The sequence below is a fragment of the Streptomyces sp. NPDC054796 genome (genome assembly GCF_053611545.1).
In genome coordinates, this window is record NZ_JBSHAO010000006.1 from 170915 (window position 1) to 251920 (window position 81006).

The window sequence follows — 81006 nt, forward strand, 5'->3', positions numbered from 1 at the left end:
GCGCACGAGCTGCGCTCCCCGCTGACGTCGGTCAAAGGTTTCACCGCGACGCTGCTGGCGAAGTGGGAGCGGTTCAACGACGACCAGAAGCGCCTGATGCTGGAGACGGTGGACGCCGACGCCAATCGCGTCACCCGGCTCATCGCGGAGCTGCTGGACATCTCCCGTATCGACTCGGGACGGCTGGAGGTGCGCCGTCAGCCCGTCGACATGGCCGCGGCCGTCCGCCGTCACATCGAGGCCCACACCACCGCGGGCCAGCCCGCCTCCCGCTTCGTCACCCGCATCAGCGGGCCGCTGCCCGCGCTGTGGGCGGACCCGGACAAGGTGGACCAGGTGCTGGGCAACCTGCTGGAAAACGCGGTGCGGCACGGCGAGGGAACTGTCACGATCGAGGTGGCGCCAGCGCCCACCCGTACAGGCGACGAAGGAACGGCGGTCACCGTGAGCGACGAAGGCCCCGGCATCCCCGAGGAGTCGATGGGCCGCGTCTTCACCCGCTTCTGGCGCGGCAGCAAGCGCGGCGGCACCGGGCTCGGCCTCTACATCGTCAAGGGCATCGTCGAGGCGCACGGCGGCACCATCACGGTCGGCCGCGCCGCCGAGGCGGGCGGCGCCCAGTTCCGATTTACGTTGCCCGTGAGCGCTCCGGCCTTCATGGCCTGACCCGCCACGGGCTTCCCGGCGGCCCACGGGCCGGTGCGGACGTCTCCCCGCGGACCGGTGCGGACACCGGTGCGGACACGTCCGCGTACAAGAGACCAGGCAGGCCCCTTTAGACTCGGCCTTTGGCACCTTTCGCACCAAGGTCTGGGGCAAAGCGCGCGCTCAGCTGCCGGATGCCTCTTCGCCCAGCGGAGGCGGAGCGGAGCGGAGCCATCAATCGGAAGCACGGGAAGAGATGTCGGCACCCAATAAGTCGTACGACCCTGTCGAGGTCGAGGCACTGAAACCGGAAGAGATCGACCGGGCGAAGGACGAGGCGATCGCGGCGATCGCCGCCGCCGGTGACCTCGAAGCGCTGCGCGAGGTGAAGGCCGCCCACTCGGGCGACCGCTCCCCGCTGGCCCTCGCCAACCGCGAGATCGGCGCCCTGCCGCCGCACGCCAAGGCCGAGGCGGGCAAGCGCGTCGGCCAGGCCCGTGGCGCGGTCGGCAAGGCGCTCAAGCTGCGCCAGGAGGAGCTGGAGCGCGAGCGCGACGAGCGCGTGCTGGTCGAGGAGGCCGTGGACGTCACGCTGCCCTACGACCGCGTGCCCGCCGGCGCCCGCCACCCGCTGACCACGCTCATGGAGCGCATCGAGGACATCTTCGTCGCCATGGGCTACGAGGTCGCGGAGGGCCCCGAGGTCGAGGCGGAGTGGTACAACTTCGACGCCCTCAACCTCGGCCCCGACCACCCGGCCCGCACTATGCAGGACACCTTCTTCGTCGAGGGGCCGGGGAACAGCGGGGCCGCTGACGGTGACAGCGGTGTCGTCCTGCGGACGCACACCTCGCCCGTGCAGGTCCGTACGCTGCTCGACCGCGAGCCCCCCGTCTACGTCATCTGCCCCGGCCGCGTCTTCCGCTCCGACGAGCTGGACGCGACCCACACCCCCGTCTTCACGCAGGTCGAGCTGCTGGCCGTTGACGAGGGCCTGACCATGGCCGATCTCAAGGGCACCCTGGACCACATGGTGCGCTCGCTGTTCGGTGAGGGAGTGCACACGCGGCTGCGGCCCAACTACTTCCCCTTCACCGAGCCGTCCGCCGAGATGGACATGGTCTGCTACAAGTGCCGCGGCGAGTCGGTCGGCGACCCCGACAACCCCTGCCGCACCTGCTCCAGCGAGGGCTGGATCGAGCTGGGCGGCTGCGGCATGGTCAACCCGCGGGTGCTGCGCGCCTGCGGCGTCGACCCGGAGAAGTACAGCGGATTCGCCTTCGGGTTCGGCATCGAGCGGATGCTGATGTTCCGCCACAACGTCGAGGACATGCGAGACATGGTCGAGGGTGACGCGCGCTTCACCAGGCCGTTCGGGATGGAGATCTGATGCGGGCCCCGCTTTCGTGGCTGCGGGAGTACGTCGACCTGCCGGCCGGTGAGACAGGACGTGACGTCGCGGCGAAGCTGATTTCGGCGGGCCTGGAGGTCGAGACCGTCGACCGGCTCGGCGCCGGTATCGAGGGCCCCCTCGTGGTCGGCAAGGTCCTCGCGATCGAGGAACTGACCGAGTTCAAGAAGCCCATCCGCTACTGCCAGGTGGACGTCGGCAACGCCAACGGCACGGGCGAGCCGCAGAACCTCATCTGCGGCGCCCGCAACTTCGCCGTCGGCGACAAGGTCGTCGTGGTCCTCCCCGGCGCCACCCTGCCGGGCGACTTCAAGATCGCGGCCCGTAAGACGTACGGCCATGTCTCCGAGGGCATGATCTGCTCCGAGCGCGAGCTGGACATGGGCGACGACCACGACGGCATCATCGTGCTGCCGCCGGAGTACGAGGTCGGCACCGACGCGATCGAGCTGCTCCAGCTCGTCGACGAGGTCCTGGACATCGCCGTCACCCCGGACCGCGGCTACTGCCTGTCGATGCGCGGCATCGCCCGCGAGACGGCCACCGCCTACGGCCTCCCGCTGCGCGACCCCGCGCTGCTGGACGTGCCCACGCCCAACTCCTACGGCCACCCCGTCAAGGTCGCGGACCCCAAGGCGTGCGACCGCTTCACCGCGCGCACGGTCACCGGGCTGCGCCCCGAGGCGCGGTCGCCGATCTGGCTGAAGCGCAGGCTCCAGAAGGCGGGCATGCGGCCCGTCTCGCTCCCCGTCGACATCACCAACTACGTGATGCTGGAGCTGGGCCAGCCGCTGCACGCCTACGACCGCTCCCGTCTCGACGGGCCCGTCGGCGTGCGCCGTGCCGAGCCCGGCGAGAAGCTGACCACGCTCGACGGCACCGTCAGGGAGCTGGACCCCGAGGACCTGCTCATCACCGACAACCGCGGCCCCATCGGGCTCGCCGGTGTCATGGGCGGCGCCAACACCGAGATCGCCGGCGCCACGCAGGACCCGGAGACCGGCCGCGTCGAAGGCACCCGCGAGATCCTGGTGGAGGCCGCGCACTTCGACGCCGTCGCCATCGCCCGTACGGCGAGGCGGCACAAGCTGGTCTCCGAGGCGTCCAAGCGCTTCGAGCGCGGCGTCGACCCGGAGGCCGCCTCGGCGGCGGCGCAGCGCACCGTCGATCTCCTCGTGCTGCTCGCGGGCGGCACGGCCGAGGCCGGGGTCACCGAGATCGTCGCGCCCTCGGGGCCGCGCACCATCAAGGTCGCGGCCGATCACCCCGACCGGGTCGCGGGCGTCGCCTACGGCCGCGAGACCGTCGTGCGCCGCCTCCAGCAGGTCGGCTGCGACGTGTACGGGCAGGACGAGCTGACGGTCACGGTCCCCTCCTGGCGGCCCGACCTGACGGACCCGAACGACCTCGCCGAGGAGGTCATCCGCCTGGAGGGGTACGAGACCCTGCCCTCCACGCTGCCCAAGCCCCCCGCTGGCCGGGGCCTGACCGAGTCGCAGCGGCTGCACCGCCGCGTCGGGCGGGCACTGGCGGGCGCGGGCTACGTCGAGGCGCTCAACTACCCCTTCGTCGGGGACGCGGCCTTCGACGCGCTCGGCCTGGAGGCCGACGACCCGCGCCGTGCGACGGTCCGGCTCGTCAACCCGCTCTCCGACGAGGAGCCCGCGCTGCGCACCACGCTGCTGCCCGGGCTGCTCGCGGCGCTGCGCCGCAACGACGGCCGCGGCAGCCACGACCTCGCGCTCTTCGAGACTGGTCTCGTCTTCCGGCCGACGGGCGAGGAGACGGTCGCGCCGCGCCCGAGCGTCGCCGGCCGTCCGGCCGCCGAAGAGATCGCCGCGCTGGAGCGCGCCCTGCCGCGGCAGCCGCGCCACGCCGCCGTCGTCCTCACGGGCGCGCGCGAGCAGGCGGGCTGGTGGGGCAAGGGGCGCCCGGCCGACTGGGCGGACGCGGTCGAGGCGGCCCGCTCGGTGGCCCGCGAGGCCCGCGCCGAGCTGACGACGGAGAACGCGCGGTACGCGCCGTGGCACCCGGGCCGGTGCGCCGCGCTGTACGTCACCGTCGACGGCGCGAAGACCCTCGCCGGACACGCGGGCGAGCTGCACCCGCGCGTGCTCAAGGCGCTCGGCCTGCCGCCGCGCACCTGCGCGATGGAGCTGGACCTCGGCCTCGTCGAGCGCGCGGGCAGCGGCCCGCTGCGTGCACCGCACGTGTCCACGTTCCCCGTGGCCACGCAGGACGTCGCGCTGATCGTGGACGAGTCCGTCCCAGCGGCCGACGTGGAGGCGGCGCTGCGCGCGGGCGCGGGCGAACTGCTGGAGTCGCTGCGGCTGTTCGACGTCTTCACGGGCGAGCAGGTCGGCGGGGGCAAGAAGTCCCTGGCGTACGCGCTGCGCTTCCGCGCCGACGACCGCACGCTGAAGGCGGAGGAGGCGAGCGCCGCGCGGGACGCGGCGGTGGCCGCCGCCGTGGAGCGGACGGGTGCGGTGCTGCGCGGGGCGTAGGGACACCGGACACCTGGTGGTGGGACGAGGGGCGCGCGGCATTTTCTGCCGCGCGCCCCTCGCCTTGTCGCGGCTGCGCGCGGCGCCCCGGCCTGCTCACTCGATTGGGTGAGTATTCCCAGGAACATGGTCAATCCGGACCAGCACTCCTCCACCATCGTCATGGCCGCAGGGGCAGCGCGAGGCCGGAGCGGGCCCGCCGGAAGGACCGCGAGCAGAAAGGGGGCGCCGCCGTCGCACCGCACACATCGCACACCGCCAGCGCCACCGCCGCTTCCCGCGCGCCGCGGGTCCGCAGGGCCCTGGTCTTCGTCGCGCCCTTCGTGCTTCCGGCGCTGTGGGTCCTCGGGGTGCTGGCCTGGGAGGCCCGCGTGCCCTTCGAGACCCACGCCGTCCCGCTCCTCGCCGCAGCCCCCGCCGTCGCCTGCGCGGGGACGGGGCACCGCCGGGGTGTGGTGGCGGGCGGGGCCTGCGCGCTGCTGGCGCTCTTCCCGATCGGCTCGGCCCTGGCGTACGAGAACGAGGGCGAGAGCGTGGGTGGCCGGTTCGGCACGTGTGCCGCGATCCTGTCCGTCGTGGCGGCCAGCTATCTCACCGCGCGCCGCCGCGGGCGGCTCGCCGGTGAGCTGACGCGGGCCCGTGCCGTCGCCACCGCGGCGCAGGAGGTGCTGCTGCGGCCGGTGCCGCCGCGCGTCGAAGGGCTGTCGGTGGCGTCCGCGTATCTGTCGGCGACGCGGGACGCCTCGGTGGGCGGCGATCTCTACGACGTGGTGGCCACCCCGTACGGCGTGCGCGTCGTCATGGGGGACGTCAGGGGCCACGGGCTCCCGGCGATCGGCACCGTGTCCGCCGTGCTCGGCAGCTTCCGCGAGGCGGTCTACGACGAGCCCTCGCTCGGCGGGGTGCTGCGGCGCATGGAGCGGGGGCTGTCCCGGCATCTGTGCGAGCGCCGTGCGGGGCGGGGGGCGCCGGGCATGGGATCGGTATCGGCGCCGGTATCGGCGTTGGGCGATCCGTACGACGGTCCGGGGTACGACGGTGCGGGGTACGGCGGTGCCGAGACGCACGGGGGTGCGGGGACACACGGGGGTGCGGGGCGGGCGCCTTCCCTCGCGGCGGCCGAAGTGCCGGACGCGGGCGAGGAGTTCATGACCGTGCTGCTGCTGGAGGTGGGCCGGGACGGCTCGGTGGCCTTCCTCAACTGCGGCCACCCCTGGCCCTACCGTCTCTCCGTCCCGGAACACGGGCCGCCGTGCGCCCAGCCGGTCTCCGAGACCGAACCGCTGCCCCCGCTCGGGCTCTTTCCGCTGCCCGCGAGGCTTCCCCGGCCCTTGCTGCTGAGGCTGGCGCCGGGGCACGGGCTGTTCGTGCACACCGATGGCGCGGAGGATGCCAGAAACGCGGACGGCGCCTACTTCCCCCTGGCCGAGGCGCTGCTGTCCGCACTCGCGGGGCGGCCGGGGCCAGCGGCGCTCGTCCAGTCCGTACGGGGTTCGCTGCTGCGCCACACCGGCGGACGGCTCAGCGACGACGCGGCGCTCCTCGCCCTCCGCAACGACCACTGCCGCGTCCCCGGTGAACCGGGCCCCGCCGCGCCCTCCCCGGAACGAGAACTGCCCCGCCCACACCCGTCCACCACCCGCGTCCCCTGCCCCCGCGTCTCGGGCCTCCCGGACGAACAGGGCCGGCGCCGGGGCGGGCGGGGCGAACGGGGCGGGACTTCGCGGGGTCAGCCGTACGCGTAGGGGCTCTCCGGCGCGGGGTCCGGGTGCGGGTCCCCTTCGCGGGGTGCGGAAGGAAACGGGGGGTTGCCCTCTTCACGGGGGTGTTGCGCGGGACGGTTGGCCGGTGTGGTGGGTGCCGTAGGGTCCCGCGCTGATTTTGTTGCCCGTTCGCGGGGGTGCCGTCGTGTGGCCGGGGCGTCGTGTTCGGCTGCCTGGCCGGTGGCTTCGGCGCGGCGTGTGGTTGCGGTGGTTCGCGGCTGGCGCCGCGTGGTTCTTGGTTTGTGCCGGTGGCCGTGTGGGGTTGCTGGGTGGTGGGGGTCGGTGCCGCGGTGGGGTGTCTCCTCGGCGTGAAGGTTTCGTTTTTGGCTTTCGGCCGGTGACTTGCTCGTCCTGCGGGGACACCCCACCACGTCCCCTCCCGGCCGTGGCCGACTCCTGGCCGGTGGCCGGTACCGGTCTGTTCATGCTGTGGGCGGCATGGTGGTGAGGTGGAGTCCTCGTCCGCCGACGAGGGGTGCGGTGAGGATGACGGTGCGGCCGTCGTGTTGCAGGGCTTTGCCGATGCGGGTGTGGCGGGCGTGCCACCAGTGGCGGGGTGCGAGGAGGGTGGAGAGGCAGTCGCGTGTCTCCCCGTCGACGGTGATGCGTTCGCCCTTTTCGCGCAGGCGGAGGGCGTGGCAGGCGTAGCCGGTGAGGAGGGTGGCGAGGTTGCCTTCCATGATTTCGATGACCTGTCCGGAGGGCATGGGGCGTGGGTAGCTGGTGAGGAACGCGGTCCCGTGGGGGAGTTCGTACATGAGGCGTACGGCGCGGTCCTGGATGCGGCGCATGACGAAGTGTGCCTGCTGGCCGTCCAGCACTGCGACGGGGAAACCTGACGTGGTGGCCCAGCCGTGGGGGTCGTAGAAGACGTCGTCGGGGTCGGCGGGGATGAGGACGGTGTGGTCGCGGGGCACGGGGCTGCTCCAGGTCAGTTGCGGGTGAGGGTGCATGTGGGGGTCACGGTGCGCGCACCACGCGTAGGGCGGGTGGTGGCGCGGTGTCGTCGCGGCGTTTTCCGGCGCCGGTGAAGACGGTGATGGCGCGGGCGACGGTCTCGCCGGTGACGTCGGCGCGGATGGCGGCGAGGGGGAGGTAGGCGCCGTGTCCGGGGCAGAGCCACACCGGTTCGTGCCAGGGGTAGCGTGCGGTGGGCAGGTAGCGCATGACGGGGCCTACGTGGTCGTCGCCCTCGACCTCGCACTGGGGGCGGGTCACCGGTGCGTCTCCGTGCTCGCGGTGCGGGCCTCGTCCTCGGCCGCGCAGGGGTCGCAGAGCTTCACGGGGACGGCGCGGGTGCGTGTCTGCGGGCTCGCGCCCCGTTCGTCGCCGGAGTACAGGTCGAGGACAACCTGCGTGCCGGGGGTCTGGCGGCAGCGGAAACAGCACGCGGCGGCCCGTCGCGCACACTCGTCGCAGATCTGCACCGGAACACCGCGCGGGCCTGCCCCGTCCCCGGACAGGACATAGATCTCCACCGTGTCCGGCCGCTGACGGCACCGGCAACAGCGCGGGCTCACCGCCCGGCCCCGCTCGCGTACTCGCGGGGCCCATGTTCGGCGCGGATCACGGCGTCGAGCACCACGTACAGCAGCCGTGCGTCGGTGAGCCCGTGCTCGGCCCAGCCCCGTGCCCAGTGCGTGAAGGCGGAGCGAGTGCACCAGTCTGGCGGTACCGTCAAGTGCTGCGTGACGCTGAGCAGTTGCACACACGTGATTTCGGGGATCACCCAGCCGCCCGTGGTGCCGGGCGGCACCAGCCACGTCAGACGGTGCCCGTACGGGTCCCGGATCACCGCCCCCGACTCACGGCCGAGCCGCGCCAGCACCCGATCCCCCAGATACGCGGGGACCGCCACTCCGTCCCAGTGCACCCCGGCGGGCAGTAACTCAGCGGCAACCCCCGTGGGCGGTACCCACTGGCGAGCTGGCGGGTTTGCGATGGCATCCATGACGGCCCTTGGCTCGGTGATCGGCTGACATCACGAGAGTGGGCCCGGGAGGCCAACCTCGGTATAACCGCCAGGGGTTACCGAGGCGGTAATACACTCGTTGTCAGCGCAGCATGAGGCTGATCTCGTGCTGAGGTCCCTCTGGAAGCTGGCACACATGGACGCCATCACTCCCGGACCGCTCGACGCCGAGATCCTTGACCGGGATGACGTGCGTCGTGCGCTCGCTGAACACGACTTCGCCGCCGCCTTCGCTCTCATCAAGAAGCGGGGCGGCCTCTCGCAGAACCGGATCGCGTCCGCTTGCCAGCTCACCCCCGGCAAGGTCTCCACGATCATCAGCGGACAGCAGCAGGTGACGTCTGTGGACGTAATCCGCCGCATCGCCGACGGCCTCCGCATCCCCGGACCTCTCCTCGGTCTCGCTCCTCGCCCCTGGGAACACACGACCGACCGGCCGCCGGAGTCGCTGGGTGTACGGTCGCCAGCAGACGACGACGTTCCGTGGCGCCCGGACGCCACAGTCGGCCTGGCCGTAGACCTGACAAGGAGCGACCTCGTGATGGACCGTCGCGACGCCGCACGTGCACTCGCGGCCACCGCGATCACCGGACCTGCTCTCCTCGACCCACTGGAAGGCTGGCTGCGGCCGTCTGCCGAGACGCCGCCTGGGCGGCGCGCTGGACGACTCGGGAAACGTGACGTCGACCAACTGGAGCAGACCGCGCAGGCGTTCCGGCGCTGGGACCACGCTCACGGCGGTGGTCTACGGCGGAAGGCGGTACTCGGCCAGCTCCGCGAGATCGCCGCCGCGCTGGATGAGCAGCAGGCCGACACCGTCGAGGCCCGTCTGTACCGGGTCATGGCGCACTTGGCGGGCACCGCTGCAACCATGGCCTGGGACTCCGGTTATCAGCGTCGCGCTCAGGACTACTACAAGCTCGCCCTACGCAGTTCCCACGCCGGAGACGACACAGTGTTCGGCGCGAACGTGCTGGCGGGCATGGCCCGGCAGATGCTCTACCGAGGCCAGCCCCAGGACGCTCTGGAACTCGTACGCCTCGCGCAGGAAGGAGCACGGCGCACAGCCGGACCGCGAGTGCGGGCCATGCTCCACACCCGGGAAGCATGGGCCTACGCCGCGATGGGCCGCACCGCGGCTTTCCGCCGGGCAACCGGGCAGGCCCAGGAAGCACTGACCGATGCGAAACCGGATGAAGAGCCGTACTGGATCAGCTACTTCGACGAGGCGGAACTGGCCGGAGTCACCGGCGGCCGATATCTCGACCTCGCGCGCCAAGCTCCCGACCACGCCGAACAGGCCGCCGTTCAGATCCGTACCGCACTCGCCCAGCGCGGCGGCGAGGCCGCACGCTCCCATGCTCTCGACCGTATCGGCCTTGCTGAGTGCCACTTCCTTGCCGGAGACCTCAACACTGCGGTGGCAGAGGCGCATCTCGCGGTCGACGCGGCGAGCCTCACCAGATCCGCGCGGGTCCGGGCGCAGCTCGGCGAGCTGTACCCGTATACGGTCGGGCACAGCGTGTCGCGTCCGGTGCGGGAGGTACGGGACCGGCTGCGGGGCCTGTTGGCGAGCTGAGAAGGGACCGAGTGGTGACCACGATCGCGGTGACCGGACACATGGATCTGACCGACGGCACCGTCCCCTTGGTGCGGGCAGGTTTGGAGGAGTTGCTCGCGCGCTACGAGCCGTCGGACCTGACCGGCATCTCGTGTATCGCGAAGGGCAGCGACAGCCTGTTCGCTGAGGCGCTGCTCGCGGTCGGCGGGCGGCTCGTCGTGGTCGTGCCGAGTGAGGACTACCGGCAGGCGAAGGTGAAGCCCGAGCATGCCGCCACGTTCGACCGGCTCATCGGGGCGGCCGACGAGGTCCTGGTGATGCCCCACGAGTCGGCGAACCGGCAGGCGTACGAGGCGGCGAACGCGGTGCTGCTGGAGCGGGCCGACCGTCTGGTCGCGGTCTGGGACGGGCAGCCGCCGTCGGGCAAGGGCGGCGGCACGGCGGACGTGGTGGAGGAAGCACGCGGGGCCGGGTTGCCGGTGGATGTGGTCTGGCCGGAGGGCGCGACGCGCGGTTGACCACGCCGGGTCGCTGGGCCCGCCCCCGGAGCAGTGCCCCGTCGCCCCGCTCGTCGGACCCCGCCGGGGACTCCCGGAGAACTCCCCGGCACCGACACCCCCGCCGGCCACGACCAGTGAAGGCCGCCTCCCGGGTGTACTCGGGGAGCGGCCTTCGGTGCTGGTGTCGCGGGGGCGCCCCGTGCGGGGGCGACGGGTGGCAGGCGTCAGGCGTAGGCGTAGAAGCCCGCGCCCGCCTTGCGGCCCAGGCGGCCCGCGTCCACCATGCGCTGGAGCAGCGGGGGAGCGGCGTACAGCGGCTCCTTGAACTCGGTGTACATCGAGTCGGCCACCGAGGCGACGGTGTCGAGGCCGATGAGGTCCGTCAGCTTGAGCGGGCCCATGGGGTGGGCGCAGCCCATTTCCATGCCGTTGTCGATGTCCTCGCGGCTGGCGATGCCCGTCTCGAACATCCGGATCGCCGAGAGCAGGTAGGGGATCAGGAGCGCGTTGACCACGAAGCCCGAGCGGTCCTGTGCGCGGATGGTGTGCTTGCCGAGTATCCCGCTCACCGCGGCCTCGGCCCGCTTGATGGTCTCCTCGCCCGTGGTCAGCGCGGGGATCAGCTCGACGAGCCGCTGCACGGGGGCCGGGTTGAAGAAGTGGATGCCGATGACCTGGTCGGGCCGCGAGGTCGCCACCGCCAGCTTCACCAGCGGGATGGAGGAGGTGTTGGAGGCCAGGATCGCGTCGGGCCTGGTCACGACCTGGTCCAGGACCTGGAAGATCTCGGTCTTGACCTGCTCGCTCTCGATAACCGCCTCGATGACGAGATCGCGGTCGGCGAAGTCGCCCAGGTCGGTGGTGAAGGTGAGGCGCGCCAGCGTGGCGTCGCGCTCCTCCTCGGTGAGCTTGCCGCGCTCGGCGGCCTTGCCGAGGGAGTTCACCAGCCGGGTGCGGCCCAGTTCCAGGGCCTCGCCCGTGGTCTCGGCGACCATGACATCCAGTCCGGCCCGCGCGCACACCTCGGCGATGCCGGCGCCCATCTGGCCGCAGCCCACCACTCCGACGCGTTCGATGTCGGTCACATCGTGCCTTTCGCTGATCTTGGGGTCCTGGCGGAGCCGGCGGGAGCGTCAGGAGCGTCCCGGCCGAGCCACCTCGCCGCTCGACGTTACCTGTGCGTGTCCGGGGCTTGTGGGGCGGGTGCGATAGCTCACCCAACTGTCCATGATCATTTAATGTCAAGCCGACGCTCCGGCGCGTGAGCGGCGCGCGATGAACCCGTACGGAGGGTTGTACGGGCCCGTCGGGGGCCGGGACCATCGGCGGACCGGTCCCGGTGACCGTTCGACCCCTGAGAGGCCGTCTCCATCCCGTAGGGCCCGCAGAGAGGGAGCTGAGGTTCATGAGGCGCATGTACCGCACGGGGCACATCACACGAAGACGCTTCGCCGCCGTCGCGGCCGGTATGGCGGCCACCGGGACCATCGGGCTCGCGGCGGGAGACGCGAGCGCACGCGGGCGCGGGCGCGGACGTCACCGGGAGATGCGCGGCATGTGGCTGGCCACCGTCACCAACAGGGACTGGCCCAGCGCGCAAGGGCTCAGCCCCGAGCGGCAGCGGGCCGAGCTGCGCGCCTATCTGGACGCGGCGGTACGCCGCCGTCTGAACACGGTCTTCTTCCAGGCCCGCCCCACGGCGGACGCGCTGTGGCCCTCCCGGTACGAACCGTGGTCGGAATGGCTGACCGGCGAGCAGGGCAAGGACCCGGGCTGGGACCCGCTGGGCTACGTCGTGCGCGAGGCCCACCGGCGGGGCCTGGAGGTGGAGGCGTGGTTCAACCCGTACCGCATCGCCGTGCACGAGGACCCGGCGCGCCTCGTGCCCGGGCACCCCGCGCGGCTGCACCCGGAGTGGGTGGTCCCGTACGGCGGCAAGCTCTACTACAACCCCGGCCTGCCCGAGGTGCGCAGGTTTGTGCAGGACGCGATGCTCGACGCGGTCCGGCGCTACGACGTGGACGGCGTCCACTGGGACGACTACTTCTACCCGTATCCCGTCCTCGGCGAGATCTTCGACGACAGCGACGCCTACCACCGCTACGGCCAGGGCTTCCCCGACCTCGCCTCCTGGCGGCGCGAGAACATCGACCTGCTGGTGCGGGAGATGGCGGAGCGGGTGCACGCGGTCAGGCCGCGCGTGCGCTTCGGGATCAGCCCGTTCGGGGTGTGGCGGAACAAGGCGACCGACCCCCTCGGCTCCGACACCCAGGCCGGTGTGCAGACCTACGACAACCTCTACGCGGACACCCGGCGCTGGGTGCGCGAGGAGTGGATCGACTACGTCGTCCCGCAGGTCTACTGGCACATCGGCTTCCAGGCCGCCGACTACGCCAAGCTGGTGCCCTGGTGGTCGGACACGGTGCGCGGGACGCGCGTACGGCTGCACATCGGCGAGGCGCTCTACAAGGCGGGCGCCGCGGGCCAGCCCGCGCCCTGGCAGGACCCCGCCGAACTCTCCCGCCACCTCACCTTCTGCCGGGACTTCCCCGAGGTCAGGGGGCATGTCTTCTTCTCGGCCAAGGAGGTGTCCCAGGACCTGATCGGCGCCATGGACCGCGTGGTGGCCGACCACTACGCGACGTCGGCGACGGAGCGGCGCTGACGGTCGCGGGGCGGGCGGCGGGCGGCGGGTGGCGCGCGCCGCGCGGGTACGGGGCCCGGAGGTCCGGTCCGGGCCCCGGGGGCGTCAGCGCTCGTCCCGCACCTGGACCACGGAGTCAGGCCCTGGCGACATGACGGCTTCGTGACCGTCCTCGAAGCGGACCCGGTACGGCGGTTCGCCGTCAGCCCCCAGCACCTCGACGATCTCCGCGACGCGGTCGTGCTGGCCCACGACCCGTCCGTGCACCAGCAGACGGTCACCCGTGTTGGCTCGCATCGACAGGGCCCTCCTGTTCGGCGGGGGTACGGTCGGAATGTCCGAGCTGTGGTCCGAAGTCTACGGCGGGAGGCCGGAGTTCGCCCCCTGGCGTCAGACGCCGTCGCCCGCCCCTTGTCGTCGGACATCGCGGCCCCGTCGTCAGGCGCGGCTGCGCTGCACCACGACGATGCACACCAGGACCGCCGCGGCGGCGGCGGGAGCGGCGGGCGTCAGGTGCTCGCCGAGCAGCAGCACCGACCAGACGAGGGTGAGCAGGGGCTGCGCGAGCTGCACCTGACTGGCCTTGGCCACCCCGGCGACGCCCATGGCGCGGTACCAGACGATGAGCCCGAGCAACTGGGAACCGGCGGCAACCCACACCAGCCCCGTCACGGAGTGCGCGGTCAGCTCGACGGGCTCGGCCAGCAGCGCGACGACGGCGCCGGGAACAGCCAGCGGCAGACAGGCGACGAGGGCCCAGCCGATGATCTCCAGGCCCGACAGCTCACGGGCCAGCCGCCCGCCCTCCGCGTATCCGGCCGCGCAGATCAGCAGGGCGCCGCAGAGGTAGAGGTCGCCCGTGGTCGGGGTGCCGCCGCTCTGGTGGAGGGCGAAGGCGATGACGACGGCGGCCCCCGCGAACGCCGCGACCCAGAAGGCGCGGGAGGGGCGGGCGCCGGTGCGTACGCAGGAGTAGAGCGCCGTCGTCAGCGGCAGCAGGCCGACGACGACCGCCGCGTGCGACGTGGTGGACGTCTGGAGCGCGAGCGTGGTGAGCAGGGGGAAGCCGATCACGACACCGGACGCGGCGACGGCGAGCCCGGCCCAGTGACGGCGCGCGGGCGGCGGCACCCGGCGTACGGCGAGCGCGATCCCCGCGACGGTGGCGGCGAGCACCGTCCGCAGTGCGGTCAGGGACCAGGGGCCGAAGCCCTCCAGGGCCCAGGCGGTGCCGGGGAAGGTGAGCGAGAAGCAGACGACGCCGAGGACGGCGAGGAGCAGGCCGGAACGGGGCGGCGCCGGCGCCGACGTCGGGTCCGGGGTCGGGCGCGGGTGCGGGCTCCCCTCCGGGGAGGGGTCCGGCGGTGCGGCGGTACGGGTGGCCGCGCTCGCGACGGAGGCCGGGCCCGAGGTCGGGCCCTGGCCCGGGGCCGGGGCATCCAGGGCCTGCGGGGCGGGAACCGCTATCGGGGACTCGGCGGTAGCGCTATCCTGTGCTCTCATGCAGCAGAGTAGCAGCGTCGCGGACCTGGTCACTCGTCTCCGAGGCGAGGTGAACCGCTACTCTCCGGGTGAGAAGCTGCCCTCCAGCAGGGCGCTCGTCGACCAGTACCGCGTCAGCCCCGTCACCGTCTCGCGCGCCCTCTCCGCGCTCTCCGCCGAGGGGCTGGTCGTCACCCGCCCAGGGTCCGGCGCCTACCGTGCCGAACAGCGCGCGCCGCTGCCGGAGACCGGGGACACCTCCTGGCAGGAGGTCGCCCTGAGCGCCGACCCGTCGGCCGACGACGTACCGCGCGGCGTCGACGCCGAGGGCGTGCTCGCCACGCTCACCCAGCCGCCGCCCGGCGTCATCGAACTCAACGGCGGCTATCTGCCGCCCAGTTGGCAGCCGGAGCGGGCGCTGTCCGCCGCGCTCGCGCGCGCGGCACGTCGGCCCGGAGCCTGGGGGCGCCCGCCGGTCGAGGGCGTGGACGAGCTGCGGGGCTGGTTCGCGCGCGAGATCGGCGGCGCGGCGGGCGCCGTCGGCGCGGCCGACGTGCTCGTCACGGCGGGCGGCCAGAGCGCCATCACCACGGCGCTGCGCGCGCTCGCCCCGCCCGGCGCCGCCGTGCTCGTCGAGTCGCCCACCTACCCCGGCATGCTCGCCGCCGCGCGCGCCTCCGGGCTGCGGCCCGTGCCCGTGCCCGTCGACACGGACGGGGTGCGCCCCGGACTGCTCGCCGACGCGTTCCGGGCCAGCGGCGCACGGGTCTTCGTCTGCCAGCCGCTGTTCCAGAACCCGACCGGGGCCGTGCTCTCGGCAGAGCGGCGCGCCGAGGTGCTGCGCGTGGCGCGCGAGGCCGGTGCCTTCGTCGTCGAGGACGACTTCGCGCGGCACCTCGCGCACGAGGACGCGGGGCCACTGCCGCCCACGCTGCGCGGCGACGACCCGGACGGTGTCGTCGTCCACATCCGCTCCCTCACCAAGATCACCTCGCCGAGCCTGCGGGTCGGAGCGCTCGCCGCGCGCGGGCCCGTGCTGGAGCGGCTCCGCGCCGTTCAGATCGTCGACAGCTTCTTCGTCCCCAGGCCCCTCCAGGAGGCCGCGCTCGAACTGGTCGGCTCGCCCGCCTGGGGGCGCCACCTGCGCACCGTCGCGGGCCGGCTGCGGCAGCGGCGCGAGGTGATGCTGACCGCGCTCGCCACCCGGCTCCCAGGGCTGCCCCTCGCACACGCCCCGCGCGGCGGCTACCACCTGTGGCTGCGTCTCCCCGACGGCACGGACGAGCGGGCCCTGACCGCGGCGGCGCTCCGCGCCGGGGTCGCCGTCGCCCCGGGCCGCCCCTACTTCGCCGCCGAGTCGGCCGCACCCCACCTCCGGCTGACGTTCGCCCCCGCGGCGGCCGAGTCCGAGATCGTGGAGGGCGTGGAGCGGCTGCGGTCCGCCTGCGAGGAGGTCATCGGACGGCCGGTGGGCTGAGCACCTGGGCTGAGCGTCTGTGCTGAGCACCGGGCCGAGGCGGGCCTGGACGAGAGACCTGGTCGACGGGCCTGAATGACGGTCCGGGGCGAGGGGTCTGGCCGTCGGTCTGGAACCACGGGTCTGGTTGTCGGTTCGGGGCGAGGGGTCTGGTCGACGGTCTGGAACCACGGGTCTGGTTGTCGGTTCGGGGCGACGGGTCTGGTCGACGGTCTGGAACCACGGGCCTGGTCGACGGACCGGGACAACGGGCCCGGTCGACGGGCCGGGAGCGGCACGGGCGACTGCCCTGGGAACGGGGCCCGTCACAGGCGGCCCGCCCAGGCCGTCGACCCGGCGCGGGTGCGCGTGTCGGTCCCGTGGCCGCGTCGGGGCCCGTATCCGCGCCGCGCCCCCTCGCGGGGCCTACGGCAACTCCGGGGCCATTCCGCAGAGGTACGAGGTGCCGTCCAGGAGGTCGGCGTCGAGGGGGACGCCCGTCAGGCGTTCGGCGAGCGCGAACGCCGCCTCCTCGTACAGCGCGTCGTCGGGCTCTTCGACGTCCCGGAGGTCGAAGCCCGCGGCGCGCATCTGCCCGGCCGCCTTGTCGGCCTCGCGGCCGAAGCGCTCGCCGGGCGTCAGCAGGTCGAACTCCAGCAGGGCCTCGCCGTCCTCCACCCAGGAGAAGTGCTCGTTCCCGCTGACCCCCTTGAAGCAGGTGATCTGACGCGTGCCCCGCGACAGCTTCTCCTGGCCCTGCTCCACGGCGGCCAGGAAACCGTTCGGCTCGATCACCAGGGCCCAGTTCCCCACGGCGGCGGCCGAGACGAAGGCGCGCACGCCGTCCCACAGCTCCCAGTCGCCGAAGGCGGCCTCGCACAGGGCGCGGACACCCCACAGGACGCGGATCTCGCTGTTGACCCCCAGCCGCAGCAGCGCTTCGCGCGGGCTCAGCCCCTCCACCAGTGTCACGCAGTACGCCTCGGCGAGGTCGGGGAACCGCTCGCGGAACCAGGTGTAGTCGTGCGCGGTCGGCGAAGTCGTCATGCCTCGCATCGTGGCAGCGTCACCGGCGGCTCGCGCCGGGTTTGGCAATGCCCTTTTCCGCACACGGCGTGCGCTACGGGCATACGTGGACGCGCCCGCGCGCGGCTGGGCGCCTCCCGGCTATCGAACACGGGGCCTGTCCCGCTCTACGATCCTCAAATGCACGTTCGCCTCACGCTGTTGGCCGCCGCGCGCAGCTCCGGCGCGCTCGATGTGCGCTTCGAGGACGATCGCGGGCTCGACGCCGCGGGCTGGCACGAGGTACGGCGCGTGGTCCCGGCCCTTTCCCACCTGGCGGCGGCCGAGCTGCGCTACTGCTCCCCGTCGGCCCGCTGCCGCGAGACGGGCGACGTGCTCGCGCTCTCCCCCCTCGCCCAGCCCTCCCTGCGCGACTGCGACATGGGCCGCTGGCGCGGCCACACGCTCCAGGAGGTGGCCCAGGTGGAGCCGGACGGGGTCAGCCTGTGGCTCAGCGACCCGCGCACGGCGCCGCACGGGGGCGAGTCGCTGCTGGCGTTCATCCAGCGCGTCGGCGGCTGGCTCGACAGCCGTCCCCTGGGCAACGGCGGCTGGGCCGTTGCCGTCGCCGAGCCCGCCGTCGTACGCGCCGCGCTGTGCTACGCGCTGAAGGCCCCGCCGCACTCGTACTGGCACATCGACGTCCAGCCACTGGCCACCGTCACCCTCGCCGGGCGGGCGGGGGACTGGAGCCTGAGCCTGACGGGGTGACCCGGGGTGGCCTGGGGCCCCGCGTCCCAGCGGAGCCCCGCCGCGCGTCAGCGGTTGACGAAGCCGAGGCTGCCCTCGTCGTAGCGGGTGCCCGCGATCTCGGAGGCCGGGGCCGCCGCGTCGATGGCGGCGAGGTCGCCGTCGGACAGCTCGATCGCGACCGCGCCGAGGTTCTCCTCCAGGTACTTCTGGCGACGGGTCCCCGGAATCGGCACCACGTCGTCCCCCCGGTGCTGCACCCACGCCAGCGCGAGCTGCCCCGCCGTGACGCCCTTCTCGGCGGCAAGCTCGTCCAGCTTCGCGACGATGGCGAGGTTCTTGTCGAGGTTCCCCTCGGCGAACCGGGGCTGGCTCCGCCGCATGTCGTTCTCGGCCAGCCCTTCGACGGAGGTGTAGCGCCCGGTGAGGAAGCCGCGGCCGAGCGGCGAGAACGGCACCAGGCCGATGCCCAGTTCACGGCAGACGGGCGCGATCTCGGCCTCCAGGTCCCGGGTCCACAGCGACCACTCGCTCTGGAGCGCCGCGATGGGATGCACGGCGTGCGCCCGCCTGATGGTCGCCGCGCTCGCCTCGGAGAGTCCGAGGTGCCGCACCTTGCCCGCCGCCACCAGTTCCGCCATCGCGCCGACGGTCTCCTCGATGGGCACGTCCGGGTCGACGCGGTGCTGGTAGTAGAGGTCGATGTGGTCGAGACCGAGCCGTCGCAGCGAGGCGTCGCACGCCTCCCGCACGTACGCGGCGTCGCCCCGGATCGCCGTGGGCTCTCCGAGCCGGTTGGCGAAGCCGAACTTGGTGGCCACCACCGCCTGGTCCCGGCGGTCGGCGACGGCGCGGCCGACCAGCTCCTCGTTGTGGCCCGCGCCGTAGAAGTCGGAGGTGTCCAGCAGGGTGACGCCGAGTTCGAGCGCGCGGTGGATCGTCGCGACCGACTGCTCGTCGTCGGCCGAGCCGTAGCCGTGGCTCATGCCCATGCAGCCGAGACCCTGCGCGGAGACCGCCAGTTCGCCGAGGTGCCGCGTGGGGAGACTCGTGGGGAGAGTGGTCATGCCGATGCCTCCAAAGGGTGTGCCCCGCCGTACGAGGCCCGATGACGACGACGGTAGGAGTTGGAGTGCACTCCAGGTCAAACGGACCGGTGGGCGGGGGCCCGGTGGCGACGGGGCGGCAGCCGGTTCAGGAGAGGGGCAGTCGGCGTACGGGCTCGCCCGCGAGCCAGGCGGCGATGTCCTCCACCGCCTCGCGGAAGTACCCCTCGTAGTTGCGCCGCGTCACATAGCCGATGTGCGGGGTGGCCAGCAGATTCGGCAGGGAGCGGTACGGGTGGTCGACGGGCAGCGGCTCCTCCTCGAACACGTCCACCCCGGCCCCCGCGATCCAGCCGCCGCGCAGCGCCTCGGCCAGCGCCGTCTGGTCCACGATCGCGGCGCGTGAGGTGTTCACGAGGTACGCCGTCGGCCGCATCCGCCTCAGCTCGGCAGCCCCGAGCAGCCCGCGCGTACGGTCGCCGAGCACGAGGTGGACGGAGACGAAGTCGCTCGTCTCCAGCAGTTCTTCCTTCGTTTCGACGCGCCGCGCGCCGACTTCCACGGCCCGCTCCTCCGTCAGGTTCTGGCTCCAGGCCGCCACATCCATGCCGAACGCCTGGCCGACGCGTGCCACCTTGCCGCCGATCTTGCCGAGCCCCAGCAGGCCGAGCCGCTTCCCGTGCAGGTCGGTTCCGAGCGTGCGCTGCCAGGGCCCGCCCTCGCGCAGCGCGGTGTTCTCCTGGACGAGGTCCCTGGCCAGCCCGAGGAGCAGCGCCCACGTCAGCTCGACGGGCGCCTCGGAACCGCTGCCCGTACCGCACACGGTCACGCCGTGCCGGTCGGCGGCGGCGAGGTCGACGGAGGCGTTGCGCATGCCGGACGTGACGAGGAGCCGCAGCCGGGGGAGCCGGGCGAACAGCTCCTCGGGGAACGGGGTGCGCTCCCGCATGATGACCACGATCTCGCAGTCGCCGATCTCCTCGGCGAGGCGGTCGTGGTCCGCGATGTGCTCCCGTACGGTCCGTACCTCCACCGCGTCGCCGAGCCCCGACGACCAGTCGGCCAGGGAGAGGGCGACACCCTGGTAGTCGTCCAGAACGGCACAGTGGAGCGTCATCTTCGTGTCCTCCGAGCGGTCGCGGAGGCCGCGGGTGCCGCGGCCCGCGCGCCAGTTTCCCAGGCCGCTCCCGCGCGCGCCGTCCCCGCCCACCCCGCTGACGGGCGGGGCGGGCGGGAACGGCGCGGTGTCGCGTGGTGTCGCGGGGTGTGACGGGGTGTGACGAGGTGTCAGAGCCCGGACGGGATCTTCGCCTGCGCACCGGACTCGGGCGACTGCCCCTGCTGACCGGGCGTCTGGCCCTGCTGACCGGGAGCCTGCTGCTCCTGGCCCGGGGTCTGCCCCTGCTGGCCGGGGGTCGTGCCCTGCTGACCAGGCGCCTGCTCCTGCTGACCGGGTACCTGGTCCTGGCCGGGGATGTCCAGCAGGTTGCCGGGTGCCTTGCCCTGCTGACCGGGAGCCTGCTGCTCCTGGCCCGGCGCCTGCTCCTGACCGGGGGCCTGGCCCTGCTGGCCGGGGGCCTCCTGCTGGTTGCCGGGTGCCTGGCCCTGACCGGGCGTGTCCTGCTGGTCGCCGGGTGCCGGGGTCTCCTTGGGGGTCTGCCCCTGGGCGGGGGGCTGGTCCTGGCCCGGGGTGTCCTGCTGGCCTCGGGGCGACTGCTGCTGGTCGGACGGCTGGGACTGGTCGGACGGGGACTGGGCGGGTGCCTGCTCCTGGCCGGGAGCCTGGCCCTGCTGTCCGGGAGCCTGGTTCTGGCCGGGGGTCTGGGGGCCGGACGCCTCGTCGAACTCGTCGGGGCTGAGCCGCCCGTCGTCGTCGTGGTCCGCCTCTTCGAACGCCCGTGTCGGCTGTACGTAGCCCTCGCCGTCGTTCGCGAACCACGCCGCCATGAACTCCTCTTGGGTGACTCCGCCGTTGCTGTCACCGTCGGCGCTCTGGAAGGCCCAGCCCTGGGACGGTGCCTTTGGCGCCGGGGCGGAAGCGGCGTGGGCCGGGACGGCCGCGATGCCGCACAGGGCGGTGGCGGTGAGGGCTACGGCGCTCAGTCGGCGCATGGGAAAGGGTCCTCTCTTACGGGGGTCTTACGGGGCCTTACGGGGGCCCCGCCGCGGACGGCGCGGGCCCGATCTCGCGTTTCGCGGTACCCGCCCGCGGCCCCGCCCCATCACTCGTGCACCCGGATGCGCACGCGTTTCACTCCCGTGACTGACCCCGAGGACCACTCCCGCGACCGGGCGACTGGACCTGGTCGAAGAGGGTGAGGGCCTCGGCGGGGTCCGGGCTCACGAGGCGCTCCAGACCGGCCGTCGTGATCTTGGCCCACCTGCCGGCCCGTGCCCACATCTGTTCCTCGAAGGCGCGGACGGCCTCGTCCAGGCCTCCAGGTCCGGCGGCGACGGACTCGGCGAGCTCGGCGCCCTCCAGCATCGCGAGGTTCGCGCCCGCCCCCAACGGGGGCATCAGGTGGGCTGCGTCGCCCAGCAGCGTCACGCCGGGGACGTGCGTCCAGGTGTGGGACACGGGCAGGACGTGGAGGGGGCGGTGGACGAAGGCGGTGCCGTGGCGGAGGAGGTCGAGGACGGGGGCGGCCCAGCCGTCGAACATGGCCAGCAGACCCGACCGCACGGCTTCGACGTCGTCCAGGTCCCTGTCCCCGTCCCGGTCCGGGCGTGTGTGCCGGTCCAGCGGCGCGCGGAACTGGGCGTACACCTTGACGTGGCCGCCGCTGTTGCGCTGGGCGACGAGCGCTCGGTTCACCCCGTACACGGCCACGGAACCGTCGCCGATCAGCCGGGCGAGGCGAGGGTGGCGGGTGTCGATGTCGTCGAGGGAGGTCTCGACGAAGGTGACGCCGGTGTAGTGCGGCGTCACCGACGAGACCGCCGGGCGGGTCCGGGACCAGGCGCCGTCCGCGCCGACCACGAGGTCGAACGCCTCCTGCCGCCCGTCCGTGAAATGGACCAGTACGCCGTCCCGGGCCCCGGGCACCACCCGCGTCACGCCCCGGCCCCACTGGACGTCGAGAGTGCCGAGCAGCAGGTCACGGAGTTGCCCGCGGTCGATCTCGGGGTTGGCACGGTCATCCGGGCGGGGCGGCCAGTCGCGCAGGACCGTCCCGTCCGTGTCCAGGATGCGCATGGCCTGACCCTCGGGGCGGGCCAGCGCCTGGAACTCCGCCAGCAGCCCCGCCTTGTCCAGCGCGCGCTGGCCCAGCCCTTCGTGCAGGTCCAGCGTGCCGCCAGGGGGGCGCGCGTCGGGTGCCGCGTCGCGTTCGAGGACGGTGACGGGGTGCCCGTGGCGGTGCAGGACGCGGGCGAAGGTGAGTCCGGCGGGGCCGCCCCCGACTACGGCGATACGGTGTCTCATGCCGATACACTGTATTGCCATGGCGATGGATCGCGACAGTACGGTGTGGCCATGACTGTGTGGGACCGTCCGGAGCCGCCGACCCGACCCGTGCCGCTCGACCGTGAGCGCATCGTCACCGCGGCCGTCGCGCTGGCCGACGAGGGCGGGCTGGAAGCGGTGTCGTTGCGGAAGGTCGCCGCCCGGCTGAACGCGGGCCCGATGCGGCTGTACGGATACATCTCCACCAAGGAGGAGCTGTTCGACCTCATGGTGGACGAGGTCCAGGCCGAGATTCTCCCCGAGGAGCGGTCAGGTGACTGGCGGGAGGCGCTGCGCGTCCTCGCCCACCGCACCAGGCGGACCGCTCTCCGCCACGAATGGCTGGCCGACCTGCTCGGCGGCCGTCCGGCCCTGGGCCCGAACGGCCTCGCCGTCGCCGAGTCCACGCTGGCCGCACTCGACGGCCTCGCCGACACCGACACCGTCATGCGCGCCGTGGAGACTGTCAGCGCCTACTTCACCGGCGCGATCAGACGCGAGATCACGAACCTGCGGGCCGAGCGCGCCACGGGCATGTCCAAGCGCGACTGGCAGCGCGCCCACGGCCCCCACATGACGAAAATGCTGGCCACGGGCCGCTTCCCGGCGCTGGCCAAGGCCGTGTACGACGGCACGGACGTGGACGCCGAGACATCCTTCGCGACGGGCCTGGACTGGGTCCTCGACGCCGTGGCCGCCAGGCTCGCCAGGCCGCAGGCGTGACGCTCAGCCCCTGCCGCTCTCGCCGCTCCCGCCGGAGGTGAGCGGGGCCGAGGGGCCGGGCACCAGTTCCGCGAACCGCTCACCCGCGTGTGGCGGGGCGGGACCGGGCGCCTCCTCGGCATGCCGGGCCAGACAGCCGACTCCCTCCGCACCGCCGAACTGGAGCCCGCCGAACGAGCCGCGCTCGACCATGGAGTCGCCGTACGGCGCGGCCAGGGCCGCGCCTTCCGCGTCGCCGCGCCCGAGTCCCGGCCCGGCCACGCTCACCAGCTGGTTCGGCGTCAGCCGCTGTACCGGTGTTCCCCGTCCGCCGTCTTCGTCGTCACCTCGCGGCTCGCGGCGCGCAGCACCCCGGCGCCGAGGACCAGCCCGCAGGCCAGCACGGTGACCAGTCCGAACGACACGACCAGCGACGTCACGTCGGCCACCGCGCCGATCGCCGAGGGTGCGATGAGGCCCGAGGTGTACGTGATCGTCGCGACGCCCGCGATGGCCTGGCTCGGGTTCGGGCCGCTGCGTCCCGCCGCCGCGAACGCCAGGGGCACGACCACGGCCACGCCGAGCCCCATGCACCCGAACCCGGACATGGCCACGGCCGGGTGCGGTGCCACGACGACGAGCAGCCCGCCCGCCGTGGCCAGCACGCCGCCCACGCGTACGGTCCGCACCGGGCCGAAGCGGTCCACCACCCGGTCGCCCGCGATCCGGGCCACCGCCATCGTCAGTGCGAAGGCCGTGGTGGAGGCCGCGGCGAGCCCGGCCGAGGTGTCCAGGGTGTCCCGCAGATAGACCGCGGACCAGTCGAGGCTGGCGCCCTCCGCGAACACCGCGCAGAAGCCGACGAGGCCGATGGCCAGCGAGGACTTCGGCGGGAGCGCGAAGCGCGGCGGCGCCTCCTCGTCGGCGGTGCTGCGCAGGTCCAGCACCCCCTGGCAGGCGACGAGGCCGAGCACCGTCAGCGCGGCGGCGGCGAGGGCGTGGTGGAGCCGCGCGTCGGCCCCCAGATGGGCGGCGACGGTACCGGCGGCCGAGCCGATCAGCGCGCCCGTGCTCCACATGCCGTGCAGCCCGGACATGATCGAGCGGCCGAGGCGGTTCTCGGTCTCGATGCCCAGCGCGTTCATCGCGACGTCCGACATGCCCGACGTCGCGCCGTAGACGAACAGCGCCGCGCACAGCGTGACCAGGTTCGGCGCGAGCGCGGGCAGGGTGAGCGAGAGCGTCCACAGGGCGAGGAGTCCGCGCAGCGCCGTGCGGGCTCCGAAGCGGTGGCTGACGGCCCCGGCCAGCGGCATCGCCACGGAGGCGCCGATGGCGGGGAAGGCGAGGGCCAGTCCGAGCTGGCCCGCGCTGACCGAAGCGTGCTCCTGGATCCACGGGACGCGGGTGGCGAAGCTCCCGGTGACGGAGCCGTGGACGCAGAAGACCACGGCGACGGCGACGCGCGCGCGGCGCACCTGGCGGGTGGTGAAGTCGGTGTCCCCCGGCATGCTGCCCCTTTTCCTCGCTGGTCAGGCTGGCGCGTAAACTATCAGGAACCCTGCCTGATAAAAAGGGAAAAGAATACTGAGAGAGAATCCCGCCATGCCCGCATCACCGAGCACCGCCCGGGCCATGAACGACCGGCTCGCCCTCCAGTACCTCCAGGAAGAGGGCCCTCTGACGGCGGGTCAGCTCAAGACCCTGACGGGGCTCTCCCGCCCCACCGTCGCCGACCTCGTGGAACGGCTCCAGACCTCCGGCCTGATCGCAGTCGTCGGCGAGGCGGGGGCGCGGCGGCGCGGGCCGAACGCGCGGCTCTACGGGATCGTGGCCGACCGCGCCCACCTCGCCGCGCTCGACGTGCGCACCGACAGCGTCCGCGTGGGCGTCGCCGACCTGCTCGGCAGCATCCTGGCCGAGGCGTCCCTGCCCGTCGGCGGCGCGACGGGTCCGGGGCCGGGCGCGTGGCCCTCCGGCGCGGGCGGCGCGGAGCCCGCCGTCGAGCGGGCCGTGGCGCTGCTGGAGCGCACGGTGGGGGAGGCGGGCGCCACGCGGCTGCGCCACATCGTCATCGGGGCCCCTGGCCTGGTCGATCCCGCGACCGGCGAACTGCGGGCGACCAGCGGCACGTCGGCCTGGCACGGCAGGCTCGTCGACGCGCTGCGGGAAGGGCAGGCCGGGGTTGCGGGCGGCGGTGCCGGCGCCGGTGCGACCGTGACCGTCGAGAACGAGACGAACCTCGCCGCCGTCGCCGAACAGCGCGCGGGCGCGGCGCGCGACCGCGACACCTTCGTCTTCCTCTGGCTCGGCTACGGCACCGGCGCCGCCGTCGTCCTGGACGGGCGACTGCGGCGCGGGGTCTCGGGCGGCGCGGGCGAGATCGGCTTCCTGCCGGTGCCAGGGACGTCCGGGCTGCCGTCGGCGACAGGGTGCGACGGCGGGTTCGACTCCCTCGTGGGCGGCGCGGCGCTCGTCGGGCTGGCGGAGGAGCACGGGGTCGTGGCGCGGGACGCGGCGCCGCCGGAGAACGAGGAGGGTGGCGCGACGGAGGACGGCGGGGGCGCGGCGGCCCCGCCCGCGGCGGCGCTGGTGCGCGCCGCGCTCTCGGCGGGCGCGGCGGGCGACGCGTTCCTGGACGTGCTGGCCGACCGGGTCGCGCTGGGCGCGGCGTCCGTCGCCGCCGTCCTCGACCCCGGCTGCGTGGTGCTCGGCGGCGAGGTCGGCCACGCGGGCGGCAAGGCGCTGGCCACCCGCGTCGAGGAGCGGCTGCTGCGGCTGTCACCGCTGCGTACGGAGGTACGGGCCGGAACCCTCGGCGGCGCCGCCGTCCTGCGCGGCGCGCTGCTCGTCGCCCGCGACGCGGCGCAGGACGAACTCTTCGGACCGCGCGAGTGACGGGCCGGGGCCGAACGCCCGGCCCCGGCCCGGTCCGGCGCGTCCTGGCGCCGGTACCAGTGCCGGTGCCGGTACCGGTGCCTCGTCCGTGAGGGGAGGGGCTCTCCCGGCCTCACCGGTGGGTGAGTTCGGCGCGGCCACGCCGCAGCAGGTCGCGCTCGGCCTCGTTCGCGGTGCGGGCGATCGCCGCGTCGTACGCGGCCACCGCCTCCGCCGCGCGCCCCAGCTTCCGCAGCAGATCGGCGCGGACGGCGTGGAAGAGGTGGTAGCCGTCGAGGGCGAGCCCGTCCACGAGGGCCAGCGCCTTCTCGGGGCCTCCGGCCCCGGCCTCCGCTTCGGCCCCGGCGACCGCGCGGTTGAGCGCCACGACGGGACTCGGGTCCACCACCGTCAACTGGTCGTAGAGCTGGACGATCTGCCGCCAGTCCGTGGCCTCGGCGCTGGGCGCCTCGCTGTGCACGGCGTTGATCGCCGCCTGGATCTGGTACGGCCCCGGCCGCCCGCGCCGCAGGCACTCCCGCACGAGGGCCTGGCCCTCGGCGATCAGCGCGCGGTCCCACCGCTCGCGCTCCTGCTCCGCCAGCCGCACGAGCCGCCCGTCAGGGCCCGTGCGCGCCGCGTGGCGCGAGGAGACGAGCAGCGTGAGGGCGAGCAGTCCGACGGCCTCGGGCTCGTCCGGCATGAGCGCGACGAGGAGCCGCCCGAGGCGTACGGCCTCGGCGGCGAGGTCCGCACGGCCGAGCGCCTCGCCCGAACTGGCCGTGTGGCCCTCGTTGAAGACGAGGTAGACGACGGCCAGCACGGCGCGCAGGCGTTCGGGGAGGTCGGCCTCGTACGGGACCCGGTACGGGATGCCCGCGACCCGGATCTTCCGCTTGGCCCGCACCAGCCGCTGGGCCATGGCGGGCTCGCTGACGAGGAAGGCGCGGGCGATCTCGGCCGTGGTGAGCCCGCCCAGCAGCCGCAGCGTCAGCGCGACCTGCGAGGGCGTGGCCAGCGCGGGGTGGCAGCACGTGAAGAGCAGCCGCAGCCGGTCGTCGTGCACCGGCCCCTCCTCGGGCGGATCGGCCCGCGCGGCCCGCGCCGTCAGCTCGGGCGGCTCGGGCGGCTCGGGCGGTTCGACGGGGGGACGCAGCACGGCGGCCTGGGCGTGCCGGTCGGCGCGGGTCGCCTCGCGGCGGAGGCGGTCGATCGCGCGGTTGCGTGCCGTCGTGATGATCCAGCCCGCCGGGCTCGGGGGCGGACCGGTGGACGGCCAGCGCCGCAGCGCGGTGGCGAACGCGTCCTGCACCGCCTCCTCGGCGACGTCGATGTCACCGAAGACGCGGACGAGGACCGCGACGGCCCGCCCGTACTCCTCGCGGAACACGCGCTCGACCGCGCCCGCCGCGACGTCCGGCGGCGCGGGCTCCCTCTCCTGACCGGAGGGTTCGCCCGTCCCGTCCGAGGTCAACCGCAGCTCCCGAACTGCATCGGCCTGACCTCGATCGGGAGGGTGATCGCGCGGGCCAGCTTGCGGCCCCAGCCGAGCGCGGCGTCCAGGTCGGGCGCCTCGATGACCGTGAACCCGCCGATGTGCTCCTTGCCCTCGACGTACGGGCCGTCGGTCGTCAGCAGGTCGCCTTCCCTCGGGTGCAGCACGGTGGCCGTGTCCGGCGCGTGGAGACCGGCGGCGAAGACCCAGGCGCCGGCCTCCCTCAGCTCGGTGTGCACGGCCTCCACCTCCCGCATGATCGGCTCCAGGAACTCGTCCGAGGGGGGCTCTCCGTCGGGCTGGTAGATGCTGAGCAGGTACTGCGGCATGGTGTTCCTCCTGTGTTCCCTGTTGTCGCCACCGGGTTGTCGTCACCGGCCGGGTGCCGGTCTCTCACCCTCTGTACGAACGGGCGGGGCCCGGATCGACACCCCGAGTGTGGACCGGTGGGTGGCGCTGGTCACACACCGTCGAGTGTCGGCGTGGGCGTGGGCGCGGACGTGGACGACGCGGAACCGGTCTCCGCGCGTGCGGTCCGTTCCGCCCGCTCCAGGAGGAGCTGCCGCTCGCGTCCGTTGCGGGCCAGGGACGCCGCCAGCGCGAACTGCGCGCGTGCCTCGTCCCGTCGGCCCAGCCGCTCCAGCAGGTCGCCCCTGACGCTCGGCAGCAGGTGGTAGTCCTTCAGCGCCGGTTCCCCTGCCAGCACGTCCACCACGCGCAGCCCGGCCTCGGGCCCCTCGGCCATGGAGACGGCGACCGCGCGGTTCAGCTCCACGACAGGGGACGGGGCCAGCGCCATCAGCCTGCCGTACAGCGCGGCGATGGCCGCCCAGTCCGTGTCCTCGTAGCGGAGCGCCCGCGCATGGCACGCGGCGATGGCGGCCTGCACGGAGTACGGGCCGCGCCCCGCGCGCAGCAGGGACTCGGCGCCCCGGCGCATGAGCGGACGGTTCCAGTGCGCGCGGTTCTGGTCGGCGAGCAGCACGGGTTCGCCGTCCGGGCCCGTACGGGCCGCGATGCGCGAGGACTGGAACTCCAGGAGCGAGACCAGCCCGTGCACCTCGGGCTCCCGGGGCATCAGCCCTGCCAGCACGCGGGCCAGCCGGAGCGCGTCCTCGCACAGTGCTGGGCGGACGAGGTCGTCACCTGCGGTGGCGGAGTACCCCTCGTTGAAGACGAGGTAGATGACCTCCAGGACGGAGGCGACGCGGCCCGCCCGGTCGGCCCCGTAGGGCACCTCGAAGGGGACCGCCGCCTTGGCCAGCGTCCGCTTCGCGCGCACGATGCGCTGGGCGACCGTCGCCTCGCCGACGAGGAAGGCGCGGGCGATCTCGGGCGTGGTCAGCCCGCCCAGCAGGCGCAGGGTGAGCGCGACCCTGGCCTCCGTCGACAGCACGGGGTGGCACGCGGTGAAGATCAGCCGCAGCAGGTCGTCGTCGATGCCGTCGATTCCGTCGGCGTTCTCCGCGGCGTCGGCCGCGCCCGGCGGCGGCACGTCCTCCAGGGAGCGTCCGACCTCGGCCAGCTTGCGCGCGTAGGTCTCCTGCCGCCGTACGAGATCGATCGCGCGGTGCTTGGCGGTGGCCATGAGCCAGGCGCCCGGGTTGTCCGGGACGCCCGCCCGTGGCCACCGCTCCAGCGCGGCGACCAGCGCGTCCTGCGCCAGTTCCTCGGCGATGCCCACGTCCCGCACGACGCGGGTGACCCCGGCGATGATCCGCGCGGACTCGATCCTGAACACCGCCTCGACCGCCTCGGCCGTGCTCCCCGCCGTACCCCCGGATGTGCCCTGCGCCGTGCTTCGCGCCGTGTGCTCTTCCGTGCTCTCTGCCGTCACGGGCACATCAGAGCAGCAGCCCGGGGGAGCGGCAAGCGTCTTCCTGGCGGGCGGGCTGGTGGGAAGGCCGTTGCCGGGAGGCGGCCGGGATCAGCTCGCGGTCACATCAGGACCTTCGACGATCTCGCGGACCTCGGCCGTGATCTTCCAGTGCTCCGGGTGGACCCGAAGGAAGCGGTTGGTCCACTCGACGGCCTCGGCCTTGTCCTTCGCCTGGATGATGGAGTAGCCGCCGACGACCTCCTTGGTCTCGGTGAACGGGCCGTCGGTGTAGCTGAGCCTGCCGCCGGACCAGGTGATCCGGGTGCCCTCGGCGCTGGGGCCGAGCCCGGCCGTGTCCAGCATGACCCCGGCCTTGGTGATCTCCTCGAACAGCGCACCCATGCGCTCGTCGAACTCGGGGCCCGGAGCGTCGGTGGGGGCGTTCTGCTCGTCCATACGGATCATCGTCAGGTAGCGCGGCATGGTGACTCCTCGGTCGGGAGGGCGGGGCGTGTTCCCCGCCTCTCACCCCTGCGTCGAACGGGAGTTGCCCGGATCGACAGCTCCCGGAAAATTCTCCACGGAATTTTTCCGCGCCGCGCGGACCCGTCCGCTGAGTGTGCGAGCGTGCGAGCGCGCGTGCCGCTAGACGAGCGCGGTGAGGACCCGTCGCATCGTGCGGGGGAACAGGGACTCCGCGTCCTGGGGCTGGGGTTGGGCCTGGGGCCGGGCCTGGTCCGGGTCCGGGTCCGCTGCCGGTGGGCCGGAGGGGGCCAGGGCCGCCGCGAGGTGCGGGTGGTCGCCCTGTGCCACGGCCGCGCGCAGATACGCGGCCTGCGCCGCCTGGCGGCCGGTGCCCGCGCGGGCGCCCTGCCGTTCAGCCTGTTCGGCGCGCGCGAACTGCGCGACGAGGGCGCTCAGCACGGCGACCGCCTCCAGCTTGGCCGGTCCCGGCAGCCGCGTCGGCGCCATGGCCCGTAGCGCGTACTCCAGATAGGCCAGGCCGCGCGGGCCCAGCCGGAGGGGTTCGGGCGGGACGTCGGACAGCCACGGGTGCCGCAGATGCACGTCCTTGGTCCTGACGGCCAGGGCCAGCAGATCCTCGACGGGGTCGCCGCTGAGCGGGACGTCGAGGTCGGTCTCGCCCGTCACCGCGTCCGTCATCAGGTCGAGCAGGTCCTCGCGGCTGGAGATGTAGCGGTAGAGGGACGACTGGCCGACGCCCAGTTCCTTGGCCACCTGGCGTGTGGACACCGCGGCGAGTCCGCGCCGGTCGGCCAGCCCGACGGCGGTGGCGGCCAGCTCGGCGCGGCTGTGACCTGCGGCGGGGCCGCGGGCGCCGCGCTCGGGCCGGTCCCAGACCGTCACCGGTCCCGTCGCTCTGCCCGTCGCCCTGTCCGTCGTCTCGTCCTCCATCGCGCTCCAGCCTCCTCCACCCGCCTCTTCCGGTCCTGGGGCGGGGCCTCTAGAGTAAAACTGCGAACAATGATCGCAGTAAAAAGGCAAGGAGAGGTGGTCCTGTGGCGCCGTCACCGGAACCCGGCACATCCGTCGCACCTGGCGCGCCCGTCTGGAGGCCGGTCCGCTGGGCCGCGAACGGCTCGGTGCGGCTGGCCTTCGACCGGCTGACGGAGGGCGCCGACGGTGAGCCGCTGCTGCTGGTCACGGGTCTGGGCGTCAACCGGTTCTGGGTTCCCGACGGGCTGTGCGCGATGCTGGCCGCGCGGGGCTTCGCCGTCGCCCGGTACGACCAGCGCGACGGCGGCGAGTCGACCCATCTGCCGCCCACCTCCACGCGCTCCCCGGTCTCCGCGCTGCTCACCAGGCGGCGCGCGGAGGCTTACTCGGCCGAGGACATGGCGGACGACGCCGTCGCGGTCATGAGCGGGCTCGGGTGGTCGTCGGCGCATCTCCTGGGCGTCTCGCTCGGCGGCGCCGTCGCCCAGCGCGTGGCGCTGCGCCACCCGGAGCGCGTCCGCTCGCTCACGTCCATGGCGGCCGTTCCCGGAGACATCGCGGGGCCGCGCACCTTGCGGTACGTACGCGCGGGCACGCTGGCGAAGTTCGCCCGGCTGAGGTTCCCGGACACGCGTGAGGGCGCCGTCGAGGCGGGCGTCGCCGTGTCCCGCCTCCTCACCTCGCCGAACCGGCCCTTCGACGAGCGGGCCGCCCGCGCCGCCGCCGAGCGCAACGCGGACAGCGGGGTGCACGACCAGCGGGCGCAGAGCCGCCAGATCGGCGCCCGCTGGCACGGCCCGCCGATCAGCGCCCTCACCCGGCCCGCACTCGTGCTGCACGGGGAGGACGACCCCCTCATCAGGCCCGCCGCGGCCCGCGCGATCGCCTCCCGGATTCCCGGCGCGCGTCTGGTCCTACTGCCAGGCGTCGGCCACGAGTTTCCCGCGCCCGCGTGGGAGACCGTCACGGCCGAGGTCCGCGCCCTCGCCGACGCGGCCGGCGCGGCACGCTGACGTGACGGTGGTCAGGACGCGGGGACCGGGCCGCCGGGACGGAACCGCTCCACCCCGACGATGTGCCGCACCTTGGCCGGGCGGACGATCACCGCGACGCGCTCCTCGCCCGGCATGATCCACTCGAACCGCTCGCTGCCCAGGTACTTCTGGGCGAGCCGGTCCATCCGCTCGTGCGCCTCCTCGCCCTCGATGAAGCGGGCGACCTCGCCGCTGATCTGCACGCGGTCGAAGGGGTTGGCGGCGTCCGCGTGCGAGAGGTAGACGCGGGGGTCGTGGCGCAGGTTCTCCTCCTTCACCCGGCCGACGGAGGTGTTGAACGTCAGCTCGTTCTCGCCCTCCAGGTCCACCCACATGGGGCTGACCTGCGGCGCTCCATCGGGGAACACGGTCCCGACGTACCAGATGAGGGGGGCTTTCAGGCGGGCGCGGACGGCTTCGTCGAAGGTCGCAGTCATCCCGGGAGGCTACCAATCATGATCATCGCGACGGCCCGGGGGGAGCGGCCCCGGCCCGGTTCCGGTTCCGGCTCCGGGCCGTCGGTGCGGTCACCAGGGGACGGGCCGGCCGAAGCGGTCCAGGTACGCCAGGCCCGTGGTGTCCAGGCGGGAGAGCAGGACGTCCACGAGGAGCGGGATGCTCTCCTTCACGCTGTACGGCGCGTCCTCGCCGCCGAGTTCGGTGCGTATCCAGCCCGGCGCCATCAGCAGCAGGGCGCGGTCGGTGTCCGCCTGGCGGGCGGCGTAGCTGCGCATGTACATGTTGAGGGCCGCCTTGCTGCCGCGGTAGACCTCGCGCCCTCCGGTGGTGTTGTCGGCGATGCTGCCCTGCCCCGAGGACATCACGCCGATGAGGCCGCTGGGGCTCACCAGGCCGTCGAGCGCCTCGATGACGCGCAGAGGGCTGAGCGCGTTGGTGACCATGACCTCGATGAAGTCCTGCGTGGGGACGTCTCCGATGGGTGTCTGTTCGTTGTTGGTGGTGCCCGCGTTCACGAACAGGACGTCGAGCCGCGTTCCGGCCAGGCGCTCGCGCAGGGGCGCGAGTTGCTCGGGCTCGGTGATGTCGAGGTGTTCCACGCGGATCTGTTCGGGGCGGCGGTCGGCGAGGTCGTGCAGCGGGGTGCGGGCCGTGCCCCTGACGGTGCCGATGACCGACCATGCTCGGTCGGCGAGTTCGGCCGCCATGGCGCACCCGAGCCCGCGGGACGCGCCGACGATCAGGGCGGTGGGGGTGTGCTCGTGAGTGCTGGGCTGCTGCGTCATGTCGCGTCGTCTCCGTAGCGCTGGTCGGGTCGGGCGTCAGGGGTGGTCAGGGGCCGGAGTCAGGGGAGGCAGAGGTCAGTGGGGTGTGGTGAGGTCGATGCCGAAGAGGGCGGCGGCGTTGGCCGAGCGGACCTTGTGCCGGTCCGTGCCGCTGGCGAGGTGACCGAAGAAGGCGTCGATCTCCGCCCGGCCGGGCTGCTGGAAGGGGTAGTCGGTGGAGAAGATCAGCCTGTCGACCGTCGTCACCGTCAGGGCGTGCCGCAGCAGGGCGGGGTTGAGCATTCCCGAGGCCGTGACGAAGACGTTGGTGCGGATGTAGTCCGAGACCGGGCGTTCGAGACCGGCGAGGCGGGAGAGGCTGTCGGCCCGGTCCAGCCAGAAGAGCAGCAGCTCGCCCCAGTGGCCCAGCACGATCTGGAGACCGGGGTGCCGGTCGAAGGTGCCGCGCAGGATGAGCCGCAGCGCCGCCGTCGCCGCTTCCAGGTGCCAGCCCCAGCCGAAGGTGGCCAGAGCCAGATCGGTCATGGGGTCGAAGCCCCTGTAGGCGGCGTCGCGCAGCGCGTCGGAGGGGATCTGCGGGTGGATGAAGACCGGCTGGCGCAGTTCGGCGGCAGCGGCGAAGAAGTCGTCGTAGACGGGATCGTCCAGGAAGCGCTCGCCGGACCGTCCGTAGACCATGCTTCCCACGTGGCCCTGGGCCGCGGCGCGTTCGAGTTCGGCGGCGACGTGGCGCGGGGACGACATCGGCAGCGTCGACAGTGATCTGAACCGCGTCGGGTGGGCGCTCACCGCGGCAGCGGCGGTGTCGTTCGCGAGGCGGCTGAGCGCGACCGCCTCCTCGGGGGGCAGCGACTGGGTTCCGGGCGGTGTGAGGGCGAGGATGGCGACGTCGATGCCCTGGGCGTCCATGGTGGAGATCCGGCCGGCGCCGAGGTCTTCGAGCCGCCGGCCGGTATCGCCCCGCTTATTGAAGGCGAGGCTCTCGTCAGGGTGGGCGACTGCTTCGAGGGCGGAGGTCAGCTCCGGCAGCATCCAGTGTTCTTCGATGCCGATGAGGGGCATGGTCAGCGTTCCTTCAGGAGGAATGGGGGAGGGGAGGAGGGGTGGCGGGGGCCACGGACACCCGGGCCCCGAACGAGATGTTTCCCGCCATACATGGGCAAAGCTAAGCGGCGCCCTGTTACCTGTCAAGTGATAACTATCAAGTGACAGGTAAAATACACTGAAGGAGTGGACGAGACACAGAAGGCCAGACTGTTCGAGCTGGCCGACCTGATCCTGGCGATCAGCCGGCACCTGCACGCCGCCAAGGCGGACGCGGCGGAGTCATGGACGCCGCTCGAAGCGGCGGTCATGCGTTACATCGACCATCAGCCGGGCGCCACCGCGAGTCAGGCGGCCGAGGCGACGCAGCTCATCTCCAGCAACTTCAGCCGGGCGCTGCGCAAGCTGGAGCAGAAGGAGCTGGTGCGCCGCGAAGCCGACCCCGACGACGCCCGGCGCGTGCGCCTGTATCCGACGCGGAAGGCGGGCGAGAACCTGGGGTATCTCCAGGACGCCTGGAGCCGTCTCCTGGACGAGACCGTGCCCGACGCCGCCGAGGCGGATGCGGTGATCACCACGCTCCGGCGCATCGAGTCGCAGCTCCTCGACCGCACCCGCGCCGCTGCGGACCCTGCCAGGAAGGGCCGGGGCGCGGCGCGGTGACCAGCCACGACGAGGCGGATGGGGCAGATGGGGCTGCGGCCGTCCGGCCGTCGGCCCTTGCCTGGGTGAACCGGCACCTGGAGCCAGGTGAGCGGGTCCTCGGAGCCGAGGTGCTGCGCGGCGGCATCACCGCCGAGATGCGGAGGCTGACCGTCGGCGGGCGGGGCAGGCGGGGCAGGCGGGGCAGGCGGGACGGGGGCACTCGTGATCTGGTGCTGCGGACCTTCGTCGACGTGGAGCACGCCGCGGACCGGCTGCACAGGGAGGCGGGCGCCCTGGCCCTGCTCGTGGGGACCGGTGTGCCGGTTCCCGGGCTCGTCGCGGTCGATCCCGTCGCCGCGCACTGCGAGTACCCGTCGCTTCTCATGACGCATCTCGCGGGCCGGCCGGTCCTTGACGACGAGGGGCTGGAGACGCGCGTCCCTCTGCTGGCCCGTCAGCTCGTGGCGATCCACGCGGTGCGGCCCGCCGAGCGGCCCCGGGGGTATGCGGCGCTGACGACCGCCGACACCGTCGTGATCCCGAGGGGCGCCGACGCGGCGGCATGGGCCGCTGCCATCGACGTGATCCGCGGGCCCGCGCCGCCCTACGAGGGGTGCTTCCTGCACAGGGACTTCCAGCCCGGCAATGTGCTGTTCGACGTGCCGCCCGCAGGACCGGCGGGTGCCCGGCTCACCGGCGTCGTCGACTGGGCGGGGGCGTCCTGGGGGCCGGCGGATCTCGACGTGGCGCACTGCTCCGTCAATCTCGCGCTGCTGCACGGCCCGGCGTGGGGCCTGCGGTTCGCCGAGGCGTACGAGCAGGCGGGCGGGGTGCTGGCCGCGACCGCGGGCGAGCGGCTGTACTGGCGGGTGCGGGACGCCCTGGCGTCCTCGGAAGAGGTGCGGCTGGTGTCGCGGCCGTGGCGGGAGGCGGGGAGGACGGAGCTGACGACGCGAGCCGTGGAGAAGCGGCTGGACGCCTATGTCACCGCCCTGATGGACGCGCCGGAATGAGCCGGGGCGGTCCTGCCCCGTCGGGCACGGCCCGGCCCCAACCGGCCCGGCGGGGTCTTCGCGGGGCGCGGCGTCAGGAGACCAGTGACGGGTGCCGCGCGACGGACGCGACCGGCTGATCCGCGACGGTCCGCTCCTCGACGGTCCGCTCCTCGACGGTTCGTCCCGCGTCGGCTCGCTCCGCCTGGCTGATCTCGGCCCAGACGGCGTCGAGGGACAGGCCGAGGGTGTCGGCGATCGCCGCGATGGTCGGGAAGGCGGGGGTGGCCACGCGGCCGGATTCGATCTTCCGCAGGGTTTCCGGCGAGATCTGCGCGGCGAGCGCCACGTCCAGCATGGAGCGGCAGCCCCGGGCCCGGCGGAGCAGAGCGCCGAGGCGCTCTCCGCGTTCTACTTCGGCGGGGGTGAGCGGCAGCCTGACCATGACCCCACTCTAATACCGGTATAGTTAGACCGGTATAGTTATTGGACGCACCTGAGAGGCCCCCATGATCGAGATCCTGAACTCCGCGCAGCTCGAGCGGGCGAGGGACACCGGCGCCCTGGTCGGGCACATCCTGCACACGCTGAAGCGGCGCAGCACGGTCGGGACGAATCTGCTGGACATCGACCAGTGGGCCAAGGAGATGATCACCGAGGCGGGGGCGCAGTCCTGCTACGTCGACTACGCGCCCTCCTTCGGGCGCGGCCCGTTCGGGCACTACATCTGCACGGCCGTCAACGACGGAGTGCTCCATGGGCTGCCTCACCACTACACGCTGGCGGACGGGGATCTGCTGACTCTCGACCTCGCCGTGGTCAGGGGCGGGGTCGCCGCGGATGCCGCGATCAGCTTCCTGGTGGGCAAGGCCAGGCCCGCGGAGAGCGTCGCGATGATCGAGGCGACCGAACGCGCACTCGCCGCCGGTATCGCCGCCGCCAGGCCCGGGGCACGCACCGGCGACCTCTCCCACGCCATCGGCACGGTCCTCAGCGAGGCGGGCTACCCGGTCAACACCGAGTTCGGAGGCCACGGCATCGGCTCGACCATGCACCAGGACCCGCACATCGCGAACACCGGACGGCCCGGCCGCGGATACAAGCTCCGCCCCGGACTGCTGCTCGCCCTGGAGCCCTGGGTCATGGCCGACACCGCCACACTCGTCACCGACGCCGACGGCTGGACGCTGCGCAGCGCGACGGGCTGCCGGACCGCGCACAGCGAGCACACCATCGCCATCACCGAGGACGGAGCCGAAATCCTCACCCGCCCGACCCGCCCGACCCACCCGACCCGCCCGTAAGGGGCCGATGCCGCTGCCGCGCCGTCCGGACCGGCGGACGGGGCGACGTCACGCAGGGGTGCCGAGCGGCGGGTGTTCGAGCACGCGGGGCTTGTACTCGACGAGCTGGATGCGGCCGTCGAAGGTGCGGTGCTCGATCATCTCCAGGGCGATGTCCGGATAGCCGTCGTAGACGCGTTCTGCCCCCGTGGCCCCGGTGATCACCGGGAACATCACGACCCGGAAGCGGTCCACGAGTCCGGCTCGCAGCAGGGACCGGCACAGGCTGAGGCTGCCGATCGTGCTGAGGAGCCCCGAGCCGCTCGACTTCATGGCGCGGACCGCCTCGACGGCGTCGTCGCGGACGAGCGTGGAGTTGGCCCACTTCAGTGGCTCCCCGAGCGAGGAGGAGAACACCACCTTGGACGCTTGCGTGAGCTCGTCGACGGACGCCTCTTCCTCGGGCCTGAACTCGTCCTGGCCGGTCGGGACCTCGCCCGAGGCGAAGCCCGACATCAGGCGGTAGGTGTTCGCTCCCATCAGGTAGGTGGCCTCGGGCTGCTCGCCGAGCCACGCGAGGTACTCCGGGCCTTCGAGGCCCCAGAAACCGGGCCATCCCTCCCCTGACGCACAGCCGTCGAGGGAGGTGATGAAGTCGACGAGAAGCTCCGACATGGCGGTGTCCCTTCCTTGGGGGCCACGAGTCCCTGGGTGTCACGAGCTTGGACCGGCCGCGAGCCGCATACTCATCGGCCGCGCTGTGCGGTAACGAGAAAACCCATGACGCGGCGGCCGGTCAGGTCGGCACTTGGCGGGGCTGAGCATTCTGGTCGGAGAGCCGGGGGGCCGTCCGCCTGTTCGCCGGGGCCGGCGTGCCGGCCCCGGCGAACAGGGGCAGGGAGGGATTCCGGAATCAATCGGCCTCCCGTTCCACCGGCAGCCACAGCTCGGCATCGGCCTCGCTGCCGTCCGCCGACATTCGCGTGCGAAGGATCTCCGGCCCGGGGCGGCTCCGGTACGGGTTCGACGGGAACCACTCGGTGAACACATCACGCCACAGCGCTTGGACCGCCTCCGGCGCCGGCCCCGAGGTGGTGAAGACCGCCCATGTCCCGGCCGGCACGGGCAGAGTGGCCATGCCCTCCGGCGCGAACGCCGAGGTGACGACCCCGTGGTAGTAGTCGAGGTCGGTGCCCTCCGCCCGGCTGGGATCGAGGCCGTCGCAGACCGCGAGGATGCCGTGCGGCTCCTGGTCGGACAGCGTCTCCAGCAGCTTCCTTGCCTGGTCGCCGGTCCCGCGGACGAAATCGATGATCGCCTGGTTCGGCCCCGAGTGCACGCGCGGCACCCGGGCCTTCGCCCCGACGATGCTGAACTCCGGCTTGCGCACGACGCGGTAGCGCATGCTGCCGCTCCCGTCGACGATGAGGCGGAAGGCCATCCGGGGCTGGGAGCTGAGCGCCGCGCCGGTGCGCCGCGCCTCGCCGGGCCCGACGCCGTGCACCGCGCGGAATGCCCGCGCGAATGCCTCTCCCGAGCCGTACCCGTACCGCACCGCGATCTCCAGCAGCGTCCGCTCACCGGCCAGTACCTCCGCGCCCGCGACGGTCAGCCGACGGCGCCTGATGTACTCCGACAGCGGCATCCCGGCGAGCGCCGAGAACATCCGCCGCAGGTGGTACTCCGAGGTGGCCGCGACCCGCGCCAGCTCGCCCACGTCGACGAAGCCGTCGAGCTGCCGCTCGATGTGCTCCATGGCCTGATTGAGCCGCTCCAGCATGCCCGCCTCCAAGATCCCGGCCGTCGATTCAATCAGGCGCGGCCCTGAACGCCGCACCCGAGAAAGGCGGTGCGGAAAGTGTCGGGTGACCGGGAGGGGCGGCGCCGCACGATAGGGGCATGGACGACACGACCTTGGTATCCCGCTTCCTCCGCGACGGCTTCGTCAAGCTGGAGGGCGCCGTCGCGCCCCGCGTGGCCGCGAGCTGTGCGCGGCTGCTGTGGCGGGAGACGGGCTGCGACCCGGACGACCCGGAGACGTGGACGCGGCCCGTGCACTGGGTCGGCGGGATGGCACAGGGACCGTTCGCCGCCGCACCCAACTCCCCGGCTCTGCACCGGGCGTACGACCTGCTGGTCGGCGCCGGGCGCTGGGAGCAGCGCTACTCGCTCGGCACCTTCCCGCTGCGCTTTCCGCACGAGGAGGAGCCCGATGACGCGGGCTGGCACATCGAGGGCAGCTATGCGGTGGAGGGCGAGACCTGGCCTTTCACCAATCTCCGCTCACACGGCCGGGCCCTGCTGATGCTTTTTCTGTTCAGCGAGGTGGGGGAAGAGGACGCCCCGACCCGGATCCGGGTCGGCTCCCACCTCGACGTGCCGAAGGTGTTGGAGTTGTACGGGGAGGAGGGCGCGAGCGGTCTGGCCATCGCGTCGGACCTCGTAGCGGCATCCGCCCACCGGCCGCTCGCCCTCGCCACCGGTTCGCCGGGTGACGTCTTCCTGTGCCATCCGTTCCTGGTGCACGCGGCGCAGCCGCACCACGGGGCGCGACCGCGCTTCATGGCCCAGCCGCCGCTGATGCCGGCAGCGCCGTACGAACTGGAGCGGGCCGACGGCGCGTACTCACCCGTAGAGACCACGATCCGCCGGGGCCTGGGACGGGCCACCTCCGGTCCTGGCGGGGAGGACGCCGGACCCGCCGATTAGCGCGCTCAGTCACAGGTGTGACCGAGAACTTTGGTTGGCGAATCATGGTTCTGAGAGGCGCAGGTCGGGAGCGAGTGGAGACTTCTTGTTGACGAATCATGAGAGGGATAGTTGGCAAATCTTGCCAGAGGATGGTCACTCTGCGTGAGTAAGGTTGTAGGTGCTCCGGCGTCAGCGGGGATGACTGAAAGGTTGGGGCCAGAGTGCTGGACTCCGTGTCGTGGGAGAGGCGAGCGGCCCGCTCCCGCCTGTGCTGTACGAGGCAGTATCGGAGGCGATCGGCTCTCTTTGTCCTCTCAGTCGTCGTCCTTGCGGCTGATGCGGCGGGTTCTCAGCAGACCGATGCGCTCGGTGCGGTAGCCGACAGCCGTCAGTGCTTTGACACCGCGTTCCTCAAGGTTGCGCCACTTCTCGCCGCTGGCTTCGACGGCCTCGCGCACGGTCTTCCGCATCCCCTTGGGGACGGACTCCATCAGCTGTGGCAGGTACTGGAGGGCGAATTCGGCGGATCCCTGATTGGCCTCCAACATGGGCAGGAGGATCGCCTGGATCAGGTCGCGGCGGGCAGCTGGATTCGTGACATTCGCGGTCTCCCACAATTCGAGCACGGAGCGGCGGTCGGGATTCCTGGACGCACGGGGGTACCGCTCGGTCAGCAGCTCGGCCGTAAGGGCGTCCGGGAGCGACGGCCATCCAGCTGAGACCAGCGTCTGTGCCGGTAGACGTGTGCCCGGGCCTCCCAGCAGATCTCTCCAGAAGCTGGCCTGGTCCTGAGTGGGCAGAGCAGCCAGCCGGGATGCCACTGCCTGAAGGAGGGCGGCGTCGGTCTGCATCGGTGAGGACTGTCGCATGCCTGCCGAGACGGTCTTGAACAGCTCTGGTGCCGAAGGCTGTTCGAGCGCGATCCACGTGGCCAGTGTTTCGCCGGAGTCGGCGGGACAGCGGCGGGTGTGATTGGCCATGTCAGCCGCTGTCGGCAACGGCTGAAGACCGTCTCTGTCGACACCGCCGGTCATCAGCAGATGGCGAGTGCGGACCCGCAGACGAGTGTGCTCATCCCCAGGCAGCCAGCCCCCTTCGTCGAGGGCGATTGCCAGAGCGCGGGCCTCCTCGGAGTCCAACGGGGCGGAACCGGGAGAACCCAGGTCGCGCAGGCAGTCGTTAACGAGGGACTCGATGTAGGTCATGATCGCGCTGCCGTCCGCAACCAGAAGGTCATCCCCGTTGGTGAGGAGTTCGGTGACAGCTGCGGTCTGGTGGCGGAGGAAGGAGGCGCGCTCCAGTAGTCCGCTGTTCTCCAGGGGCCGCAGCACGTCGAGCAACCGGAGCTGCTCCGTGGCTTCCTCGTCGGTCGTGGGACGGGACAGCGAGGGTAGGACGAATGGCGTGATGTGCGCATGGCGGCCTGGGGGCTGGTCGTCGAAGAGCCGCATAAAGCTGTCCGCGGCTCGGCCGATCTCCTCGGGCTTCGGGGCGTCGTGGAGGTTGCTGGTCAGCCTCCACAGCTCCTTCAACGGGGCGTCGAACCCGGTGGTCATTCCGGCGATGGGTGATCGCGGATCCAGCAGACCCAGCCATGCCGGCCAGGAGCTGATCGTGCGCCGCTGAACGCTTGAGAGTACGGCCCGAGCCAAAGCAGTGTCCCGCACGAGGGGGATGACGTCGGCGTGCCGTTCGACGATGTTCAGGCCCAGTCTGCTGTTCAGCGCCAGCAGCAGTCCCACGACGGCGTGCGCCGCGTCAGGGCTATCCTCGCACCAGTGCCCCAGAAGCTCCTCCAGCCTCCGCAACGCCTGGGCGGGAGACTTCGGTTCCGGAGACTGAGCCGATGAGACAGCTGTCGGCTGCTCCTGCGCTCTCTCCCATTCTTCGTGCTTCTCGATCAGTGTCCGAAGTTCCTTGACGGCGTGGGGCCCGACCTGCTCCATGAGGATCGCCGCTTGAGAAGAGGAAAGCTCGACAAGCATGTCGGCCAGGTCCTCTTCCTCGCCCAGCAGATGGTGCGACACCAACTGTTGAACGAGAGCAAGGTCTGCTGCCAGCGCTGGCTCGACGTGGCGCATCACCATGGCGGCTGTGGCGGAACTGTCCCGGACGGCAGAGTGCCGTAGGACGATCGTGCGCATTGCGACCGCTGCCGGTCGATCACTCGCCAGTGCTAGCCGCCAGCACCCGGGCAGTATCTCGTCCGGAAGTGCGTGGGGGGAGTTCGTCAGGACCGGGGCAAGTGTCTCGACCGCGGTGTCCGCCGTGCCGTCCAGGGAGACGGCTTCGTCACAGCAGACGGCCAGGACGGCGTGGGCGACGTTCTCCTCCTCCAGACCGATCGCGTTTCGCGCCTGCTGGAGGAGCAGAGCCAGTGCGGCCGATCGGTCCTCGGCCGGAAGGCTGCTGATGGAGGCGAGCACCGCGTCGATCTCGGCGTTCTGGGCCTGCTGCTCAAGCGTCTCGGCCACCGTGGCGGACAACCTGAACACGCTGCCGCTGGTCTCCATGAAGATCAGGTCGCGGCCAGGGCCTGGCACGTTCCGTGTCTTCCGGAGATAGGCCACGAGTTGCTGGCCGTGGTGCTTTCGGACGTCGACCGCCTTCTTGTCCCTGCCTTCGTCGTTCGCGCGCTCGTCAAGGTCTTCGGAGACGCTGAGATGCTGGTCGACGGCTCCGTCAAGGTTCGCGTAGCGGCGGGCAGCCTCCTTGACCTGCTCGCTCACGCCGAAACCCAGATCGGCCTCGGAATTGGCAACGAGCGCCAGCACGAAGGGTCCCAGCCGGTGGTCGAGCCGTAGATCCCTCGCAAACAGCGGGAACTCCACCCGAAGACAGACCAGTTTGGCAATCTCCTCGACCCGTTCGGCGGCGTCGATCTCCAACAGTCCGTCCGCGGCCCGCCGCTGAGCCAGACGGTATGTAAGGACGAAGGTGTTCAACAGAGCCTTGACCCGGCGGGGACTGCGCACATGCGAAGGCACGAGAACACTCACCACCAGATTGACGTCCACCGCCGCCCACACACCACCCCGCCCGCGCACCAGATCAGCGGCGAAGTTGGTCACCTTCGGCACCAGCAACGGAGGAAGACTGAGCTGGTACTGGAACACCTTGTCCAGGTAACCGCTTCCGCTGCTGTAGTACGGGTTGACGACGTCTGCGGGCGTGGCCTGTTCCAGAGCACGTGTGAGCGCTTCTTCCAGAACCTGTTGGTCGGCGGCGACGACGAAGACGCAGCGATCGGCTCCCAGGAACGTGCGCAAGGCGTCCAACGTCGCCACGACATCGGAGGGCTTGCAACGGTCCAGCTCATCGACGAACACGACGAGCCGCTCTACTTGGGAGCATGCGACGAGGTCGGCGAAGAGTTGTTCGAACTGCTCATCGCTATCGGCCGCTTCTGTCGTGTGCTCGCGCGTGAGCGTCCGCGAGACCAGGACCATCAGGGCCGTCAGCAGGGCGGCCGGCGCAAGGCCCGCCTTTAGCGCTCCAGTCAACATGTCGGCGAACGTCGGCCGGAAATCCCCTCCGCGCAGCCAGGCGAAGAGCGCCATGGCAACGGCGAAGAAGGCGACAACAGCGCCGAACAGGCAGCCGAACATCGCCAGGAGGCGCCACACGGCGCCCGACTCGAACTGAACCTTTACGGCGACCCGACCGCCGTAGAGCTCATCGTGGAACTTCGCGTCCTTGATCCCTAGAGCGGTGGCGACCGCGATGATGAAGTTCCTCCGCAATGGGTTCTCCGCGTACTTGAAGGCGTCGAACCGCACGAAGCGTACGTCCCGCCGCTTTTCAAGCAGTGCCTTCAGCAGGTTGCCCACCCCCGACTTACCGCTGCCCCACGGCCCCCATACAGCGATGTTGGTCGGTGTGGGAACGGAGAGCACCACGTCGTACAACTGCTCGGCGATGTGACCGTGAGCCAGCCGATCACCATGAACGTTGTCGACCTCGCGGTCCTGGATCAGGTCGTCCGGCTCCATATGGCTGTTGTCCCTTTGTGCCACTGCCGCCCCGTTCTCGAGCTCTGTGCCCACGTTTCTGAAGTGCACGGTCTGCACCGGTACTTCACCGGGGCAACACAATAAACGGCACTACTGACAACAGATCCCCTCAACATCCGCGATCGGCTGGCAGGCGAGAGTCAACTGTGGGCGTTCCTGTATCAGCGTCCGGGTGTTTCGGTCATGCCCTGCTGACCGCTGCGCCTTTGGCCTCATACCTCGCGCGAACTGCGACGCCGCCGACTCGGCACCTGGACCGGCTACCACGCGAGCATTCGCAGAAGTGCCGTCGTGCTCGCCGATTTCATTCTGGAGGCGATCCAAGCCGCGACTGAGCAACTGACCGTGGTCGGGGACCAGACGATCACGATGCGCTGCTGCCTCACCGTCGAATCTGATGTAGCCCCCGTTGACCAGGTGCACAGGAAACGATCATGAAGAGCGTGGGAAATGGCCTTTTGCGCTGCCTCGAACCCCCTGGTCACGTAGATTTCGTCGGCGACCCTGGCGGTCATGTCCCTTGTTGTGGTGTAAGGGATCAATCGGTCGGCTTGTTCGTGGTGCGGGGTAGCGCGGGGGCGCGGTCGAGGAGCTCGGGGTAGAGCTCACTCATGCTGCCTTGGGGCATGTAGCGGCGCGGGAAGGCGATCCATTCGTCATGCTTTTCGAAGAGCGCGGCACTGGTCAGCCGCTCCAGGGCAGGCGGGTTGGGGAATACCTGAACGATGTCGGCGCGGCGCTTGATCTCGCGGTTGATGCGCTCCAGCGGGTTCGTGGACTGGATCTTCTTCCAGTGGCGGGGTGGGAGGTCCGCGAACGCGGTCAGGTCCTCCTTCGCCTCCAGGAGCATCGTCCTGACCTTGGGGAACTGGCCGCCGAGCATGTCGGCGACGGTGTCGAGCTGAGTGCGCACGAGTTCGGCGATGGGCTGGGTGAATACGGTGCGGATGGTGGCGGCGACCAGGCCGGAGTGGTTGTCAGAGATCACCGGGCGGACGCCCGTGAGGCCTCGCTTGCGCAGGGAGCGCAGGAACTCCTTCCAGAACGTTTCGGTCTCGTTGTCGCCGACCATGAGGCCGAGGACTTCCCGTCCGCAGTCCTCGGTGATCCCGGCGGCAATGACGACGGCCTGAGAAACGATCTGGTGGTTCACCCGCACTTTGTAGTACGTGGCGTTCAGGTGGAGGTAGAGGAAGCGGGCGTGATCCAGCGGGCGGCTCCTGAAGGCGGTCAGTGCCTCGTCCAGGGCGGCGCAGATCCGCGGGACCTCGCTCTTGGTGATCCCGCTGTCCCCGTCCAGGGCCTTGGCCAGGTCATCCATGCTGCGGGTGGACACGCTGTGCACGTACGCCTCCATGATGACGGCGTAGAGGGTCTGGTCGATACGGCGCCGACGCTCCAGCAGGCTGGGGAAGAAGGTCCCGGTCCGCAGCTTGGGGATCTCCAGGCCCAGGTCGCCGGCCTGTGTGGTCAGCGTTCTTGTCCCGGTGGCCGGTACGGGACTCGGTCCGCTCGTTCCATTCCGTCTGGCCCACGTGCCCACAACGGCGCCGCCGGCCGACACGGAGGGGCGTTCTCCGTTACTGATCGCAACGCAGTGTTTCTCCGTTACTGATCGCAACGCAGTGTTACGGGATCGTGATTAAGATTCGCCAACTAGCGCGCTCGTGTGCCAACTAGAAGTCTCGGTTACAACAGACTCTCAGGTGCCCCTCGCGCCCCTCGTTGCATAAAACTGTTGCACTACGTATAGTCATGCCATCGACGAGGAGGGTTCGATGGCAGTGCGAGCAGCGGTAGCGGGAGCCAGTGGCTACGCGGGGGGTGAGGTGCTGCGCCTGCTGGCGGGGCATCCGGAGGTCGAGGTCGGGGCCCTGACGGGGAACTCCAACGCGGGCCAGCGCCTCGGCGCGCTCCAGCCGCACCTCACGCCTTACGCCGACCGCGTGCTGGAGCCGACCACCACGCAGGCCCTCGCCGGGCACGACGTCGTCTTCCTCGCGCTGCCGCACGGGCAGTCGGCGGCCGTCGCCGAGGAGCTGGGCGACGGGGTGCTCGTCGTGGACTGCGGCGCGGACTTCCGGCTCACGGACGCGGCCGACTGGGAGAAGTTCTACGGCAGCCCGCACGCCGGGGCCTGGCCGTACGGCCTCCCCGAGCTGCCCGGGGCCCGCGCCGCGCTCCAGGGGTCCAAGCGGGTCGCGGTCCCCGGCTGCTATCCCACCGCCGTCTCGCTCGCGCTCTTCCCCGCCTACGGGGCCGGGCTCGCCGAGCCCGAGGCCGTGGTGGTCGCGGCGACGGGCACGTCGGGCGCCGGCAAGTCGCTCAAGCCGCATCTGCTGGGCAGCGAGGTCATGGGCTCGATGAGCCCGTACGGCGTCGGCGGCGTGCACCGGCACACCCCGGAGATGAGCCAGAACCTCTCCGCCGCGGCCGGGGAGCGGGTCAGCGTCTCCTTCACCCCGACCCTCGCGCCCATGTCCCGCGGCATCCTCGCCACGTGCAGCGCCAAGGCCAGGCCCGGCGTGACGGGGGAGAGCCTGCGGGCCGCGTACGAGAAGGCGTACCAGGACGAGCCCTTCGTCACCCTGCTCCCCGAGGGCCAGTGGCCGGCGACGGCCTCGGTGCAGGGCTCCAACAGCGTTCACCTCCAGGTCGCGTACGACGAGGACGCGGGACGCCTCATCGTCATCAGCGCCGTCGACAACCTCACCAAGGGCACGGCGGGCGGCGCGGTGCAGAGCATGAACCTCGCCCTCGGCCTCCCCGAGGGCCTGGGCCTCCCCACGGTCGGGGTCGCCCCGTGAACACCGGCACCCCCGTGCACAGCGGCGCCCCCATGTCCGGAGGCACCCCCGTGTCCGACGGCACCCGTACGACGAGCGGCCTTGTACCGCCGCACCCCGCGGCCGGAGCAGTCGCGGCCGGAGCAGCGAACGGAGAAGCACAGTGAGCGTGACAGCGGCGAAGGGATTCACGGCGGCGGGCATCGCGGCCGGGATCAAGGACAGCGGCGGGGCGGACCTCGCCCTCGTCGTCAACAACGGGCCGCGCCGTGCCGCAGCGGGCGTCTTCACCAGCAACCGCGTCAAGGCGGCGCCGGTCCTGTGGTCGGAGCAGGTGCTCAAGGGCGGCCAGGTCTCCGCCGTGGTCCTCAACTCGGGCGGCGCCAACGCCTGCACCGGAGCCCCCGGCTTCCAGGACACCCACGCCACCGCCGAGAAGGCCGCCGAGGCGCTGGGGCACAGCGCGGGCGAGGTCGCCGTCGCCTCCACGGGGCTGATCGGCACCCGGCTGCCCATGGACAAGCTGCTGCCCGGCGTGGACAAGGCCGTCGCCGCGCTCTCCGCGCACGGCGGCGAGAAGGCGGCCATCGCCATCAAGACCACCGACACCGTGCACAAGACCGCCGTGGCCGAGGGCGCGGGATGGACCGTCGGCGGCATGGCCAAGGGCGCGGGCATGCTGGCGCCGGGGCTGGCCACCATGCTCGTCGTGCTGACCACGGATGCCGAGCTGGACCAGCCGGAGCTGGACCGGGCGCTGCGCGCCGCCACCCGTACGACCTTCGACCGGATCGACTCGGACGGCTGCATGTCCACCAACGACACGGTGCTGCTGCTGTCCTCCGGGGCTTCCGGGGTCACCCCTGAGTACGCGGAGTTCGCCGAGGCCGTCCGCACGGTCTGCGACGACCTCGGCCAGCAGCTCATCCGCGACGCGGAGGGCGCCTCCAAGGACATCCGCGTCGAGGTCGTGGGCGCGGCCAGCGAGGAGGACGCCGTGGAGGCGGGGCGCTCCATCGCCCGCAACAACCTCCTCAAGTGCGCCCTGCACGGAGAGGACCCGAACTGGGGGCGGGTCCTCTCCGCGATCGGCACGACGTCGGCCGCCTTCGAGCCCGACAAGCTGAACGTCGCCATCAACGGCGTCTGGGTCTGCAAGGACGGCTCCGTCGGCGAGGACCGCGAGCTGGTGGACATGCGCTTCCGCGAGGTCCGCATCACCGCAGACCTGGCCGCCGGGTCCGAGTCCGCCGTCATCTGGACGAACGACCTCACCGCCGACTACGTCCACGAGAACAGCGCGTACAGCTCATGAGCACACGCAAACACACCGCCCTCCCCAAGGCCCGCACCCTCATCGAGGCGTTGCCCTGGCTGACGCGGCACAACGGCAAGACCGTCGTCATCAAGTTCGGCGGCAACGCCATGGTCGACGAGGACCTCAAGTCCGCCTTCGCGCAGGACGTGGTCTTCCTGCGGCACGCCGGGCTGCGCCCGGTCGTCGTGCACGGCGGCGGCCCGCAGATCAGCGCGCAACTGGAGAAGCTGGGCCTGGAGTCGGAGTTCAAGGCCGGGCTGCGGGTGACCACCACCGAGACGATGGACGTCGTACGGATGGTCCTGGCCGGGCAGGTCCAGCGCGAGCTGGTCAACCTGCTCAACCAGCACGGCCCCCTCGCCGTCGGCATGACCGGCGAGGACGCGCACATCATGGCGGCCACCCAGCACTACGCGGACATCGACGGCGAGCGGGTGGACATCGGCCGGGTCGGCGAGATCGCCTCCATCGAGACCGGCGCCATACAGGCGCTGCTCGACGACGGACGCATCCCCGTCGTCTCCTCCATCGCGCGCAGCGCCGACGAGGGGGACACGGGCGTCTACAACGTCAACGCCGACACGGCCGCCGCCGCGCTCGCCGCGGGCCTGGGCGCCGAGACGCTGATGGTCCTCACCGACGTCGAGGGCCTGTACGCGGACTGGCCCAGCAGCGACGACGTGATCAGCGAGCTGACGGCCACCGAGCTGGAGAAGCTGCTGCCTGGCCTGGCCAGCGGCATGGTGCCCAAGATGGAGGGCTGCCTGTACGCGGTGCGCAACGGCGTACGGACGGCACGCGTCCTCGACGGGCGCGTCCCGCACTCCATCCTGCTGGAGATCTTCACCGACGAGGGGATCGGCACGATGGTCGTGCCGGACAAGACCGACGAGGCAGTGCCCGGCAAAACCGGGCCCGACAAGGCCGGGCCGGGCGAGGCCGACACGAACGAGGGGGACGAGGCGGCATGAACACGACCACCGGAACCGGCGCCAACGCGGCGCTCACGCGCCGCTGGCAGTCCACACTGATGGACAACTACGGCACCCCCCGCGTCCCCCTCACCCACGGCGAGGGCGCCACCTTCTGGGACGCGCAGGGCAAGTCCTACACCGACTTCGTCGGCGGCATCGCCGTGAACGCGCTGGGCACCGCGCACCCCGCGGTGGTCCGCGCCGTCTCGGACCAGGTCGCCACCCTCGGCCATGTCTCCAACCTCTTCATCGCCGAGCCCCCGGTCCTCCTCGCCGAACGGCTGCTGGAGCTGGCCGGGCGGCAGGGCCGGGTCTTCTTCTCCAACTCGGGTGCGGAGGCGGTCGAGGCCGCCTTCAAGATCGGCCGCCGCACGGGCCGTACCCACATGGTCGCGACCGACGGCGGCTTCCACGGCCGCACCATGGGCGCCCTGGCACTGACGGGTCAGCCCGGCAAGCAGGCACCCTTCGCGCCGCTGCCCGGCGAGGTCACCCACGTCCCCTACGGCGACGTCGAGGCACTGCGCGCCGCGGTCACCGAGGAGACCGCGCTGTTCATCGTCGAGCCGGTCCAGGGTGAGAACGGCGTCGTCGTCCCGCCGGAGGGCTATCTCGCGGCTGCCCGCGAGATCACCCGGGCGACGGGCACGCTGCTCGTCGTCGACGAGATCCAGACCGGCATCGGCCGCACGGGCCACTGGTTCGCCTGCCAGGCGCAGGGCGTCGAGCCCGATGTCGTCACCCTGGCCAAGGGCCTGGGCGGCGGGCTGCCCATCGGCGCCACCCTCGCCTTCGGCGAGGCGGCCGAGCTGTTCACCCCCGGCCAGCACGGCACGACCTTCGGCGGCAACCCCGTCTCCTGCGCGGCCGGGCTGGCCGTGCTGGAGACGATCGCGGACGAGGATCTGCTGGCACACGTCAAGCGCATGGGCGCCCGGCTCCGCGAAGCGGTCACGGCGCTCGGACACCCGCTCGTGGACCATGTCCGCGGTGCGGGGCTGCTGCTGGGTATCGTGCTCACCGAACCCGTCGCACCAAGGGTGCAGCAGGTGGCTCAGGACGAGGGCTTCCTGGTGAACGCGGTCGCGCCCGGCGTCGTCCGGCTCGCGCCCCCGCTGATCATCGGCGAGGACGAGGTGGACGCGCTCGTGCGCGCCCTGCCGGGCATCCTCGACGCGGCCGCCGACGGAGACCGACAAGCCGAAGGGGAACGGGGATGACGAGCGGGGAGAGCGGCCGAGGACCCGAGCCGGACGCGAACACGGACACCGATCCGGAGGCGGGGAACGGACACCAGGCGGGCCAGGCCGTGCCGCAGACGCGCATGGCACGGCACCGCCGGATAGTCGACATCCTCAACCGCCAGCCCGTCCGCTCCCAGAGCCAGCTCGCCAAGCTCCTCGCCGACGACGGTCTGACCGTCACCCAGGCCACGCTCTCGCGCGACCTGGACGAGCTGGGCGCCGTCAAGATCCGCAATACGGGCGGCGAGCTGATCTACGCGGTGCCCAGCGAGGGCGGCTTCCGCACCCCGCAGGCGCCGCTCGGCGAGTCGGCGAAGGAGGAGCGGATGCGCCGCCTCTCCGGCGAGCTGCTCATCTCGGCCGAGGCGTCTGCCAACCTCGTCGTCCTGCGCACCCCGCCGGGCGCGGCACAGTTCCTGGCCTCGGCCATCGACCAGGCCGAGCTGCACGCGATCCTCGGCACGATCGCGGGCGACGACACGCTGCTGCTGATCAGCCGCGACCCGGACGGCGGCCGGTCCCTGGCCGAGCACCTGCTGAGCCTGGCGCAGAACGAGCGGTAGCGGCCGGTGACGGCGCGCCCTCGCGCCGTGTGGCGTCGCGCGACGTACGGTCACGCGCGCCCGTGTGCGGTCTCGCGCCGTACGTCGCTGTGCTGCGTCGTGTGACGTGCGGTCTCGTGCCGTGCCGTCGTCGACGCTGGTCAGCGGCCCGCTACCGGCGGCCGGTGCCCGGCGGCCGAGAGGACGCCGGGCACCACCGCCCCCCCCGGCTCATGGCCCGGTCAGCGCTTGCGCGAGAACCACGCCGCGGCCAGCGCGCCCGAGATGTTGTGCCAGACCGAGAAGACGGCGGCGGGGAGCGCGGCCAGCGGGCTGAAGTGGGCCGTGGCGAGCGACGCGGCGAGCCCGGAGTTCTGCATGCCGACCTCGAAGGCCATCGCGCGGCTGGCCGGTTCGCCCAGGCGGCTGATCCGTCCCGCGCCGTAGCCCAGCGCGAGCCCCAGCCCGTTGTGCAGCACCACGGCCAGGAACACCATCCCGGCGGCCGACTTGATGGCGTCCGCGCTGCCCGCGACCACCACGGTGACGATCACCGAGATGGTCAGCGCTGACAGCCACGGCAGCACGGGCAGCGCCTTGGTCACATACCGGCCGGCGAGCAGCCGCACGACCAGCCCCGCGAGTACCGGCAGCAGCACGGTCTTGAGGATGTCGGTGACCATCGAGCCCGCGTCGACGGGCAGGAACTCGCCCGCGAGCAGCAGCGTCAGCGGCGGGGTGATGAGCGGGGCCAGCACGGTGGAGACGGTCGCGACGGAGACGGAGAGCGCCACGTCGCCTCGGGCGAGGTACGTCACGACGTTGGACGCGGTGCCGCTCGGCGCGCAGCCCACCAGGATGACGCCCGCGGCGAGCTGCGGCGACAGATTCAGCCCCGTGGCGACGAGCCACCCCAGTCCCGGCATGATCACGTAGTGCGCGACGAGGCCGAGCCCGACCGCCCACGGGCGCTTGGCCACGCCCTTGAAGTCCTCCGGCGTCATGGTCACGCCCATGCAGAACATGACCACGCCCAGCAGATACGGGACGGCCTCGGCCCCGCCGGAGAAGGTGCCCGGGCTGATCATCCCGGCGGCTCCGGCGAGGAGAACCAGCAGGGGGAAGACGGTGACGGCGCGCCGCGCCGAGCGGGCGTCGCCGGAGGTGTCCGGGGTACCTGGGGTGTTGGAGTCTTGGCTCGTTTGTTCGGTTCGCACCGCGCGATGGAACGCCTGATGAGGGCCTTTGTGCAAACTCGTCTCGCGATGCGGCCCTCGGCGGGGCCTCCCGGGCCGCCCGCCCCGCTGTCCCGCGAGCCCCCTGTTGACCTACGGCTCGTCCTACGGCTCGTCCTACGGTTCGTCCTACGGCGTGGGCGGCAGCGGGAGCGGCAGCCCCGGCAGCCCGTCCATGCTCGTGGCGATGTGCTCCTTCTTCTGGAAGTACGCGTCCAGCGTCTCGTCCGTCTCCCGCGCGAAGCGCGAGCCGTGCAGCGTCCTGTCCTCGTCGTACGTCATGAACGGCACCGCGAAGCCGCACGTGTCCCGGATCAGCTCGGCGCTCACCACGATGACCGCGCGCAGCCCGTGCCGTGACGGGTCGATGCCGGGGAAGTGCGCGAGCAGGTCCGTGAACCGGGGGTCGTCGCGGAAGACGGGCTCACCGCGCCCGTGCACGCGCAGGATGTTGGGCGGCCCCTGGAAGGCGCACCACATCAGCGTGATGCGGCCGTTCTCGCGCAGGTGCGCGATGGTCTCCGCGTTGCTGCCCGCGAAGTCGAGGTACGCGACGGTGTGCTCGTCCAGCACCGCGAGGGAACCAGTGAGGCCCTTGGGGGAGAGGTTGACGGTTCCGTCGCCGTCCAGCGGGGCCGTGGCGGTGAAGAAGACGGGCTGCTCGTCGATGAAGGACCGCAGCCGGTGGTCTATTCGCGTGTAGGTCTTTCCCATGACGCGAGTATGCGCCGGGCGCCTCCCGTCCATGCCCGAGCCGCTTCGGGGGTGCGGGTTCCGCGCGTGCCCTGCACGCTGGGGGCATGAGCGAGAAGAGCCCGCGGGTGCGGGTCAGGCGCGTGTACGAGGAGCCCGGCGCTGACGACGGCGTCAGGGTGCTGGTGGACCGGCTGTGGCCGCGCGGCCTGGCGAAGGCGGAAGCGGAACTGGACGCCTGGGACAAGGACGTCGCGCCGTCCACCGAGCTGCGCGAGTGGTACGGGCACGACCCGGACCGCTTCGAGGAGTTCGCCGAGCGCTACCGCGCTGAGCTGTCCGGGCCCGCGGGGCAGGAGGCACTCGGGCGGCTGCGGGAGCGCGCGGGCCGGGGCCCGCTGACCCTGCTGACGGCGACGAAGGACCTCGCGCACGGGCACGCGGGCGTGCTCGCCGAGCAGCTCGGCGAGGCGGACTGAGCGGTCTAAAGGAGTCGGCCCAGCCGGGCCCGGCCGCGCCACCGGGCGTGCCCGGTGGCGCTTCACCTCGTGTGTCACCTCGTGTGTCACCTCGCGCGTCTCCTCACATCTCGCGTTCGCCGTGCCGGAACGGCTTGGAGGGCTCGCGCGCGCTGTCGGGGGAGACGGGGGAGCCGCCCCTGCCGGGCTCGGGGCGGTCGGGCCTGGCGCCCTCCGCGTCGCCCGGGGTCGGCTCGGCGCCCCGGTCCAGCTCGCGCAGCCGGGCCGCGAGCACCTCGGTCACCTGGGGCCGGCCCGCGTGCCCCCGCTCGTGTTCCAGCAGCCGGTTCACGTCCTCCCGGGACAGCGGCCTGACGCGGTGCTCGATGCTCGCGGCGGGCAGCTCGTCGTAGTCGGGCAGCGGCAGGTCCTGTCCAGTCATGCCTGTGACCTCCTGTGGCGTGGGAGACGGCGTGAGAAACCTCTGTTGCGGCCTCCCTGTCCAGTGTGATCACCCTCTCCCCGCGCGCCAGCCGGGGAGCGCGTTGACGAAACATGCAGGGGAATGCATACTTATGCCCTGTCGCGTTCAGCGCCCTGACGCCCCTTCCAGCACGCACCCGCAAGGAGCACCCGATGACCCAGGACCCGCAGACCTCCGGCGGCGGCGACGACGTACGGCTGTGGGGCGGGCGGTTCGCCGACGGTCCTTCCGAGGCGCTGGCCAAGCTCTCGGCCTCCGTCCACTTCGACTGGCGGCTCGCCCCGTACGACATCGCGGGCTCCCGCGCGCACGCGCGCGTGCTGCACAAGGCCGGGCTGCTCACCGCCGACGAGCTGGAGCGGATGCTGGCCGGTCTCGACCAGCTCGAACAGGACGTGGCCGACGGCTCCTTCACCGGCACCATCGCCGACGAGGACGTGCACACGGCCCTGGAGCGCGGCCTGCTGGAGCGGCTCGGCCCTGACCTCGGCGGCAAGCTGCGCGCGGGCCGGTCGCGCAACGACCAGGTCGCGACCCTCTTCCGCATGTACCTTCGGGACCACGCCCGGTTGATCGGCGGGCTGCTCACGGAGCTCCAGGAGGCGCTGGTCGGGCTGGCCGAGGCGCACCCCGACGTCGCGATGCCGGGGCGCACCCACCTCCAGCACGCGCAGCCGGTGCTGTTCGCGCACCATGTGCTCGCGCACGCGCAGGCGCTGGGCCGGGACGCCGAGCGGCTGCGGCAGTGGGACACGCGCACCGCGGTCTCGCCGTACGGCTCTGGCGCGCTCGCCGGTTCCTCGCTCGGGCTCGACCCGGAGGCCGTCGCCGCCGACCTCGGCTTCGAGTACGGTTCCGCGGCCAACTCCATCGATGGGACGGCCTCGCGGGACTTCGTCGCCGAGTTCGCCTTCGTCACGGCGATGATCGGGGTCGACCTCTCGAAGATCGCCGAGGAGATCATCCTCTGGAACACGAAGGAGTTCTCCTTCGTCACCCTCCACGACGCGTTCTCCACCGGTTCGTCGATCATGCCGCAGAAGAAGAACCCGGACATCGCGGAGCTGGCCCGCGGCAAGTCCGGGCGGCTGATCGGCAACCTCACGGGGCTGCTGGCCACGCTCAAGGCGCTGCCGCTCGCGTACAACCGCGACCTCCAGGAGGACAAGGAGCCCGTCTTCGACTCCTGCGACCAGTTGGAGATCCTGCTGCCCGCCTTCACGGGGATGATGGCGACGCTGACGGTCAACCGCGAGCGGATGGCCGAACTCGCGCCCGCCGGCTTCTCGCTGGCCACGGACGTGGCCGAGTGGCTGGTGAAGCAGGGCGTGCCGTTCCGGGTGGCGCACGAGGTCGCGGGCGAGTGTGTGAAGGTCTGCGAGCGCGAGGGGATCGAGCTGGACCAGCTCACCGACGCGCAGTTCGCCGAGATCTCCCCGCATCTGACGCCCGAGGTCCGCACGGTCCTCGATGTCCCCGGCGCGCTGGCCTCCCGGGACGGGCGCGGCGGCACGGCGCCCTCGGCGGTCGCCGTACAGCTCGCGGAGATCAAGTCGGACCTGGCGCACCAGCGGGAGTGGGCGGCACTGCCGCTCGTGCGGCGCCGCGCCTGACGGCGCGGGCGCGCGGCGGTTGACGGGGCGGCGCGGCATGGTGGGCGGTGTCCGGGGCAGGTGATCATGCGCACGATCACACCTTGGAGACACCAGAAATGAAAAAGGCATCATTCGTCGTAGCCGCCCTCGTGCTCGGAGCCATCGGCGTCACCGGGTCCTCGGTCACCTCGGCCGTCGCCGACAAGCGCCCCGAGCCCGTCGTCCAGGACGCGTTCGACCCGCTCGGCTCGCCGATGCACGAGATACGCCGCGACGGCCGCACCGTCCACTTCAGCGACACCGGCGAACAGGACGCCAAGCCCGTACTGTTCATGGGCGGCACCGGGACCACGGCGCGTGCCTCCGGGATGACGGACTTCCTGCGCACCACCCGCGAGAATCTCAAGCTGAGACTCATCTCCGTCGAGCGCAACGGCTTCGGGGACACCGAGTACGACGGGTCGCTCGGCTTCGCCGACTACACCCGCGACGTGGCGGCCGTGCTCGACGAACTCGGCGTCGAGAAGGCCCCCGTGATCGCCATCTCCGGCGGCGGCCCCTACGCCGCGCACTTCGCGGCAGAGCGCCCCGAGCGGGTCTCCGCGCTCCATCTCGCCGCCGCCTCGCCGCCCTACGGGCCCACCTCGTCCTTCTGCGGCCTCGGCGAGGACGAGCAGCGCGCGCAGGTCGCCGAGCAGATCCGCGACCCGCGCGAGTGGTGGGCCTTCGGCAAGGACAGCCCCGTCGCGGACATCCCCGGCTTCACCGACAACGCCGAGGAGGACGGCGCCCGCTCGTACTACCTGCGGGGCCAGAAGGGCGACCCCTCGGCGCAGGTCCACGAGCAGCGGCTCTACTGCCGGCGCCCTGGCCCCGACCTCTCGGGGTTCGCGGGGCCCGCGTACGTCTACACCGGCATGCAGGACACCACCGTGCCGCCCTCCGCACAGAAGCTGTGGAGCGAGAAGCTGCCGGGCGAGCCGACCGTCCGCCGCTACGAGGACTCCGGGCACGACGTGCAATACCGGCACTGGGACCAGATCCTGCTGGACCTCGCCGGGTACGCGGACCGCACGGCCGTCTGCGTGGGCGGGAAGACCAGGGTGCCCAGCGCGGAGACGGCTGAGCGGCTGATCGAGAAGGGCGCCGGAGTGGGGAGCTGCGCCTGGCGTGGGTGAGTGAACGAGGCCGCCCCGGTCATCCTCGGGGCGCCCTCGGGCCTGGGCCACCCCTCGATGAGACGTAACTGTCTCATGCGAGGTAGCGTGGTCTCATGAGTCAGGATCGTGAACGAGTGCTGGGCAAGGCCGCCGAGCTGCTCACCCGGAAGCCCACCGCGTCGACGGACGAGATCGCCAGGGCGGCGGGCATCAGCCGTGCCACCCTCCATCGTCTGTTCGCGAGCCGGGACACGCTCGTCAGGGCGCTGGAGGAGCTGGGCATCAGGCGGCTGACGGCCGTACTGGACGCCGCCAGGATCGAGGAGGGGGACCCGGAGGAGGCCGTGCGGCGGCTGGTCGCAGAGGCCGAGCCCGTCGCCGGGTTCCTCGCCTTCCTGGTCACCGAGAACCAGCTCTTCGAGCCCGGTGAGCTGAACGAGGGGTGGGTCCGCGTCGACGAGCGCGTGGGCGCCCTGTTCCGGCGCGGCCAGGAACAGGGCGTCTTCCGGATCGACCTGACCACGGCCTGGCTGACGGAGGCGCTCTACGCGCTGGTCACCGCCTCGGCCTGGGCCGTGCAGGACGGCCGCGTCGCGGCCCGCGACTCCAGCCGGATGGCCACCGAACTCCTGCTGGGCGGCGTCCGGCGGGAGCGGGAGCAGGGGCAGGGGCAGGGTCAGGGCCAGGAGCGGGCGCGATGAGCAGCAGGACCCTGGACCCCGCGCAGTCCGCGCCAAGAGCCGCGCGCTCCCGGTGGCTGGCGCTCGCCGTGCTCGTGCTGGCGGTGCTGCTCGTCGGCGTCGACGCGACCGTACTGGGGCTCGCGACCCCGTTCCTGAGCGAGGACCTGCGACCCTCCAGCACCCAGTTGCTGTGGATCGGCGACGTCTACTCGTTCGTCATCGCCGGACTGCTGGTCTCCATGGGCAGCCTCGGCGACCGCATCGGACGCAAGAAGCTGCTGCTCGTGGGCTCGGTCGTCTTCGGCGCCGTCTCCGCGCTGACGGCGTACGCGCACAGCCCCGAGGCCATGATCGTCTGGCGGGCGCTGCTCGGCGTCGCCGGTGCCACCCTGATGCCCTCCACGCTGGCGCTGATCCGCAACATCTTCCCCGACCCCAGGGAGCGCAGCCTCGCCGTCGGCATCTGGGGCGCCATGGCCTCGGCGGGCGCGGCCGTGGGGCCCGTGGTCGGCGGGTTCCTGCTGGAGCACTTCTGGTGGGGCAGCGTCTTCCTCATCAACCTGCCGGTGATGGCCGTGCTCGTGGTCGTCGGCGTCAAGCTGCTGCCCGAGTCGAAGAACCCCGCGCCGGGCCCCTGGGACCTGGTGAGCGTGTGCCTGTCCATGATCGGCATCGTCGCGGTCGTCTACGCCGTCAAGGAGGCGGCGGCCTACGGCATCCGCTGGGACATCGGCGTCGCCGCCGCCGTCGGACTGCTGGCCCTCACCGCCTTCGTGCGGCGGCAGTTGCGGCTGCCCTCGCCCCTGCTCGACGTGCGGCTCTTCCAGCACAAGGGCTTCACCGGCGCGGTGATAGCGGACCTGCTGACCATCCTCGGGCTGTCCGGACTGGTCTTCTTCCTCTCCCAGTTCCTCCAGATGGTGCAGATGCGCACCCCGCTCCAGGCGGGCCTGGCCGAACTGCCCGCCGCGGTGGGCGCGGTGAGTGCGGGCCTCTTCGCGGGGTACGTGGCCCGCCGCACCTCGGTACGGGGCGCGGTCTCCGGCGGGCTCGCCGCCGTGGGCGTCGCGCTGGGCGCGTGCGTGGGGCTCCAGGCCGCGACGGGGTACTGGCTGCTGGGCAGCGTGCTGCTCGTCGTGGGGATCGGCGCGGGGCTCGCCTTCACGGTGACCGCCGACGTCATCCTCTCCAGCGTCCCCAAGGAACAGGCGGGCGCGGCCTCCGCCGTGTCCGAGACGGCGTACGAGCTGGGCGCGGCCCTCGGCATCGCCCTGCTCGGTTCCGTGGTGACGGGCTTCTACCGCGGCTTCCTCGTGCCCGACGGAGTCGCGGCAGGCGCGGCGGACGAGGCGCACGCGTCGCTGGGCGGCGCGGTGCGGACGGCGGCGACGCTGCCGGGCGACATGGGCGAACGGCTGCTGGCGGCGGCCCAGGAGTCGTTCACGGACGGGCTCAGGGCGGCGGCCGGTGTCGGCTCGGTCATCCTGCTCGCCGCCTCGGTGCTCGCCTGGCGCCTGCTGCGGGGCCAGAAGCTGGAGGAAGGCTGAGGGAGCGCCGGTGTCCCGCCCGGGTGCGCGGGCGGGACACACATCGGGGCCCGGACCGAGCCCGGTCGGACCCGGGTTACGCGGCCTTCGCCTTCGTGGCGTACATGTCCACGTACTCCTGGCCCGAGAGACGCATGACGTCGCTCATGACCTCGTCCGTGACCGCGCGCAGCACATAGCGGTCGCGGTCCATGCCCTCGTAGCGCGAGAAGTCCAGCGGCTCACCGAAGCGCACCGCGACCCGCTGCCCGCGCCGGACCCGGGGGATGCCCTTGCCGCCGGGCTGGACCGCGTCCGTGCCGATCATCGCGAACGGGACGACGGGGGCTCCGGTCATCAGGGCGAGGCGCGCGATGCCCGTACGGCCGCGGTAGAGACGGCCGTCGGGGGAGCGGGTGCCCTCCGGGTAGATGCCGAAGACCCTGCCCTCCTCCAGGACGCGACGGCCGGTCATCAGCGCGGCGACACCGCCGCGCCCGCCGTCCCTGTCGACGGGGATCATGCCGACACCGGTGAAGAACCAGGCCATGAGGCGGCCCTTGAGGCTCTTCCCTGTGACGTACTCGTCCTTGCCGATGAAGAAGACCTGACGGTCCGTGACCACGGGGAGGATCATCGAGTCGATGAACGTGAGGTGGTTCCCGGCCAGGATCACGGGGCCGGAACCCGGGATGCGGTCCGCTCCCTCGACCTGCGGGCGGAACAGCACGCGCAGGAGCGGGCCGAGCAGTGCCTTGATCAGCAGGAAACGGGACAACGGGTCCTCCGGTCGGTGATGGATGTGCGCACGCCTGCGCAGGTGAGGACGATACTCGCCGCTACTGGTGAGTCGCACACCGGGTTCATTGCACCGATACGCAGAATTGACGTGGGTTACGCCCGTCTTGCGGCGGATGCGTCGGCACCCTCCGTACGTGTTTCCCCTGTGTTCCGGATGATGTCTCCCCTCCGTCGCCCGTGCGGATCTACGATCGGCGCGTCTTTCGCCGGGGCGCCCGACGCACCCCGGTACCAGCCAGCCGAGGAGGGGCCCATGGCACAGGAGCAGCAGCCAGGTCGGAGAATCGTGCTCGGAGCGGCGGTGCTGTCCGCGGCGGGCGCGGCGGCGCTGGGCCCCGCCACGGCCGCGCGGGCCGAGGAAGCGCGTGGGAGGGGACGGGAACTCCCGGTGCCCCTCGTCGTCGCGCACCGCGGTACCAGCGGCTACCGCCCCGAGCACACACTGGGCTCGTACCAGCTCGCGCTGGACATGGGCGCGGACGTCATCGAGCAGGATCTCGTACCGACGAAGGACGGCCATCTCGTCTGCCGGCACGAGAACGACATCACCGCGACGACGGATGTCGCGGACCACGCGGAGTTCGCCGGGCGCAAGACGACGAAGACCGTCGACGGCGTCGAGCTGACGGGCTGGTTCACCGAGGACTTCACGCTGGCCGAGCTGCGCACGCTGCGGGCGAAGGAACGTATCCCCAAGCAGCGCCAGCACAACACCCTCTACGACGGGCGCTGGCAGGTGCCCAGCTTCGAGGACGTGCTCAAGTGGGCCGAGCGCGAGGGCCGCAGGCGTGGCCGTCCGGTCTGGCTGCACATCGAGACCAAACATCCCACCTACTTCCGGAAGCTCGGCCTCGGCCTGGAGAAGCCGTTGGCCCGCCTGCTGCGCCAGTACGGACGGCACAAGGCGCACTCGCCGAACTTCGTGCAGTCCTTTGAACCCAGCAGCATCGAGAAGCTCGGCGAGCTGGTGGACTGCCCCGGCGTCGTACTGCTCTCGACGGCGGGTTCGCGCCCGTGGGACTTCGTCGAGGCGGGCGACCCGCGCACCGTCAAGGACCTGATCACGCCCGAGGGCCTGAAGTGGATCTCCCGCTTCGCCGCCGGAATCGGCCCCACGCTGGACCTCGTCATCCCCAGGAAGGCCGACGGCAGCCTCGGCGAGCCCTCCACACTGGTGCGCGACGCGCACGCCGCGGGCCTGGTGCTGCACCCGTACACGATGCGGAACGAGAACAGCTTCCTGCCCGCGAACTTCCGCAGGGGCACCGACCCCAACGCCTACGGGGACGCCTTCGGCGCCTTCAGGGCGTATCTGGAGACCGGCATCGACGGCATCTTCTCCGACAACCCGGACACGGCGCTGCTCGCGGCGGCCGAGTTCCGCGAGAAGGGCTGAGCGAGGCACTGAGCGAGGCACTGAGCGAGGGAGCCGGTACGGGGCGGCGTCACCCGCCCGTGTGGTCGCGGCGCGCCCCGGCAACCGCCGGGGCGCGTGCGGCGTCGCGCGGCACATGAGTGAGCATCTTTCCCCAGGGGCCTTACCGCCCGAGCCGCCCGAGCCGTCCGGGTCACCCGGGCCGCGCGAACCGGCCGCGCTCCCGCCTCCGTTGCTCGCGCTGCTCGCCGCCGAGTGCGCGGCCGAGGCGGCGGGCGGCGGCGTCGAGCCCGAAGACCTTCAGCAGGGCGTGTGGCTGCGCTGGCTGGAGGGGACGCACGGCGGCTCTCCGTCGCCGCGCGGCGCGGCCGACTGGCTGCGCGCCGCCGTACGCGAGGAGGCCCGCACGGCACGCGCACGCCGCGCGGCCGAGGTGCCGCTCGGCGACGGGGAGCACGCGTCGTACCGCGCCCGCGCCCCGTGGGGCAGGACGGCACTGGTCGTCGCCGACGACGGGGTGGACGACGCGGCCTCTGGCCCCGAGGCGCCGCTCCTCGCGGCCGAGCGCCGCCACACACTCCGGGCCGCCATCGGACGGCTCCCGGGGCCCTGCCCCGCGCTCTTCACCGCTCTGCTGTCGCGAAGGGACCCCACATACCCCGAAATCGCCCGCGAGTTGGGAATGTCACAGGGGAGCCTTGGACCGGTACGTTCCCGTTGTCTGGGTTGCCTGCGCAGAATGCTCACGGCGGAGGTTGCGGCACATGAACCGCGGGGAATGGTGCGATAAGCAACCGGCGTCATCAGGGCAGACGGTCCGTGCACGGCAACCCTCACCTCACCGTGTCCGGACGCACACGACATGGGAGGCATGCGCGCATGGGCATGAGCGTGACCATCTCAGCGGCGGGCGAGCAGGACGCCGAGCAGATCCTCAAACTCCAGTACCTCTGTTTCCAGAGCGAGGCGGAGGCGTACGGGGACTACGCCATCGAACCCCTCACCCAGACCCTCGACGAACTGCGGGCCGAGCTGGAATCGGGCTGCGTCATGGTGGCGCGGCTGGGCACGGAGGTCGTCGGCTCGGTCCGGGCCACCGTGGACGCGGACGGCACGGCCCGCATCAGCAGGCTCTGCGTCCACCCCCGGCTCCAGCGGCACGGGCTCGGCGGGCGCCTGCTCGCCGCCATAGAGGCCAGGGCGGCGAGCGAGCGGGCCCCGAAGCGCTACCGCCTCGTCATCACGGCCCACCGCAGCGAGGGCAATCTGCGTCTCTACCGCAAGTACGGCTACACCGCCGTGGGCACCGAGCGGGACCGTCAGGTCACGCTCACGGAGATGACGAAGGAAGCGCCCAAGGAAGCGTTCGCCACCAGCGCGTGACCGCTGTCCTGTCCGCGCGGTCCGCCGCGCGTGCCGCGTTCCGCCCGGTCCCGGTTTCCGGGGCCGGGCGGCGGCGTCTCAGGGGGCCGGGACCCAGCGGCTCGGGCGTCAGACGGGCCGCACCGTACGCGCGCGCCGCAGCCACAGCAGCCCTGTCACCGGCAGGATCACCGGGATGAAGAGGTAGCCCATCCCGTAGTCCGACCACACGGTGGCGTCAGGGAAGGCCGACGGCTCGGCCAGCGTCCACGTCCCCACCGCCAGCACCCCGAGCAGCTCGACGCAGCAGCAGACCAGCGCGGCCTTACGCGCACGTTCGCCGCCCCGCACCAGGGAGACGGTGATGAACGCGTACACCAGCGCGGCCACGGCGGAGAGCACATAGGCGAGCGGCGCCTCGTGGAAGCGCGTCGAGAGCTGGACGATCGAGCGTGACGCCGCGCCGACGGTGAAGATCCCGTAGAGCGTGACCAGCAGCTTTCCCGGTCCGGTCCCGATGCCGCCGCGCTGTCCCGGCTCCGGCCCCGTCGTCGCGGGTGTGGTCGTCGCGTTCTCGTCGGCGTCACGCACCGGCTCCGCCTCCCCAGATGTCGTGCAGCCGTACCTGAAGCACCGCCAGCACCACGGCGCCCGCGACCACCGTCAGTGAGCCCCACTTCGTCCGTTCCGTCAGCGAGATCAGGCCCACCACCGGAACACAGGCCACGACGCCCACGAGGTACGAGACGAAGATCACGGCCCCGTCGGCGGGCTTCTCACCCCGCGCGAGCTGCACGATCCCCACGACGAGCTGCACCAGCGCCAGCAGTGAGACCACCGCCATGCCGATGAAGTGCCAGTCCTTGGTGGGCTGATCGCGGTACGCCGCCCAGCCGCACCAGGCGGCCAGCGCGAGCGCGGCCACGGCGAGCGTGACGGTGAGCGGGGTGAGCATGGAACCGAGTCTATGAGGGCGCCAGGACCCCGTGGCGCGCGGCCCCTGGAGGCGCGAAAACCCCGGAGCGTACCCGGAGCGTGTGGCTCCGGAACGCCACGTACGCTGGCACATCATGAAGATCTCCGCCGATGCCCTGCTGTTCGACAACGACGGCACGCTCATCTCCTCCCTGGACTCCGTGATCCGCTGCTGGACCCGGTGGGCCGGTGAGTACGGCATCGCGGCGGAGGACTTCGCGAAGGTCGAGCTGCACGGCCGCACCGCGTCCGAGATCATCGCCGACCTGCTGCCGCCCGAGCGGCACGCCGAGGCCAGGGCCCGCATCGAGCGGCTGGAGCTGGAGGACGTCGGCGAGGGCGGCGTCGTGCTGCTGCCCGGCACCGCCGAGCTGCTCGCCGCCCTGCCCGAGGGGAGCTGGGCCGTCGTCACCTCGGCCACCCGCGCGCTGGCCGAGGCGCGGCTGCGCCAGGTCGGCATCGAGCCGCCGCTGCTCATCGCCGCCGACGACATCACCCACGGCAAGCCCCACCCCGAGCCCTATCTGCTGGGCGCCGCGAAGCTCGGCGTCGACCCGGCACGCTGCGTGGTATTTGAAGACGCACCGGCCGGTCTCGAATCGGGCCGCGCGGGCGGCATGCGGACCGTGGCATTGGCCACAACCCACGAGCGCCACGAGCTGCGCGCCGATGTGGTCGTCGACGATCTGTCCGGCGTATCCGCGCAGGTCACCGCCGAGGGCGTGGAGCTGGAAGCCCACGGCTGAGCGGGTGCGGCCGAACCCCGGGTGCCGTCAGGGCGTGTCCAGCATGCGGACGCCGGGCCGGACAGACCTGGGGTCGGCGCACACGTGTCTGGTTTACTGATCCACATGGACACGACGAGCGACCGCACTCCCGCGACCGAGGCGTACCTGACGCCCGGTGCTCGCTGTCCGCGCATGCCCGAGCGCGGCGTGCGGCGAATGTGTGCCCTCTGAGGGCCCCTGTCTGAGCCGCCACCACCACGGGCTCGCGCCCCGAAGCGAGCCCTGAGCCCGCGCTCACTCACCCCGCAGTGCCCCGTGCGACGCCACGTGTGCCGGATACGTGCGCGCCCCCGCGCACGAAGCGGCCTGCTCGTGACGCCTTCCGCAAGGCATGCCCCCGTGCCCGGCGCCGCCACCGCGTGCGCCGTGCCTCCGACCAGTCCCGAAGCGACGGAAATCCTGTGATTACGACAACGGACCTCACCAAGGTCTATCGCACCCGAGACCGCGAGATCACCGCGCTCGACGGCGTGAATCTCCATGTCCGCGAGGGCGAGGTCTTCGGCGTCGTCGGCCAGAGCGGCGCCGGCAAGTCCTCCCTCATCCGCTGCGTGAACCTCCTGGAGCGCCCCACCTCCGGCACGGTCACCGTCGACGGCCAGGACCTCACGGCGCTCGCCGGAGGCGGCAACCGCGCGAGCACCGACCTGCGCCGCGCCCGCAGCCGCATCGGCATGGTCTTCCAGCACTTCAACCTGCTCTCCTCGCGCACCGTGCAGGGCAACGTCGAGCTGCCCCTGGAGATCCTCGGCCTCACCGGGCGCGAGCGCTCCCGCAAGGCGCTGGAGCTGCTGGACCTCGTCGGGCTCGCCGACAAGGCGCGCTCCTACCCGGCGCAGCTCTCCGGCGGCCAGAAGCAGCGCGTCGGCATCGCCCGCGCGCTCGCGGGCGAGCCGAAGGTGCTGCTCTCCGACGAGGCCACCTCGGCCCTCGACCCGGAGACCACCCGCTCCGTCCTCCAGCTGCTGCGCGACCTCAACCGCCAGCTCGGCCTGACCGTGCTGCTGATCACGCACGAGATGGACGTCGTCAAGGCCGTGTGCGACTCGGCCGCGCTGATGAAGTCGGGGCGGATCGTGGAGTCCGGCACCGTCGCCGAGCTGCTGTCCACGCAGGGCTCCGAGCTGGCACGCGAGCTGTTCCCCGTCGGCGGGCGGCCCTCGTCCGAGGGGCGGACCGTCGTGGACGTCACCTTCCACGGCGAGACGACGACCGAGCCGGTCATCTCGCAGTTGTCGCGCACCTACAACGTGGACATCTCCATCCTGGGCGCGGCCATGGACACCGTCGGCGGCAAGCAGGTCGGCCGGATGCGGATAGAGCTGCCCGGCAGCTTCGAGGACAACGTCGTGCCGATCGGCTACCTGCGCGAGCAGGGCCTGACCGTCGATGTCGCCGACGTCGCGGCGGCTACCGAGGACACCACGGAGGCCGTGGACACCGTCGACAAGGGCAGGGAAGGCGGGACGGACGGCGAGACCGCCCCCGCACCCGCCCCTGCCGCCGAGCAGCAGGCCGCGCGGGCCGAGGAGGTCGCCAAGTGAGCTGGTCCGAGATTCAGCCGCTGCTCGTCCAGGGCACCCTGGACACGCTCTACATGGTGGTCTTCTCCACCCTGATCGCCGTGCTCGTGGGCCTGCCCCTGGGCGTCCTGCTGGTACTGACCGACCGCGGCGGCCTGCTCGCCAACGCGGCCGTCAGCAAGGTGCTGGGTGCCATCGTCAACGTCGGCCGCTCGCTGCCGTTCATCATCCTCATGGTCGCGCTGATCCCGCTGACCCGGCTGATCGCCGGGACCGCCATCGGCCCGACGGCGGCCATCGTGCCGCTCGCCATCGGCGCCATCCCCTTCTTCGCGCGGCTCGTGGAGACCGCGGTGCGCGAGGTGGACGGCGGGCTCGTCGAGGCCGTGCAGGCCATGGGCGGCGGCACCCCCACCGTCGTCTTCAAGGCGCTGCTCCCGCAGTCCCTGCCCTCGCTCGTCGCGGGCGTCACCACCACCGTCATCGTGCTGATCAGCTACTCGGCCATGGCGGGCGCCATCGGCGGCGGCGGCCTCGGCAGCGTCGCGCTCTCCTACGGCTACCAGCGCTTCGAGACCAGCGTCATGCTCGCGACCGTGGCCCTGCTGATCGTGCTCGTCACCCTCGTGCAGCTCATCGGCGACGCCGTCGTACGCGGCCTGGCCCGGCACAGCCGCGCGAGCGGCACCCCCTCCGGGCGGCTCGCGCGTCTCGGGGGCCGCAGGACGGTCGCGCTGGGTGCCGCCGTCGTCATCCCCGTCGGCCTGCTCGGCTACGGGCTCACCGCCAAGGACGACGACCAGTCCCTGACGGTGGCCGCCTCGCCCTCGCCGCACGCGGAGATCCTGGAGTACGTCCAGAAGCACCTGGCGAAGAAGGAGGGCCTCGACCTCCAGGTGAAGGAGTTCACGGACTACGTGCTCCCCAACACCGCCACCGAGAGCGGCGAGGTCGACGCCAACTTCTTCCAGCACCAGCCCTACCTGGACGACTTCAACCAGAAGAAGGGGACCCACATCGTCCCCGTCGCCAACGTCGAGCTGGAGCCCCTGGGCCTCTACTCGAACACGGTCAAGGAGCTGAAGGGCATCAAGAGCGGCCAGACCGTCGCGCTGCCCAACGACTCCACGAACGAGGGCCGCGCCCTCCACCTCCTCGCCGAGCACGACCTCATCACCCTCAAGAAGGGCGTCGGGCAGGAGGCCACGCTGGGCGACATCGCGGACAAGAAGGGGCTCCAGTTCAAGGAGCTGGAGGCCGCCTCCGTGCCGCGCTCCCTCGACGACGTGGACGCCGCCGTCATCAACGGCAACTACGCGCTGGAGGCCGGGCTCAACCCCTCCAAGGACGCCCTGGTCGCGGAGGACTCCAAGGACAACCCCTTCAGCAACTTCCTCGCGGTGAAGGACGGGCAGCAGGACGACCCGCGCATCAAGAAGCTCGCCAAGCTGCTCCAGTCCGACGAGGTGCGCACCTTCATCGAGGACAAGTACAAGGGCGCCATCGTGCCCTACTTCGGCGAGGTGAAGTCCGCGCGGTGATCCGTGCGGTAATCCGTGAAGTGAGGTGCGGGGACTGACGGCAGCGCCGCTTCAGGTCCCCGTATCGACAAGTCGGTTTACGGCGCCGGGCGCCCCTTCTGAAGGGGGCCCGGCGCTGCACATCGGGCGGCCGATGCTGCATGCTGTGCACTGCTGCAATCCTCTGGGCTGCGCGCCAGACCCCCTGTGACTGCACTTCTCCGGGGGCCGACCGGCCGGCCCCAGACCCCCGATCTTGGTATGGAGCGGCGCATGACATCGACCTTCCCGGACATCTCGATCAGCACGGACCGGCTCGTGCTGCGCCCGTTCGAGGAAGCGGACATCCCCGCGCTCACCGAGATGATGGGGGACGAACTCGTCACCGCCTGGACGTCCGTGCCCTGCCCGTACACCGAGAGCGAGGCCCGCGACTTCATCACCAGACGCGCGCCCACGGTGCGCTCCGCCGGAGAGGGCATCGTCTTCGCCGTCACCGAGTTCCTCACCCAGCGCCTCGTGGGCGTCGTCCACCTCTCCAGTACGGACTGGCGCATCCTCTCCACCGAGGCCGGATACATCACCGCGCCCTGGGCGAGAGGCGAGGGCTACGCGTCCGAGTCGATGCTCGCCGTCGCCCAGTGGCTCTTCCAGGACCAGAAGTTCGAGCGCCTGGAACTGCGCACAGCCGCCGACAACACCGCCTCCCAGCAGGTGGCCCAGAAGCTCGGCTGCATCAGCGAGGGCGTCCTGCGCAACGCCTGGATAGCCCGGACCCGCACCGAGGACGGCGGCTGGGCCGACATCCGCACCGACCTCATCGTCTGGAGCCTCCTCCCCGAGGACCTCGACGGCGCGTTCGAGCAGATGGCGGAGGCGGGCGGATACGCCCCGTACCCGGACTGGAACTGAGCGCACCCCACCGCCGCGCCCTCCGGGAACAGGGGTACTCTCAGTGGGCCCACGACCTGCGACGAGCCCAGGAGAGACCCGCCGATGGCCGACCGCGTCACCGTGATCGGATGGGACGGTACGCCGCTGACCGGCGCGGCCCGTTCCGCCCTCGGCGCGGCCACCCTCGTCGCCGGGGCGGCCCACCATCTCGCGCTGCCGGAAGTGCCCGAGCGGGCCGAGCGCATCCGCCTCGGCAGCGTCTCACTCGCGGCACGGCGCATCGCACGCCACCGAGGCACCGCGGTCGTGCTGGCGGACGGCGACCCCGGCTTCTTCGGCGTCGTACGGGCGCTGCGCGCACCCGAACACGGACTTGAGGTCGAGGTCGTCCCCGCGGTCTCCTCCGTCGCGGCGGCCTTCGCGCGCGCCGGGATGCCCTGGGACGACGCACAGCTCGTCGTCGCCAACTCGCGCACCCTGCGCCGCGCCGTGAACGTCTGCCGCGCGCACACCAAGGTCGCCGTCATCACCTCGCCCGGCGCGGGACCGGCGGAACTCGCCCTGCTGCTCGGCCAGGTGCACCGCACCTTCGTCATCTGCGAGGCCCTCGGCACGGACCGCGAGGAACTGACCGTCATCACCTCGGACAAGGTCGCCGACCACACCTGGCGCGACCCCAGCGTGGTGATCGTCGTCGGGGGAGGGGCCGCGGCCGGACCCGGACCCGCGGCAGCCGCACCCTGGACGGGCGGCAGCAGCGGCGGCGGAGGTTGGATCGCGGGACGCGAGCCCGGCTACCCCTCGGGCCCGCGCGGCTGGGCACTGCCCGTCTCCGCGTACGCGGAGGAGACGCGTCCGGAAGCGGCGCCGGGCGGCGAAGGGCCCGGCGAGGGACGCGGGCACGGTGCCGCCGAGACGCACGGCGCTGAGGTGTACGGGCAGGCCGCCGGGGCCGCGCGCGACGTGCGTGACGCGCGGGGCGCCAAGGCCAGCGAGTCGCCGGTGCTGCGCGCCTCGCAGCTCGCCAAGCTGGGCCCGCGCGTCGGCGACCTGGTGTGGGACATCGGCGTCGGCAGTGGCGCGCTGTCCATCGAGGCGGCTCGCTTCGGCGCCGCCGTCATCGCCGTCGACCGCGACCCCGAGGCATGCGCCCGTACGGCGGCCGCGGCGCGGCGCCTCGGCGTACAGCTCCAGACGGTGCACGGCGCGGCCCCCCACGTACTGGAGGACCTTCCCGAGCCCGACGTCGTACGCGTCGGCGGGGGCGGAGTGCCCACGGTGATCGCGGTGGCCGACCGTAGACCGGGACGTATCGTGACGCACGCCGCGACGCGCGACGAGGCGGAGGCGATCGGCCGAGCCCTCTCGGAGGGCGGCTACGCGGTGGAGTGCGCGCTGCTCCAGTCCGTTGAACTGGACACCACGCAGTGGGTGGAAAGTGAACGCGCGGTTGTTTTCCTGCTCTCGGGTGTCCGGATCTGAAACTCTGTGATCCGCTGCGTGACGAACCGCGACGAAGTGCGGTTTGTCGCCCACCCGTGGCCTGTGCTGCGCTCCATGCCGGGTAGGCTGATGGATCGTTGTGCCGCCTTTCCGTGCTGACGGTTCGTCCGTCATTGTCCGGGATGGCGAAGGCGGAGACACGTGGCCCGCCGTGCGCATGCTCGTTCTTCATCAACGGGCGCTGCGGTCTGCGCCGGGTTGGAAGGAGCACTACCGAATGGGCGAGGGGTACGCATGACTGACACCGGCCAGGTCCCGGGTGAGGGACTGCCGGAGAACGCAGGCGCACAGCCGGAGGGGCAGCAACCGGCAGCTCCGGCCCCCGGCACGTACACCTTCGCGGGGCCGGACGACGGCGTCGGCGGCCCACCGGCCGAGGAAGAGGACCTGCTGATGCCCGGCGCGCAGGGCGCGTGGGGCGAACCGCAGCAGGTGGCGGCCCAGCAGGCCCCACAGCAGGCGCAGCCCCAGCCCCAGCAGCAGTACGCGCCGGAGCAGTACGTACAGGAACAGCAGTACGCGCAGGGCGTGCCCTTCGCACAGGACCCGGCCCAGGCCGCAGCGCAGCAGGCGCAGGACCAGTACGAGGCGCAGCTCCAGGCGCAGCAGGCGCAGGCAGCGCAGGCACAGCAGCAGGGGCAGCCGGAGCAGGGCCAGTACCTCTCGCCCGAGGACCAGCAGGCCCACTACCAGGCGCAGGCCCAGGCCGACGCGTACGCCCGGACGACGGGCCAGACGACGGGTCAGCAGCCCGCGCCCGCACAGGGATCGGGGCACTTCCCCGGTCCGCACGAGGCGGACGGCCGCGACTCCGGTTCCCTCGACTACAGCGCGGTGCGCACGCCGCACTCCGGCACCCCGGCCCCCGGCGCCTCCGCCACGCCCCCTTCCGGTACGAACGTGCCGCGCCGCCCGCTGCACCTCGGGCCGCCCGTGCCCGAGCAGTCGGGGGCCGTGCGCCCGCTGTCCGACCGCGGACCGAGCCGCCCGGCGCCGAACCCCGCGGCCCCGCCGCAGCCCTCGCAGGCGCGGCACGCGGGCCCGCCGACGGTGGGCCCCGAGTATCTCGACGTCGCCCACCAGGGCCCGGACTCCCTTCCGGGGCCGCAGCTCGGTGAACTCCCGCCGCAGAACGACGCCTGGACGTCCCAGGGGCAGCAGGCGGCGACAGCAGAAACGGTCGATCAGGTTCCGGAAACGGAGCAGCCGGGTCAGCAGGGACAGCCGGTACAGGCGGAGCCGTCGGAGCCCGCGCCCGAGGCCGTCCTCGGAACCCCTCCCGAGCCCGCCGCCGAGGCTCCGGTGGCCTCCGCTTCCGTCGCAGCCCCGGCGGACCCCGCGGGGGCGATGCCCGTCGAGCAGCTGGAACAAGCCGGTCAGCCGGGACAGTCCGCGCCCATGCCCGCCGCCGTGCCGGAGGACGGCGCCGCGACGGGTGGCAACGGCGCCGTGGACGCCGACGGTTCGGGCGCCGCCGCGAGCGGACTGATCCCCGCGCAGCAGCAGGCCGAGGCCCCCGTGGCCGAGCCGCTGCCCGCGCCCGTACCCGTAGCGGAAGAGCAGCAGCGGCAGTCCGTAGCGGCAGAGGAAGCGGCTCCCGCCAGCGGCGAGGACGGCGCGGTCGCGGAGCAGGCCGGTCAGCCGGAGCAGGCCGGGAACGACGAGGAACAGCAGCGGCAACCGCACGTGGACGAGCACCAGAACCAGAACCCGGCCCCCGGACAGGCCGAGGCCCAGACCGCGGCTCCGGCCCAGCCCGAGCCGCAGGACCAGCCGCAACCGCAACCGCAGCCGATGCCCCAGCCCGAGGCGGCAGGGCAGCCCGGACAACAGGCCGTGGACCAGGGCCAGGTGCCCGCACAGGGCCAGGCCCCCGAACAGGAACAGTTGGCGGCGGCCCCGGAAGCGGCGCCTGCCGCCGGGGAAACGGCGGGGGAGACCGTCGACGCGCCCGTCCCGTCGCCCGAGGAGGCCACGGCCGCCTCGCCCGCCGAGAACGGGTCCGGTGCCCTGATAAGCGAGGACGGCTCGGCGGCAGCAGCCGCGCCGTCCACCGACGGCACCCCCGGGAACGGCGCCGAGTCCGCCGCTCCGGAAACCGGCGAAGCCGCTGAGGGCGCCGAGGCCGCCGTCGAGAACACGGAGCCGGAGCAGCGGACCGGCTCCGAGGAGGCCGCGCCCGAGGCCCCCGGTGTGCCCGAGGGTGCCGAGGCCGCTGACGTCGCCGAAGCACCCGGCACCGCCGAGGCCCCGGCGGTTCCGGAGGCGCCCGAGCCCGCGGAACCCGAGCCCTCGGCCGAGGCCGAAACCGAGACCGAGCCCGCGGAACCCGCCACGCCGGGCGGGACGGCCGACGCCGTGGCCCAGCCTGTCGCCGCGCCGGAACAGCCCGAGCAGCCCGAGCAGTCCGCGCCCGAACAGGACACCGTGGAAGCCGGAGCAGCCGGGGACGAGGCCGCGGCGGAACCCACAGAGAACGCCGAGCCCGCCGAGGACGGCGCGGAGCCGTCCACCGGCGAAGACGAAGACGCGGACGAGACCACGGAAACGGAAGCAGCGGCGACCGAGCCCGCAGGCCCGGACGCCGAACCGTCGGCCCAGCCCGCCGAGCAGCCCGCCGAGCCGCAAGCCGAGAGCGTCGGCGAGCCCGCCCCCGGCTACGCGGATGCGGAGCGCGAGGCCGTGCACCGGCTCATGCGCGAGCGCCGCGACATCCGCAATGGCTTCCGCTCCGACCCCATCCCGCACGAGGTGCTGCTCCGCGTCCTCGAAGCGGCTCACACGGCGCCCAGCGTCGGACACTCGCAGCCGTGGGACTTCGTGGTCATCCGCTCCGAGGAGACCCGGCGGACCATGCACGAGCTGGCGCAGCGCCAGCGCGAGGCGTACGCGAAGTCGCTGCCGAAGGCGCGGGCCAAGCAGTTCAAGGAACTGAAGATCGAGGCCATCCTCGACACCCCCGTCAACATCGTCATCACCGCCGACCCGACCCGCGGCGGCCGTCACACGCTCGGGCGGCACACCCAGCCGCAGATGGCGCCGTACTCCTCCGCGCTCGCCGTGGAGAACCTGTGGCTCGCCGCGCGCGCCGAGGGCCTCGGCGTCGGCTGGGTCAGCTTCTTCGACGAGCGCGAGATGGTGCGCGCCCTCGAACTGCCCGAGCACCTGGACGTCGTGGCGTACCTCTGCGTGGGCTACGTCGACGAGTTCCCGCCCGAGCCCGAGCTGGCGCAGGCGGGCTGGTCCAAGCGCCGTCCGCTCTCGTGGGTCGTCCACGAGGAGTCGTACGGCCGTCGCGTACTGCCCGGCTCCGAGCCGCACGACCTGCTGGCCGAGACCGTCGCCGCCATCCGCCCGCTGGACGCGAAGGCGCTCGGCGAGGCGTGGGAGCGGCAGAAGCGGATGACGAAGCCGTCCGGTGCGCTCGGCATGCTGGAGATCATCTCGGCCCAGCTGTGCGGCCTGTCCCGGCAGTGTCCGCCGCCCATCCCGGAGCCCGCAGCGGTGGCCGTCTTCGCGGGCGACCACGGCGTGCACGCCCAGGGCGTCACCCCCTGGCCGCAGGAGGTCACGGCGCAGATGGTCGCCAACTTCCTGGGCGGCGGCGCGGTCTGCAACGCCTTCGCCAACCAGGTCGGTGCCGAGGTCTGCGTCATCGATGTGGGCGTCGCCGGCGAACTGCCCGCCACCCCAGGGCTGCTCCCGCGCAAGGTGCGCCCCGGCACGGCCGACATGACGGCGGGCCCCGCGCTCACCCGCGAGGAGGTCACGCAGGCCATCGAGGTCGGCATCGAGACAGCCCGCGATTTGGTGACAGCGGGCAACAAGGCGCTGCTCACGGGCGAGATGGGCATCGCCAACACCACGTCCTCAGCGGCGCTCATCTCCGCCTGCACCGGCGCCGACCCCGCCGAGGTGACGGGGCGCGGCACCGGCATCAACGACGAGACGCACGCCCGTAAGGTCGAGGTCGTCCGCCGCGCGCTGGAGCTGCACAAGCCCGACCCGGCCGACCCCATCGGCCTGCTGGCCGCCGTGGGCGGCCTGGAGCACGCCGCGCTCGTCGGCCTGATCCTGGGCGGCGCCTCGCTGCGGACGCCCGTGATCCTCGACGGGGTCAGCGCGGGCGCCGCCGCGCTGGTGGCCAGGGCCCTCGCGCCCGAGTCGCTGGCCGCGTGCGTCGCGGGGCACCGCAGCGCCGAACCCGGCCATGTCGCGGCCCTCACCAAGCTGGGCCTGCGCCCCTTGGTGGACCTCGACCTGCGGCTCGGAGAGGGCACGGGCGCGCTGCTCGCCCTCCCGATGGTGCAGAGCGCGGCCCGCGCCATGCACGAGGTCGCGACGTTTGACTCGGCGGGCGTGACCGAGAAGAACTGACCCGCCGGTGGCCCCGCCCGTTCCGCGTGTTTCCGCACACCGGAACGGCCGGGGCCCACCTGTGCCGCCCCCCCCGCAGCCCGTAGCCCGCCAGTGATCCGGGGAACAGCGCCGGACGCGTCGCACGCCTAGGCTGTCCAGCACACCCGCACGCCGACACCGCACGCCCGCACACCAGCACGTTCGTCTACGCCGCTCCACCGCCGCAGCGGCCCGCGCCACGCAAGGAGCCGCACGCGTCATGCCCGAGACCGAGCACCCCGCCTACCCCGTAGGACTCCGACTGGCCGGACGCCGCGTCGTCGTGGTCGGCGGCGGCACGGTCGCCCAGCGCAGGCTGCCCGCGCTCCTCGCGGCGGGCGCCGACGTCACCCTCGTCGCCCCCGCAGCCACCCCCTCCGTCGAGGCCATGGCCGAGGCGGGCGAGCTGGCCTGGGAGCGGCGCGCCTACGCCGAGGGCGACCTGGCCGACGCCTGGTACGCGCTCGTCGCCACCGACGACCCCGCCACCAACGCCGCAGTCTCCGCCGAGGCCGAGGCCCGCCGCGTGTGGTGCGTGCGCAGCGACGACGCGGAGGCCGCCACCGCCTGGACCCCCGCGACGGGGCGCAGCGAGGGTGTCACCGTCGCCGTGCTCACCGGGCGCGACCCGCGCCGCTCGGCCGCCGTGCGCGACGCCGTCGTCGAGGGCCTGCGCGACGGCACCCTCGCGGCGCCGCACAGCCGTGCCCGTACCGCCGGAGTCGCCCTCGTCGGGGGAGGCCCCGGCGACCCGGACCTGATCACCGTGCGGGGCCGCCGCCTCCTCGCCGAGGCCGATGTCGTCGTCGCCGACCGCCTCGGCCCCCGCGACCTGCTCGACGAACTCCCGCCGCACGTCGAGGTCATCGACGCCGCGAAGATCCCGTACGGCCGCGCGATGGCCCAGGAGGCCATCAACAACGCGCTGATCGAGCACGCCAAGGCCGGAAAGTCCGTCGTACGCCTCAAGGGCGGCGACCCCTTCGTCTTCGGACGCGGCATGGAGGAGGCCCAGCAGCTCGCCGACGAGGGCATCCCCGTCACCGTCGTCCCCGGCATCTCCAGCGCCATCAGCGTCCCGGGGGCCGTCGGCATCCCCGTCACACACCGGGGTGTCGCGCACGAGTTCACCGTGGTCAGCGGCCACGTCGCCCCCGACGACCCGCGCTCCCTCGTCGACTGGGAAGCGCTCGCCAAGCTGCGCGGCACCCTCGTCCTGCTGATGGCGGTCGAGCGCATCGGCGCCATCGCCGACACCCTGATGCGGCACGGGCGCGCGGCGGACACCCCCGTCGCCATCGTCCAGGAGGGCACCATGGCCACCGAGCGCCGCGTCGACGCGACCCTCGCGACGGTCCGCGAGCGCGCGGAGGCGGAGGCCGTACGCCCGCCCGCCGTCATCGTCATCGGCGACGTGGTGGCCGTGGGCGAGTAGCCCGGCAGCGGAAACGCATTGGCACTTCAAGCGGGACAAGGCAATATCACCCTGTGGCTGAACTCATCACCGTCACCGACCCCGACGACCCCAGGCTGAGCGACTACACCGGCCTGACGGACGTCGAGCTTCGCCGGAAGCGCGAGCCCGAGGAGGGCCTCTTCATCGCCGAGGGCGAGAAGGTCATCCGACGAGCCAAGCACGCCGGTTACGACATGCGCTCCATGCTGCTCTCCGCCAAGTGGGTCGACGTCATGCGCGACGTCATCGACGAGGTGCCCGCACCCGTCTACGCGGTGAGCCCCGAACTCGCCGAACGCGTCACCGGCTACCACGTGCACCGGGGCGCCCTCGCCTCCATGCAGCGCAAGCCGCTGCCCGAGCCCGGCGAACTCCTCGCGGAGAACCGCCGAGTAGTGGTCATGGAGTCCGTCAACGACCACACCAACATCGGCGCGATCTTCCGCAGCGCCGCCGCGCTCGGCATGGACGCGGTACTGCTCTCCCCGGACTGCGCCGACCCCCTCTACCGGCGCTCCGTGAAGGTCTCCATGGGCGCGGTCTTCTCCGTCCCCTACGCCCGGCTCGACGCCTGGCCGCAGAGCCTGGAGACGGTACGGGAAGCGGGCTTCACCCTGCTCGCGCTCACCCCCGACGCCAAGGCCGTCCCCATCGACGAGGCGGCCCCGCGACGCATGGACCGCGCGGCCCTGATGCTCGGCGCCGAGGGCGACGGCCTCTCGACGAAGGCACTGAGGGCTGCCGACGAGTGGGTCCGCATCCCCATGTCCCACGGCGTGGACTCCCTGAACGTGGGCGCGGCGGCGGCGGTCGCGTTCTACGCCATCGCCCTATGAAACGCAGGGTTCCCCCTTCACCCTGGTGTGCCCCTTCACGGGGTGTCCGTCCCTTGTAGGGGGCGCCTTGCCTGGCGCCCTCTTGGGGTTTCGTTCGCGTGTTGGGGGCCGGTGGCACGGGTTGTGCCCACCCGTCCCGCCAGCGGGACGATTGCCCACAACAGTTTTGGCGCCGTCGCCAGTGGGGGCGTCCCTGGGTGTGTCTTGGGGTTTCGTGCGCGGCTGCCTGGCCGGTGGCTTCGGCGCGGCGTGTGGTGCCGGTGCGTCGCGGCTGGCGCCGCGTGATTCTTGGTGCCTGCCGGTGGCGGTGTGGGGTGTCCGGTGCCGCGGTGGGGTGTCTCCTCGGCGTGAAGCTTTCGTTTTCGGCTTTCTGCCGTCGTTCGTCTCGACCTGCGGGGACACCCCACCGCGTCCCCGTCCCGCCGGTGGCCCACCGCTGCTCCGGGTCGGCCGGGGCCGACTTCATGACGTGCGGCGCCACGCCTCCAGCGCGGGACCTGCGGTTCCCGCTTCGCGGGCCGACCGTCCCGCGCAACTCCCCCTGTCGGGGGTGCGTAGCCGGGTGCCCCTTTGGGGTTTCGTTGCGCGGGTGCGGGCCGGTGGGTGGGTTGTGCCCGCCCTCCCCCAGCTACCGCTGGGAGGTGCCCCCTCGCCCAGCGGGACGCTTGCCCACAACAGTGAGGGCTGGGCCCGTACCGTCAGGTGCGGGCCCACAGCATGGGAACAAGCGGAGGGACCACCGGCCGGAGGTTGGCCACCGGGCGGGAGGGGACGCGGTGGGGTGTCCCCGCAGGTCGAGCAAGTCACCGGCCGAAAGCCAAAAACGAAACCTTCACGCCGAGGAGACACCCCGGCGCGGCACCGACCCCCACCAGCCAGGCATCCCACATCCACGGTCGCAACCAAGAATCACGCGGCGCCAGCCGCGTCGCACCCGCACCACACGCCGCGCCGAAGCCACCGGCCCGCGCCCGAAAGCGACGCCAAGCCACCCCACCCCGTGAAGCGGCACAAAAATCAGCGCGGGACCCTACAGTGCGCACCACACCGGCAAACCGTCCCGCGCAACACCCCCGTGAAGAGGGCGACCCCCCGCGCAGGGGACCCGGACACCCCCGGCGAACCGCCCGGCGAACCGCCCCGCGTCAGTCGCCGCCAGCGTGGAGGGGAGACGTGGGTGCCGAAGGGGGAGCGGGGTGGGGGGTGCCGAGGCCGCGGGAGGGGCCCTGGCAGCCCTGTGCCGCAGCGATACCGAGCGCGACCAGCAGCGTCACCGTCACGAACACCACCAGCCGCTGCCGCAGCAGCCGCCGGTTCGCCCCTGGACGTCTGCCAGGCGCGTTACGGGCACCAGGCCGCGCCCCCGTCACCCCCGCACGCGAAGCCGGCCGCTTCCCCGACGGCCTCGACGGACGGTCACCGCCACCACGGGCCCGCGCCCCCGTACGGGGCGTCGACGCACGCGGCGCGCTCGGAGAGCCCCCCGCGGAGTCTCGCTCAACCCGCTCACCCCGCTCCGTGTGCTGCCGCGCGTACTCCTCCGCGCTCCGCCCCCTGGGCCGCTCACCCTGCGGCCGTCGACGCGGCGCCCCCGTACCGCTGGGCGCCACGGCCCCCCGCCCCGCGACCCCGGACGTCCCGGACGCCCCGGCGAGCGGCGCGGCATCGGGCAGCCCCCTCGCCTCCCGCGCGGCGATCTCCTTGAGCCGCAGCGAGAGCTGGAGCGTGCTCGGGCGCTCCTCGGGGGCCTTGACGAGGCACGCCTGGATGAGCGGCGCCAGCGCGGCGTGCACCCCCTGCAAGTGGGGTTCCTCGTGCACTACGCGGTACAGCATCACCTCGGAACTGCCCTGCCCGAAGGGCGAGTCGGCGGTGGCCGCGTACGCCAGCGTCGCGCCCAGCGCGAACACGTCCGTCGCGGGCGTCACCAGCGCCCCGCGCACCTGCTCGGGCGCGAGGAAGCCGGGCGAGCCGACCGCCGTGCCCACATGCGTCAGCGTGCTCGCGCCCGTGGCCCACGCGATCCCGAAGTCGATGATGCGCGGCCCCTTGGGCGACAGCAGGATGTTCGACGGCTTGAGGTCACGGTGGACCACCCCCGCCTCGTGCACGGCCACCAGGCCCTCGGCCAACGCCGCGCCGATGGAGGCGACCTGAGAGGGCGGCAGCGGACCGCCCTCGTTCACCTTGTCGTGCAGCGAGGGGCCCGGCACGTACTGCGTCGCGAACCACGGCCGGTCAGTCTCCAGATCGGCGGCCACCAGCCGCGCCGTGCAGCCGCCGCGGATGCGCCGGGCCGCTGACACCTCGCGGGCGAAGCGCGAGCGGAACTCGGGGTCCTCGGCCAGATCGGGCCGGATCACTTTGAGCGCGACGCGCTGCCCGCGCCGGTCGGAACCGAGATAGACCACGCCCATTCCGCCGGCGCCCAGGCGCCGGTGGAGCCTGAACGAGCCGACGACACGCGGGTCCTCGCGTCGGAGCCGCATCATCGCCATGTCGTTCCCCTACCTCCGGTGGGAGGCCCCTTCCTCCGGGGGAGGCCCCTTCCGCTGCTGGTCCGTCTGACGAGGCACAGCTTACGGACTGCTGCCGCGTAGCGACGATAGGCCGCGCACGCGGCGCAGGACGGATTGTCAGTACCCGGTGGGATCCTGGAGTCATGGGCACAGGGCGCGCCGTGGCGGGGCGTGCCAGGTCTCCTCAGTGCCAATGCGCCGTCGCGGAAGGGGGATTGACGGAGTGAAAGGTGACTGGGTGGAGATAGTGGTGGACGCCGGTGACTCGACTCGTACGTACGAAATGGTGGCCGCCAGAGCGGGCCGGAGGATTGAGACACAGGTACGCAGGGGGGTGGTGGAAGTGAGCGAAGTCACCCGAAGTGGTTCGGTTGTGCGCACCGCGCGCTTCATGGCGAACCGTGTGCTGGCCCTGGTGGAGCATCCTGTTCCGCGTCAGGACGACGCGGTCGAGGCGGTGCGCTGACCAGGCATCCGGCACGGGATGCCGGTCTCCTGTAGGGGAAGACCCTGGGATGTACGAGCGGGCCTCCACCCTGGGGAGTATTCGTGGGGTCCCGGAGTCATCCTGCGGGAGGCCATCGAGTCGGTACGCGGGCATGACGCCGGGCTCGCGCCGCGCGCCTAATGTTGTGGACAAGCGGCGGGTGCAGCACTCGTCCCCCGAGGTCAGACGCCCGCCGCCCCAGACATGACAGGAGCAGACCATGGCGCACACAGCAGGGCGCACGGCACCTCGGGAGCAGGGACGACTGGCGGCTGTCGCGGCCTTCGGCACCCGTCCGGGCGGCCGTCGCCATCCGCTGGTGGCGGCGGCCATGGTCCTCCCTCTCGCCATCATCCTCGCCGTCGCCTTCGGCGCGGTGGAAATGGTGGCCACACAGGCGTCGTCCGTGGCTGGAATGCTGGGGCACTGAGCGGTGCCCCGGGCTCGGGAGAGCGGCCCGAGTCGGGGACATCCGGCCATCAGCCCCGTGGGGACGGGGGTGCGGCGGACGGCATTGAGGTCCGGGTAGCTGGGGAGCTGCCCGGACCTCGCCCTTTTCCGCCCCGCGCCAGCACATCCCCCGGCCCCCGCGCCTCGCGCCGCGGCCCTCGTCCGTCGGGCGTTGTCAGTGCGGCTGCGTACGATCGCGGCAGGTAAACGCGGAGGCGGGGCCGACACCGGCACGGCAGTGCGGCCCACTCCGCCCGTACGAAGGGGGACCGTGCATCCGACGCTCGCCGGACAGCTGGCCGTCCTGGCCCGTGCCGCGGCGCCCTCGCCACCGCGGCATCCCACGCCGCACCCGCACCCGCACTCGCACCGAGGGCGAGCGCAGGGGAGCACCGCGGCGGAGCCCGCCGTGCTGGCCGACCGCCCGGACGGCACCGTCGTACGGCTCGGCGATGTCGTCGCCAAGGCCCACGCCTCGGACTCGGACCCCGGGGCTCTGGCCGTCCGGCTCCAGGCCGCGGCGCACCCGCGCCTCGCGAGCGTGCTGCTCGCCCCCCTGCCCGCCACCCCGCCCACTCCGCTTGCCCCGCCCGCGCCGCACCGGTCCGCCACGCCCCTCTCGTCCCCGCTGCCGGACGGCCGTGCCGCCAGCCTGTGGCCCTACGGCTCCCCGGTGGACCCCGAGGACCCGTCGGCCGCGCCCTGGGAGGAGGCGGGCACCCTTCTCGCGCGGCTGCACGCCGTGCCGCCCCTCGCCCTCTCCGCCGGTCTCACCGGACCGCTCCCGCTCATGCGCGGCCCCGTGAAGGCCGCCCGCGCCCTGGCCCGGATGCGGGCGACGGTGCCGCCGGGCCACCCGGCAGCGCGCGCCGTCGAGCGCGCCTGGGCCGGGCTCCCCGCCTGGTGCCGCGCGCAGGAGCCCGAGGGCGCGTCCCGGATCGCGGCCCCGCGCCACGCGGCCCCCTCGGACGGTTCCGCCGCGGCCGACGCCCCCCTGGCCCTGTGTCACGGCGATTTCCACCTCGGCCAGTTGGTGCGCCACCCCGCGCCCGACGGCCCCTGGAAGCTGATAGACGTCGACGACCTGGGCCTCGGCGACCCCGCCTGGGATCTCGCGCGCCCCGCCGCCTGGTACGCGGCGGGCGTGCTGCCGCCCGCCGAGTGGTACCGCTTCCTGGGCGCCTACCAGTCGACGAACGGCACCGCGGGTCGCGACCCCTGGCCCCGTCTCGACGCCCCGGCCCGCGCGTTGACGGCGCAGATAGCCGCCCTCGCCCTCACCAAGGCGTACGCGGCCCGCCGCCCCCTCGACGGGGACGAGGAGGCGTGCGTGGACGCCTGCGCCCGTATCGCCGCCGTCGCCGAACTGCCCTGAACCGGCGGGCCGTAGGGTGGTGGGCCAGCGACACGACCGAAGGCACCTGCGGCGAACGAACCGCGAGCCGTAGGGCCGATCGGCGAGGAGAGGTACAGATCATGCAGTGTCCGAAGTGCGGCGCGTTCATGCAGACGTACAACCGCAACGGAGTTCAGATAGAGCAGTGCGGCGGCTGCCGGGGGATCTTCCTGGACTACGGCGAGCTTGAGGCCCTGGCCCGGCTGGAGTCCCAGTGGTCGCAGCAGGCAGCGCCGCCGCCCCCGCCCGGCGGTGCGCCGATGCACGGCGGCCCGGCGCCGCAGGCGTACCCCGCGGGCCCGGCCTGGGGTGCCGCGCACCACGGCCAGCACGGGCAGCACGGCCACCACGGACCCCACGGTTACCGTCACAAGAAGAGCTTCGGCCACATGCTGTTCTCCTCCTGAGCCCTCGCGGGACAGCACAGGGAGAGCGCAAAACCGAGGGCCCCGCGCGCAGGGGGGGGGGGGGCCTCCGTGGGTGGTGTGCATAAAGGGTATTGGTATGTAAAAACAATACCAGGCCCCGATAAACACAAAAATAT

74 protein-coding genes and 2 pseudogenes (1 of these 76 running past the window's edge) are annotated in these 81006 nt (G+C 72.4%); 42 read left to right on the top strand and 34 right to left on the bottom strand.

Annotated elements, in window-relative coordinates:
* The 4 genes from ACWGJ2_RS07560 to ACWGJ2_RS07575 form a co-directional block, all read left to right on the top strand.
* On the top strand, positions 1-666 hold the 3' portion of the coding sequence (locus ACWGJ2_RS07560; protein ID WP_453345047.1) for an ATP-binding protein. 507 nt of this gene lie to the left of the window's left edge; 666 of the gene's 1173 nt are visible here — the last part of the coding sequence; the start codon falls outside the window, past its left edge; the stop codon is at positions 664-666.
* Positions 667-901: 235 nt separating this feature from the next.
* A complete protein-coding gene (gene pheS, locus ACWGJ2_RS07565; protein WP_453345048.1) occupies positions 902-2035 on the top strand; it encodes a phenylalanine--tRNA ligase subunit alpha in 1134 nt (377 codons plus the stop codon).
* Complete coding sequence (pheT, locus tag ACWGJ2_RS07570; RefSeq protein ID WP_453345049.1) at positions 2035-4560, top strand: phenylalanine--tRNA ligase subunit beta; 2526 nt, start codon at positions 2035-2037, stop codon at positions 4558-4560. The genes pheS and pheT overlap by 1 nt, the downstream gene beginning before the upstream one ends.
* Positions 4561-5093: 533 nt before the next feature.
* Positions 5094-6305, top strand: coding sequence for a PP2C family protein-serine/threonine phosphatase (locus ACWGJ2_RS07575; protein ID WP_453345121.1), 1212 nt, complete (start codon positions 5094-5096; stop codon positions 6303-6305).
* A gap of 440 nt (positions 6306-6745) precedes the next feature.
* Here ACWGJ2_RS07575 and ACWGJ2_RS07580 read toward each other — a convergent pair whose 3' ends face one another.
* Genes ACWGJ2_RS07580 through ACWGJ2_RS07595 form a run of 4 tightly spaced genes read right to left on the bottom strand, consistent with a single transcriptional unit; the run spans position 6746 to position 8274 of the window.
* Entirely contained in the window at positions 6746-7240 is a 495-nt protein-coding gene (locus ACWGJ2_RS07580) for a hypothetical protein (protein ID WP_453345050.1), read from the bottom strand.
* 43 nt (positions 7241-7283) lie between these two features.
* Positions 7284-7541: a hypothetical protein gene (locus ACWGJ2_RS07585; RefSeq protein ID WP_453345051.1), complete on the bottom strand. Its 258-nt coding sequence runs from the start codon at positions 7539-7541 to the stop codon at positions 7284-7286.
* The gene (locus tag ACWGJ2_RS07590) at positions 7538-7801 is read right to left on the bottom strand and encodes a hypothetical protein (RefSeq protein WP_453345052.1); all 264 of its coding nucleotides are present in this window, start codon (positions 7799-7801) and stop codon (positions 7538-7540) included. Before ACWGJ2_RS07590 ends, ACWGJ2_RS07585 begins: the two co-directional genes overlap by 4 nt.
* Before the next feature lie 38 nt (positions 7802-7839).
* Positions 7840-8274, bottom strand: coding sequence for a hypothetical protein (locus ACWGJ2_RS07595; RefSeq protein ID WP_453345053.1), 435 nt, complete (start codon positions 8272-8274; stop codon positions 7840-7842).
* Positions 8275-8431: 157 nt separating this feature from the next.
* On the opposite strand from ACWGJ2_RS07595, the gene ACWGJ2_RS07600 reads away from it, so the two are divergent.
* Together ACWGJ2_RS07600 and ACWGJ2_RS07605 are read left to right on the top strand one after the other, a co-directional pair.
* Positions 8432-9874: a helix-turn-helix domain-containing protein gene (locus ACWGJ2_RS07600; protein WP_453345054.1), complete on the top strand. Its 1443-nt coding sequence runs from the start codon at positions 8432-8434 to the stop codon at positions 9872-9874.
* 14 nt (positions 9875-9888) lie between these two features.
* Positions 9889-10374, top strand: a complete 486-nt coding sequence (locus ACWGJ2_RS07605; protein WP_453345055.1) for a hypothetical protein — start codon at positions 9889-9891, stop codon at positions 10372-10374.
* 206 nt (positions 10375-10580) lie between these two features.
* On the opposite strand, the gene ACWGJ2_RS07610 is transcribed toward ACWGJ2_RS07605, so the two are convergent.
* Positions 10581-11441 carry a 3-hydroxybutyryl-CoA dehydrogenase gene (locus ACWGJ2_RS07610; RefSeq protein ID WP_453345056.1) on the bottom strand — a complete coding sequence of 287 codons (861 nt, stop codon included), beginning with the start codon at positions 11439-11441 and terminating at the stop codon, positions 10581-10583.
* 329 nt (positions 11442-11770) lie between these two features.
* Between ACWGJ2_RS07610 and ACWGJ2_RS07615 the strand changes: the two genes are divergently transcribed.
* Entirely contained in the window at positions 11771-13021 is a 1251-nt protein-coding gene (locus ACWGJ2_RS07615) for a glycoside hydrolase family 10 protein (RefSeq protein ID WP_453345122.1), read from the top strand.
* An 84-nt stretch (positions 13022-13105) separates the two neighbouring features.
* Here the strand turns inward: ACWGJ2_RS07615 and ACWGJ2_RS07620 are convergent, their stop codons facing one another.
* Together ACWGJ2_RS07620 and ACWGJ2_RS07625 are read right to left on the bottom strand one after the other, a co-directional pair.
* Positions 13106-13297, bottom strand: a complete 192-nt coding sequence (locus tag ACWGJ2_RS07620) for a DUF1918 domain-containing protein (RefSeq protein ID WP_453345057.1) — start codon at positions 13295-13297, stop codon at positions 13106-13108.
* A 141-nt stretch (positions 13298-13438) separates the two neighbouring features.
* Complete coding sequence (locus ACWGJ2_RS07625) at positions 13439-14503, bottom strand: EamA family transporter (protein WP_453345058.1); 1065 nt, start codon at positions 14501-14503, stop codon at positions 13439-13441.
* Between ACWGJ2_RS07625 and ACWGJ2_RS07630 the strand changes: the two genes are divergently transcribed.
* Positions 14502-15959 carry an aminotransferase-like domain-containing protein gene (locus tag ACWGJ2_RS07630; RefSeq protein WP_453345059.1) on the top strand — a complete coding sequence of 486 codons (1458 nt, stop codon included), beginning with the start codon at positions 14502-14504 and terminating at the stop codon, positions 15957-15959. The two genes, ACWGJ2_RS07625 and ACWGJ2_RS07630, sit on opposite strands and share 2 nt — an antisense overlap.
* Positions 15960-16364: 405 nt before the next feature.
* Here the strand turns inward: ACWGJ2_RS07630 and ACWGJ2_RS07635 are convergent, their stop codons facing one another.
* Positions 16365-16985: a DUF6461 domain-containing protein gene (locus ACWGJ2_RS07635; RefSeq protein WP_453345060.1), complete on the bottom strand. Its 621-nt coding sequence runs from the start codon at positions 16983-16985 to the stop codon at positions 16365-16367.
* 159 nt (positions 16986-17144) lie between these two features.
* On the opposite strand from ACWGJ2_RS07635, the gene ACWGJ2_RS07640 reads away from it, so the two are divergent.
* On the top strand, positions 17145-17714 hold the full coding sequence (locus tag ACWGJ2_RS07640) for a histidine phosphatase family protein (RefSeq protein ID WP_453345061.1): 570 nt from the start codon (positions 17145-17147) through the stop codon (positions 17712-17714).
* 47 nt (positions 17715-17761) lie between these two features.
* Here the strand turns inward: ACWGJ2_RS07640 and ACWGJ2_RS07645 are convergent, their stop codons facing one another.
* From ACWGJ2_RS07645 to ACWGJ2_RS07660, 4 genes are all read right to left on the bottom strand, one after another.
* Positions 17762-18760, bottom strand: a complete 999-nt coding sequence (locus tag ACWGJ2_RS07645; protein WP_453345062.1) for an aldo/keto reductase — start codon at positions 18758-18760, stop codon at positions 17762-17764.
* A gap of 127 nt (positions 18761-18887) precedes the next feature.
* Positions 18888-19856: a D-2-hydroxyacid dehydrogenase family protein gene (locus ACWGJ2_RS07650; protein ID WP_453345063.1), complete on the bottom strand. Its 969-nt coding sequence runs from the start codon at positions 19854-19856 to the stop codon at positions 18888-18890.
* 170 nt (positions 19857-20026) lie between these two features.
* Entirely contained in the window at positions 20027-20851 is an 825-nt protein-coding gene (locus ACWGJ2_RS07655; protein WP_453345064.1) for a hypothetical protein, read from the bottom strand.
* A 139-nt stretch (positions 20852-20990) separates the two neighbouring features.
* On the bottom strand, positions 20991-22163 hold the full coding sequence (locus tag ACWGJ2_RS07660; protein WP_453345065.1) for an FAD-dependent oxidoreductase: 1173 nt from the start codon (positions 22161-22163) through the stop codon (positions 20991-20993).
* A gap of 51 nt (positions 22164-22214) precedes the next feature.
* Between ACWGJ2_RS07660 and ACWGJ2_RS07665 the strand changes: the two genes are divergently transcribed.
* A complete protein-coding gene (locus ACWGJ2_RS07665) occupies positions 22215-22907 on the top strand; it encodes a TetR/AcrR family transcriptional regulator (RefSeq protein WP_453345066.1) in 693 nt (230 codons plus the stop codon).
* A gap of 3 nt (positions 22908-22910) precedes the next feature.
* On the opposite strand, the gene ACWGJ2_RS07670 is transcribed toward ACWGJ2_RS07665, so the two are convergent.
* Positions 22911-23168: a hypothetical protein gene (locus tag ACWGJ2_RS07670; RefSeq protein WP_453345067.1), complete on the bottom strand. Its 258-nt coding sequence runs from the start codon at positions 23166-23168 to the stop codon at positions 22911-22913.
* 20 nt (positions 23169-23188) lie between these two features.
* The gene (locus ACWGJ2_RS07675) at positions 23189-24397 is read right to left on the bottom strand and encodes an MFS transporter (protein ID WP_453345068.1); all 1209 of its coding nucleotides are present in this window, start codon (positions 24395-24397) and stop codon (positions 23189-23191) included.
* Positions 24398-24491: 94 nt separating this feature from the next.
* Between ACWGJ2_RS07675 and ACWGJ2_RS07680 the strand changes: the two genes are divergently transcribed.
* On the top strand, positions 24492-25784 hold the full coding sequence (locus ACWGJ2_RS07680; RefSeq protein WP_453345069.1) for an ROK family transcriptional regulator: 1293 nt from the start codon (positions 24492-24494) through the stop codon (positions 25782-25784).
* Between the two features lie 112 nt (positions 25785-25896).
* On the opposite strand, the gene ACWGJ2_RS07685 is transcribed toward ACWGJ2_RS07680, so the two are convergent.
* From ACWGJ2_RS07685 to ACWGJ2_RS07705, 5 genes are all read right to left on the bottom strand, one after another.
* Entirely contained in the window at positions 25897-27153 is a 1257-nt protein-coding gene (locus ACWGJ2_RS07685; RefSeq protein ID WP_453345123.1) for an RNA polymerase sigma factor, read from the bottom strand.
* 80 nt (positions 27154-27233) lie between these two features.
* Complete coding sequence (locus tag ACWGJ2_RS07690) at positions 27234-27587, bottom strand: YciI family protein (protein WP_453345070.1); 354 nt, start codon at positions 27585-27587, stop codon at positions 27234-27236.
* A 131-nt stretch (positions 27588-27718) separates the two neighbouring features.
* Positions 27719-29095: an RNA polymerase sigma factor gene (locus ACWGJ2_RS07695; RefSeq protein WP_453345071.1), complete on the bottom strand. Its 1377-nt coding sequence runs from the start codon at positions 29093-29095 to the stop codon at positions 27719-27721.
* Positions 29096-29185: 90 nt separating this feature from the next.
* Entirely contained in the window at positions 29186-29560 is a 375-nt protein-coding gene (locus ACWGJ2_RS07700; RefSeq protein WP_453345072.1) for a YciI family protein, read from the bottom strand.
* A gap of 162 nt (positions 29561-29722) precedes the next feature.
* Entirely contained in the window at positions 29723-30493 is a 771-nt protein-coding gene (locus ACWGJ2_RS07705) for a TetR/AcrR family transcriptional regulator (RefSeq protein WP_453345073.1), read from the bottom strand.
* A 104-nt stretch (positions 30494-30597) separates the two neighbouring features.
* Here ACWGJ2_RS07705 and ACWGJ2_RS07710 point away from each other — a divergent pair, with 104 nt between their 5' ends.
* Positions 30598-31548 (top strand): alpha/beta fold hydrolase, encoded by a 951-nt coding sequence (locus ACWGJ2_RS07710; RefSeq protein ID WP_453345074.1) that lies wholly within the window; start codon positions 30598-30600, stop codon positions 31546-31548.
* A gap of 11 nt (positions 31549-31559) precedes the next feature.
* Here ACWGJ2_RS07710 and ACWGJ2_RS07715 read toward each other — a convergent pair whose 3' ends face one another.
* The 3 genes from ACWGJ2_RS07715 to ACWGJ2_RS07725 all read right to left on the bottom strand — a co-directional run bounded on the left by ACWGJ2_RS07715 (position 31560) and on the right by ACWGJ2_RS07725 (position 33875).
* Positions 31560-32006 carry a TIGR03618 family F420-dependent PPOX class oxidoreductase gene (locus ACWGJ2_RS07715; protein WP_453345075.1) on the bottom strand — a complete coding sequence of 149 codons (447 nt, stop codon included), beginning with the start codon at positions 32004-32006 and terminating at the stop codon, positions 31560-31562.
* Positions 32007-32096: 90 nt separating this feature from the next.
* Positions 32097-32813 (bottom strand): SDR family NAD(P)-dependent oxidoreductase, encoded by a 717-nt coding sequence (locus ACWGJ2_RS07720; protein ID WP_453345076.1) that lies wholly within the window; start codon positions 32811-32813, stop codon positions 32097-32099.
* Between the two features lie 75 nt (positions 32814-32888).
* Entirely contained in the window at positions 32889-33875 is a 987-nt protein-coding gene (locus ACWGJ2_RS07725; protein ID WP_453345077.1) for an amidohydrolase family protein, read from the bottom strand.
* Between the two features lie 168 nt (positions 33876-34043).
* Here ACWGJ2_RS07725 and ACWGJ2_RS07730 point away from each other — a divergent pair, with 168 nt between their 5' ends.
* Both ACWGJ2_RS07730 and ACWGJ2_RS07735 read left to right on the top strand, forming a co-directional pair.
* Positions 34044-34520 (top strand): MarR family winged helix-turn-helix transcriptional regulator, encoded by a 477-nt coding sequence (locus tag ACWGJ2_RS07730; protein ID WP_453345078.1) that lies wholly within the window; start codon positions 34044-34046, stop codon positions 34518-34520.
* A 65-nt stretch (positions 34521-34585) separates the two neighbouring features.
* Positions 34586-35515, top strand: a complete 930-nt coding sequence (locus ACWGJ2_RS07735; RefSeq protein ID WP_453345079.1) for a phosphotransferase family protein — start codon at positions 34586-34588, stop codon at positions 35513-35515.
* A gap of 73 nt (positions 35516-35588) precedes the next feature.
* Here the strand turns inward: ACWGJ2_RS07735 and ACWGJ2_RS07740 are convergent, their stop codons facing one another.
* Positions 35589-35939, bottom strand: a complete 351-nt coding sequence (locus ACWGJ2_RS07740) for a helix-turn-helix domain-containing protein (RefSeq protein ID WP_453345080.1) — start codon at positions 35937-35939, stop codon at positions 35589-35591.
* A gap of 64 nt (positions 35940-36003) precedes the next feature.
* Here ACWGJ2_RS07740 and map point away from each other — a divergent pair, with 64 nt between their 5' ends.
* A complete protein-coding gene (map, locus tag ACWGJ2_RS07745) occupies positions 36004-36798 on the top strand; it encodes a type I methionyl aminopeptidase (protein WP_453345081.1) in 795 nt (264 codons plus the stop codon).
* 48 nt (positions 36799-36846) lie between these two features.
* Here map and ACWGJ2_RS07750 read toward each other — a convergent pair whose 3' ends face one another.
* Together ACWGJ2_RS07750 and ACWGJ2_RS07755 are read right to left on the bottom strand one after the other, a co-directional pair.
* Positions 36847-37452 carry a dihydrofolate reductase family protein gene (locus tag ACWGJ2_RS07750; RefSeq protein WP_453345082.1) on the bottom strand — a complete coding sequence of 202 codons (606 nt, stop codon included), beginning with the start codon at positions 37450-37452 and terminating at the stop codon, positions 36847-36849.
* Between the two features lie 238 nt (positions 37453-37690).
* On the bottom strand, positions 37691-38557 hold the full coding sequence (locus ACWGJ2_RS07755; RefSeq protein ID WP_453345083.1) for an AraC family transcriptional regulator: 867 nt from the start codon (positions 38555-38557) through the stop codon (positions 37691-37693).
* A gap of 119 nt (positions 38558-38676) precedes the next feature.
* Here ACWGJ2_RS07755 and ACWGJ2_RS07760 point away from each other — a divergent pair, with 119 nt between their 5' ends.
* Positions 38677-39486 (top strand): phytanoyl-CoA dioxygenase family protein, encoded by an 810-nt coding sequence (locus tag ACWGJ2_RS07760; protein ID WP_453345084.1) that lies wholly within the window; start codon positions 38677-38679, stop codon positions 39484-39486.
* Positions 39487-39782: 296 nt separating this feature from the next.
* Here ACWGJ2_RS07760 and ACWGJ2_RS07765 read toward each other — a convergent pair whose 3' ends face one another.
* Both ACWGJ2_RS07765 and ACWGJ2_RS07770 read right to left on the bottom strand, forming a co-directional pair.
* Positions 39783-43514, bottom strand: coding sequence for a KAP family P-loop NTPase fold protein (locus ACWGJ2_RS07765; RefSeq protein ID WP_453345085.1), 3732 nt, complete (start codon positions 43512-43514; stop codon positions 39783-39785).
* Between the two features lie 505 nt (positions 43515-44019).
* Positions 44020-44998: pseudogene (locus ACWGJ2_RS07770) on the bottom strand (IS256 family transposase); the annotation flags it as partial.
* A gap of 261 nt (positions 44999-45259) precedes the next feature.
* Here ACWGJ2_RS07770 and argC point away from each other — a divergent pair.
* From argC to ACWGJ2_RS07795, 5 genes are all read left to right on the top strand, one after another.
* Positions 45260-46288, top strand: a complete 1029-nt coding sequence (gene argC / locus ACWGJ2_RS07775; RefSeq protein ID WP_453345086.1) for an N-acetyl-gamma-glutamyl-phosphate reductase — start codon at positions 45260-45262, stop codon at positions 46286-46288.
* A gap of 142 nt (positions 46289-46430) precedes the next feature.
* Complete coding sequence (gene argJ, locus ACWGJ2_RS07780; protein ID WP_453345087.1) at positions 46431-47582, top strand: bifunctional glutamate N-acetyltransferase/amino-acid acetyltransferase ArgJ; 1152 nt, start codon at positions 46431-46433, stop codon at positions 47580-47582.
* Positions 47579-48556, top strand: a complete 978-nt coding sequence (argB, locus tag ACWGJ2_RS07785; protein ID WP_453345088.1) for an acetylglutamate kinase — start codon at positions 47579-47581, stop codon at positions 48554-48556. The genes argJ and argB overlap by 4 nt, the downstream gene beginning before the upstream one ends.
* Positions 48553-49779, top strand: a complete 1227-nt coding sequence (locus tag ACWGJ2_RS07790; RefSeq protein WP_453345089.1) for an acetylornithine transaminase — start codon at positions 48553-48555, stop codon at positions 49777-49779. Before argB ends, ACWGJ2_RS07790 begins: the two co-directional genes overlap by 4 nt.
* Positions 49776-50366 carry an arginine repressor gene (locus ACWGJ2_RS07795; RefSeq protein ID WP_453345090.1) on the top strand — a complete coding sequence of 197 codons (591 nt, stop codon included), beginning with the start codon at positions 49776-49778 and terminating at the stop codon, positions 50364-50366. The genes ACWGJ2_RS07790 and ACWGJ2_RS07795 overlap by 4 nt, the downstream gene beginning before the upstream one ends.
* A 221-nt stretch (positions 50367-50587) precedes the next feature.
* Here the strand turns inward: ACWGJ2_RS07795 and ACWGJ2_RS07800 are convergent, their stop codons facing one another.
* Together ACWGJ2_RS07800 and ACWGJ2_RS07805 are read right to left on the bottom strand one after the other, a co-directional pair.
* A complete protein-coding gene (locus ACWGJ2_RS07800; protein ID WP_453345091.1) occupies positions 50588-51562 on the bottom strand; it encodes a bile acid:sodium symporter family protein in 975 nt (324 codons plus the stop codon).
* Between the two features lie 147 nt (positions 51563-51709).
* Positions 51710-52294, bottom strand: coding sequence for a pyridoxamine 5'-phosphate oxidase family protein (locus ACWGJ2_RS07805; protein ID WP_453345092.1), 585 nt, complete (start codon positions 52292-52294; stop codon positions 51710-51712).
* A gap of 86 nt (positions 52295-52380) precedes the next feature.
* Between ACWGJ2_RS07805 and ACWGJ2_RS07810 the strand changes: the two genes are divergently transcribed.
* A complete protein-coding gene (locus ACWGJ2_RS07810; protein WP_453345093.1) occupies positions 52381-52752 on the top strand; it encodes a DUF488 domain-containing protein in 372 nt (123 codons plus the stop codon).
* Positions 52753-52855: 103 nt separating this feature from the next.
* On the opposite strand, the gene ACWGJ2_RS07815 is transcribed toward ACWGJ2_RS07810, so the two are convergent.
* Entirely contained in the window at positions 52856-53173 is a 318-nt protein-coding gene (locus ACWGJ2_RS07815) for a hypothetical protein (protein ID WP_453345094.1), read from the bottom strand.
* 194 nt (positions 53174-53367) lie between these two features.
* On the opposite strand from ACWGJ2_RS07815, the gene argH reads away from it, so the two are divergent.
* From argH to ACWGJ2_RS07835, 4 genes are all read left to right on the top strand, one after another.
* Positions 53368-54828: an argininosuccinate lyase gene (argH, locus tag ACWGJ2_RS07820; RefSeq protein ID WP_453345095.1), complete on the top strand. Its 1461-nt coding sequence runs from the start codon at positions 53368-53370 to the stop codon at positions 54826-54828.
* Between the two features lie 98 nt (positions 54829-54926).
* Positions 54927-55988, top strand: coding sequence for an alpha/beta fold hydrolase (locus ACWGJ2_RS07825; protein ID WP_453345096.1), 1062 nt, complete (start codon positions 54927-54929; stop codon positions 55986-55988).
* A gap of 95 nt (positions 55989-56083) precedes the next feature.
* The gene (locus tag ACWGJ2_RS07830; RefSeq protein ID WP_453345097.1) at positions 56084-56671 is read left to right on the top strand and encodes a TetR/AcrR family transcriptional regulator; all 588 of its coding nucleotides are present in this window, start codon (positions 56084-56086) and stop codon (positions 56669-56671) included.
* Positions 56668-58200, top strand: coding sequence for an MFS transporter (locus tag ACWGJ2_RS07835; protein WP_453345098.1), 1533 nt, complete (start codon positions 56668-56670; stop codon positions 58198-58200). Before ACWGJ2_RS07830 ends, ACWGJ2_RS07835 begins: the two co-directional genes overlap by 4 nt.
* A gap of 76 nt (positions 58201-58276) precedes the next feature.
* Here ACWGJ2_RS07835 and ACWGJ2_RS07840 read toward each other — a convergent pair whose 3' ends face one another.
* Entirely contained in the window at positions 58277-58957 is a 681-nt protein-coding gene (locus tag ACWGJ2_RS07840) for a lysophospholipid acyltransferase family protein (RefSeq protein WP_453345099.1), read from the bottom strand.
* Between the two features lie 276 nt (positions 58958-59233).
* On the opposite strand from ACWGJ2_RS07840, the gene ACWGJ2_RS07845 reads away from it, so the two are divergent.
* The 3 genes from ACWGJ2_RS07845 to ACWGJ2_RS07855 all read left to right on the top strand — a co-directional run bounded on the left by ACWGJ2_RS07845 (position 59234) and on the right by ACWGJ2_RS07855 (position 61738).
* Positions 59234-60376 carry a glycerophosphodiester phosphodiesterase gene (locus ACWGJ2_RS07845; RefSeq protein WP_453345100.1) on the top strand — a complete coding sequence of 381 codons (1143 nt, stop codon included), beginning with the start codon at positions 59234-59236 and terminating at the stop codon, positions 60374-60376.
* Between the two features lie 115 nt (positions 60377-60491).
* The gene (locus ACWGJ2_RS07850) at positions 60492-61145 is read left to right on the top strand and encodes a sigma-70 family RNA polymerase sigma factor (RefSeq protein ID WP_453345101.1); all 654 of its coding nucleotides are present in this window, start codon (positions 60492-60494) and stop codon (positions 61143-61145) included.
* An 89-nt stretch (positions 61146-61234) separates the two neighbouring features.
* Positions 61235-61738 carry a GNAT family N-acetyltransferase gene (locus tag ACWGJ2_RS07855; protein ID WP_453345102.1) on the top strand — a complete coding sequence of 168 codons (504 nt, stop codon included), beginning with the start codon at positions 61235-61237 and terminating at the stop codon, positions 61736-61738.
* A 108-nt stretch (positions 61739-61846) separates the two neighbouring features.
* On the opposite strand, the gene ACWGJ2_RS07860 is transcribed toward ACWGJ2_RS07855, so the two are convergent.
* A complete protein-coding gene (locus tag ACWGJ2_RS07860) occupies positions 61847-62236 on the bottom strand; it encodes a hypothetical protein (protein ID WP_453345124.1) in 390 nt (129 codons plus the stop codon).
* A 64-nt stretch (positions 62237-62300) separates the two neighbouring features.
* Positions 62301-62672: a hypothetical protein gene (locus ACWGJ2_RS07865; RefSeq protein ID WP_453345103.1), complete on the bottom strand. Its 372-nt coding sequence runs from the start codon at positions 62670-62672 to the stop codon at positions 62301-62303.
* Between the two features lie 115 nt (positions 62673-62787).
* Between ACWGJ2_RS07865 and ACWGJ2_RS07870 the strand changes: the two genes are divergently transcribed.
* From ACWGJ2_RS07870 to ACWGJ2_RS07910, 9 genes and pseudogenes are all read left to right on the top strand, one after another.
* Entirely contained in the window at positions 62788-63438 is a 651-nt protein-coding gene (locus ACWGJ2_RS07870; protein ID WP_453345104.1) for an HAD family hydrolase, read from the top strand.
* A gap of 443 nt (positions 63439-63881) precedes the next feature.
* Positions 63882-65024 (top strand): methionine ABC transporter ATP-binding protein, encoded by a 1143-nt coding sequence (locus tag ACWGJ2_RS07875; RefSeq protein WP_453345105.1) that lies wholly within the window; start codon positions 63882-63884, stop codon positions 65022-65024.
* Positions 65021-65686: pseudogene (locus tag ACWGJ2_RS07880) on the top strand (methionine ABC transporter permease); the annotation flags it as partial. The gene ACWGJ2_RS07875 and the pseudogene ACWGJ2_RS07880, both read left to right, overlap by 4 nt.
* Positions 65687-65755: 69 nt before the next feature.
* On the top strand, positions 65756-66544 hold the full coding sequence (locus ACWGJ2_RS07885) for a MetQ/NlpA family ABC transporter substrate-binding protein (RefSeq protein WP_453345125.1): 789 nt from the start codon (positions 65756-65758) through the stop codon (positions 66542-66544).
* A gap of 252 nt (positions 66545-66796) precedes the next feature.
* Positions 66797-67435, top strand: a complete 639-nt coding sequence (locus ACWGJ2_RS07890) for a GNAT family N-acetyltransferase (protein WP_453345106.1) — start codon at positions 66797-66799, stop codon at positions 67433-67435.
* An 84-nt stretch (positions 67436-67519) separates the two neighbouring features.
* Positions 67520-68899, top strand: coding sequence for a precorrin-6y C5,15-methyltransferase (decarboxylating) subunit CbiE (cbiE, locus tag ACWGJ2_RS07895; RefSeq protein ID WP_453345107.1), 1380 nt, complete (start codon positions 67520-67522; stop codon positions 68897-68899).
* 255 nt (positions 68900-69154) lie between these two features.
* Positions 69155-73297, top strand: coding sequence for a nicotinate-nucleotide--dimethylbenzimidazole phosphoribosyltransferase (gene cobT, locus ACWGJ2_RS07900; protein ID WP_453345108.1), 4143 nt, complete (start codon positions 69155-69157; stop codon positions 73295-73297).
* A 241-nt stretch (positions 73298-73538) separates the two neighbouring features.
* Positions 73539-74753 carry a uroporphyrinogen-III C-methyltransferase gene (gene cobA / locus ACWGJ2_RS07905; RefSeq protein ID WP_453345109.1) on the top strand — a complete coding sequence of 405 codons (1215 nt, stop codon included), beginning with the start codon at positions 73539-73541 and terminating at the stop codon, positions 74751-74753.
* A 53-nt stretch (positions 74754-74806) separates the two neighbouring features.
* Positions 74807-75610 carry a TrmH family RNA methyltransferase gene (locus tag ACWGJ2_RS07910; RefSeq protein ID WP_453345110.1) on the top strand — a complete coding sequence of 268 codons (804 nt, stop codon included), beginning with the start codon at positions 74807-74809 and terminating at the stop codon, positions 75608-75610.
* Positions 75611-76755: 1145 nt separating this feature from the next.
* Here the strand turns inward: ACWGJ2_RS07910 and ACWGJ2_RS07915 are convergent.
* Positions 76756-78108 carry a protein kinase domain-containing protein gene (locus ACWGJ2_RS07915; protein WP_453345111.1) on the bottom strand — a complete coding sequence of 451 codons (1353 nt, stop codon included), beginning with the start codon at positions 78106-78108 and terminating at the stop codon, positions 76756-76758.
* A gap of 244 nt (positions 78109-78352) precedes the next feature.
* Between ACWGJ2_RS07915 and ACWGJ2_RS07920 the strand changes: the two genes are divergently transcribed.
* The 4 genes from ACWGJ2_RS07920 (at position 78353) to ACWGJ2_RS07935 (ending at position 80869) form a co-directional block, all read left to right on the top strand.
* Entirely contained in the window at positions 78353-78595 is a 243-nt protein-coding gene (locus ACWGJ2_RS07920; RefSeq protein ID WP_453345112.1) for a hypothetical protein, read from the top strand.
* 241 nt (positions 78596-78836) lie between these two features.
* Positions 78837-79046: a hypothetical protein gene (locus ACWGJ2_RS07925; protein WP_453345113.1), complete on the top strand. Its 210-nt coding sequence runs from the start codon at positions 78837-78839 to the stop codon at positions 79044-79046.
* A 429-nt stretch (positions 79047-79475) separates the two neighbouring features.
* A complete protein-coding gene (locus ACWGJ2_RS07930; RefSeq protein WP_453345126.1) occupies positions 79476-80441 on the top strand; it encodes a phosphotransferase in 966 nt (321 codons plus the stop codon).
* 101 nt (positions 80442-80542) lie between these two features.
* Positions 80543-80869 (top strand): TFIIB-type zinc ribbon-containing protein, encoded by a 327-nt coding sequence (locus ACWGJ2_RS07935; RefSeq protein ID WP_453345114.1) that lies wholly within the window; start codon positions 80543-80545, stop codon positions 80867-80869.
* Positions 80870-81006 lie beyond the last annotated feature (137 nt).

What these genes read in the sequence shown, in the direction of transcription:
- ACWGJ2_RS07935 (WP_453345114.1), top strand. Translation starts at nt 80,543, where the DNA reads ATGCAGTGTCCGAAGTGCGGCGCGTTCATGCAGACGTACAACCGCAAC.
- ACWGJ2_RS07925 (WP_453345113.1), top strand. Translation starts at nt 78,837, where the DNA reads ATGGCGCACACAGCAGGGCGCACGGCACCTCGGGAGCAGGGACGACTG.
- ACWGJ2_RS07635 (WP_453345060.1), bottom strand. Translation starts at nt 16,985, where the DNA reads ATGACGACTTCGCCGACCGCGCACGACTACACCTGGTTCCGCGAGCGG.
- ACWGJ2_RS07790 (WP_453345089.1), top strand. Translation starts at nt 48,553, where the DNA reads ATGAACACGACCACCGGAACCGGCGCCAACGCGGCGCTCACGCGCCGC.
- ACWGJ2_RS07650 (WP_453345063.1), bottom strand. Translation starts at nt 19,856, where the DNA reads ATGACGCTCCACTGTGCCGTTCTGGACGACTACCAGGGTGTCGCCCTC.
- ACWGJ2_RS07645 (WP_453345062.1), bottom strand. Translation starts at nt 18,760, where the DNA reads ATGACCACTCTCCCCACGAGTCTCCCCACGCGGCACCTCGGCGAACTG.
- ACWGJ2_RS07915 (WP_453345111.1), bottom strand. Translation starts at nt 78,108, where the DNA reads ATGGCGATGATGCGGCTCCGACGCGAGGACCCGCGTGTCGTCGGCTCG.
- ACWGJ2_RS07835 (WP_453345098.1), top strand. Translation starts at nt 56,668, where the DNA reads ATGAGCAGCAGGACCCTGGACCCCGCGCAGTCCGCGCCAAGAGCCGCG.
- ACWGJ2_RS07725 (WP_453345077.1), bottom strand. Translation starts at nt 33,875, where the DNA reads ATGCCCCTCATCGGCATCGAAGAACACTGGATGCTGCCGGAGCTGACC.
- ACWGJ2_RS07665 (WP_453345066.1), top strand. Translation starts at nt 22,215, where the DNA reads ATGACTGTGTGGGACCGTCCGGAGCCGCCGACCCGACCCGTGCCGCTC.
- ACWGJ2_RS07675 (WP_453345068.1), bottom strand. Translation starts at nt 24,397, where the DNA reads ATGCCGGGGGACACCGACTTCACCACCCGCCAGGTGCGCCGCGCGCGC.
- ACWGJ2_RS07830 (WP_453345097.1), top strand. Translation starts at nt 56,084, where the DNA reads ATGAGTCAGGATCGTGAACGAGTGCTGGGCAAGGCCGCCGAGCTGCTC.
- ACWGJ2_RS07805 (WP_453345092.1), bottom strand. Translation starts at nt 52,294, where the DNA reads ATGGGAAAGACCTACACGCGAATAGACCACCGGCTGCGGTCCTTCATC.
- cbiE (WP_453345107.1), top strand. Translation starts at nt 67,520, where the DNA reads ATGGCCGACCGCGTCACCGTGATCGGATGGGACGGTACGCCGCTGACC.
- ACWGJ2_RS07690 (WP_453345070.1), bottom strand. Translation starts at nt 27,587, where the DNA reads ATGCCGCAGTACCTGCTCAGCATCTACCAGCCCGACGGAGAGCCCCCC.
- cobT (WP_453345108.1), top strand. Translation starts at nt 69,155, where the DNA reads ATGACTGACACCGGCCAGGTCCCGGGTGAGGGACTGCCGGAGAACGCA.
- ACWGJ2_RS07845 (WP_453345100.1), top strand. Translation starts at nt 59,234, where the DNA reads ATGGCACAGGAGCAGCAGCCAGGTCGGAGAATCGTGCTCGGAGCGGCG.
- ACWGJ2_RS07715 (WP_453345075.1), bottom strand. Translation starts at nt 32,006, where the DNA reads ATGACTGCGACCTTCGACGAAGCCGTCCGCGCCCGCCTGAAAGCCCCC.
- ACWGJ2_RS07705 (WP_453345073.1), bottom strand. Translation starts at nt 30,493, where the DNA reads ATGGAGGACGAGACGACGGACAGGGCGACGGGCAGAGCGACGGGACCG.
- argB (WP_453345088.1), top strand. Translation starts at nt 47,579, where the DNA reads ATGAGCACACGCAAACACACCGCCCTCCCCAAGGCCCGCACCCTCATC.
- ACWGJ2_RS07615 (WP_453345122.1), top strand. Translation starts at nt 11,771, where the DNA reads ATGTACCGCACGGGGCACATCACACGAAGACGCTTCGCCGCCGTCGCG.
- ACWGJ2_RS07640 (WP_453345061.1), top strand. Translation starts at nt 17,145, where the DNA reads ATGCACGTTCGCCTCACGCTGTTGGCCGCCGCGCGCAGCTCCGGCGCG.
- ACWGJ2_RS07815 (WP_453345094.1), bottom strand. Translation starts at nt 53,173, where the DNA reads ATGACTGGACAGGACCTGCCGCTGCCCGACTACGACGAGCTGCCCGCC.
- map (WP_453345081.1), top strand. Translation starts at nt 36,004, where the DNA reads ATGATCGAGATCCTGAACTCCGCGCAGCTCGAGCGGGCGAGGGACACC.
- ACWGJ2_RS07755 (WP_453345083.1), bottom strand. Translation starts at nt 38,557, where the DNA reads ATGCTGGAGCGGCTCAATCAGGCCATGGAGCACATCGAGCGGCAGCTC.
- argH (WP_453345095.1), top strand. Translation starts at nt 53,368, where the DNA reads ATGACCCAGGACCCGCAGACCTCCGGCGGCGGCGACGACGTACGGCTG.
- ACWGJ2_RS07865 (WP_453345103.1), bottom strand. Translation starts at nt 62,672, where the DNA reads ATGCTCACCCCGCTCACCGTCACGCTCGCCGTGGCCGCGCTCGCGCTG.
- pheS (WP_453345048.1), top strand. Translation starts at nt 902, where the DNA reads ATGTCGGCACCCAATAAGTCGTACGACCCTGTCGAGGTCGAGGCACTG.
- ACWGJ2_RS07850 (WP_453345101.1), top strand. Translation starts at nt 60,492, where the DNA reads ATGAGTGAGCATCTTTCCCCAGGGGCCTTACCGCCCGAGCCGCCCGAG.
- argC (WP_453345086.1), top strand. Translation starts at nt 45,260, where the DNA reads ATGGCAGTGCGAGCAGCGGTAGCGGGAGCCAGTGGCTACGCGGGGGGT.
- cobA (WP_453345109.1), top strand. Translation starts at nt 73,539, where the DNA reads ATGCCCGAGACCGAGCACCCCGCCTACCCCGTAGGACTCCGACTGGCC.
- ACWGJ2_RS07825 (WP_453345096.1), top strand. Translation starts at nt 54,927, where the DNA reads ATGAAAAAGGCATCATTCGTCGTAGCCGCCCTCGTGCTCGGAGCCATC.
- ACWGJ2_RS07660 (WP_453345065.1), bottom strand. Translation starts at nt 22,163, where the DNA reads ATGAGACACCGTATCGCCGTAGTCGGGGGCGGCCCCGCCGGACTCACC.
- ACWGJ2_RS07625 (WP_453345058.1), bottom strand. Translation starts at nt 14,503, where the DNA reads ATGAGAGCACAGGATAGCGCTACCGCCGAGTCCCCGATAGCGGTTCCC.
- ACWGJ2_RS07740 (WP_453345080.1), bottom strand. Translation starts at nt 35,939, where the DNA reads ATGGTCAGGCTGCCGCTCACCCCCGCCGAAGTAGAACGCGGAGAGCGC.
- ACWGJ2_RS07700 (WP_453345072.1), bottom strand. Translation starts at nt 29,560, where the DNA reads ATGCCGCGCTACCTGACGATGATCCGTATGGACGAGCAGAACGCCCCC.
- ACWGJ2_RS07655 (WP_453345064.1), bottom strand. Translation starts at nt 20,851, where the DNA reads ATGCGCCGACTGAGCGCCGTAGCCCTCACCGCCACCGCCCTGTGCGGC.
- ACWGJ2_RS07810 (WP_453345093.1), top strand. Translation starts at nt 52,381, where the DNA reads ATGAGCGAGAAGAGCCCGCGGGTGCGGGTCAGGCGCGTGTACGAGGAG.
- ACWGJ2_RS07760 (WP_453345084.1), top strand. Translation starts at nt 38,677, where the DNA reads ATGGACGACACGACCTTGGTATCCCGCTTCCTCCGCGACGGCTTCGTC.
- ACWGJ2_RS07855 (WP_453345102.1), top strand. Translation starts at nt 61,235, where the DNA reads ATGGGCATGAGCGTGACCATCTCAGCGGCGGGCGAGCAGGACGCCGAG.
- ACWGJ2_RS07890 (WP_453345106.1), top strand. Translation starts at nt 66,797, where the DNA reads ATGACATCGACCTTCCCGGACATCTCGATCAGCACGGACCGGCTCGTG.
- ACWGJ2_RS07870 (WP_453345104.1), top strand. Translation starts at nt 62,788, where the DNA reads ATGAAGATCTCCGCCGATGCCCTGCTGTTCGACAACGACGGCACGCTC.
- ACWGJ2_RS07630 (WP_453345059.1), top strand. Translation starts at nt 14,502, where the DNA reads ATGCAGCAGAGTAGCAGCGTCGCGGACCTGGTCACTCGTCTCCGAGGC.
- ACWGJ2_RS07750 (WP_453345082.1), bottom strand. Translation starts at nt 37,452, where the DNA reads ATGTCGGAGCTTCTCGTCGACTTCATCACCTCCCTCGACGGCTGTGCG.
- ACWGJ2_RS07680 (WP_453345069.1), top strand. Translation starts at nt 24,492, where the DNA reads ATGCCCGCATCACCGAGCACCGCCCGGGCCATGAACGACCGGCTCGCC.
- ACWGJ2_RS07795 (WP_453345090.1), top strand. Translation starts at nt 49,776, where the DNA reads ATGACGAGCGGGGAGAGCGGCCGAGGACCCGAGCCGGACGCGAACACG.
- ACWGJ2_RS07595 (WP_453345053.1), bottom strand. Translation starts at nt 8,274, where the DNA reads ATGGATGCCATCGCAAACCCGCCAGCTCGCCAGTGGGTACCGCCCACG.
- ACWGJ2_RS07720 (WP_453345076.1), bottom strand. Translation starts at nt 32,813, where the DNA reads ATGACGCAGCAGCCCAGCACTCACGAGCACACCCCCACCGCCCTGATC.
- ACWGJ2_RS07600 (WP_453345054.1), top strand. Translation starts at nt 8,432, where the DNA reads ATGGACGCCATCACTCCCGGACCGCTCGACGCCGAGATCCTTGACCGG.
- ACWGJ2_RS07620 (WP_453345057.1), bottom strand. Translation starts at nt 13,297, where the DNA reads ATGCGAGCCAACACGGGTGACCGTCTGCTGGTGCACGGACGGGTCGTG.
- pheT (WP_453345049.1), top strand. Translation starts at nt 2,035, where the DNA reads ATGCGGGCCCCGCTTTCGTGGCTGCGGGAGTACGTCGACCTGCCGGCC.